The 96,253-nt window shown below is 63.1% G+C and carries 84 protein-coding genes; 33 read left to right on the forward strand and 51 right to left on the reverse strand.

Features of this window, described 5'->3' with window-relative positions; translation table 11 throughout:
• Window positions 1–206: 206 nt before the first annotated feature.
• Both HX851_RS29260 and HX851_RS29265 read right to left on the reverse strand, forming a co-directional pair.
• Window positions 207–506 carry a putative quinol monooxygenase gene (locus tag HX851_RS29260; RefSeq protein WP_177065000.1) on the reverse strand — a complete coding sequence of 100 codons (300 nt, stop codon included), beginning with the start codon at window positions 504–506 and terminating at the stop codon, window positions 207–209.
• 188 nt (window positions 507–694) lie between these two features.
• The gene (locus tag HX851_RS29265; RefSeq protein WP_177055355.1) at window positions 695–898 is read right to left on the reverse strand and encodes a hypothetical protein; all 204 of its coding nucleotides are present in this window, start codon (window positions 896–898) and stop codon (window positions 695–697) included.
• A 170-nt stretch (window positions 899–1,068) separates the two neighbouring features.
• On the opposite strand from HX851_RS29265, the gene HX851_RS29270 reads away from it, so the two are divergent.
• Entirely contained in the window at window positions 1,069–1,353 is a 285-nt protein-coding gene (locus HX851_RS29270) for a hypothetical protein (protein WP_177055699.1), read from the forward strand.
• A 22-nt stretch (window positions 1,354–1,375) separates the two neighbouring features.
• Here HX851_RS29270 and HX851_RS29275 read toward each other — a convergent pair whose 3' ends face one another.
• Together HX851_RS29275 and HX851_RS29280 are read right to left on the reverse strand one after the other, a co-directional pair.
• Window positions 1,376–2,152, reverse strand: a complete 777-nt coding sequence (locus tag HX851_RS29275; protein ID WP_177055701.1) for an alpha/beta hydrolase — start codon at window positions 2,150–2,152, stop codon at window positions 1,376–1,378.
• Between the two features lie 131 nt (window positions 2,153–2,283).
• A complete protein-coding gene (locus HX851_RS29280) occupies window positions 2,284–3,234 on the reverse strand; it encodes a LysR family transcriptional regulator (protein ID WP_177064998.1) in 951 nt (316 codons plus the stop codon).
• Window positions 3,235–3,368: 134 nt separating this feature from the next.
• Here HX851_RS29280 and HX851_RS29285 point away from each other — a divergent pair, with 134 nt between their 5' ends.
• Both HX851_RS29285 and HX851_RS29290 read left to right on the forward strand, forming a co-directional pair.
• Window positions 3,369–4,211, forward strand: coding sequence for an oxidoreductase (locus tag HX851_RS29285; RefSeq protein WP_177064996.1), 843 nt, complete (start codon window positions 3,369–3,371; stop codon window positions 4,209–4,211).
• A 166-nt stretch (window positions 4,212–4,377) separates the two neighbouring features.
• Complete coding sequence (locus HX851_RS29290; protein ID WP_177064988.1) at window positions 4,378–5,028, forward strand: HAD-IA family hydrolase; 651 nt, start codon at window positions 4,378–4,380, stop codon at window positions 5,026–5,028.
• A gap of 13 nt (window positions 5,029–5,041) precedes the next feature.
• Here the strand turns inward: HX851_RS29290 and HX851_RS29295 are convergent, their stop codons facing one another.
• Window positions 5,042–6,298, reverse strand: a complete 1,257-nt coding sequence (locus HX851_RS29295) for a 3-phosphoshikimate 1-carboxyvinyltransferase (RefSeq protein ID WP_177055709.1) — start codon at window positions 6,296–6,298, stop codon at window positions 5,042–5,044.
• 268 nt (window positions 6,299–6,566) lie between these two features.
• Here HX851_RS29295 and HX851_RS29300 point away from each other — a divergent pair, with 268 nt between their 5' ends.
• Window positions 6,567–6,842: a hypothetical protein gene (locus HX851_RS29300; protein ID WP_177055711.1), complete on the forward strand. Its 276-nt coding sequence runs from the start codon at window positions 6,567–6,569 to the stop codon at window positions 6,840–6,842.
• Window positions 6,843–7,157: 315 nt separating this feature from the next.
• Here the strand turns inward: HX851_RS29300 and HX851_RS29305 are convergent, their stop codons facing one another.
• Window positions 7,158–8,141 carry an aldo/keto reductase gene (locus HX851_RS29305; RefSeq protein ID WP_177064986.1) on the reverse strand — a complete coding sequence of 328 codons (984 nt, stop codon included), beginning with the start codon at window positions 8,139–8,141 and terminating at the stop codon, window positions 7,158–7,160.
• 110 nt (window positions 8,142–8,251) lie between these two features.
• Here HX851_RS29305 and HX851_RS29310 point away from each other — a divergent pair, with 110 nt between their 5' ends.
• Window positions 8,252–9,196 (forward strand): LysR family transcriptional regulator, encoded by a 945-nt coding sequence (locus HX851_RS29310; RefSeq protein WP_177055715.1) that lies wholly within the window; start codon window positions 8,252–8,254, stop codon window positions 9,194–9,196.
• A gap of 66 nt (window positions 9,197–9,262) precedes the next feature.
• Window positions 9,263–9,913 (forward strand): START domain-containing protein, encoded by a 651-nt coding sequence (locus HX851_RS29315; protein WP_177055721.1) that lies wholly within the window; start codon window positions 9,263–9,265, stop codon window positions 9,911–9,913.
• 19 nt (window positions 9,914–9,932) lie between these two features.
• On the opposite strand, the gene HX851_RS29320 is transcribed toward HX851_RS29315, so the two are convergent.
• On the reverse strand, window positions 9,933–10,952 hold the full coding sequence (locus HX851_RS29320; protein ID WP_177064984.1) for an endonuclease: 1,020 nt from the start codon (window positions 10,950–10,952) through the stop codon (window positions 9,933–9,935).
• Window positions 10,953–10,955: 3 nt separating this feature from the next.
• Window positions 10,956–12,251, reverse strand: coding sequence for an AAA family ATPase (locus HX851_RS29325; protein WP_256262766.1), 1,296 nt, complete (start codon window positions 12,249–12,251; stop codon window positions 10,956–10,958).
• Between HX851_RS29325 and HX851_RS29330 the strand changes: the two genes are divergently transcribed.
• From HX851_RS29330 to HX851_RS29340, 3 genes are all read left to right on the forward strand, one after another.
• A complete protein-coding gene (locus HX851_RS29330) occupies window positions 12,228–13,298 on the forward strand; it encodes a hypothetical protein (protein WP_177064982.1) in 1,071 nt (356 codons plus the stop codon). The two genes, HX851_RS29325 and HX851_RS29330, sit on opposite strands and share 24 nt — an antisense overlap.
• A 481-nt stretch (window positions 13,299–13,779) precedes the next feature.
• A complete protein-coding gene (gene folD / locus HX851_RS29335) occupies window positions 13,780–14,688 on the forward strand; it encodes a bifunctional methylenetetrahydrofolate dehydrogenase/methenyltetrahydrofolate cyclohydrolase FolD (protein ID WP_177055725.1) in 909 nt (302 codons plus the stop codon).
• Window positions 14,685–15,254 (forward strand): methylated-DNA--[protein]-cysteine S-methyltransferase, encoded by a 570-nt coding sequence (locus HX851_RS29340; RefSeq protein WP_177055727.1) that lies wholly within the window; start codon window positions 14,685–14,687, stop codon window positions 15,252–15,254. Before folD ends, HX851_RS29340 begins: the two co-directional genes overlap by 4 nt.
• Window positions 15,255–15,275: 21 nt before the next feature.
• Here HX851_RS29340 and HX851_RS29345 read toward each other — a convergent pair whose 3' ends face one another.
• The 3 genes from HX851_RS29345 to HX851_RS29355 form a co-directional block, all read right to left on the reverse strand.
• The gene (locus HX851_RS29345) at window positions 15,276–15,527 is read right to left on the reverse strand and encodes a DUF1652 domain-containing protein (RefSeq protein ID WP_177055734.1); all 252 of its coding nucleotides are present in this window, start codon (window positions 15,525–15,527) and stop codon (window positions 15,276–15,278) included.
• A gap of 151 nt (window positions 15,528–15,678) precedes the next feature.
• Window positions 15,679–16,782: a pyoverdine biosynthesis transaminase PtaA gene (gene ptaA, locus HX851_RS29350; RefSeq protein WP_177064980.1), complete on the reverse strand. Its 1,104-nt coding sequence runs from the start codon at window positions 16,780–16,782 to the stop codon at window positions 15,679–15,681.
• 176 nt (window positions 16,783–16,958) lie between these two features.
• A complete protein-coding gene (locus HX851_RS29355) occupies window positions 16,959–17,588 on the reverse strand; it encodes a LysE family translocator (RefSeq protein WP_177064978.1) in 630 nt (209 codons plus the stop codon).
• 178 nt (window positions 17,589–17,766) lie between these two features.
• On the opposite strand from HX851_RS29355, the gene HX851_RS29360 reads away from it, so the two are divergent.
• A complete protein-coding gene (locus tag HX851_RS29360; RefSeq protein ID WP_177055746.1) occupies window positions 17,767–19,392 on the forward strand; it encodes an NADP-dependent glyceraldehyde-3-phosphate dehydrogenase in 1,626 nt (541 codons plus the stop codon).
• Between the two features lie 24 nt (window positions 19,393–19,416).
• On the opposite strand, the gene HX851_RS29365 is transcribed toward HX851_RS29360, so the two are convergent.
• On the reverse strand, window positions 19,417–19,635 hold the full coding sequence (locus tag HX851_RS29365) for a hypothetical protein (RefSeq protein ID WP_177055748.1): 219 nt from the start codon (window positions 19,633–19,635) through the stop codon (window positions 19,417–19,419).
• A gap of 182 nt (window positions 19,636–19,817) precedes the next feature.
• Between HX851_RS29365 and HX851_RS29370 the strand changes: the two genes are divergently transcribed.
• The gene (locus tag HX851_RS29370; RefSeq protein WP_177064976.1) at window positions 19,818–21,398 is read left to right on the forward strand and encodes a sensor domain-containing diguanylate cyclase; all 1,581 of its coding nucleotides are present in this window, start codon (window positions 19,818–19,820) and stop codon (window positions 21,396–21,398) included.
• Window positions 21,399–21,495: 97 nt separating this feature from the next.
• Window positions 21,496–22,644: a MalY/PatB family protein gene (locus HX851_RS29375; RefSeq protein WP_177055760.1), complete on the forward strand. Its 1,149-nt coding sequence runs from the start codon at window positions 21,496–21,498 to the stop codon at window positions 22,642–22,644.
• A gap of 136 nt (window positions 22,645–22,780) precedes the next feature.
• Here the strand turns inward: HX851_RS29375 and HX851_RS29380 are convergent, their stop codons facing one another.
• The 11 genes from HX851_RS29380 to HX851_RS29430 all read right to left on the reverse strand — a co-directional run bounded on the left by HX851_RS29380 (window position 22,781) and on the right by HX851_RS29430 (window position 34,153).
• Window positions 22,781–24,619: a long-chain-acyl-CoA synthetase gene (locus tag HX851_RS29380; RefSeq protein WP_177064974.1), complete on the reverse strand. Its 1,839-nt coding sequence runs from the start codon at window positions 24,617–24,619 to the stop codon at window positions 22,781–22,783.
• A gap of 116 nt (window positions 24,620–24,735) precedes the next feature.
• Window positions 24,736–25,389, reverse strand: coding sequence for an iron-containing redox enzyme family protein (locus HX851_RS29385; protein ID WP_017124354.1), 654 nt, complete (start codon window positions 25,387–25,389; stop codon window positions 24,736–24,738).
• A gap of 68 nt (window positions 25,390–25,457) precedes the next feature.
• Window positions 25,458–25,856, reverse strand: a complete 399-nt coding sequence (locus tag HX851_RS29390; RefSeq protein ID WP_017124353.1) for a nuclear transport factor 2 family protein — start codon at window positions 25,854–25,856, stop codon at window positions 25,458–25,460.
• Between the two features lie 38 nt (window positions 25,857–25,894).
• Window positions 25,895–26,671 carry an N-acyl amino acid synthase FeeM domain-containing protein gene (locus tag HX851_RS29395; RefSeq protein ID WP_246356596.1) on the reverse strand — a complete coding sequence of 259 codons (777 nt, stop codon included), beginning with the start codon at window positions 26,669–26,671 and terminating at the stop codon, window positions 25,895–25,897.
• 243 nt (window positions 26,672–26,914) lie between these two features.
• Window positions 26,915–27,352 (reverse strand): HIT family protein, encoded by a 438-nt coding sequence (locus HX851_RS29400; protein ID WP_017124351.1) that lies wholly within the window; start codon window positions 27,350–27,352, stop codon window positions 26,915–26,917.
• A 382-nt stretch (window positions 27,353–27,734) separates the two neighbouring features.
• Window positions 27,735–27,941 (reverse strand): hypothetical protein, encoded by a 207-nt coding sequence (locus HX851_RS29405; protein WP_017124350.1) that lies wholly within the window; start codon window positions 27,939–27,941, stop codon window positions 27,735–27,737.
• A 245-nt stretch (window positions 27,942–28,186) separates the two neighbouring features.
• A complete protein-coding gene (locus HX851_RS29410) occupies window positions 28,187–29,026 on the reverse strand; it encodes an alpha/beta fold hydrolase (RefSeq protein WP_177064965.1) in 840 nt (279 codons plus the stop codon).
• A 42-nt stretch (window positions 29,027–29,068) separates the two neighbouring features.
• Window positions 29,069–30,712 carry a dipeptide ABC transporter ATP-binding protein gene (locus tag HX851_RS29415; RefSeq protein WP_177064962.1) on the reverse strand — a complete coding sequence of 548 codons (1,644 nt, stop codon included), beginning with the start codon at window positions 30,710–30,712 and terminating at the stop codon, window positions 29,069–29,071.
• Window positions 30,709–31,557 carry an ABC transporter permease gene (locus HX851_RS29420; RefSeq protein ID WP_177064960.1) on the reverse strand — a complete coding sequence of 283 codons (849 nt, stop codon included), beginning with the start codon at window positions 31,555–31,557 and terminating at the stop codon, window positions 30,709–30,711. Before HX851_RS29420 ends, HX851_RS29415 begins: the two co-directional genes overlap by 4 nt.
• Complete coding sequence (locus tag HX851_RS29425) at window positions 31,557–32,546, reverse strand: ABC transporter permease (RefSeq protein ID WP_177055772.1); 990 nt, start codon at window positions 32,544–32,546, stop codon at window positions 31,557–31,559. The genes HX851_RS29420 and HX851_RS29425 overlap by 1 nt, the downstream gene beginning before the upstream one ends.
• Entirely contained in the window at window positions 32,543–34,153 is a 1,611-nt protein-coding gene (locus tag HX851_RS29430) for an ABC transporter substrate-binding protein (RefSeq protein ID WP_177064958.1), read from the reverse strand. Before HX851_RS29430 ends, HX851_RS29425 begins: the two co-directional genes overlap by 4 nt.
• Before the next feature lie 370 nt (window positions 34,154–34,523).
• On the opposite strand from HX851_RS29430, the gene HX851_RS29435 reads away from it, so the two are divergent.
• Complete coding sequence (locus tag HX851_RS29435) at window positions 34,524–35,888, forward strand: tetratricopeptide repeat protein (RefSeq protein ID WP_177064956.1); 1,365 nt, start codon at window positions 34,524–34,526, stop codon at window positions 35,886–35,888.
• 128 nt (window positions 35,889–36,016) lie between these two features.
• Here HX851_RS29435 and HX851_RS29440 read toward each other — a convergent pair whose 3' ends face one another.
• A complete protein-coding gene (locus HX851_RS29440; RefSeq protein ID WP_177055777.1) occupies window positions 36,017–37,009 on the reverse strand; it encodes a P1 family peptidase in 993 nt (330 codons plus the stop codon).
• Between the two features lie 451 nt (window positions 37,010–37,460).
• Between HX851_RS29440 and HX851_RS29445 the strand changes: the two genes are divergently transcribed.
• From HX851_RS29445 to HX851_RS29470, 6 genes are all read left to right on the forward strand, one after another.
• The gene (locus HX851_RS29445; RefSeq protein ID WP_177064954.1) at window positions 37,461–39,896 is read left to right on the forward strand and encodes a TonB-dependent receptor plug domain-containing protein; all 2,436 of its coding nucleotides are present in this window, start codon (window positions 37,461–37,463) and stop codon (window positions 39,894–39,896) included.
• Between the two features lie 65 nt (window positions 39,897–39,961).
• Window positions 39,962–41,290 (forward strand): LLM class flavin-dependent oxidoreductase, encoded by a 1,329-nt coding sequence (locus tag HX851_RS29450; RefSeq protein WP_177064952.1) that lies wholly within the window; start codon window positions 39,962–39,964, stop codon window positions 41,288–41,290.
• Window positions 41,287–42,306 carry an LLM class flavin-dependent oxidoreductase gene (locus tag HX851_RS29455; protein ID WP_177064950.1) on the forward strand — a complete coding sequence of 340 codons (1,020 nt, stop codon included), beginning with the start codon at window positions 41,287–41,289 and terminating at the stop codon, window positions 42,304–42,306. Before HX851_RS29450 ends, HX851_RS29455 begins: the two co-directional genes overlap by 4 nt.
• Window positions 42,303–43,298, forward strand: a complete 996-nt coding sequence (locus tag HX851_RS29460; RefSeq protein ID WP_177064948.1) for an LLM class flavin-dependent oxidoreductase — start codon at window positions 42,303–42,305, stop codon at window positions 43,296–43,298. Before HX851_RS29455 ends, HX851_RS29460 begins: the two co-directional genes overlap by 4 nt.
• Before the next feature lie 228 nt (window positions 43,299–43,526).
• The gene (locus tag HX851_RS29465; RefSeq protein ID WP_177064946.1) at window positions 43,527–44,543 is read left to right on the forward strand and encodes an LLM class flavin-dependent oxidoreductase; all 1,017 of its coding nucleotides are present in this window, start codon (window positions 43,527–43,529) and stop codon (window positions 44,541–44,543) included.
• On the forward strand, window positions 44,533–45,675 hold the full coding sequence (locus tag HX851_RS29470) for an LLM class flavin-dependent oxidoreductase (RefSeq protein ID WP_177064944.1): 1,143 nt from the start codon (window positions 44,533–44,535) through the stop codon (window positions 45,673–45,675). Before HX851_RS29465 ends, HX851_RS29470 begins: the two co-directional genes overlap by 11 nt.
• A gap of 52 nt (window positions 45,676–45,727) precedes the next feature.
• Here the strand turns inward: HX851_RS29470 and HX851_RS29475 are convergent, their stop codons facing one another.
• Window positions 45,728–46,807, reverse strand: a complete 1,080-nt coding sequence (locus tag HX851_RS29475; RefSeq protein WP_177055790.1) for a sigma-54 interaction domain-containing protein — start codon at window positions 46,805–46,807, stop codon at window positions 45,728–45,730.
• Window positions 46,804–47,019: a TOBE domain-containing protein gene (locus HX851_RS29480; RefSeq protein WP_017124334.1), complete on the reverse strand. Its 216-nt coding sequence runs from the start codon at window positions 47,017–47,019 to the stop codon at window positions 46,804–46,806. Before HX851_RS29480 ends, HX851_RS29475 begins: the two co-directional genes overlap by 4 nt.
• A gap of 270 nt (window positions 47,020–47,289) precedes the next feature.
• On the opposite strand from HX851_RS29480, the gene HX851_RS29485 reads away from it, so the two are divergent.
• From HX851_RS29485 to HX851_RS29510, 6 genes are all read left to right on the forward strand, one after another.
• Window positions 47,290–48,111 (forward strand): aldo/keto reductase, encoded by an 822-nt coding sequence (locus tag HX851_RS29485; RefSeq protein WP_177064941.1) that lies wholly within the window; start codon window positions 47,290–47,292, stop codon window positions 48,109–48,111.
• Between the two features lie 229 nt (window positions 48,112–48,340).
• The gene (locus HX851_RS29490; RefSeq protein ID WP_177064939.1) at window positions 48,341–50,239 is read left to right on the forward strand and encodes an MAC/perforin domain-containing protein; all 1,899 of its coding nucleotides are present in this window, start codon (window positions 48,341–48,343) and stop codon (window positions 50,237–50,239) included.
• 33 nt (window positions 50,240–50,272) lie between these two features.
• A complete protein-coding gene (locus tag HX851_RS29495; RefSeq protein ID WP_177064937.1) occupies window positions 50,273–50,473 on the forward strand; it encodes a hypothetical protein in 201 nt (66 codons plus the stop codon).
• A 338-nt stretch (window positions 50,474–50,811) separates the two neighbouring features.
• Window positions 50,812–51,711: a hypothetical protein gene (locus HX851_RS29500; RefSeq protein WP_177064935.1), complete on the forward strand. Its 900-nt coding sequence runs from the start codon at window positions 50,812–50,814 to the stop codon at window positions 51,709–51,711.
• A 674-nt stretch (window positions 51,712–52,385) separates the two neighbouring features.
• On the forward strand, window positions 52,386–52,802 hold the full coding sequence (locus HX851_RS29505; protein ID WP_177064933.1) for a DUF6124 family protein: 417 nt from the start codon (window positions 52,386–52,388) through the stop codon (window positions 52,800–52,802).
• A gap of 273 nt (window positions 52,803–53,075) precedes the next feature.
• A complete protein-coding gene (locus HX851_RS29510; protein WP_177064931.1) occupies window positions 53,076–53,741 on the forward strand; it encodes a hypothetical protein in 666 nt (221 codons plus the stop codon).
• Between the two features lie 8 nt (window positions 53,742–53,749).
• Here the strand turns inward: HX851_RS29510 and HX851_RS45360 are convergent, their stop codons facing one another.
• Together HX851_RS45360 and HX851_RS29520 are read right to left on the reverse strand one after the other, a co-directional pair.
• Window positions 53,750–54,685, reverse strand: coding sequence for a cycle-inhibiting factor (locus tag HX851_RS45360; protein WP_218173546.1), 936 nt, complete (start codon window positions 54,683–54,685; stop codon window positions 53,750–53,752).
• A 15-nt stretch (window positions 54,686–54,700) separates the two neighbouring features.
• The gene (locus HX851_RS29520) at window positions 54,701–55,189 is read right to left on the reverse strand and encodes a GFA family protein (protein WP_017127162.1); all 489 of its coding nucleotides are present in this window, start codon (window positions 55,187–55,189) and stop codon (window positions 54,701–54,703) included.
• 144 nt (window positions 55,190–55,333) lie between these two features.
• Between HX851_RS29520 and HX851_RS29525 the strand changes: the two genes are divergently transcribed.
• Window positions 55,334–56,857 carry an FAD-dependent monooxygenase gene (locus HX851_RS29525; protein WP_177064930.1) on the forward strand — a complete coding sequence of 508 codons (1,524 nt, stop codon included), beginning with the start codon at window positions 55,334–55,336 and terminating at the stop codon, window positions 56,855–56,857.
• Here the strand turns inward: HX851_RS29525 and HX851_RS29530 are convergent, their stop codons facing one another.
• From HX851_RS29530 to HX851_RS29605, 16 genes are all read right to left on the reverse strand, one after another.
• Entirely contained in the window at window positions 56,858–57,490 is a 633-nt protein-coding gene (locus tag HX851_RS29530; protein WP_177064928.1) for an RraA family protein, read from the reverse strand.
• Window positions 57,481–58,275 (reverse strand): IucA/IucC family C-terminal-domain containing protein, encoded by a 795-nt coding sequence (locus tag HX851_RS29535; protein WP_177064926.1) that lies wholly within the window; start codon window positions 58,273–58,275, stop codon window positions 57,481–57,483. The genes HX851_RS29530 and HX851_RS29535 overlap by 10 nt, the downstream gene beginning before the upstream one ends.
• Window positions 58,272–59,063 carry an ABC transporter ATP-binding protein gene (locus HX851_RS29540; RefSeq protein WP_177064924.1) on the reverse strand — a complete coding sequence of 264 codons (792 nt, stop codon included), beginning with the start codon at window positions 59,061–59,063 and terminating at the stop codon, window positions 58,272–58,274. The genes HX851_RS29535 and HX851_RS29540 overlap by 4 nt, the downstream gene beginning before the upstream one ends.
• Window positions 59,064–59,073: 10 nt before the next feature.
• On the reverse strand, window positions 59,074–60,105 hold the full coding sequence (locus tag HX851_RS29545) for a FecCD family ABC transporter permease (protein WP_177064922.1): 1,032 nt from the start codon (window positions 60,103–60,105) through the stop codon (window positions 59,074–59,076).
• Entirely contained in the window at window positions 60,098–61,087 is a 990-nt protein-coding gene (locus HX851_RS29550; protein WP_177064920.1) for a FecCD family ABC transporter permease, read from the reverse strand. The genes HX851_RS29545 and HX851_RS29550 overlap by 8 nt, the downstream gene beginning before the upstream one ends.
• Window positions 61,084–61,980: an ABC transporter substrate-binding protein gene (locus tag HX851_RS29555; RefSeq protein WP_177064918.1), complete on the reverse strand. Its 897-nt coding sequence runs from the start codon at window positions 61,978–61,980 to the stop codon at window positions 61,084–61,086. Before HX851_RS29555 ends, HX851_RS29550 begins: the two co-directional genes overlap by 4 nt.
• On the reverse strand, window positions 61,970–63,838 hold the full coding sequence (locus HX851_RS29560; protein ID WP_177064916.1) for an IucA/IucC family protein: 1,869 nt from the start codon (window positions 63,836–63,838) through the stop codon (window positions 61,970–61,972). Before HX851_RS29560 ends, HX851_RS29555 begins: the two co-directional genes overlap by 11 nt.
• A 4-nt stretch (window positions 63,839–63,842) precedes the next feature.
• On the reverse strand, window positions 63,843–64,616 hold the full coding sequence (locus HX851_RS29565) for an HpcH/HpaI aldolase family protein (RefSeq protein WP_177064914.1): 774 nt from the start codon (window positions 64,614–64,616) through the stop codon (window positions 63,843–63,845).
• Window positions 64,610–66,475: an IucA/IucC family protein gene (locus HX851_RS29570; RefSeq protein WP_177064913.1), complete on the reverse strand. Its 1,866-nt coding sequence runs from the start codon at window positions 66,473–66,475 to the stop codon at window positions 64,610–64,612. The genes HX851_RS29565 and HX851_RS29570 overlap by 7 nt, the downstream gene beginning before the upstream one ends.
• A 24-nt stretch (window positions 66,476–66,499) precedes the next feature.
• On the reverse strand, window positions 66,500–67,906 hold the full coding sequence (locus tag HX851_RS29575) for a DHA2 family efflux MFS transporter permease subunit (protein ID WP_177065007.1): 1,407 nt from the start codon (window positions 67,904–67,906) through the stop codon (window positions 66,500–66,502).
• Window positions 67,903–69,126 carry a type III PLP-dependent enzyme gene (locus HX851_RS29580; protein ID WP_177064911.1) on the reverse strand — a complete coding sequence of 408 codons (1,224 nt, stop codon included), beginning with the start codon at window positions 69,124–69,126 and terminating at the stop codon, window positions 67,903–67,905. Before HX851_RS29580 ends, HX851_RS29575 begins: the two co-directional genes overlap by 4 nt.
• The gene (locus HX851_RS29585) at window positions 69,119–70,903 is read right to left on the reverse strand and encodes an IucA/IucC family protein (RefSeq protein WP_177064909.1); all 1,785 of its coding nucleotides are present in this window, start codon (window positions 70,901–70,903) and stop codon (window positions 69,119–69,121) included. Before HX851_RS29585 ends, HX851_RS29580 begins: the two co-directional genes overlap by 8 nt.
• 255 nt (window positions 70,904–71,158) lie before the next feature.
• A complete protein-coding gene (locus tag HX851_RS29590; RefSeq protein WP_177064905.1) occupies window positions 71,159–72,535 on the reverse strand; it encodes a diaminobutyrate--2-oxoglutarate transaminase in 1,377 nt (458 codons plus the stop codon).
• 355 nt (window positions 72,536–72,890) lie between these two features.
• Window positions 72,891–75,293 (reverse strand): TonB-dependent receptor, encoded by a 2,403-nt coding sequence (locus HX851_RS29595; protein ID WP_177064903.1) that lies wholly within the window; start codon window positions 75,291–75,293, stop codon window positions 72,891–72,893.
• A 68-nt stretch (window positions 75,294–75,361) separates the two neighbouring features.
• Window positions 75,362–76,327: a FecR domain-containing protein gene (locus HX851_RS29600; RefSeq protein ID WP_177064900.1), complete on the reverse strand. Its 966-nt coding sequence runs from the start codon at window positions 76,325–76,327 to the stop codon at window positions 75,362–75,364.
• Window positions 76,324–76,833 (reverse strand): sigma-70 family RNA polymerase sigma factor, encoded by a 510-nt coding sequence (locus tag HX851_RS29605; RefSeq protein ID WP_177064899.1) that lies wholly within the window; start codon window positions 76,831–76,833, stop codon window positions 76,324–76,326. Before HX851_RS29605 ends, HX851_RS29600 begins: the two co-directional genes overlap by 4 nt.
• A 166-nt stretch (window positions 76,834–76,999) precedes the next feature.
• On the opposite strand from HX851_RS29605, the gene HX851_RS29610 reads away from it, so the two are divergent.
• A complete protein-coding gene (locus HX851_RS29610; RefSeq protein ID WP_177059824.1) occupies window positions 77,000–77,329 on the forward strand; it encodes a hypothetical protein in 330 nt (109 codons plus the stop codon).
• A gap of 7 nt (window positions 77,330–77,336) precedes the next feature.
• Here the strand turns inward: HX851_RS29610 and HX851_RS29615 are convergent, their stop codons facing one another.
• The 3 genes from HX851_RS29615 to HX851_RS29625 all read right to left on the reverse strand — a co-directional run bounded on the left by HX851_RS29615 (window position 77,337) and on the right by HX851_RS29625 (window position 80,736).
• Window positions 77,337–78,020, reverse strand: a complete 684-nt coding sequence (locus tag HX851_RS29615; protein ID WP_177064897.1) for an ATPase — start codon at window positions 78,018–78,020, stop codon at window positions 77,337–77,339.
• Between the two features lie 381 nt (window positions 78,021–78,401).
• Window positions 78,402–79,307 carry a hypothetical protein gene (locus HX851_RS29620; RefSeq protein WP_177064895.1) on the reverse strand — a complete coding sequence of 302 codons (906 nt, stop codon included), beginning with the start codon at window positions 79,305–79,307 and terminating at the stop codon, window positions 78,402–78,404.
• A gap of 97 nt (window positions 79,308–79,404) precedes the next feature.
• On the reverse strand, window positions 79,405–80,736 hold the full coding sequence (locus HX851_RS29625; protein WP_177064893.1) for an aminotransferase-like domain-containing protein: 1,332 nt from the start codon (window positions 80,734–80,736) through the stop codon (window positions 79,405–79,407).
• A gap of 121 nt (window positions 80,737–80,857) precedes the next feature.
• On the opposite strand from HX851_RS29625, the gene HX851_RS29630 reads away from it, so the two are divergent.
• From HX851_RS29630 to HX851_RS29650, 5 genes are all read left to right on the forward strand, one after another.
• The gene (locus HX851_RS29630; protein ID WP_017127156.1) at window positions 80,858–81,754 is read left to right on the forward strand and encodes a DMT family transporter; all 897 of its coding nucleotides are present in this window, start codon (window positions 80,858–80,860) and stop codon (window positions 81,752–81,754) included.
• A 325-nt stretch (window positions 81,755–82,079) separates the two neighbouring features.
• Window positions 82,080–82,601, forward strand: coding sequence for a hypothetical protein (locus tag HX851_RS29635; protein WP_177064891.1), 522 nt, complete (start codon window positions 82,080–82,082; stop codon window positions 82,599–82,601).
• Between the two features lie 43 nt (window positions 82,602–82,644).
• Window positions 82,645–83,136 carry a hypothetical protein gene (locus HX851_RS29640; RefSeq protein ID WP_177059834.1) on the forward strand — a complete coding sequence of 164 codons (492 nt, stop codon included), beginning with the start codon at window positions 82,645–82,647 and terminating at the stop codon, window positions 83,134–83,136.
• A 75-nt stretch (window positions 83,137–83,211) separates the two neighbouring features.
• Window positions 83,212–84,471, forward strand: a complete 1,260-nt coding sequence (locus tag HX851_RS29645; protein WP_177064889.1) for a transporter — start codon at window positions 83,212–83,214, stop codon at window positions 84,469–84,471.
• Window positions 84,472–84,506: 35 nt separating this feature from the next.
• A complete protein-coding gene (locus HX851_RS29650) occupies window positions 84,507–85,115 on the forward strand; it encodes a C39 family peptidase (RefSeq protein WP_369680906.1) in 609 nt (202 codons plus the stop codon).
• A 16-nt stretch (window positions 85,116–85,131) separates the two neighbouring features.
• On the opposite strand, the gene yfcF is transcribed toward HX851_RS29650, so the two are convergent.
• Window positions 85,132–85,767: a glutathione transferase gene (gene yfcF, locus HX851_RS29655; protein ID WP_177064887.1), complete on the reverse strand. Its 636-nt coding sequence runs from the start codon at window positions 85,765–85,767 to the stop codon at window positions 85,132–85,134.
• 185 nt (window positions 85,768–85,952) lie between these two features.
• Between yfcF and HX851_RS29660 the strand changes: the two genes are divergently transcribed.
• The gene (locus tag HX851_RS29660) at window positions 85,953–86,672 is read left to right on the forward strand and encodes a helix-turn-helix transcriptional regulator (protein ID WP_177065004.1); all 720 of its coding nucleotides are present in this window, start codon (window positions 85,953–85,955) and stop codon (window positions 86,670–86,672) included.
• An 83-nt stretch (window positions 86,673–86,755) separates the two neighbouring features.
• On the opposite strand, the gene HX851_RS29665 is transcribed toward HX851_RS29660, so the two are convergent.
• The 3 genes from HX851_RS29665 to HX851_RS29675 all read right to left on the reverse strand — a co-directional run.
• On the reverse strand, window positions 86,756–88,714 hold the full coding sequence (locus tag HX851_RS29665) for a MacB family efflux pump subunit (RefSeq protein ID WP_017127152.1): 1,959 nt from the start codon (window positions 88,712–88,714) through the stop codon (window positions 86,756–86,758).
• 2 nt (window positions 88,715–88,716) lie between these two features.
• Window positions 88,717–89,868, reverse strand: a complete 1,152-nt coding sequence (gene macA / locus HX851_RS29670) for a macrolide transporter subunit MacA (RefSeq protein ID WP_177064885.1) — start codon at window positions 89,866–89,868, stop codon at window positions 88,717–88,719.
• Window positions 89,869–89,972: 104 nt separating this feature from the next.
• Window positions 89,973–96,253: non-ribosomal peptide synthetase (locus HX851_RS29675; protein WP_177066364.1), on the reverse strand; the 6,281-nt coding region annotated here is incomplete at its 5' end.

Raw genomic sequence — 96,253 nt, forward strand, 5'->3', positions numbered from 1 at the left:
GCCAAACGCGATCACTGTGGAGTCCACTCACAAGCTACGTGCCAAACGCGATCACTGTGGAGTCCACTCACAAGCTACGCGCCAAACGCGATCACTGTGGAGTCCACTCACAAGCTACGTGCCAAACGCGATCACTGTGGGAGCTGGCTTGCCAGCGAAGAGGCCATCAAGGGCACTGAAAGCCCCCTGCCCTGACACAGCTCGAATTACTGCCCGGGGACCTCATCCAGCAGCAGGACTTGCCGGCTCAGTACCAGGTCGGCCACTGCAGCACCCAGCGCCTTGTAGTGCTTGGTATCGCGGTGGTGTTTGATCGCGGCCATATCGATCCAGCGCTCGACGAAAACGAAACGCTCGGCATTGTCCTGGTCGACATGCAGGGTGTATTCACGGCAACCGGGTTCGGCGCGCGAGGGCACCACGACGGCCTTCAGCGCGGCTTCCAACTCGGCGGCTTTGCCCGGCTGGGCTTGAAGAATGGCAACGACACGAATTTCATGATTCATCGGTTTTCTACCTGAAAGTGGCCTTGAACGGCGAAGGCTATCGGGACCGCGATCATGATCCCTCTGCCGTCGGTCAGCAAGGGCGAAAGGCTCTGGATCGCTACTGCGCACGGATCAGGTCGGGGCAGGCAGCCCCCCGGAAAAGCGCTGCCCATCGCATGGATGGGCAGCGGCAGGCCCCGGCGAATTCAGGGTTTCAGCGGTGTTTCCCGGTCGCGCTCCGGCATCTCCTTGCCATCGTCGGGATGCTTCCAGGTTTGCGGCGGGGGTTCATCGGGAGTGTCGTCCTCGGTGAGTTCGTCCTCCTGCGGCACGGGCACTTCGCGCCAGGGCATGGCACTGAAGGGCCGCCGCGAAAACGGCTCGACCAGGGAAGCAGGCTGGGTATCCATACGCACCTCGCATCAGGATGCCCGGACCGTCCGGGCGTTGAATACTCAGTGTAGGCAAAACACCAACAACCTGCCGCCAGAGCGAAGGGCGGGAAAATGGATTGAACGATCGGCAGTGGCCGGACGTCCACCGTTTACAGGGGCGCCTGATAGCCTCTAGGAGAATATCCATGATTACCCACTTCAAGACCGAGGGACATCTGGCCTGCGGTCGCCACGGCGACAATCTGCTTTCCAGTACCGAACTGGCCCGCGTCAAATGCCGCAGCTGCCGCAATACCGAAGCCTTCAAGGCCACCCGCAAGGATCAGCGCAATGCCACGCGCCGGGCCGCACGCAAGGCCAAGGCCCTTCACACCGCCAATGACTGGCGGGCGACCTGGGTCCAACGGCTGACCGCACTGCCCGGTCGTCAGCGCCTGCCTCGCGGGTTTACCGGACAGGCTTTCGTCTAGCCCGCCCGGCAACCCCGACGACTTACTTGGCGTCCAGGGCGTGCTTGGCCGCCTGCTCGATCAGTGCAGCCACTTCTTTCGGGTGCGACTCGTAGACCGCATGGCTGGCACCGGCGATTTCGATGGTGTGGCTATTGGCGCGCTTGGCGTACATGCGCTCCAGGTCCGGGTTGATCATCCGGTCCGACTTGGCTACCGCATACCAGCTTGGCTTGGTTTTCCAGGCAGCCGAAGTGGCGGCGGTGGTGAACACCGAGGCCGAGGTCAGGGCCTGGGCATTGGCTTCGAATTCGGCCTGGGCCTTGGGCAGGTCAGCCGCGAAGTCGGCCGGGTAGAACGCCGGATCAAGGTAGAGGAAACCGTCCGCGGTCTTCTTCACGGCCTTGGTGGCATTCGGGTAGAGCTTGCCGTTGGCAGCCTCGGTCTCACCGATATCCAGGGCATGGGCGGCGATATAGACCAGGCCCGCCACATGCTCATCGGTACCGGCATCGGAAATCACCGCGCCGCCATAACTGTGGCCGACCAGGATGGTCGGGCCGTCCTGCATCGCCAGGATCCGCTTGACCGCGGTCACGTCCTCATTGAAACCGGTCAGCGGATGCTGGGCTATCGACACGTGGTAGCCGTCCTTGACCAGGATGTCGTAGACCGGTTTCCAGCCGGCGCCGGTGACAAAGGCCCCATGCACCAGCACGATATTGTGGATCGGCGCGGCCGGAGCGGCGCTGGCGGTACCGGCCGCCAGGAAAGCCAGGGAAGCGGCAGCAAACAGGGAACGGGCTTTGGAAAGTTTCATCGGGCTCATCTCGCAAGGGGATCGGGTTTCAGGGCGCCGGATCGACGTTCCTGCTGTGTCAAAGTGGTTTGCCCGAGTCCGACGAACGAGCGCCGGGTTTATTCCAATGGCCCCCGAAAAATAATCCGGATTCAGCCTGCCGGGTTCTCATCGGTCCGCAGCAAAGCACTGAAACCCTGGATCTGCGTCCAGTCCACCGCCTTCAGGTAATCGATCAGCGCCCGCAGCTTGCGCGTACCCTGGCGGCGGTCCGGGTAGTACAGGGTGTAGCTGGGCAAGTCCGGACTCCAGTCCGCCAGCAGCCGGACCAGGCGGCCGTCGGCAAGAAACGGCTCGATATAACCGTTGACCATGTAGGCGATGCCCTGGCCGTCCAGAGCCGACTGCACCAGCACGCCGGAGTCATTGACGATCAGTCGGCCGTTGACCGCGATCTGCAGATTTTCGCCGTCCTTGCCGAAGGCCCAGCGCTCGACCACACCACTGCTGGACGGGCGAAAACCGAAACACTGGTGCCCGACCAGCTCCTGCGGGTGCAGGGGAACACCGTACCGCTCCAGATAGACCGGCGAAGCCACCACATGCACGGCCAGCGGCGGGCCGATCCTGACCGCCACCATGTCCTGCTCGACATGCCCGCCGAAACGGATACCGCAGTCATAACCCTGGCGCACGATATCCACCAGGGAGTTTTCCAGGCTGATCTCCAGGTCGATCTCCGGATAGGCATCGAGAAAGCCTTTGAGGATTGGCTGCAATACCGTCAGGTAGGCCGCTCGTGGCACGTTCAGGCGCAGCAGGCCCGACGGCTGGCCGCTGCTGTCACCCAGCTCCTCGGCGGCAGCACTGAGTTCCCTGACCGCCGGCATGACCCGCTCCAGGAAGCGCACGCCCGCCTCGCTCAGCGCCACGCTGCGGGTGGTGCGATTGAACAGGGCGATCCCCAGTCGTTGTTCCAGGTTGCGAATCACCTGGCTGACCGCTGACGGACTGACGCCCAGTCGCGTCGCCGCTGCCGTGAAACTGGAGAGTTCGGCCACATGGACAAAGGTCACCAGTCCATCGAGTTGATCCTGACGCATGGCACCTTCCTCACTGAATAGTCGACATCGGCGCTTATTATGAACCCCGACTTAATAGCCTTGCCAGCATTGAGTGGATTGTCTGAAAAGTTCGAATGCGTTGAACTGAAGGCCTGTCCCCTGGAGGATTCACCATGACTCAATTCACGCAAAAAACCTGGTTCATCACGGGCGTCAGCTCGGGTTTCGGCAAGGCCCTGGCCGAAGCGCTGCTCACCGCCGGTCACCGGGTGGTAGGCACCCTGCGCAACGAAGCGGCACGCCAGGCCTTTGAAAACAGCCAGCCGGGCCTGTCGTTCGGGTGCTTGCTGGACGTTACCGACAATGCCGCCGTGCCGGCGGTGGTGACGGACATCGAAGCAAGGATCGGTGCGATCGACGTGCTGGTGAACAATGCCGGTTATGGCCATGAAGGCCCGATCGAGGAGTCACCGCTGGAAGACCTGCGCCAGCAATTCGAAGTCAACGTATTCGGCGCGGTGGCAGTGATCAAGGCGGTATTGCCGTTCATGCGCGAGCGGCGCCGTGGGCACATCCTCAACGTCACCTCCATGGGCGGCATCACTACCTTCCCCGGCCTGGGCTACTACCACGGCAGCAAGTTCGCCCTGGAAGGTATCTCCGAAGCACTGGGCAAGGAAGTCAGGCCGTTCGGCGTGTTTGTCACCGCCATCGAGCCCGGGGCTTTCCGCACCGACTGGGCCGGTCGCTCGATGGTTCGTGCCGAGCGCAGCATCGCCGACTACGATGCCTCCTTCGATGCCCAGCGCGAAACCCGCCAGCAACGCAGCGGTAACCAGGTCGGCGACCCGGCCAAGGCGGCGCTGGCGATGATGGCGGTGGTCGAGGCCGACGAGCCGCCGGTGCATCTGCTGCTCGGGCATGACGCGGTGCAGTTCGTCAGTGCCAAACTGGAAGGTCATCTGGCGGAAATCAAGCAGTGGGAAGCGCTCTCGCTGAGCACCAACTTCGACTGATATCCATCCGTGATCGTTTCCACGTCCTGCGTGGGAATGCAGCCCGTGACGCTCCGCGTGACAACAGCGGACGCAGAGCGTCCGGAGAGACATTCCCACGGGGACCGTGGGAACGATCATCCGTCTCCCGTGCTAGCATGGCCTCTTTACCCGGAGGGGACACGGCATGTTTGAAGGTCAGCGCTTCTCGGCGTTTCTGTTCGATATGGACGGGACATTGCTCAACTCGATCGCCGCCGCCGAGCGTGTCTGGAGCCACTGGGCACGGCGTCATGGCCTGGATGTCGAAGCCTTTCTGAAGACCATCCATGGCGTGCGCAGCATCGACACCGTGCGCCGCCAGAATCTGCCCGGCGTCGACGCCGAGCGCGAAGCCGCCGCCATCTCCCAGGCCGAGATCGACGATGTCGAAGGTGTGGTCGCCATCGACGGCGCCCTGGCCTTTCTCAACGCCCTGCCCCCGCAGCGCTGGGCCGTGGTGACCTCGGCGCCGCGCGCCCTGGCCGAGAGTCGCATGGCTGCCGCCGGCATCGCCCTGCCCGACCTGGTGATCAGTGCCGAAGACGTGACCCGTGGCAAACCGGCGCCGGACGGCTACCTGCTGGCCGCGCAACGACTGGGCGTGGCGCCCGCGCAATGCCTGATTTTCGAAGATGCGCCGGCCGGTATCGGCGCCGCGGAAGCCGCCGGGATTCCGGTAGTGGTCATCAGTGCCACCCACGGTCACCCGCTGCAAACCCCGCATCCGACGCTGGAGGATTATCGCCGGGTGACGGTGGACAGCAACGACCAGGGCCTGGCGCTGCGCCAGGCCTGATCAGCCGCCTGCGTTACGAAGCGTACTGTACACCCAGCGACGCCAGGGCCTTCCAGTAATCCGGATAGGTCTTGGCGACGCAGTCCGGGTCCTGGATACGGATACCGGCGACCTTCAGGCCCGCCAGGGCAAAGCACATGGCGATGCGATGATCGGAGTGGGTATCGATCAGCGCGTTGCAAGCCGTGCCCGCCAGCGCCGGATCGGAAGCCACCAGCAAATCGTCGCCTTCCACCGCCGCCAGCCCGGAACGGATTTCGTTCAGGCCGTCGAACAGCGCCTGGACCCGATCGCATTCCTTGACCCGCAGGTTCGCCAGTTCGACAAAACGGACCGGCGTACGGTTGAACGCCGCCAGCACCGCCAGGGTCGGAATCGCGTCCTGCATCTGCGAACCGTTGATCACCGCCGGCATGTTCGGGAACTGCTGGATCACTTCCAGGGCCTTGGCGTCCGGCTGGGTGAAGTCCTCGCCCGCCACGCCCAGGTCGATACGCCCTTGCGTCAACGCCTCGGCCGCCCACAGGTAAGTGGCCGCCGAAGCGTCCGGCTCGACCTGATAATCACAGGCCGTGTAGCCGGTGGCCGCGACACGCCACAGGGTCTCGTCGAGGACTTCCACCTGGGCCCCGAAGGCGCGCATGCAGGCGATGGTCAGGTCGACATAGCCGCGAGCGCCGATGTCCTTGCCGGTCAGTGCGACTTCCACCGGCTCCTGGCCACAGGCCGCCAGCATCAGCAATGCCGAGACATACTGGCTCGACAGACCACCGTCGATCTCGAACCGGCGCGCCTGGACCCGGCCGCTGCCGCGCACGGTCACCGGCGGGCAACCGGTGGCGCTCTCGACATCCAGGCCGCCGCGACGCAGGGCATCGAGCAACGGGCCGATCGGGCGCTTCTGCATATAATGGTCGCCATCCAGCACCACCGTGCCGTTGACCGTGCTTACCGCGGCGGTCAGGAAGCGCACCGCGGTGCCGGCGTTGCCGAGGAACAGGGGCTGCTCCGGCACTTGCAACTGGCCGCTGCCGGTGACCACGAAAGTCGTATCGTCCGGCTCGCTGATGGTCACACCCATCTGCCGCAGGGCATTGGACATGTGTCGCGTGTCATCGCTTTTCAGCGCACCGGACAGGCGGCTGGTGCCCTTGGCCAGGGCCGCCAGCAGCAGAGCCCGGTTGGTGATCGACTTGGAGCCGGGCGGCGTCACCTTTCCGTTCAGGGATGCGTTCGGCGGGATCACGGTGACGGTTTGCTGCACAGCCATTAATCAACTCTCCAGACTCGAAAGATAAGCGCACAGGCTCGTGCGCCTCGACAGTCCACCATGATGCCATCAATGCACACCGTGGATCATCCGTTTCCGTCGTGTAACCCGTCATATAGCCCTGTCATATAGCCCTGTCATACAGCCCCGTCACGCGGCCCCGTGCCAGGCAATGCCATGGCCATGGCTCAATTGCCCAAGCAGGCCTTGCGATTCGCCAATAAGGGGAGACAATGGACGGGATCTATTCTTCGACATCGACCCTGCCATGACCGAACACGTCCCACGAAGCATCCTGCCCCTGCTCATGCTGACCCTCGTTTTTTCGATGATCTCCGGCTGCTCCGGCAAGCGCCCACAAACCCCGATCGCCGGGGATCCGTGCTATGCCAAGGCCGTACCGACGAGCGGCGTCGGCGGACTCGCCTGGGGGCCGAGCATAGGGACGGCCAGCGTAAAAGCCCTGAGCAACTGCCGACGCTACGCGGCTGAATCAGGCGGCGCATCGGCCACCTGCAAAGTGACAGCGGCCAGTTGCCGATAAACCGCCTGCAAGCCCCTATGGCGCCTGGTCGTTGCCGGCAAATCTTCAGGCCGCCCGGTTCGTCGCCTGGATGAAGTCGATAAAGGCCCGCAGCTTGCCCGGCATCCGAGGACTCCAGCTATATATCCGACCATGCGCTGCTGGCCGATGGGGGCTACTCGGTAGCCTGATTGGCCGGGCTTGTCAGCAAGATTCTCAGTGAATTCGCGGCCCTCTTCGCGGGCAAGCCCGCTCCTACAGTAATTGCGCAAGGCACAAAACCTGTGGGAGTGGGCTTGCCCGCGAAAGGGCCAGCAGCGGCGACGCAAAACGTTGTCAGCGAGTACCCGGAGCCATGAACTCGGGACCTACCGGGTCCTTGATGGTGTTGAGCAGGATCTGGTCGATCTGCTTCAGGTCATCGGCCGACAGGCTCCAGCCGAACGCCTCTTCAAAGCCCTGCAACTGCTCCGGCTTGCGGGCCCCCCACAAGGCGATGATCGGCCCCTGGTCGAGTACCCAGCGCAAGGCCAGGGCCAGCACCGATTTGTCGTGCCGCTCACGCGCGAACAGGTCCAGCGCCGCCACGGCGGCCAGGTACTGTTCGAAGCGCGGCGCACGGAATTTCGGATCGGCGCCACGGATATCGTCACTGCCAAACGCCGTCGATGGACTCATCGAGCCCGTCAACAGCCCCCGGCACAGCGAACCATAGGCCAGCACCACCATTTCATGCTGCCTGGCATACGGCAGGATATCGCTGTCGATCGCCCGCTCGAACAGGTTATAGGGCGGTTGCACCGTCGCCAATGCGCTGTACTCACGGAACTCGTCCATCTGCGCCGGCGAATAGTTGCTCACGCCCACCGCCAGGATCTTGCCTTCCTGGCGGAGTTTCTCCAACTCCAACGCCGTCTCCTGCTGTTCTACCAGCGGATCGGGCCAGTGGATCTGGTACAGGTCGATATAGTCGGTTTCCAGGCGACGCAGGGAGTCTTCGACTTCATGGCGAATCCGCTGGGCCGTGGCGTTGCGCCGTACCGATCCGTCGTCCCACTGCAAGCCGGCCTTGGTAGCGATCACGGCCTGGTGCCGCACACCCGCCAGCGCCTTGCCGATCAGCACCTCGGAATGCCCCTTGCCATAGACCGGCGCGGTGTCGATCAGGTTGATGCCACTGTCGAGGGCATGGCGAATGGTCTGGATGGACACGGCGTCGTCGGCGCCACCCCACATCCAGCCGCCCATGGACCAGGTGCCCAGGGCGATGCGCGAAACCGGCTTGTCGATGCCGGCAATGCTGATGTGTTCGATACTCATGAAGAACCTCTGTCAGAGTCGAGGGGAAGAAAGGTCAGTTACTCTAGATCATCCATGGTTGAATGGGGCTCAACACCCCGTTAACCCGACCGACTCTGGAAACCCTCGATATGGCCGGATTCAACCGCTCCGAACTGGCGGACCTGAACGTTTTCATGGCGATCATCCGTCGCCGCAGTTTTCGCCAGGCTGCCCATGAGCTGGGAGTCACCACCTCGGCGCTGAGCCACACCATGCGCAATCTGGAAACCCGCCTGGGGGTCAAGCTGCTCAACCGCAACAGTCGCTCGGTGGAACCGACCGACGCCGGTGGCCTGCTGGCACAGAAGCTCGCGCAGGGCTTCGAGACCATCCAGGGCGCTCTCGACGAACTGGACCTGTATCGCCATGCTCCGATCGGCCGCCTGCGCCTCAACGTCCCGCGCGATGCGGCCAAGCTGCTGATCAGCCCGGTGCTCGCGCCGTTCATGGCGGCCTACCCGCAGTTGCACCTGGACCTGATGGTCGAGGACCGCCTGGTGGATATCGTCGCCGAAGGTTATGACGCCGGTATCCGCTACGGGGCGACGGTGCCACAGGACATGATCGCAGTGCCGCTGACCGGCGAACTGCGCTGGGTGATGGTCGCCTCCCCCGCCTACCTGGCCCGCTGCCCGCCCCCCGAGACGCCGGAAGAGCTGCTGCGGCATTCGTGCATCAAGATGCGCCTGGGCAACAACACCGCCTATAAATGGGAACTGGGCAACGGCGAGCGCCAGATCCGCCTCGAAGTGCCCGGCATGCTCAGCGCGTCCGACACCCAGGCGTCGATCGATGCCGCCCTCGCCGGTATCGGCATCGCCTACTGCCTGGAACGACGGGTCAGCGAGGAACTGCACGATGGCCGCTTGCGCGAAGTGATGCCGGACTGGTCGTGCATTGGTGTGCCGCTGTACATGTACTACTCCAGCCAGCGCCAGTCGCAGCCGGGGCTGCGCCAGTTGATGGACATGATTCGCCTGCAGCACCTGGGCTCACAGTTGATCGAGCCGGCACTTTCAAGAGCTATCGAATAATCCCCGTGCTAGCGTGTTATCTCTCGGTAGGCGCGGATATTCCACCGTGCGGCCCTGGAGACTCGAATGAAGCGCTTGTTATCTGTGATCGCCCTGACAGCGGCCTGCCTGAGCACGGCCACCGTGGTGTTGGCCGACGACTGGAAACTGGCCCATGAGGAAGACGGCATCCAGGTCTTCCTCAGCAAAGTGCCCGGCTCGCACTACCAGAGCTTTCGTGGCGAAGTCGATATCAAGGCCGATGTCTCCACCCTCAGCGATCTGCAGGAAAACCTCCGGGTCGCCTGCAAGTGGCTGTATGCCTGCGCCGATATGCGCCTGCTGAAAAATGACGGCGACGATACCTGGGTCTACCTGACCACCGACCTGCCCTGGCCGGCCAGCCCCCGGGACATGGTCCTGCATGTACACACCGAGCGAAACGACGACGGCAGCCTGGTCCGCCACCTCGACGCGGCGCCCGACTATACCCCCGTGGTACCGGGGCTGATCCGCGTGCGCCAGTTGAGCGGTGTGTGGAAGATGCAGCCCAGGAGCGACAGCGAGACCCGTGTGATCTATCAATTGCAGGCAGAGCCGGCGGGGGACATTCCGTCCTGGCTGGCCAACCAGTTTGTCGTCGATGCACCGATGGTCAGCCTCAAGACCTTGCGGGCGGTGGCTGAACGACAAGGGATCCGCCCGGCACCGACGGATGCCGCAACCACCGCGCCCTGACCGTCGGTGAACGAGTGGATCAACTACCCAGGCGCTGCTTGAAACCCTCGATCCACGCCCGGACCATGGCCGAGTAAGGCGCGTCGGGCCGCGCCATGGCCTTCATCTCGCTGAGTATCTGGTCCTGCAGGAAACGCAGGCGCTTGGCGATGCGCTCATCGCGATCCCGGCGGGCCTGGTCCTGCGGATCGATGACCGGCACATCCGGATCAGGATGGAGTTCCTGGGCCATCAGGCCCATTTCCAGCGCCAGCATCTCCAGGAACTCCAGTTGCCGCAACAAGCGCGTACGCTCCTGCACCAGGCCGAGCCGATTCAGGCCATAGACATGGATCGACACCGTGCCCTTGAGACTCAATCCCGTATCCCGCGCTTCGCGAACCAGGCCGTCGATGGCTGTGCCGGTGAGCGGCGGCAAGTCGCGGCCCGGGTGCTGCCGGGGCAAGACCAGGCCGATCAGGTTCTCCCGGTCGATATGAAACCTGAGGTGCTCGTCCGGGTTGTCCCGACAAGGATCAAGCAGCAGCGGGTACTCGGCGACCAGATCGGCGCCTTCGACCATCGCCCTCTGGCCGAGGATCGGAAAGCTGTCCTTCTTGCCCGTCAGCACCACACTCGCGTCGCTGAAGCCCTGGCGGTCATCCAGCAGGGTCTGCAGCCTGGCCGACAGTTTGGGCGTGACCTGCTTGCGCTTGCGGTTGCAGTCGATGCAACTGGGCAGCAAGTTGTCCCAGTCCATGGCCAGCCACCAATAACCCGGATGACCGCTCTCCTCGGACACCGCGCCCTTGGGCCGGTAATGCTCGATATCCACCGGCGCCGTGGAGGCATAGAAGCTTTCGCAGTAGGCGCACTTGCCATGGAACAGCTCATCGAGCTGCTTTTTCACACTGTCGGACTTGTACACCGCAAACGCCGGCGGACTGCCCGTCGGGGCGCGGAAGTAGGCTTGCAACTTGCCCAGTTCTTTGGCAGCAGCCGACTCGTTTCCGGACAGGGCATCGGGTAGCTTGGCGGTCTTGCGGATAACGGCACGCATGATTCAGAGCGACTCCAGAATATCCAGGATACGTTGCCTGGAGGCGCTGCGCAGTTCACCCAGTTTGGCGCTGGACGCCTGTCGGCGGTTCTTCAGGTACTCCACCACCGCCTCCTGCACCAGCCGCTGCACTTCGGTCGACCCCACCGGCAAGGCATCGCTGATATCCCGCTCGAAGCGTTCCCAGGCCTTGAGCTGCGTCTCGGTCAGCGGTTCATTCCGGTCACGCGCGGCGAGGATATCGGCAAACCGCGCCAGTTCGCGCTCGGTGCCCGGCTGGTCGGTGGAGGTCAGGCTGAAGAAGTCCGAGGTCAGCAACTGCTCAATAGTCAGTTGGCTGACATCGGGCAGTTCGACCAGTTGTTCGACCATCACCGGCAACTGGGTTTGCGGATCGCAATCGCGGGCGACCCGGTGCATGACGATCACCTCATGGGCCTGCATGCCGCGCAGGCACAGCGGGTCATGGGTGGTGGCGATAAAGGTGACCTTGGGCAGCGCGCTGCGCAGTGCGCGCATGATCTGGATCTTCCAGCGCGGATGCAGATGCGCCTCGACCTCATCGATCAGCACGATGGCCTGGGCCGTGGCCAGGGTGTCGAAGAACGGATTGACCTGCCGGTTCATCAGGCCCTGCATGATGTCGCAGACCATCGCCAGGATCGAACGATAACCCGAGGACGCCAGGCTCAGCGGTGTTTCGTGGCGCACCTGGCAGCCCGCGGTCGTGGTCACGATCAGGCAGCGCTTGCGTGCCTGGTCGCGCACCATCACGTCGAACTCACCCTCGATCGACAGCACGTCCCGCAAGGCCCGTACCACCATCTGGAAATCAGGTTCCTTGAGGCTCAGCAACCACTTCTCGGGGTTGGACAGCAACACGTCCGACTGGAACAGGTTGATGATCGACTTGGCCGCGCTGAAGCGCCGCACGCCTTTCTGGTATTGGCGAAAGGCGCCGTAGGCGAAGACGGGAGGAAGTCGGTTCGGACGTTCGGCGGAATAAGCGCCATCGGCAATGGTCAGCGTCCTGCGCACCCCCTGCTCGAAAGTGAGGGTCACGCTGGCCGAGGCCGCTTGCGGCAACGACGTGGCCCCCATCAGTTCAGGATTCAGCGGCAGCGCACTGATATCCAGTTGCAACTCCGCCCTGGCTTTGTCCGTACACAACGCCAAGGCGGTGGCTTCCAGCAGCGAACTTTTCCCGGCAGCGTTCTCGCCGAGAATCAGCAATGCCGGCTGCAAAGGTTGTGCACTACCGGAGAGGCCCTGTGAATGCTCGGAAACCGGCAGGTTCAAGCTGAGCTGCTCAATGCCCTTGAAATGATTGAGCTGGATCGAAAGCAGCGAGGGGAAGCGCTCCGAGGTACCCGTAAAGAACTCGAGATCGGACCTGACACTATTGAGGCTTGCATCGGTATACCAGGCACGCAGCCGGGTAAGACGTTGATTGAAATGCTTGTCACGGGCCAGAACCATGAAGCTTTCGGCGATCTTGAGCCGCGTCACAGGGAGACGCTTTTCCCCCGAAAACGTCAGGACCGAAACGAGTCGGCAGCACAGCAAGTACCAGATGCCGCCAAACTCCAATCCGGAAAAGTCGAAAATATCCAGATACCCGGGATGAGCCAGCGAATCATCCTTCATGAGTTGCTCAAAGGTGCTGTCGATCAGCGTTCTCATGTAGCGATGAAGTTGCGTCCCTCTTGGCGCACACAGCTCTTCCCGATTGAGTTTGAAGTGCTGAAGGGTAAATTGCCCGCGATCACTGCTTCCGACCAGCGCGCCTGTGGCAAGGTCGACATCGAAGTGTTTGGCGAAATTATTGTCGACACAGGGGTCGAGCAGCAGGTTATGTTCCTTGGGCGGATAGTCGCGCCAAAGTCCAAGGCTCTCCTTTTCGTAGCGACGCAACTGCTGCTCGTTGGGCAACGACGCACGCCTGCCCTTGACCGGGAAAAAATCCGGGCGCTCAGGCATACAACTCGCGCAAATCGGATAGATGTTCTCCCAGGCATGACGCAGCCAGGCGTAATACAGGTGAGCAGAAACCTGGTTCTGGCTGGGCGTGGCGTTGGACGGCGGACGAAATTGATACGGTTCGGTCCGCCCTGCAGTCTCGCAAAACGCACATTTACCGTGAAACAGCCGTTGCAGGCCAAGCAGGATCGAGGTTTCGTTGAAGTTGTCGAAACTGTCGGGCAGTCGGGTCTGCGCGCGCCTTTCAGGGTTGGAGAGAAAAAACTCCCTGAGCTGACGCCGCGCCGGGGCAAAATCCGGGCCTTGAAAAATTTCCGGCACCGGTACAAAGCTGCGGTCAAATCGCTGCACGACTCATCTCCCTGACGATCCGGGAACGCCGCACGACCTCCCCGAAAAAGCACGGACTTTATAGGGCCCGCCGCAAAAAGTGGAGCCGTTTTTCGTCGCTGATTCCTTCGCGCTCGAATCAGCCACACTATCGCTGATCGGCCAATACTGCTCACCCAAGGAGTTTGAAGAAAGGCACGATCTTGTGGCGAGCGGGCTTGTCGGGACGCCGCATCGCCGCGCTGGGATGCGAAGCGGCCCTGAAAACGATAATCGCAATATGCCAGGTAGAATGCGGTGATCGTTTTTACGACTGCTTCGCAGCCGAGCGCGGGCAAGCCCGCTCGCCACAAGTACTACCGGGTTTGAAATCACCGCATTGCCTCCGACCTGCTGCGCTATGTCACACTGGGCGCCGGAGCGCAGATGTTATATTCCTGGCCCTCCCCAGCGGCTTGAGCGCGCCTTCAGGCCGCTGATCGATCTCCTGTTTATCCAGATGACGGTGACGTATTCAATGAGCAGTTCCCTTCCCCTCGCCCGCGATATCGATGGCAAGGCCATTGCCGCCCGGGTGCTCGAAGAAGTCCGTGCGGATGTCGCGGCCCTGGCGCTGCAGGCCGTGGTTCCGGCCCTGGCGGTACTGCTGGTCGGTGACGATCCGGCCAGTCATGTCTATGTGCGCAACAAGCTGCTGCGGGCCGAAGAAGCCGGGATCCGTTCGCTCGAATACCGTCTGCCGGCGACCACCACGCAGGCCGAAGTACTGACACTGATCGGCGAACTGAATGCCGATCCGCTGGTGAACGGCATCCTGGTGCAACTGCCGCTGCCGGCGCATATCGAGGAACAGGCGGTGATTCACGCCATCGACCCGGTCAAGGACGTCGACGGCTTTCACCGTGAAAACGTGGGTGGGCTGGTACAGGGCGCCGAGGTGCTGACACCCTGCACGCCCAGCGGCTGCATGCGCCTGTTGCAGGAAACCTGCGGCGACCTGGGTGGCCTGCATGCGGTGGTCATCGGTCGTTCGAATATCGTCGGCAAACCGATGGCGACCTTGTTGCTGCAAGCCCACTGCTCGGTCAGCGTGGTCCACTCGCGCAGCATCGATGCCCCGGCACTCTGCCGCCTGGCGGATATCGTGGTCGCCGCCGTCGGTCGCCCACACCTGATCGATGCCAGTTGGCTCAAGCCCGGCGCGGTGGTGATCGATGTCGGCATCAACCGCATTGAAACCGCATCCGGCCCGCGCCTGGTGGGCGATGTCGACTATGCCAGCGCACGTACCGTGGCCAGCGCGATTACCCCGGTACCCGGCGGTGTCGGACCGATGACCATTGCCTATCTGCTGAAGAACACCGTGATTGCCACGCAACTGCAACGTGCCCGGCGACTTCTCGGCGTGACGCCGGCGCAGCCATGAACTACAGCTACCTGCTCATGCCCTCGCCCGTCGGCCAGTTGAAGCTGGTCGCCAGGGACGAACGGCTCGCCGCGATCCTCTGGGAAAACGACAAGCCGAATCGGGTGCGCCTGGGAGACATGACCCTCGATCCGGAAAAACCGGTGCTGATGCGCACCGCCCGGCAACTGGCCGAGTACTTCGCCGGAACCCGCCACCACTTCGAGTTGGAACTGGACTTCAACGGCACCGAGTTCCAGAGAAAAGTCTGGCAGGCACTGTTGACCATTCCCTTCGGCGAAACCCGGACCTACAGCGAAATCGCCCTGCAGATCGGCAGCACGCTCAAGGCCGTGCGGGCAGTCGGTGCGGCCAATGGCAAGAACCCGATCTCGATTATCGCGCCCTGTCACCGGGTGATCGGCGCGTCGGGCGAACTGACCGGCTTTGCCGGCGGGCTGGAAGCCAAGGCGCTGTTGCTGGAACTGGAAGGTTGTCAGTGGGCGAACGCCCGGAAGCATCCACCGGGCACGGCGGGAAAACACCGTGACAAGGCGCCGAATCCAAATCTGGAATTACCGTTCTGACGCTATCGACGCCAGTTGTGTCTAGATGACACTACCAGCAAAGGCCCTGCGTCCGGCCTTCATCTCGGTGCGCAGCTCACCGATAAAATTGGCCACCGAGCGGACACTGGTGAAACTGCTGGTGGAGACACCATTGAGCTGCAGGTCCACGCGCCCGGAAACCGGGTCGAAGATCTTGATCATCAAGGCTCCGCCACCGTTGACCGTGCACGTGCAGGACAACGGCAGAAAACCCGACTCAATGGCCTGGCACAGTTTGTCTACTGGAAACATCGCAGTCGTCCTTGGGATCGAGCCCGGGGCAGCTCTTGCCGACTCAGGATAGACCAGCCGCGGCAACCTGCATGGCACTGAAGGCTTTTGGCAGGGGCCTGCCTGCACCAACTTGACGGAATGTGAACCCTGTCACAACGTCAGGCCGGATTCACTGTTTCGCCGGCAGCGCCACCACGGCGAACGCCTTGCGCAGGCGCAGCATCTCGTCGTCGTTGCCGACGGTGATGCGCAACCAGTTCGGCCAATCGTCCCAGATTCGCCCGACCCGCACACCTCGTTGGGCCAGCCCCTGGGCGACGACATCGGCGGGGCGACGCAGGTTGACCATGAAGAAATTGCCCTGGGCCGCCGTGCAGGCGAAGCCCCGCTCCCGGAACCAGGCCATGCTTGCATCACGAATACGCGCATTGGCGCGCTTGCGTTCCGGCAACAACGTACGATCTTCCAGGCTGGCGATGGCCCCCATCAACGATGACGCCGCCGCCACGTTCTGCTCACCGAGCACATTCAGCTTTTCCAGCAGTGCCGACTGGCCGACGGCAAACCCCAGGCGTGCGCCCGCCATGCCGTAGATCTTGGAGAACGTGCGCAGTACCAGCAGGTCCGGATGTTCCTTGACCAGTGCGACACAACTGGGCGCATCGCAGTAATGTATATACGCCTCGTCAACCACCACCAGGGCGTCCGTCGGCTTGTCCCTCAAGACGCGTTCGATCTTCGCCATGGGAGTGAGCGTCCCCGTCGGATTGTTCGGATTGCAGATATAGATCGTCCCCGACCGCGGGTCCACCGAGAGCATCCGGTCAATATCGTGGGCATGCCCGGCGTCGAGTGGAACCTCATGCACGACTGCCCCATGAGCCTCGGCGGCCAGACGCGGCGCCTCGTAGGATGGCGTCGCCATCACCAGGCTGCGTGGGCCGGTAAAGGCCAGCACCGCCTGCTGCAAGGCAACCTTGGAACCGGCATAAATGCCGATGTTTTCCTCCGCAACGCCCAGTTGCCGCGCCAGCAGCGCCACCAACTGATACTGAAACGGGTAGGGATAACGTCCGGACAGGGCAATGCCCTGCTCCATCGCCCGACGTGCCGTCTCCGAAGGGCCCCAGGGACTCTCGTTGAAATTGAGACAGACCTCACTGGAAGCCTTCGGGCGGGCGGATGACGTCTCTGAAAATGCCTGGCCTGCCCCACCCAGCAATGGCAATGCAGCCATCCACCCCACCATCGAACGACGTGTGATATCAACCATGAAAAAGCGCTCCCTTGATCAGTTGGACTCGATGGCCTTCAAGCCATTCATGAAAAACTGTTATCAAGGGGAACGAAGCGAAAAAAGTACGATTTAGCAACAATCGTGTACCAGAAAACCTACAGAACACCGAGCAACAAGCGCACCGGCGATCAGGTCTTCGGGAACAGCACTCGTCAGGACGCCGTGCCACGTCGATAAAACGCCAATACCCCGCCAAGGGTCATCAGCAGACCACCGGTCACCCGGTTGAACACCCGCAGGTGCCCGCCCTGCAAGCGGCTCAGCAGCCGCGCACCGCACAGCGCGTAGAACAGCATGATGCTGACATTGAGCAAGGTCAGCACCGCGGTCAGCGTCGCATATTGCGGCAGTTGCGGCTGGCTGCTGTCGATGAACTGCGGCAGGAACGCCGACATGAACAGCAACGCCTTGGGATTGGTCAGCGCCACCACGAAACAGCGCACGAACAACCCGACGGAACGCGTTGAGCCTTGCGCTGCCGGCAACTCTTCCAGGGACCCGGTCGAGCGCAGCATTTTCCAGCCGAGCCAGACCAGGTAAGCCGCGCCCAGCCACTTCACTGCCTGGAACAGCGTCTCGCTGGCCTGCAGCAGGATTCCCAGGCCGCAGGCCACGGCCGTCACCAGCAGCGCATCGGCGAGCACCGCCCCGCCCATGCCCCAGGCCGCGGCCCGGATACCGTGGTTGGAACCGTTGTGCAAGGCCAGCAAGACCGTGGGGCCGGGCATGGCAATGATCGCCGCCGAACTGATCAGGAACAGCAGCAGGGTTGCCAGCGTCATGGAGAGTGCCTTGAAAATGAAAAAACAGCCGCCATTCTGCGGCCTGTCCCGACGCGCATCAACCGCTGGTGCGGTGCTCCGTCGTTTGCACTGGACGGGGCTAAGCTGTTTCGTGATAAAACAAAGACAAGCACTGAAGCGTTTCAGCGTCTTTCCCACCAGACAGGGTGATAGCCTCATGACCGACCAGAAGCTGCTCGACTCACTGTTTCCCGCCGCCGCGGACATTCCGGAAAAGTACCGATTCGAAGGCCAGCTGGAGCAACGCGAATACCTGGTCAACGGTACCTTGCGCACCTGGGACGGTCCGCTGGCACAGGTCCGCAGCCCGGTGTACCTGACCACCGACAAGGGTGATGAACAGGTGATCCTCGGCAGCACACCGCTGCTGGACGCCGACACCGCCCTCACCGCCCTCGATGCGGCGGTCCGCGCCTATGATCGTGGCCAGGGCGAATGGCCGACGATGCGCGTGGCCGAACGGATCCAGCATGTCGAGGCCTTCCTGCGGCGTATGCGCGAACAACGCGAGGCCGTGGTCAAGCTGTTGATGTGGGAAATCGGCAAGAACCTCAAGGATTCGGAAAAGGAATTCGACCGCACCTGCGACTACATCGTCGACACCATCAATGCCCTCAAGGAACTCGACCGACGGTCCAGCCGCTTCGAGCTGGAACAGGACACCCTCGGCCAGATCCGCCGGGTACCCATGGGCGTGGCGCTGTGCATGGGCCCCTACAACTACCCGCTGAACGAAACCTTCACCACCCTGATCCCGGCGCTGATCATGGGCAACACCGTGGTATTCAAGCCGGCCAAGCTCGGTGTGCTGCTGATCCGTCCGCTGCTGGAAGCCTTCCGCGACAGCTTCCCGGCCGGGGTGATCAACGTGATCTATGGCAGCGGCCGGGAAACCGTCAGCGCCCTGATGGCCAGTGGCAAGATCGATATCTTCGCCTTTATCGGCACCAACAAGGCCGCCAGCGACCTGAAGAAACTGCATCCCAAGCCCCACCGCCTGCGCGCCGCCCTCGGCCTGGACGCGAAGAACCCCGGGATCGTGCTGCCGGAAGTGGACCTGGACAACGCGGTCAACGAATGTGTGACCGGTGCGCTGTCGTTCAACGGCCAGCGCTGCACCGCACTGAAGATCCTCTTCGTGCATGAGGCGGTGGTCGACCGTTTTATCGAGAAATTCAACCGCAAGGTACAGAGCCTGGTGCCCGGCATGCCCTGGGAAAATGGCGTGTCACTGACGCCGTTGCCGGAAGCGAGCAAGGTCGATTACCTCAATGGCCTGGTCGCCGATGCCCTGGGCAAGGGCGCCAAGGTGGTCAACCCCGGTGGTGGCCAGACCCGCGCCTCGTTCTTCTATCCGGCGGTGCTGTATCCGGTGAATGCGCGGATGCGCGTGTACCAGGAGGAGCAGTTCGGACCGGTGGTACCGATCGTGCCCTACCGCGATCTGGAAACCGTCATCGACTACGTGCTGGAATCGGATTTCGGCCAGCAGTTGAGCCTCTTCGGCACTGACTCGACCGAGGTCGGCCGGCTGGTGGACACCTTCGCCAACCAGGTCGGCCGGATCAATATCAATGCCCAGTGCCAGCGCGGCCCGGACACCTATCCGTTCAACGGGCGCAAGAACTCCGCCGAAGGTACCCTGTCGGTGCATGACGCCTTGCGGGTGTTCTCGATCCGGACCCTGGTGGCGACCAGGTTCCAGGAGAACAACAAGGCACTGATCAGCGACATCATCCGCAATCGCGAGTCGAGCTTCCTGACCACCGATTACATTTTCTAGATGCTCGTGTGACCAGGGCTGGCGTCAGATACACAGGTACACCGCCAGCAACACCAGCGACAGGACCAGGATGGCTTCCCCGAACAGTTCGAGGGAGCCTTCGCGCTCCGGGCCATAGTTCCAGCTGACACTCGGCTGGCGCATGGCCCAGCGCCTGTTCGGCTGCTTGTCGAAATGTCCCAGTGCCCAGATGGCGATCCCTATGGCACCGAACTCCAGGGCGATGATCAGGAAAAGTGTCATACCGCTGTCCTTTCTAGGCCAGTTATCAGGACATTAGGGCGCGATTCGGGAAAAACGTTCGTAATGAAATCGGTTTTTTTGCCGATGAAGGTAATCACCCTCATAGTCCCGCCTTGCACTGATCTATCATTGCGACCTGGGTCATTCGGCCGCCGCACTCGCCTATCGTCATTAAGAAACTCATGCCACGTATCGACCTACGCCGATTGATCCTGTTGTTGTCGCTTTCCGTCGTCACCCTGACCGCCGGCAACCTGTTCTTTGCCAGCTACCAGACCCAGCGTAACTTCCTCATGGCCCAGACCCTGGAGGCCAATCGGATCTATGCTCTGAAACTGGCCAGTTCCACCGACAATTTCCTCAAGTCGACCCAACAGCAACTGGCCTTCAGCGCGGGCCTGATCCCGGATATCTGGAACCAGCCGGAGCAGTTGTGGCAGGAAGTCCATCGACTGCGCCGCCAGACCAACAGTTTCAACTCGGTGATCGTCATCCGCGCCGACGGCAAGATCATCGCTTCATCGCCGCTGTCGATGAACCTCACCGGAGCCTTTTCCAGCAGTGAAGGTTTTCGCCAGGCCAGCGCCCTGCGCCAGCCCTATATTTCCAGCCCCTATATCGGCGCCAACAATCACCTGATGATCCAGATCTCCTATCCGATCTTCGACGGCGACGGCAACTACCTGGGCTACCTGGGTGCCGGGATCTACCTCAACGAACCGAATATCCTGCATTCGCTGCTGGGCGAACATTACTACCGTGACGGCTCCTATCTCTATGTGGTCGATACCCAGGGCCGGCTGATCTATCACCAGGATCCGGCGCGGGTCGGCGAAGTGATCAAGGGCAACCCGGCGATCGACGCGGTGATCGCCGGCCAGACCGGCAGCCTGCGCCTGACCAACTCCCAGGGCATCGACATGCTGACCGGTTATGCGCCAGTGCCGCGGATCGGCTGGGGCGTGATCAGCCAGCGTCCCACCGACATCACCCTGGAGGGCCTGAAACGGCTGATGCTGGAAGTCGCCGGCTATGCGGTACCGCTGTTGCTGCTGTCCCTGCTGGGGATCTGGTGGATCTCGACGCTGATCACCAAGCCGCTCTGGCAATTGGCCAACTCCACCCAGTACTGGGGTTCTTCGACAGCCGCGCAATCGGTGAGCAAGGTCAAGGCCTGGTACTACGAGGCGGCCCAATTGAAAAACGCCATGCAGAAGGCCCTGATGTCGCTGCACCAGCAACTCGGCCGGCTGAACCAGGAAAACGTCACCGACCCGCTGACCGGCCTGACCAACCGGCGCGGCCTGCAATTGATCCTCGACGATTGGGAAAGCCGTCGCCAGCCGTTCGCGGTACTGGCCCTGGATATCGATCACTTCAAGCAAGTCAACGACAGCTACGGACACGGCGCCGGCGACCTGGTCCTGCAACACCTGGCCCAGCAGATGCGCCGCCACTCCCGGGAAAGCGATGTGCTCTGCCGCCAGGGCGGTGAAGAGTTCATGATGCTGCTGCCCGGCACGCCACTGGCCCAGGCCATCCAGGTGGCCGAGCGACTGCGGGCGGCCATGGCCTATACCGAAAGCCCGAACGGCATTCCGGTCACCGTGTCTCTGGGCGTGACCGACTGGCCACGGGATCGCCAGAGCGTGGCCCTGGCCCTCAAGGAAGCCGACCGGGCCCTCTACCGGGCCAAGGGCAACGGGCGCAATCGGGTGGAATCGGTCGCGCCGGGAATGCCACTGGACGACACGAACGGATAGACTGGGCGCCCCGGACGACGCCCAACCGGCCCTAACACCTTTCCAGACCCTGAACCCCCGACGACTTCGGGGACTTCTTTCGAGATGTGCAACCAGCATGACCTTCAATTTCGACACGCTACTCGACCGCCGCAATACCGGCAGCACCAAGTGGAGCCGTTACCCGGCCGATGTCCTGCCCATGTGGGTGGCGGACATGGACCTGCCGGTCGCGAACGAAATCACCCAGGCCTTGCACAAGCGTCTTGAACACCCGCAACTGGGTTACAGCGTGGCCCAGGATGCCCTGCGCCAGGCCATCGTCGCCGACCTCTGGGCCAAGTACGCCTGGCGCGTGCAGCCCCAGGAACTGATTTTCCTGCCCGGCGTCGAGCCGGGTTTCAACATGGCCCTGCGCGCCTTTGTGCAGCCGGGCCAGAATGTCGTGGTGCAGACCCCCAACTACCGCCCGCTGCGCCTGGCGCCGGGCCATTGGAACCTGCCGAAGGTCGAGCTGCCGTTCGAGCGCGATGCCCACGGTGACTACATCACCCCGTTCACCGCCCTGCGCGACGCCCTGCAAGGTGGCGGCGCGCTGCTGCTGAGCAACCCGCACAACCCGCTGGGCAAGGTCTTCCCACGAGAAGAGCTGCAGCAAGTAGCCGATATCTGCCTGGAACAGGGTGCACTGATCATCTCCGACGAAATCCATGGTGATCTCTGCTTCGACGGCCGCCGGCATATCCCGATCGCCTCGCTGAGCCCGGAGATCGCCCGGCACACCATTACCCTGATGTCGGCGAGCAAGGCCTACAACATCGCCGGGTTGAAAACCGCCTATGCGATCGTCCAGGACGCCAAGGTGCGCGAGCGCTTCAACGCTGCTCGCGGGGGCATGGTCGACAGCGTCAACGCCCTCGGCCTGGAAGCCACCCAGACCGCCTACACCGAGTGCGGTCCGTGGCTCAAGGGCCTGGTCGAGTACCTGCAGGCCAACCGTGACTACCTGCAACACGCCGTGCAGACCCGCCTGCCGGGGGTGGTCATGCAACCGGTCCAGGGCACCTACCTGGCGTGGCTGGATTGCACGGCATTGGGCCTGGAGGATCCGTACACCTTCTTCCTGGAACAGGCCAAGGTCGGCCTGAGCGCGGGTATCGAGTTCGCCGACGATACCCGGCAGTTCGTCCGCCTGAACTTCGGTTGCCAGCGGGCACTGCTGGAAGAAGGCATCCGCCGCATGGAAAACAGTCTGCGCCAGCGCTGAGCCGAGCCGAGCAGATCGTTCCCATGCGCAGCAAAGGCATGCAGCCCGTGACGCTCGGCGTCACAAAGAGCAGACGCAGAGCGTCCAGTGAGGCGTTCCCACGCGGAGCGTGGGAACGATCATCATGATCATCAGGCTAGTAGCGGAACTGCCCTCCATGAATCGCCTGCAACACCTCGTCGGTGACCGGTACATAAGTCTCGGAACCGGGTAACCAGGCGTAGACCGGATCTTCCCCGACCTGCCCCGGATCGAAGGCCTCGTTCTTCAGCCGCGTCTTCTGGTACTTGAAGGTGCCGGTGGTTTCCATGCAGGACTTGACCCGCAGGAACAGCGGCACCGCATAGAACGGCATCTGGCTGCGGGCGAACTGCAGCAGGTCGTCCAGATCCAGCTGTTCCTGGGGCACCGCCGGGGTGATGGCGACCATGCCGGCACGACCATTGGTGTTCCTGATCTCCACGCCGTAGGCCACGGCCTCGCTGATATGCGGGTGCAATACGAGGATATTCTCGACCTCGGTGGTGGAGACGTTTTCCCCCTTCCAGCGATAGGTATCCCCCAGGCGATCGACAAACTGGGCATGGCCGAAACCGATATCACGGATCAGGTCGCCGGTATTGAAATAACGGTCACCCACCTCGAATACGTCATGCAGCACCACCTTCTTGTTCTTCTCCGGGTCGGTGTAGCCGTCAAACGGCGCCTTGTCGTCGATCTTGGCCAACAGCAGGCCCTGCCCGCCCTTGCCGACTTTCTGCATGAAGCCGTCCCGACCGCGACGCGGCTCGCCGGTATCCGGCTCGTACTCCACCAGCGACCACTCGTTGAGGGCAAAGCCGATGGTGTTGTCGAAATTGAGGATATTGGAAAAGCCGATATTGCCGTCACTGGCGGCATACAACTCGCAGACCCGGTCGATGGCGAAACGTGTCTTGAACTCGGTCCAGACCCCCGGGCGCAAGCCATTGCCGATCATCTTCACCACCGGGTTGTCGGCATCGTCAGCGGCCATCGGACGATCGATGAGGTAGCGACACAGTTCGCCGACATAACAAAGGGTGGTGGCCTTGAACCGCCGAGCATCTTCCCAGAAATGACTGGCGCTGAACTTGCGGCGGATGGCGAAACCCGAGGCCCCGGCCAGGGCCGAGCCCCAGCTCACGCACAGGCCGGTGGCGTGATAGAGCGGCAAGGTGCAGTAGATGATGTCGTCGGGCTGCATATCCAGGGCGATCAGGCCGAAGCTGCCGTAGACCCGCATCCAGCGCCCGTGCTTGAACACCCCGGCCTTGGGCAGTCCGGTGGTGCCCGAGGTGTAGATATAGAAGCAGGCGTCGTCGGCGTAGATCTGCTGACTGGTGATCGGGTTGAGCGTCGGATGCTCCTCGCTGACCCGCGCCAGATTGACATAACCCGCCGGCGCCTGGCCCGGATCGCGGGTGGTATCGGCGTCGGCGAGGAAGTAACAGCTCGATGCTTCGATGGCAACATGTTCGCGCACCGCATCGTAGGCCTCGACCAGCTCTTCGCCGACAATGATCGCCGTCGGCTTGACCAGGTTCAGGCTATGGATCAGCACGTTGTTGGTTTGCGCCGTATTGAGCATGGCGCAGATACCGCCGGCCTTGCTCACCGCCAGTACGCTGACCAGCAGTTCCGGACGATTCTCGATGAAAATGCCGACCACATCGCCTTTTTTCAGGCCACGCGCCAGCAGGTAGTGGGCAATGCGATTGGCCCACTGGTTGACCTGCCGATAGCTGAACCGGCTGTCCTTGTAGAGCAGGGCCACGCCATCGGGATTGCGCTGCACCGCCTGCTCGAACGACCAGCCCAGGCCGCAGGGTTGATCGGCCTTGGGCTTGGACAGCTTGACGCCCTTCACCAGCCGGGGAATGGCCCGGGTGATGGTGGGAATCTTGCGCATCATCATGCCCCAGGTAATCATGTCGCTGTTGCTGTTGCCGTTCATGGCACCTCCTAATGGGTTGGCCCACTGGCTAGCGGGCCAACCGATCCTTTCCTTTGCCTGTCGCCATGGACAACGCCTTCGCGCACCCGAGCGCGGGAAGGCGCTGCGCCGTACGATCAGAACTCGTCGGCGACCGACTCGAGAATCTTGCCCATCAGGTACACGGTGGTCCGCGCCACCTGCTTCACCGACTCCTTCTCTTCATCGGTGACCACCCAACGGTCGATGGCCGCGTTGACCTCCTCGGAGTGCTTGGCATCGATGATCGCGTGGGCGACAAAGAAGGTCATTTGCTTGTCGGTGAGCTTGAGGCTGTTCTTGCAGATATCCATCATCGGCTCGAGGTGCTCGTAGGAGTCCTCCGCCCAGAAGCTGTAGCCCAGGCGTGGAATGATCCCGCGGCAGACGGAGACATAATCCAGGTAGCCGTAGAAGGCCTCGGTGGCCGGCAGCATCGGTTTTTCGAATTCGGCCGGGTCCACGCCGATGGCGATCAGGTCGTTGTAGGCCATGTTTTCATGGCCCAGTTCTTCCAGCGCGTGCTTCATGGCGAAACGCAGCAGGCCGACCTTCTTGTGGTCCTGGTTCCAGCAGGCCACGGCCTGGTTGATCGCGTTGTTCTTGGTGTAGTGATACACCTGGACAATCGACTTGATATACAACTCGCGTTGCAACTCGGGGCGCTTCATCATCTGAAAGAAGCGGCCAGCCTTGATCTTGGCCCATTCGGCATCACAGACAGCCTTCAACTCATCTCTGAACTCAGTCATTTCACTCTTTCCCTGGTGGTGTTATAGATCGTTTATGACATTTCTTATGTACCGGCGCGGACGCGGGTTTACAGACGCAACACGGACTTGATGATGTACATGAACTTGGAGAAGAAGCCGACGCCCTCGATAGTGTCCCAGTGTTCCATCAGCACACCGTTTTCCACACGATAGATATCGATCACCTTGTACTTCACGGTAAAGAATCTATGTTTGGCCCAATGGGTCGCATAGAGGAAGACATAATCGCCTTCGGCACACACTTGCTTGATACTGGTCCCGGACTCCGGAAAGGTCTTGAAGAACTGCGCGAAGTAGCTCTTGAATCCTTCACGACGCGGCGGGATGAACACGTTGTTGTGTTGCACATAGTCTTCGGCAATCAGCGTATCGGCGACCGCGAGTTCACGCTGGCCGAACATGCGCTCGTAAAATTCGATCACCACGGCCTTGTTCTGGGCTTCCATCTGACATCAACCTCGTTATTGTCGATTTATTATGTTTTTCAGACCGCCAGGGCCTGGCGTCCCGCGCGGGCAGCGAGGGTATGGCGGATCAGTCCGTCGATGTCCTTAAGGTCCGCCGGGCATTGTTCCAGGCCGAAGAAGGGCGTCACCGACGGCAGCAGATCGCCCTTGTACAAGGCGTAGTAGTGATCGCCACGGGCCTTGATCTGGAACAGGATGCCGTCCTGGTCAAACACCGAGCTGTCGAACTTCGGCGCCAGCCGGGGTTTCACGTAAGTGATGAAAGTCTTGTAGCCGCCCAGCAGGGCCACCAGCGACGCACCGGTCATCGCCAGGGCGCTGACCACGTTCCTGACCGGGGCATGTTTATCGACAATCAACCGCGACAGCTCCACGCATTCGTTCTCGTAACCGGGCCCGGAGAATGCCAGCAAACGCTGGTGATCGATAAACTCCCCGGACTCATGGGGAAACGGTGTAATACGCTGGGTGCCGATAATCTCGCCATCGTAATAACAGGCAAATACATAAGAGCGGGCATCGTACTCATCGAGGCAGACGGTTTCATCGACCGAATCGCCGAACAGCGTCCGATAATAAACCTTGCGCTGCCCGTACAATCGATAACGCGCCCGTGACAACTCGGAAAACTGTTGAGGCGTTACAATCTGACGAATACTGACTTTGTCGGACTGACAGTGTTCGTGCAGGACCGAATCATAGAAACTGTAGATAGCTGCACCGGCGGCATCATCTTTCACCAGCTGCATACTTGCCAATGGCAACTCGGTCTTGTTACTCCCGTATGACGACATAAGACGCTCCTTGTTATTATGATCTGTATTATTTGGCTCGACCAGGCACACGACATAACACCCATGACTCAATTCATGAGTTCACCTCCTTGAACGTGCAAAGTTGATCACTGATCGTTCCCATGCTCTGCGTGGGAATGCCTCACCGGACGCTCCGCGTCCGTGCTGGCTGTGACGCGGAGCGTCACGGGCTGCGTTCCCACGCAGAGCGTGGGAACGATCATCAACTGAAGCCGGCTGTCGTCAGAGTTGTTCCAGCGCCGAACGGATCTTGCCGGCGCGCTCGACCAGCAACTGCGGGCTGGCCAGTGGAATATCGGCGTGGGCGAGATTGAAGCCATCTCCGACAAAGCGCGCGAGGACATGCAAATGGGCGTGACCGACGGTCTGGCCGGCAACGGCCCCGTCGCACAACAGCAGGTTGATGCCTTCGCAGGAGCGCTCGTTCAGCAGTATCCCGCTGTTGCGCAACGCGCTAGCCATACGCTGCCCGACCACCATCATGTGGCCTGCGGTTTGCGGGGGGATATCGGCCAGGCCGGTGGCGTGAGCCTTGGGAATGACCAGCACATGACCGGGGGTGATCGGCTGGATGGAAAGCAGCGCCAGGCACTGTTCGTCTTCATAGACGATGCTGGCAGGTGCTTCTTGTCTGGCGATTGCACAGAAAATGCAGTTCACGGGTTAGCTCCCTCTATTGTTATATGCGCAAGACCGGCTTGGTATCCGGGCTTGCGACAGGCTGAATTCCCTTACAGACCTATCATCGCTGACCGCACAATGTGAGGCGAAAATACGTCCGACCCGGAATGCCTGTACACGGGAGTTTTGAAATTTTTTGTATCCGCAACGCCTCCATGAAACACAGCCCATTGATTTTATTGGGTTTTATTCATGGAAATTTCTTACATAAAAAATCGCAAATCACTGACACGCAACGTCCTACCCGGCTTATCCGAGCCCCGTACGGCAGGCATAAAAAATCCGGCGTGCCGAATGGACGCCGGATGCTGAGGTAGCCCGAAGGTGAGCCCACCCTGCCCCGGGCAGGATGGCTCGTCGCCTACGCCTGTTTCTTCAGGCGCGGCCTGGCCTTGGGAAAATAAGGGGACTTCACCAGGCCTGTCGGCACCGGTGTCCGGACCCGGCTCGAAGGCTCTTCGGCCGGTGCCGCGCCACCAAACTCGGCCACGTAGGGGGTCTGCCCGCAGCGCACCAGATTGTTGATCGGGAACTCATCGCCATTATCTTCCATGTATGCCTTTTTCATTCGAACACTCCTTGCAAAGATTCATCACCACCAGCCCATGGCTGACGCCTGAAAAACCTTGAGCGTAGCCGACTGACAGCGATTCGCAGGCTCTGGCACAAGGATCCGACGAATGACCACCCGGTCACGGACTTCCGAAGTCGTCACACGCCCTTCACACCCTTTTCACCTCCATACACCTAGATTCGACTCACTCCTTTTGAATCCCATTCAGCCCGCCCACACTGCGGGCTTTTTTTTGCACGTCACTCCCCCAGGCGCTGGCTCAACGCCCGGAATGCCGCCAGCACCTCTTCCGGTTTCTCCAGCATAAGCTGATGCCCACAGGCGTGCAGCACCTGGAAGCGTGCGTCCGGCAGCTGTTCGGCCAGCGCCTCGCCACCGCTGGCCGGGGTCAGGCCGTCGCTGTCACCGGCTACCACCTCGACCGGCAACCTGAGGTTCGCCAGGTGCCCGGCATCCGGCCATTGCACGCCCTCCAGCAGTCCCTTGAATACATACAGGCGGTTGCGCTCGGTGAGCTTTTCCTCATAGGCCACCAGCCCCGCATCGGCGGACCCGTGCCAGGCACGCTGGCGAAAGCCCCTGGCCAACACTGGCCGGATCAGTTCCAGCACCCAGGCCGGCAACGCCATCAACCCACCGCGACTCAACGGCCGATGCAACTGTGTGCCGAGCAACAAGGCGCCGCTGACCGACTGCACCTGCAACAGGGTGCTCAGGGACAGCCCGGTGCCGAACGAGTGGGCCACGATCAGGTTGCGCCGGCCGCCGAAGCGACGCAGCAGTTCCAGGTAATCGGCGACTAGTTCGGCCCAGGCGTACGCCGCGGGCCGCCGTGGCTTGTCGCTCTCGCCATGGCCGAGCAGGTCCCACGCCACCAGGCTGTAGCCCTCCTCGCCCAGCGCCTGCCACTGGTGACGCCACTGGTCCTTGTTGCCCCCTGCGCCATGGCAGAAGAACACCACGCTATCGGCCCGCTCCCGGCCGGGCTGATGGGCCACGCTCAGGCGCCGCCCCGGGCGGATCTCCAGCAGCTCGCCGCGCACCCGCGGTAAATCAACAGAGGAATAGGGTTCAGCCATGCCAAGAGTGTCCTGTCAGAAAAATAGAGAATAGATCGCCGCTCACCAGGCACCCTCGCGGCTCGGTTCGGCATTCGCCGCCGGCGCCACAACCGGCGAGGCGCCCAGCAGGGTCCGGGTATAGGGGTGTTGCGGCTCGGCGAACAGCCGGGTGGTCTCGCCCTGTTCGACGATCCGCCCGCCCTGCATCACCGCGATGCGATCGCACAGGCGCGCCGCCACCCGCAGGTCATGGGTGATAAACACCATGCTCAGGCGCAGGCGCCGTTGCAGGTCCTCCAGCAGTTCGAGGATCTGCACCTGGATCAGCGCATCCAGTGCCGAGACGCATTCATCGGCGATGAGGATCTTCGGGCGTACCGCCAGCGCCCGGGCGATGCCGATCCGCTGTCGTTGCCCGCCGGAAAACTCATGGGGATACCGTTCGAAGGCCATCGCCGGCAGCCCTGCCAGTTCCAGCATTTCACGGGCCCGCCGGGCCGACTCGGCCACCGAGACGCCTTGCGCCAGCGGCCCGGTCATGATGATCCGGCCTATGGTCTGGCGCGGATTGAGCGAGGCGAACGGGTCCTGGAAGATCATCTGGATATCCCCGCGCAACGGGCGCAGGTGCCGCTGGGACAGATCGGCCACGTCCTTTCCCTGCCATTGCAGGTGCCCGCCATCGGGCTGCAGCAGGCGCACCAGGCAGCGTCCGAGGGTCGACTTGCCGGAACCGGACTCGCCGACAATCCCCAGGGTCTCGCCTTCGCGCAGATGCAGATCGAGCCCGGCCAGTGCCTGTTGGGTGCGACGGCGCCACCAGCCATGGCGACCGCTGAAGGACTTCTCCAGTTGTCGCGCCGCCAGCACCAGCGGCGCATCGACGATGGCCGGGCGCGGTGCCAGCGGACTGGCCGATGCCGCTGCCAGCAGGCGCCGGGTATAGTCCTGGCGCGGCGCCTGCAGGACCTGCCGGGCGGTGCCCTGCTCCACCAGATGACCTTTTTCCAGCACCAGCACCCGGTCGGCGATGGCCTGTACCACGGCAAAGTCGTGGGTGATAAACAGTACCGCCATGCCCTTGTCGCGCTGGATCCTGCGCAGCAGTTCAAGGATCTGCGCTTGCGTGGTGACATCCAGGGCCGAGGTCGGTTCGTCGGCGATCAACAAGGCCGGATCAAAGGCCAGTGCCATGGCGATCACCACCCGCTGGCGCTGACCGCCGGACAGTTCGAAGGGATAGGCGTGGCGCAGGCGTTCCGGGTCCGGCAGGCCGACATAACCCAGCAACTCGATCACCCGCTGACGGCGTGTCGCGGCCGCGGCGACGCCATGGGCCTGCAGGGTTTCGTCGATCTGCCGGCCCACGCTCAGCAACGGGTTCAGGGCACTCATGGGTTCCTGGAAGACCATGCTGATCTCCCGGCCACGCAACTCGCGCATGGCCTCTTCGCCACGCCCGGCAAGGTCCTCGCCGCGCCAGCGGATATGCCCCGCTTCAACCCGCAGGGACGCCGGCAGCAGGCGCAGCAACGCCTTGGCCAGCATCGACTTGCCGGACCCCGACTCGCCCACCACACAGAGCAGTTCGCCGCGTTCGAGTTGCAACGACAGGTCATACAGCGCATGACTGCGATCCGCGCCGCGAGGCAGGGCAATGCGCAGGTGCTCGACGCTCAGCAAGGGATGGATGTCTTGGCTCATGCCGCCGCTCCCTGTTGCCGGGCCGGCTCGAACGCCACCCGCAGGCCTTCGCCGACACGGTTGACCGCGAGCACGCAGAACAGGATCGCCAGGCCGGGCCACAGGCTCATCCACCAGGCATCGCGTAACAGTCCGCGGGAGGCGTTGATCATGTAGCCCCAGCTCATCGCCTCGGGATCGCTGAGGCCGAGAAACGCCAGGGCTGCTTCGGTGAGGATCGCGCTGGCCATGACAAAGGTCAGGGTCACCAGCAACGGCGCCAGGGCATTGGGCAGGATCTGCTGGAAGATGATCGCCGTCGACGACTGCCCGAGGACCCGCGCCGCCTGTACGAACTCGCGCTGGCGCAGACTGAGGAACTCACTGCGTACCAGTCGCGCCACCGCCGGCCAGGCGACCAGCGCAATGGCCAGGACGATGGAGCCCAGGGACGGTTCGAGAATCGCCACCAGGATCACCGCCAGTACCAGTTGCGGAACGATCTGGAAAAACTCGGCGATGCGCATCAGCAGGCCGTCGAGCCAGCCGCCGAAGTAACCGGCCACGGCACCGACCAGGGCGCCTACCAGCAACGTCGCCAGGCTGGCCAGCGCGGCCACCGCCAGCGATACCCGCGCGCCGTACAACAGGCCACTGCCCAGGTCGCGCCCGAGCATATCGCTGCCCAGCCAGTGCGCGTGGTCCTGGAACGGCGCCAGCATCGGCGCGCTGTTCATGTCCCAGGGCGAGCTGTCGGTCAGCCACGGTGCGGCCAGCGCCAGCACGCCGAGGACCAGCAGGAACAGCACGCCGGCCACCGCCGAAGGCTGCGCCAGGAAGCGTCGCAGGAAAGGATATCGATTCATCAGTGCTGCCCTCCGGCGCCGATGCGCGGATCGAGCCAGCGGCACGCGAGGTCGGTCAGCAGGTTGAAACTCACCACCATGATCGAAATCACCAGGAAACCACCCATCAATACTCCGTAATCCCGTTGCGCCAGCGCCTCGTACATCAGGCGGCCGATACCCGGCCAGGAGTAGACCACCTCCACCAACAGGATGCCGCTGGCCAACTGACCCAGTTGCAGGCCGGCAAAGGTCACCACCGGCAGCAGTGCATTGCGCAGCACATGCGCCCAGAGAATTCGTCGCGGGCGCAAACCCTTGGCCCGGGCGGTGCGCACGTATTCCTGGCCCTGCACCTCCAGCGTCGCGGCACGGGTCAGGTGGATATACAGCGCCAGGAACAGAAAGCTCAGGGACAGGCACGGCAATACCAGGTGCCGCGCCCGGTCAGCCCACCAGGCAGTACCGTGGAAGTCCGCGGCGACGGTTTCCATGCCGAAGGCCGGCAGCCAGTCGAGGCTGACCGAGAACAGCAGGATCAGCAGCATCGCCAGCCAGAACGACGGGATCGCGAACAGCAATAGCGCGCCCTGGGAGATCAGTTGGTCGAGCCAGCGCCGCCGCTCGCGACTGCGCGCCGCCAGCACACCGAGGGCGATGCCCAGCAGCGACGACAGCAGGAACGCCGAGCCCATCAGCGCCAGGGTCGCCGGCAGGCGCTCGGCGATCAGCGACCAGACCGAGGTCTGGTTGCGGTAGGAATACCCCAGGTCCAGCCGCAGCACCTGCCCGAGATAGATCAGCAGTTGCTGAGCCACGGGTTTATCCAGGCCCATCTGCTGGCGCAGTTGCCCGATGTACTGCCCATCGTCGACCCCGGCTTCCCCGGCCATCAGCAACGCCGGATCTCCCGGCGCCAGGCGTACCAACAGGAAACTCAGGACCAGTACCCCGAGCACCATGGACAGTGCCCGCAGCAGCCGGCCACCGAGGAAGATCAGCCCGCTCATGGCGTCGGCACGTCGAGGTAGACGCTTTCATCGTCTTCGTTGAGGCTGGTAGCCGTCTGCAGCAGGTTCCTGACCTGACTGTGGTAGAGCGTCGGGTAGCGCATCTCGAAGATCGGCGCGATGGGCAGGTCGCTGTTCAGGCGGTTTTCCAGCTGGCTGTAGACCTGGCGGCGTTGCTCGCCTTCCGGGGTGTCGGCCACCTTGCTCCACAGGGCGTCCGCTTCCGGGCTGCTGTAGCCGCTGACATTGGCGAACGGCGAGGTCTTGAGGATGTAGTCCGAGCGGTAGAGATAGGCGGTGGTCAGGTAAGGATCGCCGATCTGGAAAATGAAGTTGTAGGTCAGGTCGAAGTCCCAGTCGCTGACCCGCTGGAACCAGGTCGCGGCGTCCGAGGTCACCACCTGTACCTTGAAGCCCAGGGGTTGCAGGGACTGCTTGGTGTATTCGGCCAGGCGCTCCCAGGCGCCACCCTTCTCGCCGTTGAGCAGGCGGATCCGCACCGCGCCGACATCGACACCGGACTCGGCGATCAGCGCCTTGGCCTTCTTCACGTCATAGGCGTACTGCGGCAGTTGCGGATCGTGATACGGCGAACCGGAGACGAACGGCCCCTGGGCGACCTTGCCCGAGCCAAAGAAGATGTTGTCGACTACAAACTGCCGGTTCAGCGCATAGAGGATCGCCTGGCGGACCTTGGGGTTGTTCAGCGGTGGCTTGCGCGTATTGATCTGCAGGAAGGCCAGGCCCGAGTACAGCTCCCAGCCCTGCTCCGAGGATTGCACGCCGGGCAGGCTGCCCAGGCGCTTGAGATCGGAATAATCGGCATCGCCGCTGCGCAGCACCTGTACATCGCCGCGCTCGAAAGCCGCCGCCCGCGAGGACGCATCGGGAATCACATGGAAGACAATGCCATCGAGGTGCGGCAGGCCCTTTTTCCAGTAGTCGGGGTTCTTGCCCAGCTTGATATAGGCGCCGCGCTTCCACTCCTGGAAGACAAAGGGGCCCGTGCCCACGGGTTTGAGGTTATAGGGGTTGTTGCGAAAGTCGGTGCCCTCGTACAGGTGCTTCGGTACCACCGGACGCAGGCCGCTGCCCAGGGAGGACAACAACGGCGCGAAAGGTTTCTTCAGGTGGAAGGTCACCTGCAACGGACCGCTGGCGTCGATGGACGACACATATTCGGTAAAGACCCCGCCAAGGCGCTTGTCCACTTCCGGGTAGAAGGTCTGGAAGCTGAACACCACGTCGGCCGAGGTGAACGGCTGGCCGTCGTGCCAATGCACGCCTTCCTGCAGGTCGAAGGTATAGGTCAGGCCGTCGGGAGAAATGGTCCAGCTCCTGGCCAGTACCGGCTTGGCTTTGAGCTGGGTGTCGTAGGTCAGCAGGCCCTGGAGGATCTTGCCGCTGACATACTGGGTCGAGACATGGGAGACCACGCCGTGCATCAGCGATGGCGGCTCCGGCTGGGCCACCAGGTTCAGCACCCCGCCGTCCCGTGGTTGCGCCTGCACACTGCCGGCCAGGATCAGCGCGACGGCGGCGAGGCCGAGCAACACCCGACGCAGGGGCCGGGCGTGGGACGAAGGGGTCGGGGTCAGATCAGGCATGGCGAGCTCCGCAAAAAAGGTTCGGCAGGTGCACGACCTGCCCTTTGAAGCGGTTTAGCAAGGCCTGTGCCAGTGCTTTTGCGGCCCGGTCCGGCGGTGCCGACGTACTATCGGGCGAATGCCGGCCTGATGAAAAAACCACAACCCGCGTTTGCCAGTGTGGAAAAAGCAGCAGCTTGCGGCGAGCGGCTTAAACATTCGATCGTTCCCACGCGCAGCAAAAGCATGCAGCCCGTGACGCTGCGCGTCACAAGAGCGGAGGCGGAGCGTCCAGGGAGGCGTTACTTTACTGCGCGTGGGAACGATCACTGATGTGCGCTGGCACAACCCTTGCGATACCCGCTGTCTTCGAACTACCGAGCCAAACCCTATGTCACTGGACTACCTGGGCAACCCCATCGACAGCAACCACCCCTCGACCCAGCACGGTATCGACGCGTTCATCTCCGGCTTCCTCGCCTATCACCCCCGCGCCGAGGGCATTCTCGCCGCCGCCGATGCCGACCCGGACTCGCGGCTGGTGAATGCCCTGGCGGGCATCCTGCTGATGTTCAGCGAATCCCCCGAGGGCCCGCTGCTCGCCGAGCGTTATCGCCAGCGGGCCGACGCAGTGGGCTCCGGCCACCTGCGGGCGAACCTCTACCTGGCGATCCTCAATGCCTGGATCGCCGATGACCTGGGTCGGGTCCTGGGCCTGAGCGAACAGTTGCTCGACCGCTTCCCCCGCGACCTGTTCGCCGCCAAGCTCAACCAGTATGTGGAGTTCAACCGCGGCAACTGGCCGGCGTTGCTGCGCATCGCCCTCAAGGCCCGCGACGCCGCGCCGGAGATCGCCCACAGCCACGGCCTGCTGGCCTTCGCCTATGAGCAATGCCATCTGCTGGACCCGGCTGAAGCCGCTGCACGCCAGGCGCTGCACCTGCAAGCCGACGAGCCCTGGGCCCAGCACGCCCTCGCCCATGTCCTGCTGACCCGTGGTCGGATCGAGGAAGGCATCGATTTCCTCGAAAGCGTGAAAGGCCACTGGGAAGGTCTCAACTCCTTCATGTACACCCACAATTGGTGGCACCTGGCGCTGTTCTACCTGGCACGCGGCCAGGAACAGCGCGTATTGGAAATCTATGACCGGCATGTCTGGGGCGTCCTGCCGGAGTACTCCCAGGACCAGGTCGGCGCGGTGTCGCTGCTGGCGCGTCTGGAGCTGGCGGGCATCGATGTCGGGCAACGCTGGCAGGCGCTGGTGCCCTACCTGCAAACGCGAACCGGCGACACGGTGCAGCCGTTCCTCAGCGTCCAGTACCTGTATGGCCTGGCACGGGCCGGGCAACCGCAGGCGGAGCTATTGCTGGCGGCGTTGCGCGAGCGCAGCCTGACCGCCCCGGCCTTCAGCCGGAGCACCTGGGCCCAGGTCACCCTGCCCCTGGCCGAAGGCCTGCTGGCCCATGCCCGTGGCGACTGGGAAACGGCAGTGCAGCGCTTGAGCGGCGTATTGCCAAGGCTCAACGATATCGGCGGCAGCCACGCCCAGCGCGACCTGTTCGCCCAGATCGAACTGGATGCGCGGCTGCGCTCGAAGGATTGGCTGGTGGCGCAGCAGACCCTGGAACTGCGCCGTGGCTACGATGCCTTGGATGTGCCGGTCAATCGGCATCTGGAGCGGGTATATAGCGCGCTCGGCCTGCCTTCGGAGGCCGAGCGCGCCAGGGCGCGGATCGACCAGGTCCTGAACAACTGACACGCACTACCCTGTGGTGAGGGGTGCCTGTGTGGGAGGGGGCTTGCCCCCGAAGCTTTTGGCGCGACCACTGGCCTCTTCGCGGGCAAGCCCGCTCCCACAGGATCTGGAAAGGTAGGCACACCGTATCAACGCCCGGCTTCGAACACCCCCCGCGCAATCGCCCGCGCCACACAGTCGGCCGCCGCCGCACCGATGCAGCCGATCTGCACCTGGCGCCGCGGCCCGTCCAGCAATGGTAGTGCACCGGAGGCCAGGGCGAACACCGTGTCACCGTCGAACGGCAGGTGCGCCGGACGCACCGCGCGGGCAATGCCGTCCTGGGCCATGATCGCCACACGCTTGCATTCGGCCGTGGTCAGCCGCGCATTGCAGGCCACCGCCACCAACGTGGTATTGGCCCCGGCCTGCAGCCGGCCCATGCTGTCCAGGCGCGACAATTCGGGCATCGGGTCACTGGCGTCCATCACCGTCGTCGGGCGCACGCCACCGAACTCGCCGGCGATTTCCCAGGGCCAGGACCAGAAGGTCTGGCCATCCGGCATATACACCGAACCGATGGGATTGGCGACCACCAGCGCCGCCACCACCAGACCGTCGTCGAGTGCCAGCGAGGCTGAGCCCAACCCGCCTTTCAACACCCCCGCCATGGCTCCACGACCGGCGCCTACCGAGCCCAGGGCAAAGTCTGCGGCGGCATTCTCCAGCGCCTCGAAACCCAGCCGGCGATAAGGCGGTTCGAGCCCCCAGTGCTTGTCACCGCCATTGCCCAGGTCATGCAGTACCGCGGCGGGAACGATTGGAATCGCCGGCGCACCGGCCTTCAGGTGCAAGCCCACTTCCTGCCGGGACAGAGCCGCCGCCACCGCATCCGCCGCCCCCAGGCCGAACACCGAACCTCCGGCAAAGACCAGGGCATGCAACTGCCCGACCATGTTTTCCGGCTCCAGCGCCGCCGACTCCCGACCGCCCGGACCGCCGCCGCGGATGTCGATACTGGCGGTCCAGGCGCCATCGGTACGGATCACCGTCACACCGGTATCGACACGCAGATCGGTAGCGTGCCCGACGAGGACACCAGGTACATCGGTCAACAAATTGCGGGGCCCCGGTAACGGCATAAGAACATCCTGGAAAAAGAGAGTGGCAACCCCTTCAGCAAGTGATGTGCCAGCCCGTTTATCCCCCGTTTGCTCGGTGCCGCCCGCCACGGGTTGTTGCTTAAGCAACACTCGCCTTCCGACTGCTGACAAACCAACACCCGTACCAGCCAATCCCCCAGCACCGGAGGCACTGTAGAAAAACCAACAGCCTGGAGCGCCGCTGTTAGAAAAACACCAGATTTCGCCAGCCAAAACGAGCAAGCCATTGTTTATAAACACTTTTTACAAATGGCACAGGCCTTGCTCTACCGCCTGCAGCAGAGCTTGAGACCGCGGCCACCGCGCCGGTCCGGCAACAAGCCGTCACTGACCACGCTTGCGACGACCCGCCACGACACCGTCGCCTTACCCGACAAGGTTGACCCCAACCGGGGACAGACCGGGGAATCCCATTGGAGCGATTCACATCATGAGTTCGACACGCGCCGCCGGCCGCCAGGCCCGCACCACCTTCACCCACAGCCTGCTGTTCCTCGCGGTCTGCGAGGCCCTTAGCTACAGCAGCCTGGCCCTCGCCGCCGACACCGCCGGCAGCGACAACCCACTGGACACCGTGGTCGTCATCGGCAACCGCGGCCAGGCCCGGACCCTGGCCGAAAGCACCGCCCCGGTGGATGTCATCTCCTCCAAGCAACTGCTCGCCACCGGCCAGGGCGACCTGACCCGGGCCCTGAGCAAAGTGCTGCCGTCGCTGAACCTGCCGGCGTCCTCCGGCTATGGTTCGACCTCGGTGGTGCGCCCCATCAGCCTGCGCGGCCTCAACGGCGACCAGGTACTGGTGCTGGTCAACGGCAAGCGTCGCCATAACAGCGCCCTGCTGAACAACGGCACCTTCCTCAACTCCGGCTCGCAACCGGTGGACCTGGACATGATCCCGACCGCCCTGGTCGACCATATCGAAGTGCTGCGCGACGGCGCCTCGGCGCAATACGGTTCCGACGCCATCGGCGGCGTGGTGAACATCGTGCTCAAGCAGTCCGACCACGGCGGCAGCCTATCCACCACCTACGGCCAGAACTTCGAGAACGGCGACGGCGAGACCGCCCGGCAGACCGGCAACCTCGGCCTGTCGCTGCCCAACGACGGCTTTATCAACCTGGCCCTGGACGTGAAGAAACAGAACGTCTCCGACCGCTCCGACGACGCGCCCTATACCGACAGCGCCGGCAACACCAGCCAGCGCCACACCTACTACGGCACCGGCCTGCCGGAGTCGCGCAACTTCAGTTTCGGCTACAACGCCGAGCTGCCGGTGGATGACGCCCTGACCCTGTACTCGTTCTCCACCTACACCCGGCGCAACTCGGAAAAACCCCTGGCGTTCCACCAGCCGGCCAGTTTCGACGGCATCGCCACGCCGTTCCCGGAAGGCATCGAGGACTCCCTGCGCTTTATCGAAAACGACTTCCAGGTGGCGTTCGGCGGCAAGGGCAAGGTCGCCGGCTGGGACTACGACCTGTCCAGCACCTACGGCCAGGACCACGCCCAGGCGACCCTGCGCGACACCTACAACCTGAGCTACGGGGCGAACTCGCCGACCTCGGTCGACACCGGGGTCAAGACCTTCAGCCAGTGGACCAACAACCTCGACCTGACCCGCGCCTTCGACTTCGGCCTGGCCAAGCCGACGCAGATTTCCTGGGGCCTGGAACAACGCTACGAGAACTACAAGATCGGCAAGGGTGACTACGAGTCCTATGCCCTCGGCAACTTCGCCACCGGGGCCAGCGGCAACCCGATCGCCCCGGGGACCATCTCCGGCGCCGGCACCACCCCGGCCGACGCCGCCGAGAAAGGCCGGACCAGCGTCGCCACCTACGCCGAGATCGGCCAGGACCTGACCGACAAATGGCATGTCGACCTGGCCGGGCGCTACGAGCACTACAACGACGGCTCCGGCACCACCACCAACGGCAAGTTCGCCACCCGCTACCAGTTGACGCCGATCCTCGCCGTGCGCGGCAGCTTCAGCACCGGCTTCCGCGCACCGTCGCTGGCCCAGCAGATCTACAGCTCGACTTCCCAGAGCAGCGTCAACGGCAATCTGATCGACTATCGCAACGTCGCCGTGGACTCGGACGTGGCCAAGGCCCTTGGCGCCTCCACCCTAAAACCGGAGAAGTCGACCAACTTCGGCCTGGGCCTGACTCTCCAGCCGATCGATAACGCCAGCATCACCCTCGATGCCTACCAGATCAAGATCAAGGACCGCATCGCCCAGACCGGCTACCTCGGCGGTACTGCGCAGATCAACGCGATTCTCGCCGCGGCCGGGCTCAACACCAACCAGGCGGTGACCTATTTCACCAACGCCCTCGACACCACCACCCGCGGCCTCGACCTGGTCGGCGACTACCGCCAGGACCTCGGCGCCTACGGCAGCCTGCGCTACAGCCTGGGCTTCAACTGGAACACCACCGAGATCGACTCGATCCACGCCTCGGACGTCGCCCAGCAGGCCCTCGGCCCGGACGGCGGCTACGACCGCCAGCGCCAGGGCAACCTGAAGTACGGCACGCCTGAGTCCAAGCTGCTGCTGGGCGGCACCTGGAGCATCGACAAGTTCGACGTCGGCCTGAACCTGACCCGCTACGGCGAATACACCCAGTACGGCACCGCCGCGATCTACGACCGCACCTTCTCGCCGACCTGGATCACCGACCTCAATATCGACTACCACCTGAACAAGGCCATCACCCTCACCGCCGGGGCCAACAACCTGTTCAACATCTACCCGGAACGCACCAAGCTGCCGAGCAGTTCGGGGGCCTTCCCCTACGGCAACTTCTCGCCCTACGGCACCACCGGCGGCTACTGGTACACCGGCGTGACCTACAACTTCTGACCCTCCTGGCGGCGCCATCGACCCAGCCGGTCGCCGGCGCCGCCCCGCTCACCGGGAGCCTGCCCATGACCCGCCGTACCGATCAACTCAAGCTGGGGGCCTTCCTCGCCAACAGCGGTCATCATGTCGCCGCCTGGCGTCATCCCCTGGCCCAGGCCGATGCCAGCCTGGACTTCGGCCACTTCAAGGCGATTGCCCAAACCGCCGAACGCGGCAGGTTCGACGCCCTGTTCGTCGCCGACGTGGTCGCGCTATGGGGTCATCATCACGATGCCCTGAGCCGCACCGCCCGCGCCGAACACTTCGAGCCGCTGACCCTGATGTCCGCCCTCGCGGCGGTCACCACCCATATCGGCCTGATCGCCACGGCCACCACCAGCTACAACGAGCCGTACCATATCGCCCGCAAGTTCGCTTCCCTCGATCACCTGTCCGGTGGCCGCGCGGCGTGGAACCTGGTGACCTCGGTGGTCTCCGACGAGGCCTGGAACTTCGGCCGGGAAAACCATATCGACCACGGCGACCGCTACCAGCGCGCCGAGGAATTCCACGACGTGGTCAAGGGCCTGTGGGACAGCTGGGACGACGATGCCTTTGTCCGCGACAAGCGCAGCGGCCAGTACTTCGACCCGGACAAGCTGCACACGCTCAACCATCGGGGCGAACACTTCCGCGTACGCGGCCCGTTGAACGTCGCCCGACCGCCCCAGGGCCATCCGGTGCTGGTCCAGGCCGGCGCCTCGGAAGCCGGCAAGACCCTGGCCGCGCGCGTTGCCGAACTGATCTTCGCGTCCCATCACGACCTGTCCGCCGCCCAGGCGTTCTACCAGGACATCAAGGCCCGGGCCGCCGATTTCGGCCGCGATCCGGACCATATCAAGATCCTCCCCGGCGTCACGCCCTTTATCGGCGAGACCCGCGAACAGGCCCAGGCGCTGTTCGAAGAGTTCCAGGCGCTGATCGACCCGGTACTCGGCCTGCGCCTGCTGGCCGACACCCTCGGCGACGATATCGACCTGAGCGGTCATGACCTCGACGGCCCGCTGCCGGATACCCCGGTGGGCCAGCGCGGCAGTCGCCGGGACAAGGTGCTGGAACTGGCCCGCAGGGAAAACCTCAGCATCCGCCAGCTGTACCTGCACCTGGCCGGCGGCAATCCGGTGATCGGCACGCCCGCCGATATCGCCGACAGCTTCGAGGCCTGGTTCCAGGCCCGGGCCTGCGACGGTTTCAACGTGTTCTTTCCGTACTACCCGGGCGCCATCGAGGTGTTTGTCGACCAGGTGATTCCACTCTTGCAGGAACGCGGGCTGTTCCGTCGCGAGTACGCCGGCCGTACCCTGCGGGAAAACCTCGGGCTGCCGCGCCCGGCCAACCGGTTCAGCCGATCATGAGCGGCGGTTTCTCACTGGGCTTTCTCAGCCGGGTCTATCGCCCGACCTTCGACCCGCAGGTCTACCGCGACACCCTGGAGTTGTTCCGGGTCGCCGAGGAACTGGGTTTCGACAGTGGCTGGGTGGCCCAGCATCATTTCGCCAGTGAACAGGGGCGCCTGCCCTCGCCCCTGGTCCTGCTGGCCGCCATCGCCCAGCGAACCCGCCGCATTGCCCTGGGCACCGGGATTATCGTCCTGCCGCAGGAAGAACCGCTGCGCCTGGCCGAGGACGCCGCGGTACTCGACCTGCTGAGCAACGGGCGCCTGGAACTGGGCCTTGGTGCCGGCTTCGACCCGCAGACCTACGACGCCTTCGGCCTCGCCCACGCTGAACGGCACCGCGACTATGAAACACGCCTGCAGCGCCTGCGCTCGGCCCTCGGCAACACCCCCTTGAACGACGACGGCCTGCGCCTGCTGCCCCGCGCCGAAGGACTCGGACGACGACTGTGGGAAGCGACTTCGCGGGTCGAACTGGTCGCCGCCCGCGGCAACGGGCTGATCATGGCGCCCAATCCGCACCTGCCGGCCGAGGCCGGCGTGGAACTGGTCGAACGTTATCGAAACGCCTGGACCGGCGACAACGGCACCCCGGCCAGGGTCGCCCGGGTGCAGGCGGTATTCCCCGGCGCGGACGCCGCGGCCGAGGGCTCGGCGCTGCACAGCGATATCCTCGGCTATGTGCGGCGCCAGCAGAGCATCGGCGTCTACCGGGCCGGGCTCGATGACGACTTCAACAGCGTGCTCGGTCGCCTCGGCGTGCTCCATGGCTCGCCGCAGCAAATTATCGAAGGCCTCGCCCAGGGGCCGCGACTGAGCGCCAACGACCAGTTGATCGTCCAGGTCCAAACCGCCAATACCCCGCTGCGCGAGGCCATCCGTTCGCTGGAAATCATCCGAGAACAGATCGCCCCCGCCCTGGGTTGGCGCCCCCACAGCGAGCGCCCAGCGCCTCTGGAGAACCACCGCCCATGAGCAGTGCCAAACCCTTCAAGCTGGGTTTTCTCAGCCACGCCTTCGGCGACGATCCACGGCAGGTCTACCGCGACCTGATCGAGCAGTTCGAGGTCGCCGAAGCCCTTGGCTTCGACGGTGGCTGGATTGCCCAGCACCACCTGAGCAACGGTTTCGGCCGCCTGCCTTCGCCGCTGGTGCTGCTGGCGGCGGTGGCCGAGCGTACCCGGCGGATCGAGCTGGGCACGGGGGTCATCGTCCTGCCCTTCGAAGACCCGGTACGCCTGGCCGAAGATGCCAGCGTACTCGACAGCCTCAGCGGCGCACGCCTGCAACTGGGCCTGGGCAGCGGCGGCGCCAACCTCGACAACTTCGCCGCCTTCCGCCGCGAAGCCGGACAGCGGCAACAGGACTTCGCCCACCATCAGCAACGGTTGCAGCAACTGCTCGAAGGCGGCCCGGTGGATGCCAGCAGCGACCTGACCCTGCAGCCGCCGGCCGCTGCCCTGGCAGGCCGACTCTGGCATTCCCATGGCAGCCTCGAAGGCGCGGCCTACACCGCGCGCCAGGGCAACGGCCTGCTGCTGGGCACGGCGACCCATGATCCGCTGACCGTGCAGAGGCCCCTGGCCGAAGCCTATCTGCAAGCCTGGGCGCATGACGACAAGCCATCGCGCATCGGCGTGGTGCGGGCGATCTTCCCCGCCGCCGACCGCGCCAGTGCCCGGGCCGAACTGGCGGTCGATATCGAGCGGCATATCCCGCGGCTCAAGCGTGAAGGGCTGATCGACGAAGCCGTCGACCTGGAAGAACACCTGCGGTTGATGAACGTGCACCACGGTCATCCGGACGAAGTGATCGCCAGCCTGCGCCAGGACCCGTCGCTGCTGCCCTATGCCGACTACGTAATCGCCGTGGTCCAGGCGGAAAGCTCGACCCAGGCGCAGATTCTCCGCCGCCTGGAGATCCTAGCCCGCGAGATCGCCCCGGCACTCGGCTGGCAACCCACATGAACGCCACGCCCCCTGTAGGAGCCGGCTTGCCGGCGATAGCGCCCGCACCGGCACCGCAGGGCTCAAGGCCCCCATCGCTGGCAAGCCAGCTCCTACAAATCCTGCAGCCATCCCCTAACCCCCGATCCAACACCTCCCCTGTAGGAGCCGGCTTGCCGGCGATCGGCAACAACGCGCAGTATCTGACACACCACCGCCACCCACCCCGAACCTCTCCGGAGGCCCCCCATGGCACTTGAATTCAGCTGGCAGTTGCCGCTTTGCGGTCCCGGCCAGACCCCGGGGTGGGCCCAGCGCCCCGGCGAATGGATGCAACTGGCCCAGGCCGCGGAATACGCCGGGCTCGATGGCCTGTGGATTCCCGGCGGCGCCCATTGCGCCGACAGCCTGGGCGTGGCGGCGGCGCTCTGCGCCCATACCCGGCGGGTGCAACTGACGGTCAGCGTGCCACCGGAAGTCATGCTTCCGGCCGCCCTCGCCGCCACCTTGCAGAGCCTGCAATCGATCAGCGCCCACCGCGTGCGCCTGCACCTGCCCGACAGCGAGCAAGGCAGCCTGCGCAGCGCCTTCGGCGAGTGGCTCAACCGCGACCAGCGCAACGAGCGGATCGGCGAATACCTGGATATCCTCGGCCCGCTGCTGCAGCCCGACAGCGCCGAGTTCAACTATGACGGACGCTACTTCCAGCTGGAAAACGCCGGGGTCGCCCGCCGCCCGCTACCGGCCCCGCCGATTGTCCTGGATGACTCCCAGGACGCCGCACTGATCGCTCGCCATGCCAGCTTCTGCCTGCTGCGCTCCGGCTCGCCGGACTGGCTGCAACAGGCCATCGAGCGGCTGCGCGGCAACGCCGGCCACCCAGGTTTTGCCAGCAGCTTCGGGCTGATCGTGCGCGACACCGAGGACGAGGCCTGGGACGCCGCCGAGGCCTCCCTGGAACAGGTGCCGCTCCAGGCCCATGAAACCTCCGCCCGGGTCCTGCCGCTCAAGCGTCATCGGCATCCGGCCCGGCGCTTTGAAATCCACCCCAACCTGTGGCAGCCCCATAGCGATCAACCGCTGTTTATCGTCGGCACCCCGCACCAGGTCGCCACCCGCCTGCAACAGTTGCATGGCCTGGGCCTGGAACAGGTGATCGTCCACGGCCAGCCGGCGGTCCGCGAGGTGCTGCGTTTCGGTGAACAGATCCTGCCGTTGCTGACGGCCCAAGGCTTGCGCAAGGAGCGCACCGTGCATGACCAATGACCCTCGTACCCCGCTCGAAATCGACTGGTTCCTGCCGACCAATGGCGACGGCCGCCACCTGACCAGCAGCGGCCTGCCCAAGAGCGGGTTGCTGCAGGCCGGCGAACGGGCCCCGACCCTGGACTATCTGCGCCAGATCGTCCGCGCCGCCGAACTGGCCGGCTTCGATTCGATCATGGTGCCCACCGCCAGCGGTTTCGAAGACCCCTGGCTGATCACCGCGGTGCTGGCCCAGGAGGTGCGTCGGCTGAAGTTCCTGCTGACCTTGCGCCCCGGCCTCGAACTGCCCGCCTATACCGCGCACCGTGCCGCGACCCTGCAACTGCTCAGCGAAAACCGCCTGGCCTTGCATGTGGTCAGCGGTTCCAGTCGTTTCGAACAGCGCTCGCTGGGGGACTTTCTAGAGCATGACGAACGCTACGCCCGCACCGCCGAATTCCTCCAGGTGTTCCAGGCGGTCTGGGCCGGCAAGGGCCTGCCGTTCCACGGTCGTTACTACCGCAGCAGCAGCGCGACGCCGATCACCCCCCATGCCTCGGCGCCGGCAATCTACTTCGGCGGGGCCTCGACCGCGGCCGAACAGGTCGGTGCGGCCCATGCGCAGACCTACCTGATGTGGTGCGAACCGCCGTCGATGATCGCCGAGCGCATCCAACGCATGCGCGAACTGGCGGCCCTGCAGGGCCGCAGCCTGCGCTTCGGCCTGCGCCTGCACATCTTTGCCGCGGCCACTGACGATGCAGCCTGGGCCCATGTCGAAAAGCTGCTGGAGGAAATCCCCAAGGAAGCCATCGAGCGCGCCCAGGTACAGATGGCGGCCTACGAGTCGGTCGGCCAGACCCGCCAGACGCAACTGGTCCAGGGGCGCGGGCGGCGGGCTCGGGAACTGGAAGTCTCGGCCAATCTCTGGGCCGGTGTCGGTCTGGTCAGGGGCGGTGCGGGAACCGCCCTGGTGGGCAGCTACGAACAGGTGGCCGAGCGGATCGAGGAATATCACCAACTGGGGGTCGACAGTTTTATCCTGTCGGGCTTTCCGCACCTGGAGGAAGCGATTCACCTGGGCAGCGAACTGCTGCCGCAACTGCGGCGGATCAGCACCACACAGCCCAAAACCCAACACCGCCCCCTGTAGCCGGCGATCCGCCAAAGGCGGCCATCCCCCTCTATCCCCCAACCAAACAACCTCAGGACTTAACCCGCCCCTTGAGCATCCCATGGTTGACCAGCAAGGTGCGCATGGCATTGCGGGTGATCCCCAGCAACTCGGCCGTGCGCAACTGGTTGAAGCCGCAGAAGGCAAAGGCCTCGCGCACGATCAGGTCCTCGATATCGTGCAGCAGGGTTTCCCCCGGCACCTCGAACAGACGCAGCAACTGCTCGCGCATCACGTCCTGGGGAACCCGCGCCACGCTGCTACTGGAGCTTGCCCGCGAAGCGCTGAGCCCGGCGGAGAACTTCAGATGTTCCGGACGGATCGGCTTGTCGCCCGCCACCAGCAGGGCCAGGTGCACGACGTTTTCCAGCTCGCGGATATTGCCCGGCCAGGGGTAGTCGAGCAGCGCCTGGGTGGCCGCTTCGGAAAGCATCGGTTCGCTGATTTTCAGGCGCAGGCTGTAGAGTTTGCGAAAGTGTTCCACCAGCGGCAGGATGTCCAGCGGACGCTCGCGCAACGGCAGCACCTGGACCTGGGCGACATTGATCCGGTAGAACAGGTCCAGGCGGAAATTCCCCGCCTCCACCGCCTGCTCCAGGTCGATGTTGGTCGCCGTCACCAGGCGGATATTGATCTTGATCGGCTTGCGCGAACCGACCCGGACGATTTCCTGCTCCTGCAGGGCCCGCAGCAGCTTGACCTGCAACGGTAGCGGCAGGTCGCCGATCTCATCGAGAAACAGCGTGCCGCCGTCGGCTTCCTCGAACCAGCCGGCACGCCGCCCGACCGCCCCGGAAAAGGCCCCGGCCTCATGCCCGAAGAACTCGCTCTCGGCGAGGGTTTCGCTGATCGCCCCGCAGTTCACCGGCACGAAGGCGCCGCTGCGACCGCTGGAGGAATGGATATAACGCGCCACCAGCTCCTTGCCGGTACCGGTCTCGCCATTGATCAGCACCGGCGCTTCGCTGGGACCGACCCGCTGCAGGTAATCGAGCAATTGCCGGGAGCGCGGGTCGGCAAACACCAGGGCCTTGGCGCGAATCGACAGCGGATCTTTTTCGCCCTGCGGCAGGGTCAGGATCGGACTGGGATGTCCGGGGCTCGTACTCATAGTTTGGCGATGGAGACTTCTGTGGATTTGACGAAGGCGATCACCTCGCTGCCGACCGCCAGTTCGAGGTCGCGGACCGAGCGTGTGGTGATGACGGAAGTGACGATACCCGAAGCGGTTTGCACATCGATCTCGGAGACCACGTCACCGATGAGGATTTCCTTGATGACGCCACGGAACTGGTTACGGACGTTGATCGCTTTGATGGTCATGGGGCAGCTTCCTGTCTGGTGAAGGGGCACGTACATCGTGCAGTGCTGGAGCTAAAGTGCACCTTTATCGGATTTTTCAAAAGGAATTAATAATCATCATTTTATTCCTTAAAAGAATAAGAGATCCATTCCTCCCCGGCCTGCGTCCACCCTGGCTAGAATCAACTCCCAAAGGCCTGCGCGACGGAACCTCGGGCGTCGGTTGCTGCCACACGGATAACACTGATTGCCAGGCCCGTTTCTCCCGGCCCGATTTCCAAGGAGGCTTCAATGCGAACACTCGATCTGGCCGGCATGGCCGTTCCCGTCATCGGCCAGGGCACCTGGCGCATGGGCGAGGACCGGCAACAGCGCACCCACGAAGTGCGAGCCCTGCAAACCGGTATCGAGTTGGGCATGAGCCTGATCGATACCGCCGAAATGTATGCCGAGGGTGGTGCCGAGGAAGTCGTCGGCCAGGCCATCGCCGGGCAACGCGACAAGGTGTTCCTGGTCAGCAAGGTCTATCCGCACAACGCCAGCCGCAAGGGCATTCCCCTGGCCTGCGAACGCAGCCTGCGACGCCTGGGCACCGACCATATCGACCTGTACCTGCTGCACTGGCGCGGCCAGTACCCGCTGGAAGAAACCGTCGAGGTCTTCGAGCAACTGCGCGAACAGGGCAAGATTGGCCGCTGGGGCGTATCCAACTTCGACGTCGAGGACCTGCAGGAACTGGCCTCGCCGTTCTGCGCCACCAACCAGGTGCTTTACAACCTGGAAGAGCGCGGCATCGAGTTCGACCTGCTGCCGTGGTGGCAGCAACACAACCTGCCGCTGATGGCCTACTGCCCGGTCGGCCAGGGTGGTGCCCTGCTCGACAGTTCGACCCTCCAGCATATCGCCGAACGGCACAACGCCACGCCGGCGCAAGTGGCCCTGGCCTGGGTGCTGCGCCAGGACGGCGTGCTGGCGATCCCCAAGGCGGTCAACCTGGAGCATGTGCGGCTCAATGCGGCGGCGGCCGAACTGAAGCTGGACGAACACGACCTCGACGCCATCGACCGGGTGTTCGTACCGCCCAAGCGCAAGCATCGGTTGGCGATGGTCTGAGGGCGCCGGGAAAGCCCGCGGCGCTCGAACAGATCATCTCTCCATCGACGCAGAGCTGCGGCTCGCTCATTTCTCATCGTTGCGTCTGATACCGAACTGATCCTGAACTGATACCACCGTGGCCTGTCGCCGTGAGCGCCGCCGCCTCATATTGGCTCGCCCCGATAAGGTCAAGACCCAACTCGATAACGCAGTTATCCATCAACCCATTACCAGGCAGGAGCAAACCATGAGCGACGAAATGGACATGACCAACGTCATCAAGGCCGCGGATTACAAGAAGCTCAACGGCGATCTCGGCTATGGTCGAAACCGCCTCAGCGCAGCCCGGGCACCGGACGAGCGCGTATTTGACCCTGCATCCGGCGCCGGCATCCAGCGGCACACGGATACGCGTCGCGAAGATTACTCGTCGTTCTTCAGATCGATTCTGGATTATCGCCGCGACACAAAGATCAAGTTCAATACGACGGCCAGCTATGGTGAATTCTCCGCCGAATTTCACCTCAACTTTGAAAAGAAATACACCTCCCATCAAGACAACACCGCCGCTGTACGGACTCTGCGCCTGGTCTTCGGCGGCGCCAAGCTCGATGCCGTCTCGGCCGCGACGCTCTCGCCCAAATTCACCACGGAAGTCGCCCGCCTGCCTACGGTGTTCAGCCATGAGGAGGCGCATAAGTTCTATAGGTTCTTCGACATGTTCGGGACCGACGTGGTGACCTCGATCACGCTGGGCGGCACGCTGTACTTCCAGGCCCTGGTGAAGAAATCGAAAGTGACGGAACTCGAAAAGATCAAGATCGAGCTGGAGGCCGAGTACGGCATCTTCTTCACGGCGGATGGTTCGATCGATGACACGGTCGAGCGCAAGCAGTACATGGAGAGCCGCGACGCCTCGGTCACCACTGAGGGCGGTGACAACGACATCTTCTCCGACGCCATCTTCACGAAGCCGAAGAAGTATGACAACAAGACGAACCAATGGGTCGCTTCCGTCGGGAAAAAACCGGTGGTTGTCGGGCGGGAATTCAAGCCTGTCCACGCCTTCATTGCCGACGACAAGCGGCGCATTGCGGCACAGACGGCCTTGGATCACTATATGGGGCGCTATCTGAGCGTCCATTCGACCTGGAGCTACAGCAGCCTCACCGTCGGCAACATGAAACGGCGAGAGCTGGCGTCCGATGCCGTCGGCAGCCCCGCCATCAAGGTGCGCGTGATCGACCGCAAGACGTTGGAGGGACGGGAACAGCATTTCGCGGCCCCCGCCATCGGTAGCGCCGTGTCCGACATCAACCAGTTCTGGAATGCGTTCAAGTCCGATGTCGAGTCCATGGGACTTGAGCACGTCATCGTCCTGCTGGCGACGGAATTCTGGCCGCGGGAAAGCCGCTACTGCCCGCCGGATCACATCATCGCTTTCCTGAAGAATAAATGCGGCGGCTCGGAGGCGACCCTGCATCGCTGGCGCGATGATTCCCTGCGCTGCGTGCCGTGCCCCTATGCCGGCATAAGCTACGGGCTGATCGGCTACGGCAACGGCACCTCCCATGACAAGGGCGGGGATGCCTATGTGATCGGCTTCGGCGATCCGCAGCGCACGCTACGGCCGGAACTTGAGATTTTCGCTGACCTCCATACCACTGAAGACGGTACGGCGAAGTTCGCCTGCAATGATATCTTCCAGGGGGAAGCCATCGCTTTCCTGAAGTTGCGCAGCCAGCATTGGAACACCCGCCAGATTGCCGTCGATCCCCATGTCCCGGAGCGCGTCATCCTGGAAGACGATAGCGCGGGCGATGCCAGCAAGGCACTGTGGTACGCGCAGCCGGCGGGTCCGAAACACGACATGCACCCCGTCTATCTGATCAACGCCCAGACCTGCGGCGTCCTGCAATGGGACAGCGGCGGCGCGGCCCTGGAGAAGGAAGCCGTGCTACGACCCTTCGCCCCCAACCTCGACATCAACCTGTGGGATCTGCGCTACCCCCATATTCTGTGCCTGTCTTACCAACCGCACTGGGACCTGCGTGCCTTTGACGATCGGCGCGTGAAAGTGGCGTCGTACAGGAGCGAGGACACAGAACTGCGCTGGTCGCCAAGTGACGTCAGTCGTGTGCTCTGACCCCTGTTTGTCTATTTGAAAAGGAGTATTGAAATGCCTAAGGGATACCAGTCGTTTCTGCAGAAATCGACCCGCATTACCTACTGCAGCAAAGAGAAATATGCCAATCACGACCTCTGCGCAATATGGGTTGCCGATGCATTGAAGCACTTCAAGATCGAGGCCTCGGATACCAAGGACTACAAATACCCTCTCGACAGCCAACCGGCCCGAGCCACGATCTGGCCGGGCTGACAGCAAGCGTTCCAGGTGCCATGAAGGAAGGGCTAATGCCAGTCAGCCAAACTGACTGGCATTGGTCGTTGAGGCTGCTTTTTTATGTCCGCGTTATGGCGGCCGGGTCATGCATGATTTGTTGGCGCAGATCCAATCAAAGCCTCTGCATATCGTGGAGTGGGGCTTTTCTGTCGATGAAGAGGATGGCGGGGGCTATTTGCGATTTTGGAGTAATGACTGCTCCAAAAAATTCTAATCACCTGTCATTTCTGACAGTATCCAGTTGGGCATGACGCCCCTATGTTTCTTTTGTCATCGTTTCAATAACTCACCGGATCCAACGAGGAGGTATCGTCATGCAGAAGGAACATATCGATTCTGTCAAAGGGACCGCCGCGCAGGCTCCTCAGGTAAATTGGACATGCGTTGATAAGACTGTATTCGATATTGCCGATAACCCACTTGGTCCCTACACGCTCACTCAAGGGCTTGCCTACGACCCTGAAACCAATCGGGGTTTTTTCTCTGGGTGCATTACGCTGCCTGTGCTCTCTCAAGCCGGATTTTCAAGAGGGGACATTGGCTATGTCGAAGACTTTGCCAGGAAATTTCTCTTTCCTGCAGATCTCACCCGGTATGGAATTAACCATGTGGGGTGCATTGATATCCTCGATGGAGAAATACTGGCGCCTCTCGAAGATAAACGATATGCGGGAGAAAACTATTTGAACCCCATGTTGGCTACATTCGATCCGGAGACGTTCGCTTACACCGGGAAGCAGACGTTATTGCCTCGCGACGAGGATCAGGATAACGGCGTGCCTTGGGTCGCCGCTGACGAAGCACACGGCGTTGTTTACACATCAAAATATAGTCCAGAGAAACTAAACATATTTTCGATCGCTTCGTTGTGGTCTGGTGCGCCTGTCCGTGAACAATTGCAGCTGTCTCGACGTATCCGTGACGTACAGGCTGGGAAGGTATATGACGGCTATCTTTATGTTATTTCAGAAGAAGAAATGAAGGTCATAGATTTGATGGACGGTACGGTGTCTGATGTTCATTTGGGGGACTATTTGCCCACCCCGGATAATCCAGATTATTTTTATGAGTGGGAGCATGAAGGGGTAGCGTTCTTTCACGGCGAAAAAGGTTCTTTTCTTCATTTGACAGCTATTAGAAGCCTGGGTGGTCCAGATATCATTTATCCAGTTCCGACCAGCGTGGTTGTTTTTGATTTTAAAATAAGTTCTTAGTCGCTCAGTCTCTGACTGTAGTGGTGGCTCTGCCAGATGGGGTGACAGAACCATCGCTCAACTGAGAAGAGTGATCGGCAGCCGTAATATCATGGCTGCCGATTGCTGGTGTCCGGTCTCTGCCAGGCTAGCGGCCTGAATCCCTGTCACTGGTACCTTGGCCCGAACAGCATGTCGCGTTTTCAAGTAACGAAGTGAATTACTCCGAGCACACTGCCGACAAATGATTTTTGACGCGCTGGAAGAAGGTGTCAGTACGTTGCTCAGCTAGCTGACCTTGACGCTGAATAGCGATTCACTCAACCAGAAGCTTGCGCCCCTCTCACGCTTTGCCGGGCAGCTGTAACATCCAGCAACGGGTCGAAATGGCTTTCCGAAAATACACCGGTTTCCTACACATCATGGGCATGGGAGAATATTGTGTGCGTCTGCTGTGGTGGCTAGAGTCCGGAGATCGCTGCAAATTCAGCGATACGGGTTTCGCAGCCCGGCGATGAATAGGCGCATAGTGCCGCGAAAGCGGCTTTTTTGTATCCGCGTTATGGCGGGCTGTGCGCAGGAGGCTTATGCCTGCCGGTTTTCCTATTCACCGGTCTGCGAACCTGCGTGCAGTTCGCCACCCTTGTCTCGCAGCAAGTGTGGACGAACCCTATGAACGTAATAGGAGATTCGCCATGGTCAAGAAAATCACTCCAGACCCACCACCTTGCAGCACTGCCAGTGTCGCGGAAAAAGCGACCTGTCCGAGCCGGATAACGCGCGATTCGCGGGGACAGATCCCATCAAAGCCGCCGCATGATCAAACGTCGATACTTCTCGAAAAACTGCCCGCCACGGCATTCAAAGCCGTCGAATCCAACACCTCGTCCACTCCCGCGCTGTTCTCCGTCCAACCTGGCATCACCGCCAGGGTCGCGCTGACCCAGGTATCTCAATTGCTCAAATCCGCCGAACTGAACGCCGATGAAATCTGCCCGCGCCTGAGTGGTTTCGAACGGGATCTGCTGATGGGGTTGATCCATTGCGTGACCTTGTCACGAACCGTGGTGGATGCACTGCTGGATGGGGCATCCCCACAGACTCACACCTGACGCTTGTGATCGGCACGCCGTGATGTTTGCGGCGACCGATGACTGATGCCACCCCATGGTCCGAACGGCGTGTCCCACTCTCAGGTAACGAAGTGAATTACTCCCACCTTCGCCGTGAACGAGCGTTTCAGCGATCATTTGCCCAGAAACGAAAAAAGCCCATCTTTCGATGAGCTTTTTCGTGTTTCTCCAGGGGGAGGTAATCACCAACAAATCCCGGAGCAAGTGGAACAATGTTATTGCCCAAGCCAGACCAAGTCAAGGAGTTGCCCAGTGCCCGTCTGCGCCGCCGATGCTCAAGCTGTCGAATCAGCGCTCTCCAAAGAACGGTTGAGCACCTATGTTCGTACGCTGAAGACGTCCAACACCCGGCATGCGTTGTCGTTGTACGCATGGAACGCGAAGATTTCCGGTGCGTTCATGCTCCCTCAACAAATATGCGAAGTGGCGGTCCGCAACGCGGCATCCGAAGTCCTGGGTCAGGTTTATGGGCCCCAGTGGCCCTGGTCGATCAGTTTTGAGCGGAGCCTGCCGGATCCCCATTCTGGATTCAGTATGCGCAAGGAAATGGAGTCAGCACGGAGCAAGGCGCGTTCACGCAACGCAGGTGCAGTCATCCCGGAATTGAAATTCGCATTCTGGGGCAAACTTTTCACACACAGGTTTGATGATCGCTTGTGGTTGCCTCACCTACTGACGTCATTCCCTGGCATGCCTGCCGACAGGAGCCCCGCACACTGCCGACAAATGATTTTTGACGCATTGGAAGGCGTTAGAAAAATCCGAAATCGGATTGCCCACCACGAGCCCATTTTTGCCAGGAGCCTGGTTGCCGACCTGGAGCGGATGATGAATCTCGTTTCGTGGAGATGCCCTAGAACCGCTGCATGGCTGAGCAAAATCGAAGGCGTCAGTGCCTTGCTCAGCCAGCGTCCTTAACGAGTGACCTATGACGCACAGTTGGCCGTCACGGCCTTCATGTTCTTCTCAAGGTTTTTCAGGCTGTACTCTTCAAGCTGAAAATTGAACCCGTTCTTGTTGTTCAGGCGCTCCGGACGCAGCATCGCGGGGTTGCCGTCAATATCGAACAGCCTGGCGAGATGTTGCACGTCCGCTTTTCGCTCGGTCATGTTATCGAAATGTCGGACAACTTCGCCCAACGGTATGGGTCGTTCGGCCTGACGGCTCATCCAGTCCTCAAGACGCAGGGGACGGGTGGCCCCATCGCCCAGATCGGACTGATAGAGAAAGGCATCGCGCTGGGGTTTGTTGCTCGCCGGCAGATCGATGACATAGGCGTGCCCCATGGCCTCGTCGTTGACCCGGAGAATGAAGTTCCTGTCTGCTGGCAATGACGCCAGTTGCTGCTTCAACTGCGACAAGGATAGGGGTTGACCGTGTTCGAAGCTGTAGCTGCGCTGGCTGCTGTCCAGAAACAGCTTCATCACGTTATTCGCGGTCACTCCGCAAACAGGCGCATTGAAGCGCTTGCTGCTGCCCAACATGGCTTCCACGTCCTGCTTCGAGCAGCCCCAATCCTTCGCCGTCTGCTCGATATTACGGTCGATCGCCGCGAGAATTTCCCCAGGATTCTTGTAATGAATCGGCACCTCGTTGTTATCGCTATTGAGCAAGGCGTTGGCCTTGATATTTTGCGCGGTCATCTTGGCGAAATGCTGCAGGTGCCTTGTCGACGGGTTGTTGACCGGCTGGGCCGCGGTCGAGGTTGATGCCCTGGCAACCGCGTTGCTGTTGTTCGTCCGTGATTGCAGGCGTGGATCTGGCTGACTCGGGCGCAATGAGTTGAGGTAATTTCTCATGGTGGGTGTCCTGGCTGATAGTCCGGACACAGTGAGTGAACGGACAGGCCATTCCGGTTCCACGGGAAAAGTGTCCGGTCAGCGCGTCAATCCCAACCGCTCATGCCACTCGGCGATGGATTCCTCGGGATAACCCTCGAACTGCTGGTCGCCTGCTCGCACGTCGACCTCGACCCAGGGTGCCTTCGAATCCAGCAGCAGGTGCGTGTGCTCGGGCGGCACCGGCAGCGGTGTGTCGATGGCCGAGGCAAAGGGGTGGATCAGTTCCGGCCATTCGGGGCTGAACAACCACAGCGCGCTGCCGCACTCCTTGCAGAAATGCCGCTCGGCGCTGCTGCGATGGCTGCGGGACTCGCCCTCGCCTTTCATCTTCGCGTGGTAGATAGCGATGTGCGGGCGCCCCCTGACCTTCAGCGTCGTCGCGTCGCCACCGAGGTTGATCGCGTAACCGCCACCGCCCTGGGTCTTGCGACAGATCGAGCAATAGCAGCGCTGGTAGGGATAAGGGTGCGCGCTGGTAAGACTGAACGTTACCGCGCCGCAATGGCAGGATCCTTCGAGCAGCATGGTCTTCCCTCCTGTATTGGCCTGATGATTCGAGCCCGGCGACGCCGGAAAGTGCAATGATTTTGCAGGTCATCGCGCCAGCCCGCGCCGCACGGCAGCTTTCCTATACTCAATCTTCAAGGGTTCACCTCGAAGAGAGATGATATGAAGCATGCTGAAGTTCTGATCGTGGGCGCCGGTCCCACCGGTCTGGTCCTGGCGCTCTGGCTGAGCAGACAGGGAATTGCCGTGCGGATCATCGACAAGACCGCCGAACCGGGCACCACCTCCCGCGCCCTGGCCGTGCAGGCCCGCACCCTTGAGCTGTATCGCCAACTGGATCTCAGCGATGCCGTGGTCGGACACGGCCACAAGGTGCCGGCCGTGAATTTCTGGGTCAAGGGCGAACAGGCCGCCCGCCTGTCGCTGGCCGACATCGGCCAGGGCCTGACACCCTACGCGTTCATGGAAATTTTTCCCCAGGACCAGCACGAACAACTGTTGGTCGAAAGGCTCCAAGCCCTCGGCGTAACGGTCGAGCGCAGCACCGAACTGCTGGGTTTCGCCGATATCGGTAATGGCGTCAGCGCCCAGTTGCACCGTGCCGATGGCAGCGAGGAAAGTCTGCAAGTGGCCTACCTGGCCGGTTGCGACGGTGCCCGCTCGACCGTGCGCAAGGCCCTCGATATCGGCTACCCCGGCGGGACCTACCAGCAGATTTTCTATGTCGCCGATGTCCAGGCCTCGGGCCCGGCGATCAATGGCGAACTGCATGTGGACCTGGATGACGCGGACTTCCTCGCGGTCTTTCCCCTCGCCGGGACGGGTCGGGCCCGGCTGATCGGGACGGTGCGCGACGAACGGGCCGAGGCGTCCCATACCCTGCAATTCGAAGATGTCAGCTCGCGGGCCATCGAGCATATGCGCCTTGAGGTCGAACAGGTGAACTGGTTCTCCAGCTATCGGGTGCATCACCGGGTGGCCGACAGCTTCCGTTCCGGGCGGGTGTTCCTCCTTGGCGATGCCGCCCATGTACACAGCCCGGCCGGCGGCCAGGGCATGAATACCGGGATCGGCGATGCGATCAACCTGGCCTGGAAACTCGCGGCGGTCTTGCGCAACAAGGCCGAGGCAAGCCTGCTCGGCACCTACGAGGCCGAGCGCATCGGCTTTGCCCGACGCCTGGTCGCCACCACCGACCGCGCCTTCAGCTTTGCCACCGCCGATGGCTGGATCGCCAATCTGGTGCGCACGCGCCTGGCGCCCCTGGTGGTGTCGCGGGTGGCGTCGCTGGAGATGGCCCGCGAATTCCTCTTTCGCACGGTGTCGCAGATCACCTTGAACTACCGTGGCATGCCCTTGAGCATGGGCATCGCCGGCGAGATCCAGGGTGGCGACCGCCTGCCCTGGGCAGCGGATGCCGAGGACGACAACTTTGCTTCCCTGGTGTATATCGGCTGGCAGGTGCATGTGTACGGCAGCGCCGGCAGTGCGCTGACCCGCTGGTGCGAAGAACGACTGATGCCCCTGCACGTCTTCGAATGGCGGCCCGTCCATGAAGGCGCCGGGCTGGTGCGCAACGCCGTCTATCTGCTACGGCCGGACAGCTATATCGCCCTCGCCGAGCCACTGGGCAGCCCGGGCGGGATCGAGCGCTACTTCGAGGAACGCGGGATCCGCTACCCCTGATCAGGTGCCCTTGGCCACCAGCCTGGCGAGCAATTCCGCGCGGCGAGAACGATCGGCGCTTTCCTTCGCCAGCAGTTGCGGCAGCAGCTCCCGGGCTTGCCGCGCCGAGAGGATGAACACGCCGTCATCGTCGCCGATGGCGATGTCCCCGGGATGCACCAGGACCTCGCCCACCCGGATCGGTTGATTGAGTTCTCCGCCCTGCCCCAGGCTGCGGGTGGTCAGCGCGCTGATACCGCGACTGAAGATCGGCAGGCCGTGCTCGCGCAACGCCGCGACATCCGTCACGGAACCTGCCACCACCACCCCGGCCAGCCCCTTGATCAGCCCCGCCAGGGTGCGCAGCTCGCCCCAGCAGGCACAGTCGGCATCGCCGACGCACTCGATCACCAGCACATCGTCCGGCTCGCTGCACAGCAAGGCATCGCGCAGGATGCTGCCATCGGGGGTGAATACCTTGACCGTCAGCACATTGCCGACCATCCGGATGCCTTCGAACAACGGCCTGACACCGCGCAGGTAGCCGGCTTCGACCAGGTGCCCGGCGGTGGAGGACGCAATGCCCCGGAGTTGTTCGAGCAGCGCGGCGTCGGCCTGTTGTCGGCGCGGAGCGATCCGTGGGTTCAGCGACATTTTTTCGGCCTCAACAAGGGACAGGTGGAGCAGTATTCGACCGGGTTGCTGGCCTCATAGTAGAAACAGCAGGTGCGGCGGAAACGGATGCTTTTGCCCTCGGTGTTTTTCCCCTCGGGAGCAAGCACCGTGGGCGACCGGCGAAAATGCCGCAGCGGGTTGTAGTCCAGGCCGAACAGCGCCGGCTCGGCGTCGTTCAGCAGCCAGTGGAAATCTGCTTCATGGCGCTGGCGAACCCGTGGATCGTCGATCTTGACCATACGTTTTTCATACAGCGAATACACGCGTACGGCGGTGTTTTCCCAGAGGATCCGCCGGGAAATGCCGCTGACCTGGTAGAAGGTCCGCCACAACGGCTGGAGCAAGCCGGCGAACAGGCTGCCGACAATCGACTCGCGCCAGGCCTCGCGCGCTCCCGGCGCATAAGTGACGAGCGAGAGATCGTTCAGCGGCATCGACGAAGTCCAGAGCCCATCATCGTGCCCGTATTCGACCAGGCAATTGTCCGGCGACAGCGACAGGCCCTTGTCATAGACCGACAGGGCGTACAGGCAGGCGCCGGTACTGAGGAAGGAGAACCGCTTGGCCAGCAGCGAAGCGGTGATTGCCAGCGTCGGTGAGCCGATCACCGGCCCCAGTGCCCGCAACAGACGCTCGCAGGTCTCGGGATCGAGCAATGCCCGCGCCGTCAGCGAACGTGGATCGCGCTGTTCCGCCGACCTGAGCCGCAACGCCCCGGACAGCAGCGCCCACTCTTCCTCGGTGAAGACCGCCGGCCCTGTCATTGCGGCAGTTCCCGGCCAAAGGGAATGCACAACGGCGTGCCGAAAAACGGATCGCTGATGATCCGGCAGTTGAGATTGAACACCTGCTTGACCAGCGCCTCGCTGAGAATGTCCTCGGGACGGCCCTGGGCAAACGCCGTGCGCTCGTGCACCGCGACCATATGATCGGCGTAGCGACAGGCCAGGTTGAGGTCGTGCAGCACCATGACAATGGTCTTGCCTTCCTGGCGGTTGAGGTCGCGCAACAGGTCCAGTACCTCGATCTGGTGCGCCAGGTCGAGAAAGGTCGTCGGCTCGTCCAGCAGCACGATGTCGGTGTCCTGGGCCAGGGTCATGGCGATCCACGCCCGCTGGCGCTGGCCGCCGGACAAGGCGTCCACCGGCCGTTCGGCCAGCGCCTGCATGCCGGTCTGCTGCAGGGCGCGCTCGACCATCGCTTCATCCTGCACAGACCACTGCTGCATCCAGTTCTGGTAAGGGTAACGCCCCAGCGCCACCAGTTGCCGCACGCTGATGCCCTCGGGCGCGCTGGGCATCTGCGGCAGGATCGCCAGCTCGCGCGCCACCGCCGCCGTGGACTTCTGGTGGATGTCCATGCCGTTGAGGATCACCTGGCCCTGCTGCGGTTTGAGCAGCCGGGCGAAGGACTTGAGCAGGGTACTCTTGCCACAGCCGTTGCTGCCGATCAGTACCGACACCTGGCCTTGGGGCAGTTGCAGGTCGAGGCCGTCGATAATCACCTGACGCTGGTAGCTCAGGGTCAGGCCCTGGGCCGTAATGGATGCCATCTGCAATTCCTCAGTGCCGCTGATTGATCAAAAGATACAGAAAAAACGGTGTGCCCAGCACCGCGACAAATATCCCTGCGGGCAAGTCCAGGGGCAGGAACAGCGTGCGACCGACCAGATCGGCTAGCATCACCAGGTTGGCGCCGACCAGGGCGGCCATCACTGCCTGCCCGGCAAATCCGGGCGCCACCAGGCGCTTGGCGATATGCGGCGCAATCAGCCCGACAAAGGCAATCGCCCCACCCCAGGCCACGGCCGCGCCGGCCAGCGCGACGCTGACCAGCAACAGCCCGGCACGCAACCCTTGCACGCGCACACCGATCCCCTGGGCCAGGTCGTCATCCAGTTGCTGCACCCGCACCTGCCGCGCCAGCCACACCAGCAGCGGCAGGATCGCCAACAGCCACAACGCCAGCGCCCGGGGCTCCGGCCAACTGGCGCCGTAGACACTGCCCGTCAGCCAGACATAGGCCGACAAGGTCGTGGTCAACGGGCTGAATACCAGCAGGAAGGTGGTCACCGCCGCCAGCAGCGCGGAAATGCCGACGCCGATCAGCACCAGGCGCAACGGCGAAGTGCCCTGCTTCCAGGCCAACAGGTAGATCGCCAAGGCCGCGAGCCCGGCACCGGCCATGGCGGCCAACGGCAGGAACCGTGGGCCGAGGGCCATGGAGAAAAACGACAGATAGAACACCGCCGCCGCGCTGGCGCCGCTGGTGATGCCCAACAGGTCCGGCGAGGCCAGCGGGTTGCGGATGATGCTCTGCAGGATCAAGCCGGACACCGCCAGCGCCGACCCCACCAGCGCCGCCAGGACCAGGCGCGGCATGCGCAGTTGCTCGACGATAAAGGTCAGGCTGCTGTCCCCCGATCCGGCCAGCACACGCAACACCGTCTGCGGCGACAGGTTGATCTTGCCCACCGCCAACGCCCCCAGCATGACCAACAGGGTCAACAGCAGCGCCAGGGCCAGGCGTCCCAGAGTGGCAAAGTTGAATTGCCGGGAAAAAGCGCCGCGACGCAACGCCAGGTACTTATCCATAACGTGCACCTCTACGGGCCAGGGCAATGAAGAATGGCGCGCCGAAAAAAGCAGTCATCACCCCTACCGGCACCTCCTGCGGCAGAATCACCACCCGGGCCAGGGTATCGGCCAGCAACAACAGCGTGGCCCCGAGCACCGCGCAGCCCGGCAGCAACCAGCGATGATCGATGGACAGGCCCTTGCGCACCATGTGCGGCACCAGCAGGCCGATAAAACCGATGCTGCCGGCCAGTGCCACCGCACTGCCCGCCAGGCCGATGATCAGCACGCTCATCAGCCAGCGTATCAAGCCGGTACGCTGTCCCAGTCCAGTGGCGATGGCTTCGCCGGCGTTGAGTACATTGACCTGCCCGGCCAACAACCACGAACCGAGCAAGGCGAACGACACACCGATCAACAGCGGCGCGGCCATCGCCAGGTCGCGCTCGGAAAGCGAACCCGCCAGCCAGAACAGCACGGTGTCCAGTCCCTCCTCATTGACCACCAGCAAGGCCTGGCTGAAGGCGGAAAACAACGCCGTGATCGCCGCGCCCGCCAACACGATGCGCAGCGGGTTGAGACTGCCCTGGCCGCGATTGCCGATCAGCCAGACCAGCGCTCCCGCCAGGGCCGCGCCGATAAAGGCACACCACAGCCATTGATTCATCGACGACAGGGCAAACAGCGACGAACCCAGGATAATCGCAAAGGTTGCCCCGGCATTCACACCGAACAACCCTGGCGACGCCAGCGGGTTGCGCGTCAGTGCCTGCATCAGCGCACCGGCCACCGCCAGGCTCGCGCCCACGGCGATGGCCATGAGGGTACGCGTCAGCCGGGTCGTGACGATCAGTTGCTGGCCCGCGCTCAAGGTATCCGGCTGCGTCAGCCCTGCGAACAGTTGCGATGGTTCGATCCAGGTGGCGCCCGCCGCCAGGCTCAGAACGCAGGACAACAGCATGACCAGCAACGCCAGCATCAGTTTCGACAGACGACTCATGAAGACGCCACCACGCGCTCGATGTCGTCGAGCATCAGGTTGGCCCCCAGGATGCCTCCCGAGAAGCTCCAGGCGATGGCATCGACCCGCCAGACCTGCTCCTGCCGGGCCGCACGCATCTGCTGCCAGAACGGGTAATGCACCAGGCGCTCATAGTTGCGCTGCACAGAGGGGCTGTCGGCGCGCTGGAAAACGAAAAACAGGTCGGCATCGACCACGGGCAAGCTCTCTTTGCTGGTGAGTTTGATATAGGTGCCATGGGCCTGGCGGGCGACCGGGTTCCAGGCGAAGCCCAGTTCGGTGAGCACGGAGCCGGCGAAACTGCCCGGCAGGTAGCTGCGCACATGATCTTCGCGCACATCCAGCACCGAGACCGTGAGCGGCCAGCGCCCGGCGAACTTCGCCTGCAGTTGCTCGCGCAGGCGCAGCACCCGCTGCTGCCATTGGCCCAGCAGGCTCGTGGCCTGTTGCTGGCGATGCAACGCGGCGCCCATCATTGCCAGGGTCCGCTTGAATTCGAAGACTTCTTCGAGCATCACCAGCGTGCCGATCCGCTCCAGCAGTGGCGCGATACGCTGGTGGCGAAAGCGCGACGCGACGATCACGTCCGGCTTGAGCAGGACGATGTCCTCCAGGCTCGGCTGGGTTTCCAGACCGACATGGGACACCGTCGCCAACGCCGGACGCAAGTAGCGGAAGGTCGGTTTCTCGGTTGGCGAATCCACCACGCCAACGGGCGTCAGCCCCAGGGCCACGGCGCTGTCGGTCGCGCCCTGGAACAGGGTGATCACCCGCACGCCGTCGGCGCGGGCCAGCGCAGGCAGGGCCAGCAGACCCAGGGACAGGCGCAGCACCGTGCGCCTGGAAGGTGACAGGAAAGGCTCAGGCTTCACGGCGCAACCTGTGGAACGGGTTGACCACTTCGCCCTTGCCGAACGGCATGCTGCCCGGCCCGCCGGCCCGCTCGATCATCGGCGTCAGCAACAGTTTCTGCGGCCAGCGCGGCACGTCGAACAGGCGGTGCCTGATCATCGCCCGCGCCTCGTCGTCGAAGTCGATGGTGGTGATCAGCTCCTCGAGAACATCGCGCAACACCGTCCACAACGCCGTCACCGGCACCGCGTAGACCTGCGCCAGGGTGTCCATGATCGCCCGCACGTTGACCTGGATGCCCAGGGTCTGCAGCCAGAACAGCAGGTCTTCGGGACGCTCGTGATACAGCGTGTTGGCATGGCCCTTCTTGATCCGGTAGACCGGGTCGGCCATGCCGTTGCGCTCCAGCCAGGGCACGTAGATGCGCAGCGAATCATGGTCGCGCAGCAACAGGCCCCGGGCCTGGCCGGCCTTCCACACCAGTACCGCGTTCTGCCCGTGCACCTCGCCGAGCATGCCGATGCGGAACATGCGCAGGTTGATATCGAAGAAGCTGTGGCTCAGCTCGCGGAACAGGCTCAGTACCGAAGCCTGGTTGCGCGGCAACTGGCGATAGTCCATCCACTCGTCGAAGAAATGCCGGTTGCTGCCGGGCAACGGTGTGCCCAGCGCGGCCATCGGCAGCAGGCGGCAATCGGGGTCGTCGAGCAAGGCCGCCGGGTAGCCGCGCAGCATCGCCGAGAGGTGCCGTGGCGCTTCGTCGAACAAGGTCGCGTCGGGTGGCATGAAGGCCCACCACTTGCTCTCGTCGCACAGGTACAGCGAGCGCGCCAGGCTGGCGTCCTTGTCCAGGGCCTGGCGCAACAGCCGCTCGCTCAGGCCACCGTTGATCATCTTCACCGCCGGCAGGTAGCGGGACGCACCGAGGGAATGGATCGCCATGGGCAGCTTGAGGTAGTCGGCACTCGGGAAGCATGGCGTCATCGAGCGCAGGGACGAGGTGGCGAACACCGTCGCTGCCTGGAACGCCAGGCGGCGGCAGTCACCCCTGGCGAATGCAGCGCCCAGTTGCTTTTCCAGCACATGCTCGAACTGCCAGGGATGGACCGGCAGCGCGACGTGGCTGCCGTCGATCCCCAGCGCCTGCAACTCCTGCTCCAGTTGCGCCTGCAATGGCGCTGGCAACAGATAACGCGATGGCCGGGACTGATCGATATCTCCCACCCCTTCACCGCATTGCAGCAAGGCCTTGGCCACCGCTACCCAGTTCAGTACCACGGGTTGGGCGAACTCGGCCTGATAACGTCGGTACTCGGCCTCGTCGAGGCCCTGCTTGGCCTTGGCCAGGGGGTGATACGGGCGGTCGCGCAACGATGCCCACTGCTCCATGGTCCTGAAGAAGGTCGCTCCGTCCTGTGCCATGAGGCCCTGGTCGTCGACCTGGTGGTCCAGCGACAGCGCGGTCTGCCAGACGCTGGTGTGCAACACGTCGAGGAACAGCGCCAGGCCCTTTTCGTTGTCCTGGAAACGTGGCGCCATGCCGGCGAACACACGCTTCATGAAATCCTCGGGCGACAGGCGGGTCCAGGATTCGCCCTGTCGGGCCAGCACCGGCGTGCCCGGGACCTTCTCCCATTGCTGGGTGATGCCGGGCCGTAGGGCAATACTGATGAAGCGCTGTTCCGGCGCATCGCAGCACCACTCCCAGATGCGCTGCCCGGGGCTGGCGGTATCGAGCAGCGGCGCCTGCGGATGGGCCAGTTGCCAATGGGCGGTGTCCACCAGGTTCAGCGGCTGATCACCAAAGAAGTCTTCCGCCAGCAGGCAATCGATCAGGTCCTGCATCACGATATCGGCGGCGAGTGCGGTGAAGTTCATCGGGTTATTTTCCTTCTGAAGAAACAGTGGTCAGGCGAGACTGCAAGGCGCGAAAGGCAATGCCGCGTTCGTCGCCCAGGACAAAGGCGTTGACCCCGCGTGCGCGCCAGCGGGCCGCGTCGCCGGGTTGCCGTGGAATGGTGCAATACGCCACCCCGGCGGCCTTGGCCGCCTGCCAGGTGTCGAGCAGGGCCTGCTGCACCGCGGGCTGGTCGATCTGCCAGGGCATGCCCAGGGATTGCGACAGGTCGGCCGCGCCCTCGAGGAGCATGTCCAGCCCTGGTACCGCGGCGATCTCGGCGGCACGCCGCACGCCCTCGGCGCTTTCGATCATCGCCACCAGCAGGATCTGTTGGTTGGCCGCTTCGACGTACCGCGCCAGGCTGTGCTTGCCGAACGAACCGGGACGCCCGGCATTGAGGCTGCGCCGCCCCAGCGGGTGGTACTTGCACGCGGCGATGGCCGCGGCCAGTTGCACCGGGCATTCGACCATCGGCAGGACGATACCCTGGGCACCGCCATCGAGCAGGCGCAACAGGGTCTTCGGATCGAGGTCGGCGACCCGCACCAACGGTGTCAGGTCATAGGCTTCCGCCGTGCGAATCATGTGCTCGACGGTTTCCGGATTGATCAGCACGTGTTCCATGTCGATGATCACGAAGTCGAAACCGGCCTCGGCGATCAGTTCGATGGCCGCCGGTGACGGAATCGAACTGATCAGTCCATGTACCACCTGGCCCGTGGCGAGCTTTTGCTTGAGCCGGTTGGTTCTCAGCATGGCTGCGGCCTGTGGGCATGCAGCGGGTTGGGCACCGAGCGGAAACGCCGCTCGCCATCACCCAGCAGGCGGCGCTTGGTCAGTTCCTCGACCTCATAGCTCGGGGCGAACACATCGAACAGGGCGAAGCGTTCCCGGTGCTGGGGATGGGCGGCCTGGTAGGCCAGGATCACCTCGGCGGTCATCTGCCAGAACAACCCTTCGTCCAGCTGATACTGCTGGCGCAGGAAGATCGCCATCTCCGTCAGGCAGATAAAGAAGAAACAGTCGCAGGAGAAATCGCGGACCGCATTGACATCGTCGGTGACGATGAACGAGTTGCGATTGAGCTTGGCGTGGCTGGCCGGCAGCGGCACCAGGGTCGGGCACAGCTCGGGCCGCCCCAGGTGTGCCGGCGAGTAACGCACGCCGTCGTGGAAATCCTTCAGGGCAATGCGCTGCGGCCAGCCCTGCTTGACGATCAGCACGATGTTCTGGCCATGGGACTCCATGCCGATGCCTTCGGCGTAGAGCATATGGATGATCGGCGGCACCGTGACTTCCAGCAACCGCCGCGTCCAGGCCTGCAGGCCGTACTGGCTGGTCCAGGCGTCGATAAAGGGTGACTGCAGGCCTTCGCCATAGCGGTTTTCCACATGGCTCAGGCCGTTGAACGGCACCGCCTGTTCGTCGGCCTTGAGGTAGTGATGCAGGCTCTCGCGCCAGATCGCGCCGAGGGTGCCGTAGGTCTGCGGGCCACGGGACTCGGGCAGGTGGTCATAGTCGAAGCTGATACCGGCGACTTCGCCAAGGATGACGAAATCCAGCGCGCGGGCGGTGCTGTCACTGGCAATCAGTTGCTGCAGCCAGTCGGTGATGATAGGCCCGTTCATCACCGTGTGCCGGGCCAGGATCCGCGTGCTGGAGGTGTTGGTCATGCTCATCGCGAGCTTGACGTAAGGCCGCTCCCTGGCGCTGGCATTGGCCAGGGTGCGGATCGACTGCTGGGCCTTGTAGAGATCGTCCGAGGTGCCCAGGTAGATCAGTTCGCCACTGAGCAGCTCCGGGTAGAACGCCGAGACGATGGTGTTATCCCACTGCCAGGGGTGCACCGGCATCAATTGGTAGTCGTCGATGGAGCGGCCCTGGCTGGCGAGGGTGCGGGTTGCCAGGTCCCAGCGCGAGGTGCCAAGTTCCCGCCGGATAAAGACCTGGAAATCCAGGGCGCGGGAATGATTGACCGCTGCCCGGGAGCGGGCGACCGCCAGCCACACCACCGCGATGGGCATGGCGAACTCCGGCCCGTACTGGACGTTGTCCGCCAGGGAGAAGCCGATGCGCGACTTGTAGCACGGGTGGTAGCTGTGGGCGTCCATGAAATGCTGTTCCAGGGCATCCACGTCCAACTCATGGGCCGGCCGGTCGGCCTGGTAGCCCTGGCTGCGGGCCTGCAGGTCCTTGAGCTGGGTCTGCTCCAGTTCATGGATGAAACGCGCCAGGTGCGGGCTGTCGCGAAATTCGCCAAGCCATTCCGCCAGCGCCTGGTGCAAGCTCGGCGTGCTGCTCCGACCCTCGCTGTCCAGGCGCTCCAGGCTGGCATGATCGAGGCGGATCACTTCGAAACTGGCACTGAGCAGGCCGTCGCAACGGTACTCGACCGCCGCCCCGCCGGCATCCCGGCCGGTCACGCTGAAACGATGGCGGCCAGCGCCCAGGGAATCCTGTCGATAAGGCAGCACCGCTTCATACAAGAGAGTCTGCAGCAGCTGCCCCACCACCCGCCGCTGCACGCGTTCCGCGCAGCGGGCATCGACCGTGGCCAGCCAGGCACCGGTGGCCGGGGTGCGCATACGCGGTGTTGCCGATTCGAAAGTCGTCATGTCCATACCTTGTCGAAAGAGAAACTATCGGTGTTCGACGGTGGCGGGCGAAGCCTCGACCGTCTCGTCGTGAAGGGGGAAGCGCCAGGCACAGGGCAATGCCAGCAGGATCAGTACGCCGGTGGCGGCAAACACTTCGCTGATGGCCGAAGCCGTGGCCGCCTGCCCTCCCGCGCCCAGGCGCCACTCCAGCCAGAGCGAGGCGATGACAATCGCCAGGGACGCCACCAGGCGCCGGGAGATGTTGTTCATCGCCGCGCCCTGGGTGACCATCGGTTCGGGCAGGGCATTGAGCCCGGCGGTGGTCACCGGCATGTACGACAGCCCCAGGCCGGCCCCGCGCACCATCATCAGCGCGAACACCACGGCGATGCTCGCATCGGCCTTGAGCATGCCCAGGGCCAGGGTCGAGATACCGGTCAGCAGCAACCCGAGCGCCACCACCGTGCGCGGACCATGACGGTCCAGGGCCTTGCCGCCCCACTGGCCGAACAGGCTGGCGAACGCCGCCGTGCACAGCAGTGCCAGGCCGGTCCAGATGGCGCTGTAGCCCAGCACGATCTGCACCAGCAGCGGCAGCAGCACCAGGCACTCGAACATGCCGACCGACTGCACCACGGCAATGATCACGCTCAGGCGATAGCCACGCAGGGCGAAGATCCGCAGGTTGAGCAAGGGCGCCCTGCGGCTCAATTCCACCCGGACAAAGGCCACCAGGCACAGCACACCCACCAGCAACAGCCCGAGGTTGAGCGGATCGAAGAGTGTCGCGGCATGGCGCAGGCGGCTGATGGAGACCATCAACAGGCCAATGCCCGAGGCGATCAGCAGATAGCCGGCGAGGTCGAACGGCTGACGCTCGCCAGGTTCCGAATCCGGCAGCACGGCGATGCCCAGGACCAGCGCCAGCAGGCCGACCGGCACATTCATCAGGAACAGCGAACGCCAGCTGAACCACTCCAGCAGCAGGCTGCCGCACAGGGGCCCGAGCGCCGGGGCGAGCATCACCGCCGCGCTCCACAGCCCGGTGACCCGCCCGCGCTCCGGCTTGGCATAGACCGCGAAGATGATCGCCAGCGACAAGGGGATCATCAGCCCGCTGGCAATGCCCTGCACCACCCGCGCGGCGATCACCAGGGCAATCGAGTTGGCCAGCGTACCGAGCAGCGAAGCTCCGACAAACAGCGCCACGCCCCACAGGTACAGGCGCTTGCGTCCCAGCCGCTGGCTGAGAAAGCTGGTCAGCGGCATGGTCATGCCCATGCTGGTCATGAACCCGGCGACGATCCAGGTCGCCAGCAACGGGCCGATGCCGAAGACACTCATGAACGCCGGCAGCGCCGGGTTGAGCGAGCTGTTGCTGAGGCTCACCGTGAGTGTCCCCAGCAACACATTGATCACCACCCAGCGCCGTGGCACCTCGCGCCTCACACCCACTGGCCGGCGCCTCGCAGCAGCTCGCCGTTGTCCACGAAGTGCTGTGGCGGCCTGGGGTGGCAGAGGAAATCGACGTGGGAGATGTTGTAGCCATAGGCGCCGGCCAGCGGCAGCACCAGCAGGTCGCCGACGGCGACGCCCCTGAACGGCTGGCGCCGGCTGAGAATATCCTTGGGCGTGCACAGCTGGCCGACCACGGTGCACAACTGCTCCGTCGCCGCGGCAGCATGCGGGGTGTTCGGCAGGTGGATCACCGGGTGATCGTGACTCTGCGCGGCGGGCAGGCGGAACTGGTGCGTGCCGCCACGACAGACCAGGAAGTGCTCGCCATGGCTGGACTTGATATCCAGGACCTCAATCACGTAATAACCGCAGAAGGCACTGATAAAACGTCCCGGCTCGAAACGCAGCACCGGCGCATCGGCCTGTGCGGCCAGGCGCCGTTCCAGGTAACGACAGAACCGTTGCCAGTCGAAACGCTGCCCGGTGAGGTAGTCGACGCCGATCCCGCCACCCACGTTGAAATGGGTCAGTTGCTCGGGATAGGCCGCCAGCGCCTTCCACCGCTGCCAGCATTGCAGATAGAAATCCAGCAACTGCTCATGACGTTCCACCGACAACTGATGGGACATGGCATGTACATGGAAGCCCTTGAGGCTCAGGTGGCTGGCGTTGTCGACCTGCCGCACCGCACGAGCCAGTTCCGACTCGTCGATACCGAACGGCGTGGCGGTGCCGGCCATGGCCAGCTTGCTCGACAGGGTCGACGGCAACTGCGGGTTGATCCGGATAAACACTGGCTGGACCCGCCCCGCCTCGTTGGCCAGATGTTGCAGGCGCCCGATTTCGCCGAGGCTTTCCACATGAATGGCTTCGACCTGATGCTCCAGCGCCGCGCGCAGGTCGGAGTCGAGCTTGCCGGGGCCGGAGAACACATAGGGCTTGCGGGTCGGACAGGTCATGACCCGCTCGATCTCGCCCCCCGAGGAGATCTCGAAGCCGTGCACCAGAGGTGCCAGTGCCGCCAGCAACGGCGCCTCGCTGTTGGCCTTGATCGCGTAGTACAGCTCGACCCCGGCGGGCAATGCCGCCATGATCTCGCCGACATGCTCGCGTAACGCATCCAGGTCGTGGACGAAGGCCGCCAGTGGATCGCTGCTCAAGGCGCGAGCCTCGCCGATCGCCGCAAGTACGGTAGCGGGCAGATCAACCATGACGAACCTCCGCGGCCCAGGGCGATTGCAGGGTGACGTAGCCGGCCTGGCGATCCGCCTTGGCCGCCAGCCGCACCTTGAGATTGGTCTTGCAGGCAATCGGCTGGCCGGCGATCAGTGCATCGAGTTCCGGCGCTGGACGCACCAGTTCCTGGCGAATGCTGCGCAATTGCCCCTCGACCCGCTGCCACATCGCCGGCGCCAGGTGTGGACGCTCCCAGCTCAGGGCCAGCACGGCTTCGGACAAGTGGTTGATCAGCAGGCAGTAGGTGATCCGGTTCCAGCCCTGCTCGCGGGTATAGAGCAACGATTGGCGAACCCGAGGATGCAGGCCGATATCGATACCGTTCATGCCCAGTTCGTCGGTCAGCTTGACCCCTTCGAAGTCGCGCAACAGCAATTGTCGCGGGCGACCCTGATCATGGATCAGTACCGCATTCTGCAGGTGCGGCTCCATCACCACGCCATGGTTGAAAAACAGCGCCATGACCGGGCGCAGCAACAACGCCTGGTAGGTGTCGAACCAGTCCAGCAAGTGCGCGTCATCGAGCGCTTCGCCGTGGAAAGCCCCGAGGAACTCGTGCACCAGGGGGCGCGAATAGATATCACGGGCAAACAGGGTACCGGCCATGACACTGCATTCGGCACCGGCCCGGCGACAGAAGTTCTCCCGCAGGATCGCCCCGGTCTGCTCGCGGAACCAGTGAGCGTCGGTTTCCTCCGCCTGCGGCGGCGCCCAGCTCAGCGAACCCGGCTCGGCCACGGCCGACAGGCCGCCAAGGGTTTGCGGGTGGCTCTGTTGCAGACGCTGGAACAGCCGGTCGATGATCAGCGTGCTTTCCAGTTCGTACCAGGCGTTTTTCCTGACGCAGTTGGTGATGCGCACATTGAGCGAACCCTTGATGAAATAGTCATGGCCCTCTACGTACCAGGTCCGCATCGACGCGGTCGGGCTGGCCAGCGGGCCGCTGGTACCGTGATCGACGATCTCGCCCAGCTCCAGCAGCCGCTGCACGCGACGGTCCTGGCTGAACAGTTGCGCCTGCACCGGGTGCAGGCAGAGCAGCGCGTGCCCAGGCCGCGCCCGCGTCTGGTCGGCGAAACCGGCCAGCACCTGCTCTTCGCTCAAGCCATTGGCGGCGATCCGCAGTCCTGTCCGCGGCACTTCGAACAGATGCAACGCGGTCTGCGCCTGGAACTCCGGCGCATACGTCTCCTGGGCCAGGTGCGCGGGCCACAGGCGCGCCTTGGGCGCCGGATGGTTGGGGTGGCCGAACCACAGGCCCTGCTCGCTGGCGAGGTAGCCGCTCAGGGGCGCCGGCAGCCCCGGCTGCATGTTGTGCGCAACGATGGCGGCTGTCAGTTGCTGGCTTTGCAGGACCTGGTCAAGCAGTTCGTCGTTGCGGGCACCGGCCATATGCTCGCAGGCCGCCAGCAGTTGCTCGACGAACCCGGCAAAGTCCGCGCAGCGCCAGTTGTCGTCACCTTTCCGTGCATAGACATCGGACAGGTAACGCTGGCTGCCGAGGGGGTCCTGCCGATCGACCACGACAAAGAACTGTTGCTGGTTGGGCAGGCTGATGGTCAGGGGAATGCCCTTCCAGTCCAGTCCGTCCAGGTAGCTGCCGGGGGCAATCCCCTGCATATGGGCCGGCCATTCATAACGCAGGCAGTTTTCAGGGAGCGCGAACTCCTTGATCAGGCAATTGAGCAAGGCGCGGGTACTCGCCAACTCGCTGACCATTTTCGCTAGAACAGTGCGATCAGGGTTTTTCATAATTGCTCCACAGTAACGGCAAGGCCACGGACGAAGTGATTTCGCGTTCAATATCAAGTTGCCGTTCGTCATGAATAACGACCAGAAAAATCCGCAGGATCATTACTCGCCATCCAACAACCCGATAAACGCCAGGCAAACCTGAAGTTCGTCCGCATAAACACTTGAGGCTGACGGTCAATCCACTTATTCAAAAATAACTGCCAGGCCGCTCTTGAACTTGTTCAAGCCGGACTCATGACGCTCACCCGGGTTTCAGGCACGCAGTTGCAACAAAGCCGCGGACAACGCTGCTGCAAAACGTTCGATCACCAGGCGACAGTGTTCTTCATCAATGATCAGCGGCGGCAACAGGCGAATCACATTGCCATTTCGGCCGCCACGTTCCAGCAGCAGGCCTTGCCGGAAACAATGCTGCTGGATGGCCACGGCCAGGTCCGGAGCCATGGGAAAACTGCCCAGGCGATCGGCCGGCAGGCGCTCGTCGACCATCTCGATACCCAGCATCAGGCCGCGTCCGCGTACCTGGCCGATGGCCGGATAACGCTGCTGCAACAGCTGCAGTTGATCCTTGAGCCACTGTCCGCGAATCTCCGCCTGGGCCGCGAGATCCTGCTGCTGCAACACCCGCAGCGTAGCGAGGCCGGTGGCCATGGCCATCTGATTGCCACGGAAGGTCCCGGCGTGATTGCCCGGTGCCCAGGCATCGAACTGGCGCTTGATGCCCAGTACCGCCAGGGGCAGGCCGCCACCGACCGCCTTGGACATGACGATGATATCGGGCTCGATCCCGGCGTGTTCGAAGGCGAACATCTTGCCGGTGCGGGCAAAGCCGGCCTGCACTTCGTCGAGGATCAGCAGGATGCCGTGCTGGCGGGTCACCTCGCGCAACGTACGCAACCAACTGGCGGGAGCACTGTTGACCCCGCCCTCGCCCTGCACCGCCTCGACAATCACCGCCGCCGGCAGGGACACGCCGCTTTCGACGTCCTCGATGAACTGACGCAAGTAATAACTCAGCGCCTCGGTCCCCGCCTCGCCACCAATGCCCAGCGGGCAACGGTATTCGTGGGGATACGGGAGGAACTGCACGCCCGGCATCAGCGCGGCGACGGCATTTTTCGGCGCGGTATTGCCGGTCAGTGCCAGGGCACCGTGGGTCATGCCGTGGTAGGCACCGGAGAAACTGATGATGTTGCTGCGCCCGGTGAAGGTCTTGGCCAGTTTCAGCGCCGCCTCCACCGCATCCGCCCCGGACGGCCCGCAGAATTGCAGACAGTAGTCGCGCCCCTGCCCCGGCAGCAGGCCCAGCAGGGTTTCGCTGAAGGCATCCTTGAGCGGTGTGGTCAGGTCGAGGGTGTGCATCGGCAGCCCCGAGGACAGGAAGCTGTCGAGCGCCCCCATGATCGCCTCGTGGTTGTGGCCCAGGGCCAGGGTCCCGGCTCCCGCCAGGCAATCGAGGTAGGTATTGCCTTCGACATCCGTGACCCACACGCCATGGGCCTTGGCAATCGCCAGCGGCAACTTGCGCGGATAACTGCGGACATTGGATTCAAACTTGCTTTGTCGAGCCAGATAGTCGGTATTGGTTTTCTGCACAGGATTAGAATGCAATATGCCATCATTGAACATCTGTTAACCCTCCGTAAGTTCGGAATGCAAATTATTATCATTGCCAGGAAAGTGCAAGTCGTTACTTAAAGTTATTTCGAAAATTGTTGAATTTTTTTTGGAACTTAATAAAACAGGCAGACACAGAAAAACCCAAGTTTTCAAACTCGAGAAACTGTCGTATAGATGCCATGGATATGCCATGCATCCGCAACATGAAAGCAACTTATAAAGTTATGCCATCAAATTATTAGTCAACCTGAAAGTTGTAAAACACACACCATTTAATAACTCATCGCTATTCTTCCCCAGTCGCCTCCAGGCGATCACTGATCGGGAGTCTCCGGGCGCCGATCCCTGGCGCGGGGTTGCTGGATCAGAAGCCGACGGTCGCCGACAGCAGGTAGGTCCGGGGAGTCGCCAGGGTCAAGCCGGGCTCGCTGTCATCCGAGGCTCCGGCCGAACTCCAGTAGCGCTTGTCCATCACGTTCTCGACGCTGGCGCGCAGGGTGATGGCCTTGTCGTCGAGCTTGAAGGCGTAGCGGGCGCCGACGTCAAAACGCTCCCAGCTGTCGATTTCCTTGCTGTTGGCCTGGTCCAGGTATTGCGAACTGGAATAGATGCCACGCCCGGTCAGGGTCAGCCCCTGGACATGCGGCACATCCCACTCGGCGCCCAAGTTGACGTTGTACTCCGGTGTGGCCGGAGCCCGATTGCCGTCAAAGGTGCCGTTGGTGGTATTGGTCAGCTTGCTGTCGATGTACATGACCCCACCGAGCACGCGGAAGCCCTTGAGCGGTTCGCCGAATACGCTCAATTCCACGCCACGGTTCTGGCGCTTGCCGTTCGGGCCGAAGACCAGGGTCTTGGCATTGGTCTCGTAGGCCGGCTGCTTGATCTGGAATACGGCGGCGGTCAGGGCGAAGGCACCCAGGTCATATTTGGCCCCGACCTCGACCTGGCGGCTGATGAACGGCGGGAAGATCTGGTCCTCGTTGACCGAGGTCGACGGGGCGATCTTGCCCTGGCTCAGGCCTTCCATATAGTTGGCATACAGCGACAACTCGTCGGTGGCCTTGAACAGGATGCCGCCCGACGGCGAGATCTTTTCTTCATCGTAGGAGGTGTCGCCCTTGATGCCATTGGTCCAGTCGTCCACTTTCACCCGCTGCCAGCGGGCACCGAGGGTCAGCAGCAGGCGGTCATCGAAGAAGCCCAGGGTATCGGACAGCGCCACGCCGCTGAAGCGGTTCTCGGTATAGACCTTGTCGTCGTACCGCGTGGGCGTGCCGGGCTCCGGGGTCTGCACCGGGTTGAACAGGTTGCTGTTGCCCAAGGCGTAGCGCGCGCCGCCGTTGGTGAAGTCCATGTAGAAGTCGCTGGCGGCCAGGTTGACTTCATGGCTCACAGGCCCTGTATGGAACCAGCTGCGCACGCCGGCCGTGGCGGTGCGGACGTTTTCGTCACGGGTGAAGTCCCGCGGCTGGACGCTGAAGTTACCGGCGTTGTTGATGACCGAGACGGCATGGCGAAGGAAGTCGTGGTTGCTTTGCCGTACACCCACTCCACCGTAGAGCATGACCGAATCGCTGAGATCGTATTCACCATTCAGCGTGCCGAAAGTGTCCTTGGTATGGGCCCAGCTCCAGGCCTGCGCATAGTTGCGACGCACATCGTTGGGGTTCGGTACCTGGGCATTGGGGCCGATCTGTACGCGCTCCTGCGGGGCATCGGTATCGCGCTCGGTGTGGCCGATATCCGTCGACAGGCGTAGGCGCTCGCCGCGAAAATCCAGGCCCAGTACGGCCATCTCGCGGTCGACATCCTGGTGGTCCCAGGTGGTGTCGCCGGACTGCTTGACGCCGTTGAAACGGATGCCGAACTTGTTCTCGTCACCAAACCGGCGACCGATGTCCACCGCACCGCCGGTCTGGCTGTCGGAAGCGTAGCTGCCGGTGAACTCGGTGATCGGCTTGTCGGTCGCGCGCTTGGGCACCACGTTGATGCCACCGCCGACGCTGCCCCGTGGCGAGATACCGTTGATCAGTTGGCTCGGCCCCTTGAGGATGTCCACGCGCTCGGCCATTTCCATGTCGATCGTATAGGTCGGCAGCACACCGTAGAGGCCGTTATAGGAAACATCGCTGTTGAACAGGCTGAAGCCGCGGATGGTGAACTGCTCGTAGCGTCCGCCGGCCGGATTGGTGGCACGTACCGACGGGTCGCTGGCGACCAGGTCGCCGAGGGTGCGCGCCTGCAGGTTCTTGACCGCCTCGCTGGTGTAGGTGGTCATGCTGAACGGCGTTTCCATGAAGTCCCGCGAACCGAGCAGGCCCTGCGAGCCACGTCGCGCGACCTGTCCGCCGGCGTAGGCAGAGCTGCCGGTGGCGTCGCCGGTACCGAGGATCGAAGTGGTTGGCAACTGCACGCTGCCCCCTTCCGGCGCGGGTACCAGCGTATAGGCCTGCTCCCCCACCGGTTGCAGTTGCAGGCCGGAGCCCTGCAGCAACCGTGCGAAGCCCTCTTGCACATCGTAGTCGCCAAACAGACCGCCACTCTGGCGACCGCTCACCAGCGCCGGGTCCACCGACAGGTTGACCCCGGCCAGCCCGGCGAAACGGGTCAAGGCCGCGCCGAGGCTGCCGGCCGGGACCTGGTAGCTACGGCGCGTGCCGCTGTCCGCCCAGGCGGGCGAGATCAGCAGCGGACTGGTACTGAGGGTCAACACAAGGCCAAAACGCAACAGCGGGCGCAACCGGAAAGGCGATACTGCAGACATGGGAAGAAGCTCTCGTATTTTGTTCACTTACCTGGAATGACCGGCGAGGTGAAAAAAAGGGACAGGCTTCACGCAATCTTTTTTTCCGCGGCGTTTTTTCGCGGAATCAGGGTGACCCAGTAACGGGTGCGCATCTGCACGTCCACCGGCAGGCTGGCCACCAGCAGGGCAAGAATGCGATCGGTGTTGTCCAGGCGAAAGCTGCCGGTGACCCGCAGCGCCTCAAGGGCCGGTTCCCAACGCAGCAGGCCGGGTCGATAGCGGCCCAACTCGCGCAGGAAATCCCCCAGCGGCTGGTTCTGCGCCATCAGCACACCGTCACGCCAACCGGGCAACTGGCCGTCGAACGTGCCGACCGGTCCGGCGCCCGAGGCGCGCAGGCTGATTTCATGGCCCTCGCCCAGCAGCAGCGACGGCCCTTGCAGCGGCTGCAACTGCACCGAGCCGCTGACCACCGACACCCGGCAATCGTCGGCATTGAGCCGGACACAGACCTCACTGCGGCTGACGATGATGCGCCCATAGGGGGCCTGGATGGTCAGGGCGGTACTGCCCGGGACCTTCAGCGACATTTCACCGCGAACCAGGGTCAGCAGCCTGGCGCGCAGATCGACATTGACGGCGCTGGCGGTATTGAGTTGCAGCGTACTGCCGTCGGCCAGCGGCACGCGCTTGCGCTCGCCCGTGGCGGTCTGCAGGTCGGCGCGCCAGACATCCAGCGGCAACTGGCGCCCCAGCAACCAGGCGGCGGGCACCAGCGTGGCCACCCCCAGGGCGCGTTTCAGCACCGCACGGCGGCCCGGATCCGGACGGTCCAGGGTGGCCATGGCCAGCGCCGCGGGCAGGCCGGAAAAGCGCTGGCGCAGAGTTTGCGCCTTCTGCCAGGCGGATTCGTGGGCACTGCTGCTGTCGCGCCAGTGTTGCAGCTTGCGTTGATCCTCGTCATTGGCCGCGCCCGACTCCAGCAGCGCCAGCCATTGCGCCGCGGCCCGGGCCACTTCACGGGTTTCGGGCGAGATACCGGAACGAATCAAAGCTCCACCAGCAGGCAATGCTCATAGGCCTGGGCAATATAGCGCTTGACCGTGCGCTCGGACACCTGCAGGCGTTCGGCGATATCGCGATAGCCCAAGCCTTCGAGCTGACTCCAGAGAAAGGCCCGGCGCACCACGGCGGGCATACCGTCGAGCAATTCATCCAGGGCCTGCAGGGTTTCCAGCAGCAACCAACGCTGCTCGGGCGACGGCACGCACTCTTCGGGCAACTGTGCCAGCGCCTCCAGATAGGCCTGTTCGAGGCTGCGTCGGGTGTAGAAATTGCTCAGCAGGCGCTTGCCGACGGTCAGCAGGTACGCTCGTGGCTCACGCAGGTCCGCCAGTTGCTGGGAACTGGAGAGCACCCGCAGGAAGGTGTCCTGACTCAGGTCGGCCGCATCCCAGGCATTGCCCATGCGCCGCCTCAGCCAGCTTTCCAGCCAGCCGCTGTGGTCGCGGTACAGGGCATGTAACGTGTGCTCCGTTGGCGTCGCTGCTTCAATCATGGGCCGAGGACCTGCGCGAAGGGTATCTTAAATGAGACTGATTCTAATTAGTGTTCTATTCATAAAGCAAGGCTGTGCCGGGCGAACAGCAGGCAATCTGATGGCCCCCGGACTGTCTTGAAACAGCCAGAATCACTTTATTTTCAGGCAGTTAGGTTGGGTTTAAATGCGCACTGTATGGGCCACGTTGATTTCGTTTTCCCTGGCGGGTGTTGCTCTTTGCGCCGATGGCAAAGAGCTGAAGTCCAATGACCGCTTCATGTGCAGCTGGGGCGCCGGCACGGCGGCCAGGGCCCAGGAGCTGAAGTTGTCGGGGGTTTCACTGTATGCCGCGCGGCAGAAGATCCAGTCCTACAAGTTCAACAGGAACTGGATGCGCATGATGGCCCTGGGTATCACCGAACAGACCTACGACAGTCAGTCGCGATTGAAACCCGAAGCCATCCGACGCGGCTTTTACGAGGACTGCGTCAAGTACAAGCTGGCGCGCCGATAGGAGACAGTCAGTTGGTCGCTACCTGGTCGGCATCACCCGAGGTCACCAGCGCCTTCAGCGAAGCATCGAACTGCTTCAGGGCATCGACCTGCAGTTCGCGCTGCTGGTCGATCTGCGCGGCGATTTCCGGTGCGGCCTTGCCACGCACCCAGACCGAGGGCAGTTCCTTGCCGGTGGAGCCTTCGGCCTTGCCGATATATTGCAGGTTCGAGTCATAGAACTTGGCGACAAAACGCGCTTCGAACTGGTTGTTGCGTTTGGTCACCAGGCGGCTGTAGGTGTCGAGCATCACCACCACGTCGGGCCGGGCCTGGACCACCGCATCGAGGTTGTCGTAGACGGTCACCGAAGTGAATTGTTTCTGCAACGAAGCCTTGAGCCAGTCGATCGCCAGTTTCGGGTCGGAACTGTTGATGAAGGCCGTGCTAATGCGCGAATCGAGGGCATCGTTCTTCGCGCCGTTCAACGCCACGCTGTGGTAGCGCTCGAGGTACTGGAGTGTGTTGACGGTGTTTTCGCTGTAGAGCACACCCACGGAGCGGGCCTGTTTCAAGCTGGCGCTGCTGTCGGCCACGGGCAGGAAATGGCAGGCCTGGTCATCGGTTGCCGCGCTGGCGGCAGAGACAGGGAAAGTAGCGGTCATACCGGTGCCGAGGATGGCGACAAAAGCCAGCAGGGTCGAAATTTTCATCGCTCGGGTTCCTTCAGAAGCAGGTTCAGTATGACGCTATCTTCCTCTTTCGTCCGAAAAACAGAACTTGCGTTTTTCGATGGTCACTATCAACCGAACGAATGGTGGAAGGCAGCGAGCTGCAATGTCGACGTCACTCAGGCTGATGTCCTGAAACGTCCCTCCCTGGCGCTGAGCGGCGGCTTTACTCACGCAATGACTCCAGGAAGAGCCTAGCAGAGACAAAACGCGCCACGGGCATTTTCTGACCTTTCGGACAGGCTGCATTCAACCTTCGAAGGCAGCGCAACCCTGGCTATAACCCGGCGGACTATTCAGCCTGGAACACATAACTTAGGCGTCTGAACACGGGCAAAAGTCACCTCGGCCGACAGATAATGTTCAATCGCCGAAAAGCCCCTCGGACAGCCCTTCGGCACAAACCCGCGCCCGGGCCACCAGCGCCTCGATCCAGGGCACCTCCGCCGGATTGACCACGGCATAGCGGTCCGGCGCAAAGAACGTCCAGTGATGGGCCGCCGCGGTCAGCCGCGCCAGCTCGTCGGGGTTCAGCCAATACTCGGTGCGGGTGACCAGCAGCGGCGCCGCGGAAAACCGCATTCCCAGGGACAGGTTGGTGCGCGGCGCAAAGACAATCGCCAGCTCATGACTCAACTGCCAGTGCCGGTCCGCCGTGGGGCGTACCTGCGTGCCGTAACCACGGAAAGTCCCGGCGATGCGCTGGCGCAGTACCAGCCAGCGCCCTTCGACCGTCCGCGCCAGCACCCACTCCGAGATTCCGCTGTCGGGCATTTCCCTGATCTGGCCATCGATCCACTGGGGAATCTGGTGCCGGTCGGGATCGAAGTCGTTCGACCACAGGCTGATCGCGGATACCAGGCGGTGCTGCTCCAGTTCGACTTCTCCGGCCTCGGGCATGGCCTGCCAATAACGCAGCCGCGGATCCTGCGCGGCACAGCGTCGATTCCAGGCCACCCAACCGCCGACCAGCAGCAGCGTGCTGGTCACCAGCCCCGCGACGATCACCGGCCAATGCCGGGCAGGATCGAAATCAGGCGCCAGCAGCCATTGATAGAGCGACAGGACAATCCACAGGAGCAGCGCCGGCAACCAGGTCCCGATCACCAGCGGCAGGATCAGCCACTCCAGCCAGCCGCTGGTGTGAACGCGAGCCTGATAACGCGCCCAGGCCTGCTCCTGCGGCAGCATCGGCGACGGATCGCGGGCGATGATCCGGGCGTCAGGCGTGTGGAAGCGCAGGTAAAACTCATGTTCGTTGGCGGGCATAGCGAATGGCGGTCCTTGCCCGGGCTCGCATCACGCAAGCCGTCACGGGGTGGGCGGCAACGGTAGCACAGGCGCCCGGCCGGTTTTCTTGCACAGCCTAGGAACAGGCCTCGACCACCCACCTCACCTTTTCCAGCGCACCGCGCAACGCACCCAGTTCCACCGACCCCAGGGCCAGACGCAGGGCATGGGGCACATGGGCGGAAATGGCAAAGGGCTCGGCGGTCGAGACCGAAACGTTCCGGTCCAGCAACTCGCGGGTGATATGGTCCGCCCGCGCCTCCTCGGACAACGGCAGCCAGAGGAAATAGGACGAGGGATGAGTGATACAGGGCAACCCCGCCAGCACCTGTGCCGCCAGCGCCTGTCGGGCCCGGGCGTCCTCGCGCTTTTCGGCCTCCAGGCGCATGACCGTGCCATCGTCGAGCCAGGCACAGGCCAGGGCCGTCATCACGCCCGGGGTATTCCAGGTGGTTGCCCGGATCGTTCGCTGCAAGGTCGCCACCCTGTCCAGCGGCGCCACGACAAAACCCACCCGCAAGCCGGTGGCGATATTCTTCGAAAAACCGGAGACATAGACCGTCCGTTCGGGGGCCAACTCGATCAACGGCGCCGGAGGTTCCTCAGCCAGGAAGGCATAGGCGGCATCCTCGATCACCAGCAGGTCGTGCCGGCGGGCAATCGCCACCAAGTGCTCGCGCTGCCCCATGTCCAGCACCCAGCCCAGCGGATTGTGCAACGTCGGCATGGTGTACAGCGCCCGCACGCGTCGCCCCTGGCAGAGGCGATCCAGGGCCTCCAGGTCGGGGCCATGATCGAGCACCGGAATCGGCAGGATCTCCAGGTGCAGGGCCTCGGCCAGCACCTTGAAGCCGGAATAGGTCAGCGCATCGGCGGCAATCACATCGCCGGGCTGCAGCAGCGCCATCATCGTCACCGCCAGGCCATGCTGGGCACCGCTGACCAGCAGCACCTGCTCGGCCGTCACCGCCAGCCCGCGCACCTGCAGGTGGCGGGCCACCGAGGCACGTTCATGCTGGCGCCCGGCATGGGGCTGATAGCGCAACAGGGACTCCAGGTCGCCCGACAGCGCGAGTTGCCGCAACGCATTGCGCAGCAGTTCCGACTGGCCCGGCAGCGCCGGGTAGTTGAAGTTGAGGTCCGCCACGCCCACGGCGATTTCCGGCTGGTCGATGCCCTGCCCCGGTGGCAGCGACGTTTCCCTGACAAAGGTGCCGCGCCCCGTCTCGCCACTGACCAGACCCATGGCTTCCAGCTCGCCATAGACCCGGCTGGCCGTCACCAGCGCCAGCCCGTGGCTCGCGGCCAGCTGGCGATGAGGTGGCAGGCGCGTACCCGGTGACAGACGCCCGGAGCGGATATCCGCCGCCAGGCTGTCCACCAGCGATTTGTAGCGTGAGCGTGGCATAGCGAATGTATCCATGACAATTTTTTGATTGTCATGATATTCAACCCTAGGATGCCTTTTGTGCAACCCCTGATGCGGTGGCGCAACCCCTCCCAGGCCAACCGTACGGAGCAAGCCCTGAATGGAACAGACATCGAACCTGCAAAACCCGCCGACCAGCAAACCCGCCAGCGGGTGGCTCAACGGCTTTATCGGCGTGCTGATCTTCAGTGGCTCGCTGCCCACCACACGACTGGCGGTGCTGGAGTTCAGTCCGGTATTCCTCACGGTGGCCCGGGCCAGCATCGCCGGGCTGGTGGCCCTGGGCATGCTGTGGCTGTTCCGGGAGCGGCGCCCTGCCCGCGGTCAATGGCTGTCGCTGGGGATCGTCGCCCTGGGGGTGGTCCTCGGATTCCCGCTGTTGACCGCCCTGGCCTTGCAGTATGTGACCTCGGCCCACTCCATTGTCTTCGTCGGCCTGCTGCCCCTGGCTACCGCCGCCTTTGGCGTGTTGCGCGGAGGCGAGCGGCCACGCCCGGTGTTCTGGTTGTTCTCGGTCCTGGGCAGCCTGCTGGTGGTGGGTTATGCCCTGTCCCAGGGGCTCAGCGCGGCGCCGGCCGGTGATCTGCTGATGTTGCTGGCGATTCTGGTCTGCGGCCTGGGTTATGCCGAAGGTGCCAAGCTCTCGCGGACCCTCGGCGGCTGGCAGGTGATCTGCTGGGCGCTGGTGCTGTCACTGCCGGTAATGCTGCCACTGACATGGCTGATCGCCCCGCCGTCGTTCTCGGGCATCACCCCGGCGGCGTGGGCCAGCCTGGCCTACGTCTCGCTGTTCAGCATGCTGATCGGCTTCGTGTTCTGGTATCGCGGCCTGGCCCAGGGCGGCATTGCCGCGGTCGGCCAGTTGCAACTGCTGCAACCCTTCTTCGGCCTGGCACTGGCCGCCACCCTGCTGCATGAGCAGGTCAGCCTGGGCATGCTGGCGGTGACCGTGGCGGTGATCCTGTGCGTGGCAGGGGCGAAGAAGTTTTCCAGGTAGGGAATCAGGGTCCGGCGCCAGTCGCCGGATCTCGCTGTCGGTACAATGGAACATCCCGTCTCGTCCAGCTCACCTATCCATGTAGGCCGATAACTACAGAGATATCCCACACTTATTCAAGCAGCAAGCCAGGATGATTTTCATTATTTCCAAATAACAAAAAACCTATCCGTTCGGCCAGTTATTAGCCTCTGCAAAATCATATTAAATATCTACTTACAAAAGTAGCGACCCAGCTTATCCATATAAACATCGCTTCTTTTGTACCCCCACACAGATGAACTCACCCGGCGTGCCCCGCACCGCCGCACTGTCAGGAGTAGATATGAACATCATCAATACCAATGGCGCCTTGCCTTTATCCGGGTACAACCCTTATACCCATACAGCAAAAACCTCCCGGTCGGCCCAGCAGGATACGTTTTCAATCGGCGCACTCACGGATACGCAAAACAAGACGGACAAGGTCAGTCTCAGCACTGCCGGTATCCAGGCATCAGATGACGCCGTGGATCCGCCGATTCCCGAGGGCGGAGTACCCAGTTGGCTGACCGCTCATTACATCAGGGCTCCAGACATTATCGGTGCGCCAGCAAACTGGACATATCCCGAGAATCTGAAGTTTTCAAACCTGTCATCGGGAGAATGCACTGAATATTTCTCGTTGTTGGATGCCCACATTCATAGCCTGTATGAACGTCACGGCCTCACTGATGAAAAAAGTATCAATGCAGCATTGAACTCAAAATCAGCAAACGAAAAACTGCACCAAGCGTTCCTTGAAGGAATAAAGGCCGATCCCCGGATGCTCGAATTTGTGACAAAACTAGGCATTCGTCCTTCCTGAAAACACCGCTCCCTTGGTGAGCATCAAAAACATGGAGCTCGATATGAAATACCATTACATGGCGCTTGCCCTATTTTTCTTGCCAAGTTTAAGCATGGCGAAAACTCCGATTCTTCAATCACTCGAAGCACAAGGCATTCGAGCTACAGCCTTGAGCGACCAAAGCCTGAGTGAAATCAAGGGTAGCGGATTGATCATGGATCAGCCTTACCCGAGCGTAACGCAAGGCATGAAAATATATAACATAAGACTGAAGCGCTTTGGCAATGAACGCGACTATAGGTCTTATTATTCGGTGGGTAGCGAATGGGAGCCTCATAAAGAATTTCTACATTACGAAAATGGCGTAGAGCATAAAATCGCCGGTGACCGCTGGCTCGCAGACAAGTCTGACGCGCCCGGCGGAAACTGGAGCGCCAGTAATGCAACCGTGGTCGACTATCACTACCAAGCCCTGAACGATAACGGTACACCCAAAAACTTCGGTTTCAGGGAGTCCAGCTGGAACCGTCCTGTCTCCACCTTTTCCTGGTAACACCCGATCAGTAAAAGCCACAGGCATCTTGCCCGTGGCTTTCCGGAAACAGTCACAAAGGCAAGGGGTTAACCGATGAATCACTTCAGCCTATTGGCTGCGGCAGGCAGCTTGTTCTATCTCTGGGAAACTCCACTGGCGCTGGCGGAAAGTATCGGGCTCAAGAACGGCGACAGATTCTCTGGAAAACTTATCTCACTCACTAATGGGCTATGTATCTTCGAAACCCATTACGGTTCCGCTGTCAGCGTTCCATTATCCGATATCCAGTCAATCAGCACCGATACCCGATACAACATCACCTTTGCAAATGGCGACAAGGCCATGGGGCAGTTGAAATCCACCTCTGAAAACCAGACGATTCTACAATCGGCCACTTTTGGCGAAACCGTCATAGAGGCCTCAGGAATAACCAGTCTCACCCGCTTCTTCCCGGACGCCTCACAGGAGGAAACGCCCGTGAGCAGCGAAGCGAGTCGCTACGGATCGGAAGCAGAAACCCAACCCCCTCTCGACTTCCTGACGGGCTCCACCGTTCTCCTGTCCCCGAGCGAATATGAACTGGATCTGGGCCTCGCCTATAAACAGAGTCGAATACAATACGGTCTGCCCACGGCGGGCTACTTCCAGAAATCCTCCTACACCGCCAGGCAACTAGAACTGCGATCCGCCCTCCGAGCCGGGCTATTTGCCAGTGTCGAGGGTTATCTGAGTGTCCCTGTCACCTACAGCCATATCCAGGACGTTTCCAGCAATGAATACGTGCGCAGTACCAACGAGTTGCGCATGGCCGATATCGCCTTTGGTGCCCAGTATCAGATCCTCCATGAAAGCACCAAGGCCCCGGCAATTTCTTTCACCCTCGATGTCACTGCACCGACGGGAAAACAACGCTACAACGACATCGAAAACCGTTGGAAAGACCCTCTGAACAACGGCTCCGGACACTGGAGCATCGCACCCGGCCTGACGTTCGTCCGCACCACCGACCCCGCCATTCTGTTCGGTGGGGTCAGCTATCAGTATCACTTCCCGAACACCATCGACGGCTACCACCTGCAGCCCGGCTGGGTACTCAGGAGCTATATAGGGGCAGGCTTTGCCTTGAACGAACGACTGTCGCTGGGTAGCCGCTTATCCCATGCCTACCGTGCCAACCTCCGAGCCGACCACGAAACCATCCAGGGATCCCATGCCGATCCGCTGGACCTCTCCCTGATCGCGTCTTATAGAGTGTCCGATGACTGGGTGATCTCACCCGAAATCACCTTCGGTCTGAATGACGATAGCGGCCCTGCGGCAATCTCGGTCAACCTCAAGAGACGCTTGAATTGAATCGGCACCGGTTGCCTGGAACCGCGGCACTAGGGGTGCTGCTCCTATCGCTGTTCAGCGACCAGGCCGTCGCCACCGGCCCGACGCTCAGATCGATGAGCCAACTGAAGGTGCAAGGCATCCAGCGCCAGACCCTCGACTACTCCTGCGGCGCGGCCGCTCTCTCGCTGTTGCTGAATCGTTATCTGGATGATCCGGTCACCGAGGCGCAGATCCTCGCGGATATCGTCCTGCGCCTCCCGGAAAGCGAAAGGCTGGAGCGGGTCACCGATGGATTTTCGATGCTGGACCTCAAGTCGGTCGCCGAAAACCTGGGCTACACCGCTGACGGGGTACTGCTACCACCACAAGCCGTGCATGCCCTGAAGGGCCCGGTGATCATTCTGCTGCGCAGGAAGCAGCTCAATCATTTTGTCGTGCTCAAGGGGGTCGGCCAGGGACGGGCCTTCCTTGCCGATCCTGCTCGCGGCCACCTGAGAATGCCGTTGCACCAACTGCTCCGGGAATGGCAGGGCGAAACCCTGATGGTCAGCCGCGAGGGCTTCGGCTTACCCGACCAACATCCCCTGGGCATTCCCGCCAGACACTACCTTTCGCCGGAAACCGATACCGTCAGGATCCTGCAAGGGCTATCCCGACCCTGACCGGGACAGCGCTCGATCATGCCAGCGCCGGGCGATCCAGATTCACCCACTCCTGCACCGCAGGCCGCTGCCATTGGCGTTGCGCATAGGCCGACAGGGCCGGCGGCAGCGGATCGCCATTGAGCAACAGGCGGTTGAGCATCAGCGCCAGATCGACGTCGACAATCGACCATTGACCGAACAGATACTCACGACCATCGCCCAGCAGGGCCTGTGCGGCGTCGATCAGCTTGTCCGCGGCGCCCTCGCCGGCGGCCGACAACGGGCCATAACTCTGGCCGTAGAACACCACCAGGGTCGAGCGCTCCTGACGCAGCGCCAGCAGGTCGCTGCGCAGCCAGGCCTGGATCTGCCGGGCCCGCGCGCGTTGCCGGGGCTCCCGTGGATAAAGCGGGGCCTGGGGGAAAACGTCCTCCAGGTACTCGGTGATCGCCGAAGACTCGGACAGGGCAAAGTCGTCCAGCACCAGCGTCGGCACGCGCCGGGTCAGGGACAGCCGGGCATAACCCGCGGCCTGCTGCTCCGAGGAATCCAGGTCCAGCGGATGCAGATCGAAGTCGATAGCCTTTTCGCGCAGGGCCACAAATACCGAGAGGGCATAGGGACTGGTGAATTGAGTATCAACGTAAAGGCACGCACGGGCATCGTTCATGGCAAACTCTCCTCTGGATGTGGGTATCACGCTACGAGATCCGCCCAGATAAGGAAAATCATGGATTTTCATGGGTGTATTCCCGAGCGGAATACCTGCCGGTCGGCTAAGGTTAAAAGCCGCTGCTCCAGGCTCGTTCTCCTGAAGAGCGAATGTTCCAGAATCTGAAACTCATGGATGAAATGATGAACGCACAACTGCTGTTCCCCCATATTGGCAAGGTCATTGCCAGCACAGGCAGTCGCAGTTTCCCACGGATGTTGCACGACCTGATCCTCACCCAGTTGTCCGTGGATGCCACGCATATCCGCAAGGTGCAGGCGGACTCGGAGTTCCCCGCCTCGTCGAGAAACGCCGATAACGAGGTGATCGGGCGTACCGACCTGCTCACCGCCGCCTCCAGTGGCAAGGAGTCGGCCTTGCACCTGACCCGGCGCAAGGACGACTACAGCTACATGATTTCCGTGTATCGCTCGAACCAGTCACAGCGCTTTTCCGCCCGGGAACGCAGCATCCTGCAGGACTTCTCTCCCGTGCTGCTGCCCATGGTGGAAAAGCACATCAGCGCCCTGCAACCCCTGGTCGCCGCGCCAGACGAGCAACCCGGGCTGCAGGAAAACCTGGAAAGCCAGGGGTTACAGACCTTGCGCCTGCGTTTCGCCGATCGCCTGTCACAATCGGGGCTGACCCTTTCGAATCGCGAAATGGAAGTCTGTGTCGGCCTGCTCGCCGGGCGCACTGCCCCCGAGCTGGCCGAACGGTTCCAGTTGAAGGTCAATACCGTCGAGAGCTACCTCAAGCGCGCGGCGATCAAGATGGGCATCAGCGGGCGGCATTCACTGATGCGCTGGATGTATGCCTCGGAAGAAATGTCCGCCACGGCGGGACCGTTCAACGTCGTCTAGCGCCACCGCCCTTGTAGGAGCCGGCAAGCCGGCTCCTACAACAAGCCTTGGGGCCGTCCACAGATCGATCGAGACGGATTCGCTCAGTCCCGCGCCAACGCTTCGATCGGGTCCAGCCGGGAAGCGTTGCGCGCCGGGACAAAGCCGAAGACGATACCGATCAGGGTCGAACAGATAAACGCGGTAATGATCGCGCCTATCGAGAACACCATCTGCCACTCCTTGATAAACAGCGAAAACAGGTAACCGATACCGAAGGACAGGGAAATGCCGATCGCCCCGCCAAGCAGGCAGACCATCACCGCTTCCACCAGGAACTGCTGGCGGATATCCGACTGGCGCGCCCCCACCGCCATGCGAATACCGATCTCGCGGGTCCGTTCGGTCACCGAGACCAACATGATATTCATCACGCCGATGCCACCGACCACCAGCGAGATCACCGCGATCAACGACAGCAGCAACGCCAGCGAACGGCTGGTCTTCTGCACCGTCTGCATGATGCTGTCGAGGTTGTTGGTGAAAAAGTCCTTGGTGCCGTGACGCTGCAACATCAGCTTGACCACATTGTCTTCCACCACCTTGCTCGGCTGCCCGTCCTTGATCCGCACCGTGATGCTGTCCAGGTGACGTTGCCCGAGCAGGCGCCCCGCCGCCGTTTCATACGGGACCCAGACGTTCAGCAGCTTGCTGGCGGCAAAGAGGTTCTTGCTGTCGGCCGTCACGCCGATCACCGTGCACGGCAGGTTGCCCACCAGGATCACCTGGCCCAGGGGGTCGACCGTGGGCCCGAACAGGCGTAGCCGGGTGTTGTGGTCGATCACCACCACCTGGGCCTGGCGCCGGGCATCGTGCTCGCTGAAGGGTATGCCCGCCTCCATCCTGATGCCGCGTACCTGGAAATAACGGTCGCTGACACCATTGACCTGCGCGTTGACGTCGACGTTGCCATGGCGCAGCAACAGATTGCGCCCGACCACCGGGGTCGCGCTGTCGACGTAGTACAGCTGGCTCAGGGCCTGGACATCGGCCGGCACCAGGGTCTCGATGCTGTTGGCCCGACTGTCGCCGAAACTGCTGCCCGGATAGATGTCGATGGTGTTGCTGCCGATGGCCTGGATGTCCTTGAGCACATAACGCTTGGCGCCCTCGCCGATGGCCGAGATCGACACCACCGAGGTGATTCCTATGACGATGCCGAGCATGGTCAACAGGGTGCGCATGCGGTGGGAGATCAGCGCCACCCAGGCCATGTTGAAGGCCTCCTTGAACAAGCCCAGGCTGGCCACCAGCCGGCGCGCACCACGGGACGCCAGGCTGGCCGGCTCGACCTGCGACGGCGCGCCCACCGCCCGTTCGTTGGCGCGATCACTGACGATCTCGCCATCGCGCACTTCGATGATCCGCTCGGCATTGGCGGCCACCTTGGCATCGTGGGTGACGATGATCACCGTGTGACCGGCGGCATGCAGCTCCAGCAGGATCTGCATCACCTCCTTGCCGCTGTGGGTATCGAGGGCCCCGGTGGGTTCGTCGGCGAGGATCACCTCGCCGCCGTTCATCAGCGCCCGGGCAATGCTCACCCGCTGCTGCTGGCCGCCGGAAAGCTGGTTCGGCCGATGGCTCAGGTGTCCGGCCAGGCCGAGGCGATCAAGCAGCTCGCGGGCCCGCCCATGGCGCTTCGATTCGCCAGTGCCGGCATAGATCGCCGGCATCTCGACGTTGTGCAGCGCGCTCAGGTGCGGCAGCAGGTGGTAGCGCTGGAAGATGAAGCCGAAGTAGTCCCGCCGCAGTTCGGCCAACTCTTCGTTGCCCAGGTCGCGGGTTTCGCGGCCATTGATCCGATAGCTGCCGGCAGTGGCGTAGTCGAGGCAACCGAGGATATTCATCAGCGTCGATTTGCCCGAGCCCGAGGCGCCGGTGATCGCCACCATTTCCCCGGCCTCGATACTCAGGTCGATGTTCCCGAGCGCAGTGAATTCGCGCTCCCCGGCCGTGAAGCGACGGGTGATGCCCTTGAGTTCCAGCAGTGGCTGCGTCATCGTCAGGCCCCCGCCACGGCAGGCGTCGCTTCGCCGATCACCACCCGATCACCCTCCTGCAGGCCATCCTTGATCTGTACCTTGACGTTGTTGTTGATTCCCGTGTGCACGTTGCGCACCAGAGCCATGCCCCTGGCGTCGAGCACCCGCACCGGGAAACTGCCGTCGGGGTTGCGTGCCCCGAGGGCGGCCACCGGTACGCTCAGGGCGTCCCTGGCGGTATCGAGGACGATGCGCACCTGGGCGGTCATGGCGATGCGCAGGCGGTGGTCGGGGTTGGGCACATCGAACAGCGCGTTGTAGAACACCGCCGTGTTCTGTTTCGGGGCGCCGGCGGTCTGGGTTTCCAGGAAGTTCTGCGGCGCCGGCTCAGTGCCGCGCAGCTTGGCGTAGTAGCGTTTGTCCGCTTCGCCGAGAATGGTGAAATACACCTCCTGGCCGGGGCTGATATGAATCACGTCGGCCTCCGAGACCTGGGCCTTGACGGTCATGGTGTCCAGGTCCGCCAGCTTGAGCAGGATCGGCGCCAGCTGGTTGGCGATCACGGTCTGGCCCTCCTGGGTGACGACGCCCACCACGTCGCCGTCGATCGGCGCGACGATGCGGGTATAGGCCAGGTTGACCTTGGCCGTGTCGATCTGGATATGCGCGCTCTTGATCTGCGCATCGAGGGACAACAGGTTGGCGCGCTGCACCTCGTAGTTGGACTCGGCCGTCTCGAAATCCTGCTGGGAGATCGCCGCATCCGTCTGCAAGCCCAGGTAACGCTCGTAGACCGCCTTGGTCTGCTTGAGCTGGGCCTGGGTCGAGCGGCGTTGCGCCTGCAGGTTTTCCTCGTCGACCTGGGCCTTGCGCAGGGTGTTCTGCAGCACCAACGGATCGATTTCCGCCAGCCACTGGCCTTTCCTGACCTTGTCGCCGACCTTGACCTTGAGCGACTTCAACTGCCCGGAGACCTGGGCGCCGACATCCACCTGCCTGATGCCCTCCAGCAGGCCGGTGGCCAGGACGGCGTTCTCGATATCACCGCGCTCGACCGTGGCGGTCAGGTACTGCGGCGGTTCGGCGGGCGCCTTCACCGCGTAGACAATCAACCCGGCGACCGCCACCAGCAACACACCCAGACCCATCTTGCGAAACTTCGACTTTTCCATAAGTAACCATCAATGCGTTGAGGGTGAGCCCGGCCGCTGGCCGGGCCCCACTGTAAAAAGAGCCCTTGAAAACACCCGGAACCCGCAGGACCCCGGCCAGTCCCTCATGAAACCCCTTCCCCCAGCGCCACCCCCTCCAGCCACCAGGCCGCCAGGTGGGAGACATCCGGCGCCTTGAGCAGGCTGAAATGGTTGCCCGGCCCATACCAGGTCCGTAGCTCGCCGACATGCTGGCTCCAGCCGCGGATCATCGCCTCCTGCTCACGCTGGTTGCCGGCGCTGTCGAGGGTCGGGTCCTGCGCCAGCACCAGGCGGGCCACTCCCCGGTAGCGCTGCTGCGGTCGATAGAGGGTGCGCAAGGCGGTGGAGAAGGTGCGGGCCGGGCCGTGCATCGCCTCCTTCGCCGAGCGTGCCGACAGCAGGCCGACCCGCACCATGCCCGCCTGCAACTGCTCGAGCTGAACCGTATCGTCCAGCGCGGCAAAGGCCACGGGGTCGATGCCCAGCGACTTGCCCGAGGCCAGTTGCATGGCCTCGATCAGCCGCTGCAGGGCTGCGGTGGTGGTGTAGGGTCGGCCGACCACGCCGGTACCGCCAGGCGGCTCGCTGTCGATCAGCGTCAGTGACGCCACCTCGCGCCCGGCGGCCTGCAGGCAGACCGCCATTTCAAAGGCGACCCAGCCTCCAAAGGAGTGGCCAATCAGGTGCAACGGCCCGTGCGGATGGCTCTGCTCGATGGCCTGCAGGTAATGCCGCGCCGCGCTTTCGACCCGGCTGTGAGGTGCCCCGGCACCGTCCAGTCCCCGAGGCTGCAGGCCGATCAGCGGCCAGTCCGCGCCCAGCGCGTCGGTCAGGCCGATAAACCCGGTGACACTGTCCCCGGCCCCCGGCACGCAGAAGATCGGCGTCCGTCCCGCCCGCCCGGTCTGGATCGTCAACAACGGCTGGTGTGGCGCCGCGCGGGTCGCGGTGCCGGCAGCCATGGCCATGGCCATGGCCATGGCCGCAGCAATGGTGCGGCCCAGCTCACGGACATGCGGCGCCTGCATCATGCTCATATGGTCCCCCGACACCTCGATGCGCCGCAGGCGTTCGGCGGGCAGCACCTCGGCCCAGCCATGGGATTCGCTGCGCCGGGACAGTTCGGTCGGACGCTCGCGGGCGCTGAACAAGTGCACCGGCAGGTCGATCGGATGCAAGCGGTAATGGGCCAGAGCGTGACCGTGGGCCACTTCCCGATCCAGCACCGGCCACAGCTCCGCCACGCTGGCATCGGCCAGCGCCTGCGGCAGCAACTGCTGCTGCCGGCAATGTTCGAGCAGGTCGTCGAAGTCGATTGCCTCGCAGCCCTGCTCCAGTACCGCCAGTTGTTCCAGTACCTGCCGGTTGCCCCCGACCGTCGCCAGGGCCGTGCATTGCAGCAGCAGATGGCGTTTATGGGCATGCTCATCGGACCAGCGCGCCTTGCCCTGGTCGGTCAGGCGCGGCACATAGGTATCGATCAGGCCGAGGAACGCCACGACCTGGTCCTGCCCCAGCAACTGCTGGGCGATCTCGTAGGCCAGCACCCCACCGAACGACCAGCCGGCCAGGCGATACGGGCCCTCGGGCTGCACCGTCCGGATCACCTCCAGCAGGCGCGACGCCAGGCACTCCAGGGTGTCCAGGCGCGGTTGCCCCGGTGCCACGCCGGGCAGGCCGTAGATCGGGAAATCACCCTCCAGGTGCTGGCCCAGCGCCGGGAAGTACAGATCCGCGCCGCTGAATTCATGCACCAGGAACAAGGGTGGCTGGCTCCCCGTGCTGCGCACCACGACCCACGGTTCCACGCGCTCGGGCAGTGGCGAGCGCTGCTCGAGCAAGGTGGCCAGCGATTCGACACTGGCATGCTGGAACAGCTCGGCCAGGGTCACCGGCAGGCCGGCCTGCTCCAGCAGGTTGACCAGCCGTACGGCCAGCAGCGAGTGCCCGCCCAGCTCGAAGAAGCTGTCGTGACGGCCCACCCGTTCCAGCTTCAGCACCTCGGCCCACAACCCGGCCAGGGTGCTTTCCAGGGCATTGGCGGGGGCCTCGTAGACCCGACCGACCCAGGCCTGCGGCGTCGGCACCGGCAAGGCCTTGCGGTCCCGCTTGCCGTTGGCGGTCAGCGGCAGCGCGGCCAGTTGCACATAGGCCGAGGGCACCATGTACTCCGGCAGATGGCCCTGCAGATGGGCGCGCAGCTCGCCGATCGTCGGTGCCGGCGAAGGCTCCTGCGCGGTGTAGTAGGCCACCAGGCACTTGTCGCCCGGCGCGTCCTCGCGCAGCAGCACCCAGGTGTCCCGGACCCCGGGACACGTCGCCAGGCAGGTCTCGATTTCGCCCAGTTCGATACGGAAGCCGCGCAGTTTCACCTGGTCGTCGTTGCGCCCGATACACTCCAGTTGCCCTTGTGCCGACCAGCGTCCGAGGTCGCCGGTGCGGTACATCAGGCGGTCCGGTTGTGGGTTGAACGGGTCGGCAAGGAACTTCTCGGCCGTCAGTCCCGGACGGTTCAGATACCCCTTGGCCACCCCCTCGCCACCGATATAGATCTCCCCCGTCACGCCCACCGGCACCGGTTGCTGGCGGGCATCGAGCACATAGACGCGGGTGTTGGAGATCGGCCCGCCGATGGACACGCTCTGGGCATCCGCAGCCAGCGCCTTGACCTCCAGCGTGGTGGCGTAGGTGGTGGTTTCGGTCGGCCCGTAGCAATGCACCAGGCGCAACGCCGGGGCCTGGGCCAGCAGGCGACGGAAGACCGCCGGATCGGCCCGCTCGCCACCACAGAGGAGCATCCGCAGCCCGGCCAGGGCCTCGGGAATCATCTGCACATACTGGTTGAACAGCGCCGTGGTGACGAACAGGATGCTCGCCCCACCGGCACTCAGGGCCTGGCCGAAAGCGCTCGGATCGAGCAGGGTCTGGTGATCGATCACCAGCACCTGCCCGCCATTGAGCCACGCGCCCCAGACATCCATGGTGCTGGCATCGAACGCCGGGTTCGAGGCGAAGACCACGCGGTCGTGCTCGTTGAAGTCGGCATAACCGTTGTTGATCACCAGCCGGCTGATCGCCCGATGGGGTACCCGCACGCCCTTGGGGGTGCCGGTGGAACCGGAGGTGTACATGATATAGGCCACCGCCTCGGACGATTGCGCGATGTCCGGGTTGTCCTCGGACATGCCTTCCAGCACCAGGGTATCGAGCTCGATCCGCGCCGACGGATGCGCCAGCGTACACCCGCCATGGGTCAGCAGCGCCACCGCACGGCTGTCCTCGAGCATGAACAGCTGGCGCTCGGCCGGCGCCTGGATATCCAGCGGCACATAGGTCGCCGCGCACTTGCTGATGGCCAGCTGGCTGACCAGCAGGTCCAGCGAACGCGCCAGCAGGATCGCCACCGTGTCACCCGGTTGCACACCCTGGGCGATCAGATAATGCGCCAGGCGGTTGGCCCGGGCATTCAGTTCGCCATAGACGACGACCTGTGCCCCGTGCACCGCTGCCACCGCGTCGGGACGGGCAGCCACCCGGGCTTCGAACAACGCATGCACGGTGCGCTCGCGGGGGTACTCGCGTTCAGTGGCATTGAACGTCTCCAGCAACTGCCGTCGCTCGCTGTCCGCCAGCACCGCCAGGCTGCCGATGGCCAGTTCGGGCGGCTGTTCCAGGGCGACCAGCAACTGCTCCAGCAGCACATGCATGGCCTCGCACACGCGATGCGCGCCGATACCCGGTGGCGCCATGGCCGACAGCAGGAAGTCCTCGCCCAGGTCATCGACACTCAGGCTCAGCCGGTAGTTGCTGCGCTCACGGGCCTTGAGCAGGCGGATGCCCTGCCAGGCCGTGGCTTTCTGCGCGGATGACGGGGTGGCTGCGGCACCGTGGCGATAGTTGAACAAGGCACTGAACAGCGGCGTATTCGACGCCACGCCGCTGCAGCGCTGGACCAGGGCCAGCGGCGCGTGCTCATGGGCGAGCAACTGGGCCAGGCGCGCATGGGTGGCGAGCAACGCATCGCGCACGCTCTCATCGCCCAGGTCGACCCGCAGCGGCAGGGTATTGATAAACACCCCCAGGGCCCGCTCGGCGCCCTCACCACCTTGCAAGCGACCGAGCAGCACTGTACCGAAGACCACCTGGTCGCGGCCGGAAAAGGCCCCGAGCACACGGGCAAACGCCAAGTGCATGAGGCTCGCCGCGCTGACGCCCAACTGCCGCGCCTGAACCCGCAGGCGTCGACTCAGGTCACGCTCGACCGGACGCTGGCCTTCGTCGACCTCGCCGGCGTTCTCCTGCGTTTCACGCAGATCGAACGGCAAGGTCGGCTCGTCGATATCGCCCAGCATTTCGCGAAAGAATGCCTCGTGTTCCTGCTCATCGCTGCCCAGGCTCGCCTGGGCCACATAGTTGCGATAGGGCACTGCCGGCCCCAGCCGGTCGCCCCGACCCAGCAGGCAGGCCTGCAACTCGTGCTGCAGCACATCCAGGGCCACGTGGTCCATGACCAGGTGATGGAACAGCAACAGGGCGATGATCTCGCCACGGGCCGGGTCCCAGCAGTGCACCAGGCGCATCAGTGGCGCCCGGGTGATATCCAGGCGGTAGTGACGCGGGTCGAAACGCTCCTGCAGGTAGTCCAGGACATCGCCGCACGCGGCATCGGGCAGCAGCGCCTCGATGTCCAGCGGCGCTTCGCGCAACACCACCTGCACCGGCACTTCGAGACCGTCCCAGAGCATCGCGCTGCGCAGGATATCGTTGCGTTGGATCACACGTTGCAGGGCCTCGGCGAACGCTTGCAGGCGAGCCTCGTCGGCAAAGGCGAACTGCGCCTGCAGCACGTACGGATCGCCCTGGGTAGCCGCCAGGTGATGGTAGAGAATACCGGCCTGCAACGGCGCCAGCCCGTAGATGTCCTGCACATTGGCGACGCCACCGGGAATGCGGGCGACGATGCGATCGATGGTATCCTGGTCCAGATCCACCAGCGGCAGGTCCTGCGGGGTGATCCGCAGGCTGGACGAGGCGATGCGGTTGGCCGGCACCTCAATCTCGCGACCGCCGCCAACAGCCGCCGCGAAGGTCGCCAGCGTCGGTTGCCCGAACAGTACCCGGATATCGGCCGACAAGCCCAGCCGGCGCATGCGCCCGACCAGGTTGACCGCCAGCAGCGAGTGCCCACCCAGTTCGAAGAAGTTGTCATGGCGCCCTACCCGCTCGACCTTGAGCAGTTCGCTCCACAGCCCGGCCATCAGAATTTCGGTGTCGCCCAGCGGCGCCTCGTATTCGCGGCTGGACAAGGCCGACGAGTCCGGGGCTGGCAGGGCCTTGCGATCGAGCTTGCCGTTGGGGCTCAGCGGCAAGGCAGCGAGATGCACGAACACCGCTGGGACCATATAGTCCGGCAGGTTTTCCAGCAGGTGAACGCGCAGGACCTCGACAGCCAGCGCTTCGCCGGTGTAGTACGCCACCAGGCGCTTGTCCCCTGGCACATCCTCGCGGGCCACGATCACGGCTTCGTCGATGGCCGGGTGCCCGACCAGGCGCGCCTGGATTTCGCCCAGCTCGATACGCAGGCCGCGAATTTTCACCTGATCGTCATTGCGCCCCAGGTACTCGATGGTGCCGTCCGGTAGGTAGCGCCCGACATCGCCGGTGCGGTACATCCGCGCGTTGTCGAACGGGCTGAACGGGTCCTTGAGGAAACGTTCGGCCGTCAGTTCCGGGCGATGCAGGTAACCCCGTGCCACCTGCACCCCGCCGATATACAGCTCGCCTACCACGCCCATGGGCACCGGTTGCCCTTGCCCATCGAGCAGGTACATCCGCGTATTGGCAATCGGCTTGCCAATCGGTGTGTTGTCCGGGGTCTGGGCCACGGAGCCCGAGCAATCCCAGGCGGTGACATCCACGGCCGCTTCGGTCGGACCGTAGAGGTTATGCAGTCCGGCCTTGGGCAACTGCGTCTTGAAGCGACGTACCACGCTGCCCGGCAACGCCTCGCCGCTGCAGATCACCCGCTTCACCTCGGCGCACCGGCCCGTGTCGCCATGGGCCAGGAAGACATCGAGCATCGACGGCACGAAGTGCAAGGTGGTGATGTTCTGTGCCTCGATCACCTCACCCAGGTAGAGCGGGTCCTTGTGCCCCTCGGGACGAGCCATCACCAGGCGTGCGCCAGTGAACAGCGACCAGAAGAACTCCCACACCGACACGTCGAAGCTGAACGGGGTTTTCTGCAACACCGCATCCTGCGCCGTCAGGCCATATTCGTCCTGCATCCACAGCAGGCGGTTGACCACCGCGCCGTGTTCGTTCATCACGCCCTTGGGTTGGCCGGTGGAGCCCGAGGTGTAGA

The sequence above is a fragment of the Pseudomonas gingeri genome (assembly GCF_013385635.1).
Lineage (GTDB): Bacteria > Pseudomonadota > Gammaproteobacteria > Pseudomonadales > Pseudomonadaceae > Aquipseudomonas > Aquipseudomonas gingeri_A.

Excerpts from the sequence above, each read along its gene's own strand:
- HX851_RS29345 (WP_177055734.1), bottom strand. The coding sequence starts at position 15,527 with ATGTTTCCAGTAGACAAACTGTGCCAGGCCATTGAGTCGGGTTTTCTG.
- HX851_RS29290 (WP_177064988.1), top strand. The coding sequence starts at position 4,378 with ATGTTTGAAGGTCAGCGCTTCTCGGCGTTTCTGTTCGATATGGACGGG.
- HX851_RS29385 (WP_017124354.1), bottom strand. The coding sequence starts at position 25,389 with ATGACTGAGTTCAGAGATGAGTTGAAGGCTGTCTGTGATGCCGAATGG.
- HX851_RS29630 (WP_017127156.1), top strand. The coding sequence starts at position 80,858 with ATGGAACAGACATCGAACCTGCAAAACCCGCCGACCAGCAAACCCGCC.
- HX851_RS29665 (WP_017127152.1), bottom strand. The coding sequence starts at position 88,714 with ATGACGCAGCCACTGCTGGAACTCAAGGGCATCACCCGTCGCTTCACG.
- HX851_RS29595 (WP_177064903.1), bottom strand. The coding sequence starts at position 75,293 with ATGTCTGCAGTATCGCCTTTCCGGTTGCGCCCGCTGTTGCGTTTTGGC.
- HX851_RS29410 (WP_177064965.1), bottom strand. The coding sequence starts at position 29,026 with ATGGCTGAACCCTATTCCTCTGTTGATTTACCGCGGGTGCGCGGCGAG.
- HX851_RS29415 (WP_177064962.1), bottom strand. The coding sequence starts at position 30,712 with ATGAGCCAAGACATCCATCCCTTGCTGAGCGTCGAGCACCTGCGCATT.
- HX851_RS29380 (WP_177064974.1), bottom strand. The coding sequence starts at position 24,619 with ATGAACGGCAACAGCAACAGCGACATGATTACCTGGGGCATGATGATG.
- HX851_RS29265 (WP_177055355.1), bottom strand. The coding sequence starts at position 898 with ATGGATACCCAGCCTGCTTCCCTGGTCGAGCCGTTTTCGCGGCGGCCC.
- HX851_RS29610 (WP_177059824.1), top strand. The coding sequence starts at position 77,000 with ATGCGCACTGTATGGGCCACGTTGATTTCGTTTTCCCTGGCGGGTGTT.
- HX851_RS29645 (WP_177064889.1), top strand. The coding sequence starts at position 83,212 with ATGAATCACTTCAGCCTATTGGCTGCGGCAGGCAGCTTGTTCTATCTC.
- HX851_RS29295 (WP_177055709.1), bottom strand. The coding sequence starts at position 6,298 with ATGGCTGTGCAGCAAACCGTCACCGTGATCCCGCCGAACGCATCCCTG.
- yfcF (WP_177064887.1), bottom strand. The coding sequence starts at position 85,767 with ATGAACGATGCCCGTGCGTGCCTTTACGTTGATACTCAATTCACCAGT.
- HX851_RS29280 (WP_177064998.1), bottom strand. The coding sequence starts at position 3,234 with ATGCGTCAGGATCAACTCGATGGACTGGTGACCTTTGTCCATGTGGCC.
- HX851_RS29450 (WP_177064952.1), top strand. The coding sequence starts at position 39,962 with ATGACCCGCCGTACCGATCAACTCAAGCTGGGGGCCTTCCTCGCCAAC.
- HX851_RS29635 (WP_177064891.1), top strand. The coding sequence starts at position 82,080 with ATGAACATCATCAATACCAATGGCGCCTTGCCTTTATCCGGGTACAAC.
- HX851_RS29480 (WP_017124334.1), bottom strand. The coding sequence starts at position 47,019 with ATGACCATCAAAGCGATCAACGTCCGTAACCAGTTCCGTGGCGTCATC.
- folD (WP_177055725.1), top strand. The coding sequence starts at position 13,780 with ATGAGCAGTTCCCTTCCCCTCGCCCGCGATATCGATGGCAAGGCCATT.
- HX851_RS29545 (WP_177064922.1), bottom strand. The coding sequence starts at position 60,105 with ATGGATAAGTACCTGGCGTTGCGTCGCGGCGCTTTTTCCCGGCAATTC.
- HX851_RS29485 (WP_177064941.1), top strand. The coding sequence starts at position 47,290 with ATGCGAACACTCGATCTGGCCGGCATGGCCGTTCCCGTCATCGGCCAG.
- HX851_RS29470 (WP_177064944.1), top strand. The coding sequence starts at position 44,533 with ATGACCAATGACCCTCGTACCCCGCTCGAAATCGACTGGTTCCTGCCG.
- HX851_RS29490 (WP_177064939.1), top strand. The coding sequence starts at position 48,341 with ATGAGCGACGAAATGGACATGACCAACGTCATCAAGGCCGCGGATTAC.
- HX851_RS29580 (WP_177064911.1), bottom strand. The coding sequence starts at position 69,126 with ATGGTTGATCTGCCCGCTACCGTACTTGCGGCGATCGGCGAGGCTCGC.
- HX851_RS29565 (WP_177064914.1), bottom strand. The coding sequence starts at position 64,616 with ATGCTGAGAACCAACCGGCTCAAGCAAAAGCTCGCCACGGGCCAGGTG.
- HX851_RS29310 (WP_177055715.1), top strand. The coding sequence starts at position 8,252 with ATGGCCGGATTCAACCGCTCCGAACTGGCGGACCTGAACGTTTTCATG.
- HX851_RS29320 (WP_177064984.1), bottom strand. The coding sequence starts at position 10,952 with ATGCGTGCCGTTATCCGCAAGACCGCCAAGCTACCCGATGCCCTGTCC.
- HX851_RS29390 (WP_017124353.1), bottom strand. The coding sequence starts at position 25,856 with ATGGAAGCCCAGAACAAGGCCGTGGTGATCGAATTTTACGAGCGCATG.
- HX851_RS29475 (WP_177055790.1), bottom strand. The coding sequence starts at position 46,807 with ATGAGTACGAGCCCCGGACATCCCAGTCCGATCCTGACCCTGCCGCAG.
- HX851_RS29275 (WP_177055701.1), bottom strand. The coding sequence starts at position 2,152 with ATGAAACTTTCCAAAGCCCGTTCCCTGTTTGCTGCCGCTTCCCTGGCT.
- HX851_RS29620 (WP_177064895.1), bottom strand. The coding sequence starts at position 79,307 with ATGCCCGCCAACGAACATGAGTTTTACCTGCGCTTCCACACGCCTGAC.
- HX851_RS29435 (WP_177064956.1), top strand. The coding sequence starts at position 34,524 with ATGTCACTGGACTACCTGGGCAACCCCATCGACAGCAACCACCCCTCG.
- HX851_RS29615 (WP_177064897.1), bottom strand. The coding sequence starts at position 78,020 with ATGAAAATTTCGACCCTGCTGGCTTTTGTCGCCATCCTCGGCACCGGT.
- HX851_RS29540 (WP_177064924.1), bottom strand. The coding sequence starts at position 59,063 with ATGGCATCCATTACGGCCCAGGGCCTGACCCTGAGCTACCAGCGTCAG.
- HX851_RS29570 (WP_177064913.1), bottom strand. The coding sequence starts at position 66,475 with ATGACGACTTTCGAATCGGCAACACCGCGTATGCGCACCCCGGCCACC.
- HX851_RS29605 (WP_177064899.1), bottom strand. The coding sequence starts at position 76,833 with ATGATTGAAGCAGCGACGCCAACGGAGCACACGTTACATGCCCTGTAC.
- HX851_RS29585 (WP_177064909.1), bottom strand. The coding sequence starts at position 70,903 with ATGAAAAACCCTGATCGCACTGTTCTAGCGAAAATGGTCAGCGAGTTG.
- HX851_RS29305 (WP_177064986.1), bottom strand. The coding sequence starts at position 8,141 with ATGAGTATCGAACACATCAGCATTGCCGGCATCGACAAGCCGGTTTCG.
- HX851_RS29420 (WP_177064960.1), bottom strand. The coding sequence starts at position 31,557 with ATGAATCGATATCCTTTCCTGCGACGCTTCCTGGCGCAGCCTTCGGCG.
- HX851_RS29285 (WP_177064996.1), top strand. The coding sequence starts at position 3,369 with ATGACTCAATTCACGCAAAAAACCTGGTTCATCACGGGCGTCAGCTCG.
- HX851_RS29440 (WP_177055777.1), bottom strand. The coding sequence starts at position 37,009 with ATGCCGTTACCGGGGCCCCGCAATTTGTTGACCGATGTACCTGGTGTC.
- HX851_RS29500 (WP_177064935.1), top strand. The coding sequence starts at position 50,812 with ATGCAGAAGGAACATATCGATTCTGTCAAAGGGACCGCCGCGCAGGCT.
- HX851_RS29525 (WP_177064930.1), top strand. The coding sequence starts at position 55,334 with ATGAAGCATGCTGAAGTTCTGATCGTGGGCGCCGGTCCCACCGGTCTG.
- HX851_RS29535 (WP_177064926.1), bottom strand. The coding sequence starts at position 58,275 with ATGACAGGGCCGGCGGTCTTCACCGAGGAAGAGTGGGCGCTGCTGTCC.
- HX851_RS29430 (WP_177064958.1), bottom strand. The coding sequence starts at position 34,153 with ATGCCTGATCTGACCCCGACCCCTTCGTCCCACGCCCGGCCCCTGCGT.
- HX851_RS29370 (WP_177064976.1), top strand. The coding sequence starts at position 19,818 with ATGCCACGTATCGACCTACGCCGATTGATCCTGTTGTTGTCGCTTTCC.
- HX851_RS29360 (WP_177055746.1), top strand. The coding sequence starts at position 17,767 with ATGACCGACCAGAAGCTGCTCGACTCACTGTTTCCCGCCGCCGCGGAC.
- HX851_RS29465 (WP_177064946.1), top strand. The coding sequence starts at position 43,527 with ATGGCACTTGAATTCAGCTGGCAGTTGCCGCTTTGCGGTCCCGGCCAG.
- ptaA (WP_177064980.1), bottom strand. The coding sequence starts at position 16,782 with ATGGTTGATATCACACGTCGTTCGATGGTGGGGTGGATGGCTGCATTG.
- HX851_RS29270 (WP_177055699.1), top strand. The coding sequence starts at position 1,069 with ATGATTACCCACTTCAAGACCGAGGGACATCTGGCCTGCGGTCGCCAC.
- HX851_RS29590 (WP_177064905.1), bottom strand. The coding sequence starts at position 72,535 with ATGTTCAATGATGGCATATTGCATTCTAATCCTGTGCAGAAAACCAAT.
- HX851_RS29445 (WP_177064954.1), top strand. The coding sequence starts at position 37,461 with ATGAGTTCGACACGCGCCGCCGGCCGCCAGGCCCGCACCACCTTCACC.
- HX851_RS29640 (WP_177059834.1), top strand. The coding sequence starts at position 82,645 with ATGAAATACCATTACATGGCGCTTGCCCTATTTTTCTTGCCAAGTTTA.
- HX851_RS29530 (WP_177064928.1), bottom strand. The coding sequence starts at position 57,490 with ATGTCGCTGAACCCACGGATCGCTCCGCGCCGACAACAGGCCGACGCC.
- HX851_RS29505 (WP_177064933.1), top strand. The coding sequence starts at position 52,386 with ATGGTCAAGAAAATCACTCCAGACCCACCACCTTGCAGCACTGCCAGT.
- HX851_RS29300 (WP_177055711.1), top strand. The coding sequence starts at position 6,567 with ATGACCGAACACGTCCCACGAAGCATCCTGCCCCTGCTCATGCTGACC.
- HX851_RS29340 (WP_177055727.1), top strand. The coding sequence starts at position 14,685 with ATGAACTACAGCTACCTGCTCATGCCCTCGCCCGTCGGCCAGTTGAAG.
- HX851_RS29625 (WP_177064893.1), bottom strand. The coding sequence starts at position 80,736 with ATGCCACGCTCACGCTACAAATCGCTGGTGGACAGCCTGGCGGCGGAT.
- HX851_RS29260 (WP_177065000.1), bottom strand. The coding sequence starts at position 506 with ATGAATCATGAAATTCGTGTCGTTGCCATTCTTCAAGCCCAGCCGGGC.
- HX851_RS29315 (WP_177055721.1), top strand. The coding sequence starts at position 9,263 with ATGAAGCGCTTGTTATCTGTGATCGCCCTGACAGCGGCCTGCCTGAGC.
- HX851_RS29660 (WP_177065004.1), top strand. The coding sequence starts at position 85,953 with ATGAACGCACAACTGCTGTTCCCCCATATTGGCAAGGTCATTGCCAGC.
- macA (WP_177064885.1), bottom strand. The coding sequence starts at position 89,868 with ATGGAAAAGTCGAAGTTTCGCAAGATGGGTCTGGGTGTGTTGCTGGTG.
- HX851_RS29330 (WP_177064982.1), top strand. The coding sequence starts at position 12,228 with ATGCTCGGAAACCGGCAGGTTCAAGCTGAGCTGCTCAATGCCCTTGAA.
- HX851_RS29395 (WP_246356596.1), bottom strand. The coding sequence starts at position 26,671 with ATGTCGTCATACGGGAGTAACAAGACCGAGTTGCCATTGGCAAGTATG.
- HX851_RS29520 (WP_017127162.1), bottom strand. The coding sequence starts at position 55,189 with ATGCTGCTCGAAGGATCCTGCCATTGCGGCGCGGTAACGTTCAGTCTT.
- HX851_RS29365 (WP_177055748.1), bottom strand. The coding sequence starts at position 19,635 with ATGACACTTTTCCTGATCATCGCCCTGGAGTTCGGTGCCATAGGGATC.
- HX851_RS29455 (WP_177064950.1), top strand. The coding sequence starts at position 41,287 with ATGAGCGGCGGTTTCTCACTGGGCTTTCTCAGCCGGGTCTATCGCCCG.
- HX851_RS29560 (WP_177064916.1), bottom strand. The coding sequence starts at position 63,838 with ATGAACTTCACCGCACTCGCCGCCGATATCGTGATGCAGGACCTGATC.
- HX851_RS29375 (WP_177055760.1), top strand. The coding sequence starts at position 21,496 with ATGACCTTCAATTTCGACACGCTACTCGACCGCCGCAATACCGGCAGC.
- HX851_RS29355 (WP_177064978.1), bottom strand. The coding sequence starts at position 17,588 with ATGACGCTGGCAACCCTGCTGCTGTTCCTGATCAGTTCGGCGGCGATC.
- HX851_RS29495 (WP_177064937.1), top strand. The coding sequence starts at position 50,273 with ATGCCTAAGGGATACCAGTCGTTTCTGCAGAAATCGACCCGCATTACC.
- HX851_RS29405 (WP_017124350.1), bottom strand. The coding sequence starts at position 27,941 with ATGAAAAAGGCATACATGGAAGATAATGGCGATGAGTTCCCGATCAAC.
- HX851_RS29460 (WP_177064948.1), top strand. The coding sequence starts at position 42,303 with ATGAGCAGTGCCAAACCCTTCAAGCTGGGTTTTCTCAGCCACGCCTTC.
- HX851_RS29425 (WP_177055772.1), bottom strand. The coding sequence starts at position 32,546 with ATGAGCGGGCTGATCTTCCTCGGTGGCCGGCTGCTGCGGGCACTGTCC.
- HX851_RS29550 (WP_177064920.1), bottom strand. The coding sequence starts at position 61,087 with ATGAGTCGTCTGTCGAAACTGATGCTGGCGTTGCTGGTCATGCTGTTG.